84 protein-coding genes and 1 pseudogene (1 of these 85 running past the window's edge) are annotated in these 115,343 nt (G+C 45.2%); 46 read left to right on the top strand and 39 right to left on the bottom strand.

Annotated elements, in window-relative coordinates; translation table 11 throughout:
* Positions 1-67 precede the first annotated feature (67 nt).
* Both JXR92_RS16845 and ruvA read right to left on the bottom strand, forming a co-directional pair.
* The gene (locus JXR92_RS16845) at positions 68-1,060 is read right to left on the bottom strand and encodes a DUF3843 family protein (protein WP_009038001.1); all 993 of its coding nucleotides are present in this window, start codon (positions 1,058-1,060) and stop codon (positions 68-70) included.
* Positions 1,061-1,079: 19 nt separating this feature from the next.
* On the bottom strand, positions 1,080-1,682 hold the full coding sequence (gene ruvA, locus JXR92_RS16840) for a Holliday junction branch migration protein RuvA (RefSeq protein WP_005833022.1): 603 nt from the start codon (positions 1,680-1,682) through the stop codon (positions 1,080-1,082).
* Positions 1,683-1,877: 195 nt separating this feature from the next.
* Here ruvA and JXR92_RS16835 point away from each other — a divergent pair, with 195 nt between their 5' ends.
* Positions 1,878-2,777, top strand: a complete 900-nt coding sequence (locus JXR92_RS16835) for a diaminopimelate dehydrogenase (protein WP_044467617.1) — start codon at positions 1,878-1,880, stop codon at positions 2,775-2,777.
* 132 nt (positions 2,778-2,909) lie between these two features.
* Here the strand turns inward: JXR92_RS16835 and rseP are convergent, their stop codons facing one another.
* The 7 genes from rseP to tsaB form a co-directional block, all read right to left on the bottom strand.
* Positions 2,910-4,241, bottom strand: coding sequence for an RIP metalloprotease RseP (rseP, locus tag JXR92_RS16830; RefSeq protein ID WP_057087236.1), 1,332 nt, complete (start codon positions 4,239-4,241; stop codon positions 2,910-2,912).
* A gap of 112 nt (positions 4,242-4,353) precedes the next feature.
* The gene (locus tag JXR92_RS16825; RefSeq protein WP_005826984.1) at positions 4,354-5,499 is read right to left on the bottom strand and encodes a 1-deoxy-D-xylulose-5-phosphate reductoisomerase; all 1,146 of its coding nucleotides are present in this window, start codon (positions 5,497-5,499) and stop codon (positions 4,354-4,356) included.
* A 36-nt stretch (positions 5,500-5,535) separates the two neighbouring features.
* Positions 5,536-6,393: a M23 family metallopeptidase gene (locus JXR92_RS16820; protein WP_005826982.1), complete on the bottom strand. Its 858-nt coding sequence runs from the start codon at positions 6,391-6,393 to the stop codon at positions 5,536-5,538.
* The gene (gene rimM, locus JXR92_RS16815) at positions 6,390-6,926 is read right to left on the bottom strand and encodes a ribosome maturation factor RimM (protein ID WP_005826980.1); all 537 of its coding nucleotides are present in this window, start codon (positions 6,924-6,926) and stop codon (positions 6,390-6,392) included. The genes JXR92_RS16820 and rimM overlap by 4 nt, the downstream gene beginning before the upstream one ends.
* Before the next feature lies 1 nt (position 6,927).
* Complete coding sequence (gene murA, locus JXR92_RS16810; RefSeq protein WP_117600505.1) at positions 6,928-8,235, bottom strand: UDP-N-acetylglucosamine 1-carboxyvinyltransferase; 1,308 nt, start codon at positions 8,233-8,235, stop codon at positions 6,928-6,930.
* A 105-nt stretch (positions 8,236-8,340) separates the two neighbouring features.
* The gene (locus JXR92_RS16805) at positions 8,341-8,961 is read right to left on the bottom strand and encodes a DUF4290 domain-containing protein (RefSeq protein WP_117600504.1); all 621 of its coding nucleotides are present in this window, start codon (positions 8,959-8,961) and stop codon (positions 8,341-8,343) included.
* Positions 8,962-9,082: 121 nt separating this feature from the next.
* Positions 9,083-9,775: a tRNA (adenosine(37)-N6)-threonylcarbamoyltransferase complex dimerization subunit type 1 TsaB gene (tsaB, locus tag JXR92_RS16800; protein WP_117600503.1), complete on the bottom strand. Its 693-nt coding sequence runs from the start codon at positions 9,773-9,775 to the stop codon at positions 9,083-9,085.
* Positions 9,776-9,866: 91 nt separating this feature from the next.
* Here tsaB and JXR92_RS16795 point away from each other — a divergent pair, with 91 nt between their 5' ends.
* From JXR92_RS16795 to JXR92_RS16775, 5 genes are all read left to right on the top strand, one after another.
* On the top strand, positions 9,867-10,751 hold the full coding sequence (locus tag JXR92_RS16795; RefSeq protein WP_057281641.1) for a YicC/YloC family endoribonuclease: 885 nt from the start codon (positions 9,867-9,869) through the stop codon (positions 10,749-10,751).
* A 10-nt stretch (positions 10,752-10,761) separates the two neighbouring features.
* Positions 10,762-11,325, top strand: a complete 564-nt coding sequence (gene gmk, locus JXR92_RS16790; protein ID WP_117600502.1) for a guanylate kinase — start codon at positions 10,762-10,764, stop codon at positions 11,323-11,325.
* Positions 11,322-11,558 carry a hypothetical protein gene (locus tag JXR92_RS16785; protein WP_117600501.1) on the top strand — a complete coding sequence of 79 codons (237 nt, stop codon included), beginning with the start codon at positions 11,322-11,324 and terminating at the stop codon, positions 11,556-11,558. The genes gmk and JXR92_RS16785 overlap by 4 nt, the downstream gene beginning before the upstream one ends.
* 25 nt (positions 11,559-11,583) lie before the next feature.
* On the top strand, positions 11,584-12,153 hold the full coding sequence (gene nadD / locus JXR92_RS16780; RefSeq protein ID WP_117964144.1) for a nicotinate (nicotinamide) nucleotide adenylyltransferase: 570 nt from the start codon (positions 11,584-11,586) through the stop codon (positions 12,151-12,153).
* A gap of 133 nt (positions 12,154-12,286) precedes the next feature.
* On the top strand, positions 12,287-14,491 hold the full coding sequence (locus tag JXR92_RS16775) for a beta-N-acetylglucosaminidase (RefSeq protein WP_138345824.1): 2,205 nt from the start codon (positions 12,287-12,289) through the stop codon (positions 14,489-14,491).
* A 95-nt stretch (positions 14,492-14,586) separates the two neighbouring features.
* Here JXR92_RS16775 and JXR92_RS16770 read toward each other — a convergent pair whose 3' ends face one another.
* Both JXR92_RS16770 and JXR92_RS16765 read right to left on the bottom strand, forming a co-directional pair.
* Complete coding sequence (locus tag JXR92_RS16770) at positions 14,587-15,825, bottom strand: GTP-binding protein (RefSeq protein WP_117600499.1); 1,239 nt, start codon at positions 15,823-15,825, stop codon at positions 14,587-14,589.
* A 36-nt stretch (positions 15,826-15,861) separates the two neighbouring features.
* Positions 15,862-16,590, bottom strand: a complete 729-nt coding sequence (locus JXR92_RS16765) for a GntR family transcriptional regulator (protein ID WP_117600498.1) — start codon at positions 16,588-16,590, stop codon at positions 15,862-15,864.
* A gap of 157 nt (positions 16,591-16,747) precedes the next feature.
* Between JXR92_RS16765 and JXR92_RS16760 the strand changes: the two genes are divergently transcribed.
* The 11 genes and pseudogenes from JXR92_RS16760 (at position 16,748) to JXR92_RS16710 (ending at position 38,780) form a co-directional block, all read left to right on the top strand.
* Positions 16,748-18,475, top strand: a complete 1,728-nt coding sequence (locus tag JXR92_RS16760) for a class I mannose-6-phosphate isomerase (RefSeq protein ID WP_117600497.1) — start codon at positions 16,748-16,750, stop codon at positions 18,473-18,475.
* Between the two features lie 33 nt (positions 18,476-18,508).
* Positions 18,509-19,612 (top strand): ROK family protein, encoded by a 1,104-nt coding sequence (locus JXR92_RS16755; protein ID WP_117600496.1) that lies wholly within the window; start codon positions 18,509-18,511, stop codon positions 19,610-19,612.
* A 72-nt stretch (positions 19,613-19,684) separates the two neighbouring features.
* On the top strand, positions 19,685-22,822 hold the full coding sequence (locus JXR92_RS16750) for a GH92 family glycosyl hydrolase (RefSeq protein WP_226791213.1): 3,138 nt from the start codon (positions 19,685-19,687) through the stop codon (positions 22,820-22,822).
* A gap of 33 nt (positions 22,823-22,855) precedes the next feature.
* The gene (locus JXR92_RS16745; RefSeq protein WP_138345826.1) at positions 22,856-25,207 is read left to right on the top strand and encodes a GH92 family glycosyl hydrolase; all 2,352 of its coding nucleotides are present in this window, start codon (positions 22,856-22,858) and stop codon (positions 25,205-25,207) included.
* A gap of 10 nt (positions 25,208-25,217) precedes the next feature.
* Positions 25,218-26,807 (top strand): sulfatase family protein, encoded by a 1,590-nt coding sequence (locus tag JXR92_RS16740; protein WP_138345828.1) that lies wholly within the window; start codon positions 25,218-25,220, stop codon positions 26,805-26,807.
* A gap of 25 nt (positions 26,808-26,832) precedes the next feature.
* Positions 26,833-28,008, top strand: a pseudogene (locus tag JXR92_RS16735) (MFS transporter).
* A gap of 510 nt (positions 28,009-28,518) precedes the next feature.
* On the top strand, positions 28,519-32,004 hold the full coding sequence (locus JXR92_RS16730; protein WP_138345830.1) for a glycoside hydrolase family 38 N-terminal domain-containing protein: 3,486 nt from the start codon (positions 28,519-28,521) through the stop codon (positions 32,002-32,004).
* Between the two features lie 31 nt (positions 32,005-32,035).
* Complete coding sequence (locus JXR92_RS16725; RefSeq protein WP_117600491.1) at positions 32,036-35,119, top strand: SusC/RagA family TonB-linked outer membrane protein; 3,084 nt, start codon at positions 32,036-32,038, stop codon at positions 35,117-35,119.
* Between the two features lie 12 nt (positions 35,120-35,131).
* Complete coding sequence (locus tag JXR92_RS16720) at positions 35,132-37,090, top strand: RagB/SusD family nutrient uptake outer membrane protein (RefSeq protein WP_226791211.1); 1,959 nt, start codon at positions 35,132-35,134, stop codon at positions 37,088-37,090.
* Between the two features lie 24 nt (positions 37,091-37,114).
* Positions 37,115-37,846: a DUF3823 domain-containing protein gene (locus JXR92_RS16715; RefSeq protein ID WP_117600489.1), complete on the top strand. Its 732-nt coding sequence runs from the start codon at positions 37,115-37,117 to the stop codon at positions 37,844-37,846.
* Positions 37,847-37,937: 91 nt separating this feature from the next.
* A complete protein-coding gene (locus JXR92_RS16710) occupies positions 37,938-38,780 on the top strand; it encodes an endonuclease/exonuclease/phosphatase family protein (RefSeq protein WP_117600488.1) in 843 nt (280 codons plus the stop codon).
* Between the two features lie 221 nt (positions 38,781-39,001).
* Here the strand turns inward: JXR92_RS16710 and JXR92_RS16705 are convergent, their stop codons facing one another.
* Positions 39,002-40,339: an NADP-specific glutamate dehydrogenase gene (locus tag JXR92_RS16705; RefSeq protein ID WP_009038033.1), complete on the bottom strand. Its 1,338-nt coding sequence runs from the start codon at positions 40,337-40,339 to the stop codon at positions 39,002-39,004.
* A 363-nt stretch (positions 40,340-40,702) separates the two neighbouring features.
* Positions 40,703-42,991 carry an NADP-dependent malic enzyme gene (locus JXR92_RS16700; protein WP_005826960.1) on the bottom strand — a complete coding sequence of 763 codons (2,289 nt, stop codon included), beginning with the start codon at positions 42,989-42,991 and terminating at the stop codon, positions 40,703-40,705.
* 175 nt (positions 42,992-43,166) lie between these two features.
* On the opposite strand from JXR92_RS16700, the gene JXR92_RS16695 reads away from it, so the two are divergent.
* On the top strand, positions 43,167-45,671 hold the full coding sequence (locus tag JXR92_RS16695; protein ID WP_117600487.1) for a family 20 glycosylhydrolase: 2,505 nt from the start codon (positions 43,167-43,169) through the stop codon (positions 45,669-45,671).
* A 64-nt stretch (positions 45,672-45,735) separates the two neighbouring features.
* Here the strand turns inward: JXR92_RS16695 and JXR92_RS16690 are convergent, their stop codons facing one another.
* Positions 45,736-47,016: an O-acetylhomoserine aminocarboxypropyltransferase/cysteine synthase family protein gene (locus JXR92_RS16690; RefSeq protein ID WP_009038038.1), complete on the bottom strand. Its 1,281-nt coding sequence runs from the start codon at positions 47,014-47,016 to the stop codon at positions 45,736-45,738.
* 137 nt (positions 47,017-47,153) lie between these two features.
* On the opposite strand from JXR92_RS16690, the gene JXR92_RS16685 reads away from it, so the two are divergent.
* On the top strand, positions 47,154-48,170 hold the full coding sequence (locus JXR92_RS16685) for an N-acetylmuramoyl-L-alanine amidase family protein (protein WP_117600486.1): 1,017 nt from the start codon (positions 47,154-47,156) through the stop codon (positions 48,168-48,170).
* A gap of 6 nt (positions 48,171-48,176) precedes the next feature.
* Here the strand turns inward: JXR92_RS16685 and JXR92_RS16680 are convergent, their stop codons facing one another.
* Together JXR92_RS16680 and JXR92_RS16675 are read right to left on the bottom strand one after the other, a co-directional pair.
* Positions 48,177-49,073 carry a DMT family transporter gene (locus JXR92_RS16680; RefSeq protein WP_138345832.1) on the bottom strand — a complete coding sequence of 299 codons (897 nt, stop codon included), beginning with the start codon at positions 49,071-49,073 and terminating at the stop codon, positions 48,177-48,179.
* A gap of 342 nt (positions 49,074-49,415) precedes the next feature.
* Positions 49,416-50,273 carry an AraC family transcriptional regulator gene (locus JXR92_RS16675; protein WP_034529538.1) on the bottom strand — a complete coding sequence of 286 codons (858 nt, stop codon included), beginning with the start codon at positions 50,271-50,273 and terminating at the stop codon, positions 49,416-49,418.
* A 193-nt stretch (positions 50,274-50,466) separates the two neighbouring features.
* Here JXR92_RS16675 and JXR92_RS16670 point away from each other — a divergent pair, with 193 nt between their 5' ends.
* Positions 50,467-51,174, top strand: a complete 708-nt coding sequence (locus tag JXR92_RS16670; RefSeq protein WP_022401173.1) for a TIGR02757 family protein — start codon at positions 50,467-50,469, stop codon at positions 51,172-51,174.
* Between the two features lie 4 nt (positions 51,175-51,178).
* On the opposite strand, the gene ung is transcribed toward JXR92_RS16670, so the two are convergent.
* Positions 51,179-51,841 carry a uracil-DNA glycosylase gene (gene ung / locus JXR92_RS16665; RefSeq protein WP_044467915.1) on the bottom strand — a complete coding sequence of 221 codons (663 nt, stop codon included), beginning with the start codon at positions 51,839-51,841 and terminating at the stop codon, positions 51,179-51,181.
* A 213-nt stretch (positions 51,842-52,054) separates the two neighbouring features.
* Between ung and JXR92_RS16660 the strand changes: the two genes are divergently transcribed.
* The gene (locus tag JXR92_RS16660) at positions 52,055-52,405 is read left to right on the top strand and encodes a winged helix-turn-helix transcriptional regulator (RefSeq protein WP_117600485.1); all 351 of its coding nucleotides are present in this window, start codon (positions 52,055-52,057) and stop codon (positions 52,403-52,405) included.
* 169 nt (positions 52,406-52,574) lie between these two features.
* Here JXR92_RS16660 and JXR92_RS16655 read toward each other — a convergent pair whose 3' ends face one another.
* Positions 52,575-52,868 carry a YtxH domain-containing protein gene (locus JXR92_RS16655; protein WP_035449063.1) on the bottom strand — a complete coding sequence of 98 codons (294 nt, stop codon included), beginning with the start codon at positions 52,866-52,868 and terminating at the stop codon, positions 52,575-52,577.
* A 166-nt stretch (positions 52,869-53,034) separates the two neighbouring features.
* Here JXR92_RS16655 and JXR92_RS16650 point away from each other — a divergent pair, with 166 nt between their 5' ends.
* Positions 53,035-53,310 (top strand): putative quinol monooxygenase, encoded by a 276-nt coding sequence (locus tag JXR92_RS16650; RefSeq protein WP_005826936.1) that lies wholly within the window; start codon positions 53,035-53,037, stop codon positions 53,308-53,310.
* Between the two features lie 78 nt (positions 53,311-53,388).
* Positions 53,389-55,248, top strand: coding sequence for an SLC13 family permease (locus JXR92_RS16645; RefSeq protein WP_005832990.1), 1,860 nt, complete (start codon positions 53,389-53,391; stop codon positions 55,246-55,248).
* 147 nt (positions 55,249-55,395) lie between these two features.
* Here JXR92_RS16645 and JXR92_RS16640 read toward each other — a convergent pair whose 3' ends face one another.
* The 12 genes from JXR92_RS16640 to JXR92_RS16585 all read right to left on the bottom strand — a co-directional run bounded on the left by JXR92_RS16640 (position 55,396) and on the right by JXR92_RS16585 (position 70,809).
* Positions 55,396-56,358, bottom strand: a complete 963-nt coding sequence (locus JXR92_RS16640; RefSeq protein WP_250648412.1) for a glycoside hydrolase family 31 protein — start codon at positions 56,356-56,358, stop codon at positions 55,396-55,398.
* A 619-nt stretch (positions 56,359-56,977) separates the two neighbouring features.
* On the bottom strand, positions 56,978-58,183 hold the full coding sequence (locus JXR92_RS16635; protein WP_138345265.1) for an ABC transporter permease: 1,206 nt from the start codon (positions 58,181-58,183) through the stop codon (positions 56,978-56,980).
* An 11-nt stretch (positions 58,184-58,194) separates the two neighbouring features.
* A complete protein-coding gene (locus tag JXR92_RS16630; protein ID WP_138345267.1) occupies positions 58,195-58,839 on the bottom strand; it encodes an ATP-binding cassette domain-containing protein in 645 nt (214 codons plus the stop codon).
* A 41-nt stretch (positions 58,840-58,880) separates the two neighbouring features.
* A complete protein-coding gene (locus tag JXR92_RS16625; protein ID WP_138345269.1) occupies positions 58,881-60,434 on the bottom strand; it encodes a DUF4836 family protein in 1,554 nt (517 codons plus the stop codon).
* A gap of 22 nt (positions 60,435-60,456) precedes the next feature.
* Entirely contained in the window at positions 60,457-61,155 is a 699-nt protein-coding gene (locus JXR92_RS16620) for a 16S rRNA (uracil(1498)-N(3))-methyltransferase (protein WP_117964162.1), read from the bottom strand.
* A gap of 1 nt (position 61,156) precedes the next feature.
* A complete protein-coding gene (locus JXR92_RS16615) occupies positions 61,157-61,741 on the bottom strand; it encodes a bifunctional nuclease domain-containing protein (RefSeq protein WP_117964163.1) in 585 nt (194 codons plus the stop codon).
* A 26-nt stretch (positions 61,742-61,767) separates the two neighbouring features.
* Positions 61,768-63,024, bottom strand: a complete 1,257-nt coding sequence (locus JXR92_RS16610) for a nucleoside permease (RefSeq protein ID WP_117964164.1) — start codon at positions 63,022-63,024, stop codon at positions 61,768-61,770.
* 314 nt (positions 63,025-63,338) lie between these two features.
* Positions 63,339-64,520 (bottom strand): class I SAM-dependent rRNA methyltransferase, encoded by a 1,182-nt coding sequence (locus JXR92_RS16605; RefSeq protein ID WP_117922846.1) that lies wholly within the window; start codon positions 64,518-64,520, stop codon positions 63,339-63,341.
* Positions 64,521-64,559: 39 nt separating this feature from the next.
* Positions 64,560-65,183, bottom strand: coding sequence for a 3'-5' exonuclease (locus JXR92_RS16600; protein ID WP_138345271.1), 624 nt, complete (start codon positions 65,181-65,183; stop codon positions 64,560-64,562).
* A gap of 3 nt (positions 65,184-65,186) precedes the next feature.
* Positions 65,187-65,741, bottom strand: a complete 555-nt coding sequence (locus JXR92_RS16595; protein ID WP_008665189.1) for a DUF5063 domain-containing protein — start codon at positions 65,739-65,741, stop codon at positions 65,187-65,189.
* Between the two features lie 64 nt (positions 65,742-65,805).
* A complete protein-coding gene (locus JXR92_RS16590) occupies positions 65,806-67,893 on the bottom strand; it encodes a BT4734/BF3469 family protein (protein ID WP_138345273.1) in 2,088 nt (695 codons plus the stop codon).
* Between the two features lie 96 nt (positions 67,894-67,989).
* The gene (locus JXR92_RS16585) at positions 67,990-70,809 is read right to left on the bottom strand and encodes a glycoside hydrolase family 2 protein (protein ID WP_138345275.1); all 2,820 of its coding nucleotides are present in this window, start codon (positions 70,807-70,809) and stop codon (positions 67,990-67,992) included.
* 201 nt (positions 70,810-71,010) lie between these two features.
* Between JXR92_RS16585 and JXR92_RS16580 the strand changes: the two genes are divergently transcribed.
* The 8 genes from JXR92_RS16580 (at position 71,011) to trxB (ending at position 79,244) form a co-directional block, all read left to right on the top strand.
* On the top strand, positions 71,011-72,591 hold the full coding sequence (locus JXR92_RS16580) for a hypothetical protein (protein WP_138345277.1): 1,581 nt from the start codon (positions 71,011-71,013) through the stop codon (positions 72,589-72,591).
* 139 nt (positions 72,592-72,730) lie between these two features.
* Positions 72,731-73,306 (top strand): hypothetical protein, encoded by a 576-nt coding sequence (locus JXR92_RS16575; protein WP_070101133.1) that lies wholly within the window; start codon positions 72,731-72,733, stop codon positions 73,304-73,306.
* On the top strand, positions 73,284-73,583 hold the full coding sequence (locus tag JXR92_RS16570) for a hypothetical protein (RefSeq protein ID WP_138345279.1): 300 nt from the start codon (positions 73,284-73,286) through the stop codon (positions 73,581-73,583). The genes JXR92_RS16575 and JXR92_RS16570 overlap by 23 nt, the downstream gene beginning before the upstream one ends.
* Before the next feature lie 2 nt (positions 73,584-73,585).
* Positions 73,586-73,855 (top strand): hypothetical protein, encoded by a 270-nt coding sequence (locus tag JXR92_RS16565; RefSeq protein WP_081028737.1) that lies wholly within the window; start codon positions 73,586-73,588, stop codon positions 73,853-73,855.
* Between the two features lie 359 nt (positions 73,856-74,214).
* Positions 74,215-74,826, top strand: a complete 612-nt coding sequence (locus JXR92_RS16560; protein ID WP_138345281.1) for an HU family DNA-binding protein — start codon at positions 74,215-74,217, stop codon at positions 74,824-74,826.
* Between the two features lie 271 nt (positions 74,827-75,097).
* On the top strand, positions 75,098-77,602 hold the full coding sequence (locus JXR92_RS16555) for an FtsK/SpoIIIE family DNA translocase (protein WP_138345283.1): 2,505 nt from the start codon (positions 75,098-75,100) through the stop codon (positions 77,600-77,602).
* Positions 77,603-77,623: 21 nt separating this feature from the next.
* A complete protein-coding gene (lolA1, locus tag JXR92_RS16550; RefSeq protein WP_463321152.1) occupies positions 77,624-78,256 on the top strand; it encodes a LolA-like protein in 633 nt (210 codons plus the stop codon).
* A 37-nt stretch (positions 78,257-78,293) separates the two neighbouring features.
* Positions 78,294-79,244 carry a thioredoxin-disulfide reductase gene (gene trxB / locus JXR92_RS16545; RefSeq protein WP_138345285.1) on the top strand — a complete coding sequence of 317 codons (951 nt, stop codon included), beginning with the start codon at positions 78,294-78,296 and terminating at the stop codon, positions 79,242-79,244.
* Positions 79,245-79,327: 83 nt separating this feature from the next.
* On the opposite strand, the gene JXR92_RS16540 is transcribed toward trxB, so the two are convergent.
* On the bottom strand, positions 79,328-80,029 hold the full coding sequence (locus tag JXR92_RS16540; RefSeq protein WP_005832010.1) for a Crp/Fnr family transcriptional regulator: 702 nt from the start codon (positions 80,027-80,029) through the stop codon (positions 79,328-79,330).
* A gap of 292 nt (positions 80,030-80,321) precedes the next feature.
* Positions 80,322-82,511, bottom strand: a complete 2,190-nt coding sequence (locus tag JXR92_RS16535; RefSeq protein WP_005832915.1) for a glutamine synthetase III family protein — start codon at positions 82,509-82,511, stop codon at positions 80,322-80,324.
* 416 nt (positions 82,512-82,927) lie between these two features.
* Between JXR92_RS16535 and JXR92_RS16530 the strand changes: the two genes are divergently transcribed.
* Positions 82,928-85,249, top strand: a complete 2,322-nt coding sequence (locus tag JXR92_RS16530; protein WP_138345287.1) for a DUF5686 family protein — start codon at positions 82,928-82,930, stop codon at positions 85,247-85,249.
* A gap of 143 nt (positions 85,250-85,392) precedes the next feature.
* The gene (gene coaW / locus JXR92_RS16525) at positions 85,393-86,223 is read left to right on the top strand and encodes a type II pantothenate kinase (protein ID WP_117600456.1); all 831 of its coding nucleotides are present in this window, start codon (positions 85,393-85,395) and stop codon (positions 86,221-86,223) included.
* 3 nt (positions 86,224-86,226) lie between these two features.
* Here the strand turns inward: coaW and JXR92_RS16520 are convergent, their stop codons facing one another.
* Entirely contained in the window at positions 86,227-87,048 is an 822-nt protein-coding gene (locus JXR92_RS16520) for an alpha/beta hydrolase (protein WP_138345290.1), read from the bottom strand.
* A gap of 196 nt (positions 87,049-87,244) precedes the next feature.
* On the opposite strand from JXR92_RS16520, the gene rpsA reads away from it, so the two are divergent.
* The 6 genes from rpsA to JXR92_RS16490 all read left to right on the top strand — a co-directional run bounded on the left by rpsA (position 87,245) and on the right by JXR92_RS16490 (position 92,558).
* Entirely contained in the window at positions 87,245-89,041 is a 1,797-nt protein-coding gene (gene rpsA, locus JXR92_RS16515) for a 30S ribosomal protein S1 (RefSeq protein WP_005831997.1), read from the top strand.
* Positions 89,042-89,215: 174 nt separating this feature from the next.
* Positions 89,216-90,007 (top strand): hypothetical protein, encoded by a 792-nt coding sequence (locus tag JXR92_RS16510; RefSeq protein WP_117964176.1) that lies wholly within the window; start codon positions 89,216-89,218, stop codon positions 90,005-90,007.
* 34 nt (positions 90,008-90,041) lie between these two features.
* The gene (locus JXR92_RS16505; protein ID WP_117964177.1) at positions 90,042-90,956 is read left to right on the top strand and encodes a ribonuclease Z; all 915 of its coding nucleotides are present in this window, start codon (positions 90,042-90,044) and stop codon (positions 90,954-90,956) included.
* Between the two features lie 135 nt (positions 90,957-91,091).
* Positions 91,092-91,646 carry an RNA polymerase sigma factor gene (locus JXR92_RS16500; RefSeq protein ID WP_117964178.1) on the top strand — a complete coding sequence of 185 codons (555 nt, stop codon included), beginning with the start codon at positions 91,092-91,094 and terminating at the stop codon, positions 91,644-91,646.
* A 47-nt stretch (positions 91,647-91,693) separates the two neighbouring features.
* Positions 91,694-92,059 carry a hypothetical protein gene (locus JXR92_RS16495; RefSeq protein WP_117964179.1) on the top strand — a complete coding sequence of 122 codons (366 nt, stop codon included), beginning with the start codon at positions 91,694-91,696 and terminating at the stop codon, positions 92,057-92,059.
* A gap of 25 nt (positions 92,060-92,084) precedes the next feature.
* Entirely contained in the window at positions 92,085-92,558 is a 474-nt protein-coding gene (locus JXR92_RS16490) for a hypothetical protein (protein ID WP_009038074.1), read from the top strand.
* A gap of 130 nt (positions 92,559-92,688) precedes the next feature.
* On the opposite strand, the gene mazG is transcribed toward JXR92_RS16490, so the two are convergent.
* Together mazG and JXR92_RS16480 are read right to left on the bottom strand one after the other, a co-directional pair.
* Positions 92,689-93,510 carry a nucleoside triphosphate pyrophosphohydrolase gene (mazG, locus tag JXR92_RS16485; RefSeq protein WP_117964180.1) on the bottom strand — a complete coding sequence of 274 codons (822 nt, stop codon included), beginning with the start codon at positions 93,508-93,510 and terminating at the stop codon, positions 92,689-92,691.
* An 11-nt stretch (positions 93,511-93,521) separates the two neighbouring features.
* Positions 93,522-94,568 carry a DUF3810 domain-containing protein gene (locus JXR92_RS16480; protein WP_117964181.1) on the bottom strand — a complete coding sequence of 349 codons (1,047 nt, stop codon included), beginning with the start codon at positions 94,566-94,568 and terminating at the stop codon, positions 93,522-93,524.
* 101 nt (positions 94,569-94,669) lie between these two features.
* Here JXR92_RS16480 and JXR92_RS16475 point away from each other — a divergent pair, with 101 nt between their 5' ends.
* A complete protein-coding gene (locus JXR92_RS16475) occupies positions 94,670-97,303 on the top strand; it encodes a valine--tRNA ligase (RefSeq protein WP_138345292.1) in 2,634 nt (877 codons plus the stop codon).
* A gap of 77 nt (positions 97,304-97,380) precedes the next feature.
* Here the strand turns inward: JXR92_RS16475 and JXR92_RS16470 are convergent, their stop codons facing one another.
* The 4 genes from JXR92_RS16470 to JXR92_RS16455 all read right to left on the bottom strand — a co-directional run bounded on the left by JXR92_RS16470 (position 97,381) and on the right by JXR92_RS16455 (position 102,176).
* Positions 97,381-99,795, bottom strand: coding sequence for a glycoside hydrolase family 9 protein (locus tag JXR92_RS16470; RefSeq protein WP_138345294.1), 2,415 nt, complete (start codon positions 99,793-99,795; stop codon positions 97,381-97,383).
* 5 nt (positions 99,796-99,800) lie between these two features.
* Entirely contained in the window at positions 99,801-100,730 is a 930-nt protein-coding gene (locus JXR92_RS16465; protein WP_009038079.1) for a ThuA domain-containing protein, read from the bottom strand.
* The gene (locus JXR92_RS16460; RefSeq protein ID WP_117991170.1) at positions 100,727-101,221 is read right to left on the bottom strand and encodes a hypothetical protein; all 495 of its coding nucleotides are present in this window, start codon (positions 101,219-101,221) and stop codon (positions 100,727-100,729) included. Before JXR92_RS16460 ends, JXR92_RS16465 begins: the two co-directional genes overlap by 4 nt.
* A 376-nt stretch (positions 101,222-101,597) precedes the next feature.
* On the bottom strand, positions 101,598-102,176 hold the full coding sequence (locus tag JXR92_RS16455; protein ID WP_008665234.1) for an RNA polymerase sigma-70 factor: 579 nt from the start codon (positions 102,174-102,176) through the stop codon (positions 101,598-101,600).
* A 137-nt stretch (positions 102,177-102,313) separates the two neighbouring features.
* On the opposite strand from JXR92_RS16455, the gene JXR92_RS16450 reads away from it, so the two are divergent.
* The 6 genes from JXR92_RS16450 to JXR92_RS16425 all read left to right on the top strand — a co-directional run.
* Positions 102,314-103,327 carry a FecR family protein gene (locus JXR92_RS16450; protein WP_057281663.1) on the top strand — a complete coding sequence of 338 codons (1,014 nt, stop codon included), beginning with the start codon at positions 102,314-102,316 and terminating at the stop codon, positions 103,325-103,327.
* Between the two features lie 235 nt (positions 103,328-103,562).
* Positions 103,563-106,964, top strand: coding sequence for a TonB-dependent receptor (locus JXR92_RS16445; protein ID WP_034526153.1), 3,402 nt, complete (start codon positions 103,563-103,565; stop codon positions 106,962-106,964).
* A 12-nt stretch (positions 106,965-106,976) separates the two neighbouring features.
* A complete protein-coding gene (locus JXR92_RS16440) occupies positions 106,977-108,968 on the top strand; it encodes a RagB/SusD family nutrient uptake outer membrane protein (protein WP_005831973.1) in 1,992 nt (663 codons plus the stop codon).
* A gap of 25 nt (positions 108,969-108,993) precedes the next feature.
* Entirely contained in the window at positions 108,994-109,710 is a 717-nt protein-coding gene (locus JXR92_RS16435; RefSeq protein WP_005831972.1) for a DUF3823 domain-containing protein, read from the top strand.
* 71 nt (positions 109,711-109,781) lie between these two features.
* The gene (locus JXR92_RS16430; protein ID WP_005831969.1) at positions 109,782-112,796 is read left to right on the top strand and encodes a glycosyl hydrolase family 28-related protein; all 3,015 of its coding nucleotides are present in this window, start codon (positions 109,782-109,784) and stop codon (positions 112,794-112,796) included.
* Positions 112,797-112,825: 29 nt separating this feature from the next.
* On the top strand, positions 112,826-115,343 hold the 5' portion of the coding sequence (locus JXR92_RS16425) for a glycosyl hydrolase family 28-related protein (protein WP_138345296.1). The gene runs 485 nt beyond the window's last position; the window shows 2,518 of its 3,003 coding nt (coding positions 1-2,518); it begins with the start codon at positions 112,826-112,828; its stop codon lies off the right edge, out of view.

Raw genomic sequence — 115,343 nt, 5'->3', positions numbered from 1 at the left:
GGATTTACCAATCCGTTTTCCGGTTGGCTTGGCCTTGTTGCTCCGTTTGGGCTTTATGCCGGAATGGTTACTCGCCTTCATAATATTCACATAAGTAGTAGCGGGCTATAAAGTCCCAATATTGATGCAGTGTTTCTTTTCCTTTCAAGAAGGGAAGTTCCACATCGGGTAGAATTCCTTTGGTCATTCCGTATTTCAGCAGGTCGAACGGACACTCTCCAGGTTGGCAGAACATCTTGTAACCCTCTGCAGCAGCGCGTTTGGCATCGTACATCGGGTTATGTTCTTCACAGAAATAGGCGGCCACGTTGTGGGCTACGAGCATACCTTTGGCGTTGGCATAAATCACGAACTCTTTTTTGTATTCCAGGTCGGGCAATAATGCGGACCGTTTGTTTTCCCATCCCAAGACATTGACAAAGAAAGTGCAAAGCTCCTTGTAATCGGTGAAGTATAGCAGCGGTTTCCCCTGGCTGTATTCCAGACAGTGGGCGGCATCTTTGCTCAGTTTGGTTTCCGGAGTGACTTCCGGCAGCGGAGTAATGGGTATATCCAGTAAATCAAGTCCCATTACCCAAAGGAAGGAAGATTCTCCCTTGCTGATGGGAGCTTCTTCGAAACGTGCATCCATCAGTTCATAGGCGCTTTGGCTTAATGCAAGCAGGTCTTTGTCATAAGGACTGAACAAGGTGTATTCCTTGTCAAAAATGCTGAATTGTGATTTCAATGTCCACAGTACGAATGCAATGTCTTCCTGATTTATTTCATCGGGCGTATAATCGTCACTCAGCGGATAGAACGGCAGGTAAGTTCCGTATACTCCCTGAAAGGCTTCGGAGAAAAGTTTCCAGCCTCCGCTTTGGGCAATGGCATCTTGAAAGTACATGCCGAGGGAAATGGCTGCGTCAATTTGGGTACGCAGCTCTTCCTTGTTGAACAGAGGAGAGGCTTTGACGAGGGGCAGGATGCTTGTGGCGAAGTCGAGGTACCATTTGTCTGTTGGCAGTACGCGGGTGCGTTCATTGGCCCCCAACCAATATTGCATGTTGATTGTTGTCATGATTTGTTTTAGATAAAGGTTATAGTCTTTTTAATGCCAATTTGATGACTTGTTCCACCGGTGCACTTGGTTCTTCCTTCAAAATGGCAAGCACTACTTTTTGTGAGGGGGCTTGTGCAAAGCCCAGCATGGTAAGGGCGGCTACGGCTTCTTCTTGTACTTGTGCGTTGGCTGCCGATACCAGTGTACCTATGGTCCCTGCGTTGCCGGCTACAACGCTGCCGGTCTTGATTTTGTCTTTTAAATCCACAATTATCCGTTGGGCTGTTTTCAGCCCGATACCCTTGACTGTTTTCAGTAGAGTGGCATTTTCCGTGCTGATGACATTTATCAGTTCGGATGGCGAGAGTGCCGAGAGAATCATGCGGGCTGTATTTCCGCCGATGCCTGAAACGGAGATGAGCAGCAGGAATAGTTCGCGTTCCTGCTTGTCGGCGAATCCGTAGAGGACATAGGCGTCTTCACGGATAGCTTCGTATATATATAGTTTGCATTCTTTCTTGCCCTGGATGGCGGCATACGTGTTCAATGAAATATTGACGCCGTATCCCAATCCGTTGCAGTCTATTATTGCGGTTGCCGGACTTAGTTCGGCAATTCCGCCTCTGATGTATTCTATCATAATTCTTTTACTTGTCGGCCCAAAATGCGCCTTGCATACATATCATCTGCGAATGTATGAATTATTATTGGACTTTCACTCACTAAAAAAAGAAAAACTGTGTGAAACAGCAGGGAGTTCTGCCGATATAATAAATTAAAATGCTTACTTTTGCGCCGATAAAGTAGAAAACTGATAAATAAATTCATAAAAAGAATGAAAAAAGTAAGAGCGGCCATCGTTGGCTATGGTAATATCGGGCATTATGTGCTCGAAGCCCTGCAAGCAGCTCCCGATTTCGAAATTGCCGGTGTAGTACGCCGTGCCGGAGCTGAAAACTGTCCTGCGGAACTGAGTGCATATCCCGTTGTGAAGAATATCAAGGAACTGAAAGACGTGGATGTTGCTATCCTTTGTACGCCTACCCGCAAGGTGGAAGAGTATGCAAAGGAGATCCTTGCTTTAGGCATTCATACTGTGGACAGTTTCGATATCCATACGGGTATCACTGCCTTGCGCCGCACACTGGATGCAGAGGCTAAAAAGCATAATACGGTATCCATCATTTCTGCCGGCTGGGACCCGGGTAGTGACTCCATTGTCCGCACTATGCTGGAAGCCATTGCTCCGAAAGGCATTACCTATACTAATTTTGGTCCGGGTATGAGCATGGGACACACCGTGGCTGTAAAGGCCATCGAAGGTGTGAAAGCCGCTCTTTCCATGACTATTCCTACAGGAACCGGCATTCACCGTCGTATGGTGTACATTGAGTTGAAGGATGGTTACGAATTTGATAAGGTGGCTGCAGCCATCAAAGCCGACCCGTACTTCGTGAATGACGAAACACATGTAAAATTGGTTCCGAGTGTGGACGCACTGCTCGATATGGGTCATGGGGTAAACCTGACCCGTAAAGGTGTGTCTGGCAAGACGCAGAACCAGCTATTTGAGTTCAACATGCGTATCAACAATCCTGCCCTCACGGCACAAGTGCTGGTATGTGTGGCGCGTGCCGCTATGCGTCAGCAGCCTGGTTGCTATACAATGGTTGAAGTTCCGGTAATAGACCTGCTTCCGGGCGACCGCGAAGAGTGGATCGGCCATTTGGTATAAGACACAAAAAAAACAGATGATGTGTTTGGTTCAAACGCATCGTCTGCTTGCCCCGAATACATCATCTGTTTGATGCAAACGCATCATCCGTTCTACCGCGAATGGATGATGCGTTTTTTTATGTCTTGTTCTTTAAAAGAAATACCTCAGTATATCATTGAAGTTTGCCCAAATCAGCAAACCGAATAAGAGGAACATGCCCACCATCTGCGCACGTTCCATAAACTTGTCGCTGGGCTTGCGGCGTGCAATGATTTCGTAAATGAGGAATAACACGTGTCCACCGTCCAGTGCAGGGATGGGCAGAATATTCATAAAGGCAAGGATGATGGAGAGGAATGCCGTCATGTACCAGAACTGGTGCCAGTCCCACGTGGCGGGGAAAATACTGCCGATGGTTCCGAAACCTCCGAGTTGCTTGGCTCCTTCCTTGGAGAAAAGATATTTCATCTGGCCTACGTAGCCTTTCAGAGTCTTTACCCCCAAAGATACGCCGGCAGGGAAAGAGGAAAGGAAACTGTATTCCTTGCGGACAACGGGCAGCAGTTTGTCGGTTGCCGTACGTGCTGCTACGCCTATTTCATAGTCGGCATTGGTCATCATGCTCAAGGTGTCTGTCACACCGTTACGGACGTATGTCAAGGTTACCTCATGGGATGCATTGGCTTTCTTGCGCTTCAGCATCTCTTCTTTGAAGTCGTAGTAGGCTATTGACTTTCCATCCAAGTGGGTGATGCTGTCACCTACTTGCAGACCGGCGGAAGCGGCAGGGTATCCTACAATCAGGCTGTCGACTACATAAGGGAAACGGAAACTGGCGAAACGCACACTGTCTGCCAGCAAGCGGTTCATCATGTCTTCGGGGATGTAGACTGAAGCAGCTTCCCCGTCACGCAATACGCTTACCTGGCGGGCATCGACAATACTGGTCAGCAGGTCGCCGTCATAGCGTTCGAACGGTACCCCGTCGGCAGATATTAGGATATCGCCGTCGCGGAAGCCTATGGCTTTGGCTGTTTCGTTAAAATCCATACCCAATGGGGCTTTTTGTACTGGTATAAATTCGTCGCCCCAAGTAAAAAGTATCATGGAATAGATGAACAATGCGAGCAGGAAGTTGAACAATACACCGCCTACCATAATTAGCAGGCGCTGCCATGCCGGCTTGGCACGGAACTCCCATGGCTGCATGGGTTGCTTCATCTGTTCGGTATCCATAGATTCGTCTATCATACCTGCTATTTTTACATAACCACCTAAGGGTAGCCACCCGATACCATATTCCGTGTCACTGTGTTTGGGCTTGAACTTGAATAATGTGAACCAAGGGTCAAAGAATAAGCAGAACTTTTCTACCCGCGTCTTGAACAGACGCGCAAAAAGGAAGTGCCCCCCCTCATGAACAATAACGAGCAACGAGAGGCTCATAATGAGTTGCAGGGCACGAATCAAGAATGTTTCCATCTAATTATTTGCTGTTTTACGATTTTTATAATTTTCGCAAAGGTACGTTTTCTTATTTAACGTATCAAATGAGTAGATGTTTTTTATAATTCTTTTCATTCCGGTGTATCTATCAAATCAGCTCTTCTGCTATCCGTCGGGCTTCGGCATCCGTAGCCACATAGTCTTCATAGGTGGGCTTCTGTAAGTAGGATACGCGCGACATGGTCTTTTCTATTACTTCACTCATGCCAAGGAACGAAATTTTGTCCTGCAGGAAGGCAGCTACCACCACTTCATTGGCGGCATTGACAATGCAAGGCATATTGCCTGCACGATGTAGCGCTTCGTAGGCCAGGGCGAGGTTACGGAAACGGGTGGTGTCCGGTTGCTCGAACGTCAGTTCCGTGCACAGCTTGAAGTCCAGGCGCGGGAAAGAGGCTTTCAACCGGTCGGGATAGGAGAAGGCATATTGGATGGGCAGGCGCATGTCCGGCATTCCCAGTTGTGCTTTCACGGCACCGTCCTCAAACTGTACCATGGAGTGGATGACGGATTGCGGGTGTACCACGACTTCTATCTGGTCGGGACGTACACCGAACAGCCATTTGGCTTCGATTACCTCGAACCCTTTGTTCATCATGGAAGCAGAGTCTATCGTGATTTTGGCGCCCATGTCCCAGTTGGGGTGTTTCAGTGCTTGCGCTTTGGTGACGGTTGTTAGTTGCTCCATAGTGCAGGTGCGGAACGGACCTCCGGAGGCAGTCAGTATCACTTTTTCTATTTGGTTGCCTATCTCACCGGCCAGGCACTGGAAAACGGCGGAGTGCTCGGAGTCGACGGGTAGGATGGGGACACCGCTGAAGCGTGCCAGGTCATTGATGAGCTCTCCCGCCACCACCAGCGTCTCTTTGTTGGCAAGGGCTATCGGCTTACGGGCTCGGATGGCATTCATGGTGGGCTTCAGCCCTGCATATCCCACCATGGCGGTCAATACCATATCAATGGGATTTTCGGTCACAATCTGGCAGAGGGCATCTGCGCCGGCATATACCTTGATAGGTAGGTCGGCAAGCGCTTCTTTCAGTTGCGTGTATTTCGATTCGTTGGCTATTACCACTGCCTCAGGCTTGAATCTGCGTGCCTGGGCTATGAGTTCCTCTACGCGGTTATTGGCGGTCAATACGTATGCTTCGTACTGGTCGGGATGTTCTTCGATGACCTGCAACGCTTGTGTACCGATGGAACCGGTAGAACCGAGTATGGCAATCTGTTTCATTTACTATTATGCTATTTACAATTTACTATTTGGAGACTAAAATACGATGTAAAGCTCGGGATTTACGGCCCTGCCCTTATGCCACAGCTCGAAGTGAAGGTGGGGACCGGTGGACAGCTCGCCGGTGTTTCCTACCAGTGCGATGGCTTCACCCCCTTTCACCGCATCTCCTTCCCGTTTCAGCAGAGAGCCGCAATGCTTGTAGACTGACACGAAGTCCTGGTTGTGCTGTATTTCTATCAGATAACCCGTCTCGGCAGTATAGGTACTCAGTATGACGGTACCGTCTAAGGTGGCCAATACGCTTTCGCCCGGATTGGCGGCAATGTCCGTGCCGAAGTGTTTTGTTTCGGCATTGAAGGGAGATGAAATCATGCCGCGTGTGGGGCGGTAGAAAATCAGTCCGTCTATTTCGGGGCGAGCGGTGATGCTCGTCAGGTTGTACTTTTCTGTCTCCTCGTACTGTTTGCGGAATTCGGCTTCCCGTTGTGTACGTTCCATGAGCGAATCTTCGCGCAGGTGGGTCAACGAGTCGATGGAATGTATGGTATCTGCCTTTATCTTGCCCTGGAAGATGTCCTGGATATTCATGATATAGAGGTTCTGTCTGTTCACCAGTTGCTGGAGGGAATCTACGCGCAAGGCATTCTCCACTACCTGGGCACGGATTTCACTGTTCATATATCCCGGCAGGTAGTTGCGCAGCGGGGTGAAGGCTACGATCAGGGAGGCGATGAGAAACAATACGAACAGCACGGAGAGCAATACGGACAGTCCGTTCAGCTTGGATACGCGCAACGTGATGATATCCTCAAGGGTATTCTCGTTCGTAATCGTCAGTCTGTACTTGAACTTGATGTTACTCCAAAATGCTTTTCTTCGTTTCTTTTTCATACCTCTTCTGTTTCGTCCAAAGCTATCAAACCTTCCGGCAGGTCTACGGTGATGACCTTGTGCTTCTGGTCAATGTCTATGATAAACTCTTCTTGTGCCGGCACCAGCAGTTCTTCTCCCTGATAGTCCACCACAAACAGTGTGTTGATGGTCGATGTGTCCACGTCCGTCACTTCTCCCAGCGTGCCGTGATGTACTTCCTCCATACGAAAACCGACGAAGAAGTCCCAACTCAGTTCACCTGGTCCTGCCTCTTCTGCATGCTTTACGGGGAAGTAGACCTCAATATTAGTGAACATGCGGGCGCGTTCTGCCGTGTCCACGCCTTCCAGTTTGACAAGGGCGGTGGTGTCGGAGCGGAAACGGTATTCTTCCAAGAAGAAAGGCACCAGTATACCATCCAGCAGGCAGATTAGGTATTCGGCTTCCACCCGGTCGAAGATGTCATCCGTAAAAGTGAACGATAGTTCTCCGTGAATGCCGTGGGGCTTGTTGAATATACCTATCTTATATACTTCTTCTCTCTTTATCATCTTATTCTATTCTTGTTATTCTTGCTCCGAGCGCATTCAGTCGCCCTTCGATGTTCTGATAGCCACGGTCTATCTGCTCTATGTTGTGGATGCGGCTGATGCCGTCCGCACTCATGGCAGCTATCAGCAGGGCGATGCCCGCACGGATATCGGGCGAGGTCATGTTGCCGCCACGTAGTTTAAAGCCGTGGTCGTGACCGATGACAACGGCGCGGTGCGGGTCGCAGAGGATAATTTGCGCTCCCATATCTATCAGCTTGTCCACAAAGAACAAGCGGCTTTCGAACATTTTCTGGTGAATGAGTACACTGCCTTTTGCCTGGGTGGCAACCACCAGCAGCACACTGAGCAAGTCTGGTGTCAGTCCGGGCCAGGGTGCGTCGGCAATGGTCATGATGGAGCCGTCGATAAAGGACTCTATCTGGTACGTCTCTTGTGAGGGCACGTAAATGTCATCTCCTCGCTGCTCCATCTTGATGCCGAGGCGGCGGAAACTGTCGGGGATAATTCCCAAGTTCTCGTAGGAGACATTCTTGATGGTCAGTTCGCTACGGGTCATGGCTGCCATGCCGATGAAACTGCCCACTTCAATCATGTCGGGGAGGATGGTATGCTCGGTTCCGTGCAGCTCGTCCACTCCTTCGATAGTCAGGAGGTTGGAGGCGATGCCTTCTATCTTAGCTCCCATCCGGTTCAGCATTCTGCAAAGTTGCTGCACGTAGGGTTCGCAGGCGGCGTTGTAGATGGTGGTCTTGCCTCTGGCAAGGACTGCTGCCATTACAATATTGGCGGTTCCCGTTACAGATGCCTCGTCGAGTAGCATATAACTGCCATGCAGTTGTTTGGCTGATATTTCGTAGATGCCACGTTTCTCATTATAGATGAAGTTGGCTCCTAAATTTTGGATACCAATAAAATGTGTATCCAGACGGCGGCGTCCTATCTTGTCTCCGCCCGGCTTGGAAATCATGGCCTTGCCGAAACGTGCCACCATCGGCCCCACCAGCATGACGGAACCGCGCAGGCTGGAACATTTTTTCAGGAACGCGTCACTTTCCAGATAGGCAAAATCAATGTCGGCAGCTTGAAAACTGTAAGTGTCAATGCCTTTTTTAGATACGCTGACTCCCATATCCCGCATCAATTGGATAAGGTTGTTGACGTCCAGTATGTCCGGGATATTGTGCACAGTCACCTCTTCGGCAGTGAGCAATGTGGCGCAGATAATTTGCAACACCTCGTTTTTTGCTCCTTGGGGGTAAATGTCACCGGAAAGTCTGTGTCCTCCTTCGATTACAAATGATGCCATGAAGTTAGTGATTAGGGGTTAGTGATTAGTAATTAGTAATTAGTGGTCTGCATGGTGATGCCACATGACATTCATCACTAACCACTAATCGCTAATCATTCAATTTTAGTATTTTCGTTTATTGTTCCGGTTGTTATTCCGGTTATTTTGGTTATTCACCTTCGGACGGTAGTTCTGGTCAATACGTTCGGCCATGAGTCGGACGATGCTGTCTGTCATTTGCAGTTTTCCGTCAGAGAGTTCGGTGAGGTCATCTGAAATTTTACGGTCATCGACGGTATCTTTATTCCATGCCATGTAATCTTTCTTCATGTGATTGCAGATGAGGGCTATCAAGTTCTGTTTCTCGTCTCCTTCCGGGAATTCGATAGCTTTCTTTATCAGTACTTCCAGCGTACGGCCGTAGTGGCGGTAACGGATTTTGGTACTGGGGTAGGGGATACTCTCCGGCTTAGTGTTCAGATTGTCCTTGCGGATAATCTCGTACGGATAATCTATATCCAGTTGGAAGTTGGCCATAATGGCAAGGTGGTCCCACAGCTTATGTTTGAAGTCGGGCACATCGCGCAAATGGGGAAACATGTTTCCCATGATGTTGATGATTGTATTTGCGCAGCGCTGGCGTTCTGCGCGGTCTTCGATTGTCAGCGCGTGGTCTACCATATTCTGGATGCTGCGGCCATATTCGGGCAGGGGCATCCGTTTTTGTTGGGTGTTATATTGCATCTTTAATTAGTGATTAATGTTCAATGATTAGTGATTAGGGTTTAGCGATTAGTGGTTAGTGATTAATGGGCTACGTAGTGATACCGCATGGTATTCATCCCTAATCCCTAATCGCTAAACCCTAAATAAGTTTCTTTGGCGTGCCGGCTACGAATTCCTTCAAATAGAAGGGTTCGAAATAGGCCACATCCTTGAAATCTTGTTCGGCTGTTGCCTTTTCTGCCAACGGGAACATCATGCTGGCAAGCGGGCGGATGCCGTCGATGAAGTGTGCATTGGGATGCGTGATTTTCTCTTTGCATTTGGCCGCACCGTCACCGAAGAAATAGACGGGATGTCGCTCTAAGAATTCCAGGTAGGAGTTTTCGTCCACAATATCGGCTGCAATGTCGCGCACCGGTTTCAAGGCACGGTCGTAGATGGCAGCATAGACTTCCATGCGGCGGGCGTCAATCATGGGACAGAGCAGTGCGTCGTCGGGTAGCTCATCGTGGTAGAGTAATACCGGTACACACTGAACTTTCAGGGTTTCCAGTCCGATTAGTGGCAGGTTACGTCCATAGCAGACACCTTTTGCCATTGACACGCCGATACGCAACCCGGTATACGAACCTGGGCCGCAGCTTACGGCGACTGCATCCAACGGCATGGCATGGCTATCGGCAAAGGATAGCGCCTCGTCCACAAAGACTCCCAATGAAACGGCGTGTGAAGGGCCATTCAGGTCCTCTTTCTTGAAAACGTTCTGTCCGTCCTCGCTCACGGCTACGGAGCAGGTAGAAGTGGACGTTTCAATATGCAAGATACATGACATAACTTTTATTCTTGATTTTATTGTGGCAAATTTACGTGATTATTTTCACTAATTAAAATAATCGTGTAATTTTGCGCAAAACTATAACATTATGATACAATCCATGACAGGCTACGGCAAAGCAACCGTCGAACTGCCTGATAAGAAAATCAACGTTGAAATAAAGTCGCTCAATAGTAAGGCAATGGACTTATCTGCCCGCATTGCTCCGCTTTATCGTGAGAAGGAGATGGAAATCCGTAATGAAATATCACGGAAACTGGAACGCGGAAAGGTGGATTTCAGTCTTTGGATAGAAAAGAAAGAGAGTGCGGAAAGCGCCACTCCCATCAACCAGACATTGGTGGAGGGATATTACAAGCAGATTTGTGCTATATCAGAAAATCTAGGAATACCTGTGCCGGATGCGACGGACTGGTTTGCCACGTTGCTCCGCATGCCGGATGTGATGACCAAGAATGAAACGCAGGAACTGAGTGAGGAAGAATGGGCTGTGGTTTATTCGGCTGTGGAAAAGGCTGTCGGTGCGCTGGTGGACTTCCGTAAGCAGGAAGGAGCTGCCCTTGAAAAGAAGTTCCGTGAGAAGATCTCCAACATCTCCCATCTGTTGGAGACTATCGCTCCCTATGAGAAAGAGCGTGTAGCCAAAGTGAAGGAACGTATTACAGATGCACTGGAAAAGACCTTGAGTGTGGATTATGACAAGAACCGCCTGGAGCAGGAGCTCATCTACTACATCGAAAAGCTGGATGTGAACGAAGAAAAACAGCGTCTTGGCAATCATCTGAAATATTTTATCAATACGCTGGAAACCGGAACCGGCCAAGGCAAGAAGTTAGGGTTCATCGCTCAGGAGATGGGACGTGAAATCAATACCTTGGGCAGTAAGTCCAATCATGCGGAGATGCAGAAGATTGTCGTTCAGATGAAGGATGAACTGGAGCAAATCAAGGAACAAGTATTGAATGTAATGTGATTTAAATTTCATGGCAAAACTTATCATATTTTCAGCCCCTTCGGGTTCCGGAAAGTCGACGATTATCAACTATCTGCTGACTCAGAATCTGAATCTCTCATTTTCCATCTCGGCAACCAGTCGCCCGCCTCGCGGAACGGAGGAAGATGGAGTGGAATATTTCTTTCTGACTCCCGATGAATTCCGCCACCGCATAGCCAATGATGAATTCTTGGAGTATGAAGAGGTGTATCAGGACCGTTTTTACGGGACACTGAAGGAGCAGGTGGAAAAACAATTGGCTGCCGGGCAGAATGTTGTGTTCGATGTGGATGTAGTGGGTGGTTGCAATATTAAGAAATTCTATGGTGAACGTGCATTGTCTGTTTTCATTCAACCGCCTTCGGTGGAGGAATTGCGCAAGCGCCTGGTAGGACGCGGAACAGATGCTCCCGAAGTGATAGAGAGTCGCGTGGCGAAAGCCGAATATGAATTGGGCTTTGCATCGAGATTTGATACGGTGATTGTGAATGATGACTTGGAAACAGCTAAAGCGGAAGCCTTGAAAGTGATTACTCAATTTTTGAACTCATGAAGCAAAATGGAGGACTGCATAACCAGTTGGCACCGAAAAAGAAGAATAATCCGAAGCTCAATAGGGCATTGCTGATTATTAACTGCATCTTATTTCTTTGTGCCCTTGTTGTCGGTATCTTGTATATACATTATCAGGAATCTCGGACAAGCATTCCGATGTTTCTTATTGCTGTGGTGACGGCTGTCAATTCATGGACTGCCTGGCGTGCGTTGAAAGGACACCCTTTGTGATTTTCTTGTTTAAATTAATAGAATAGTGGATATAGGAATCTTCAGCGGCTCATTCAACCCGATACACATCGGACATTTGGCCCTCGCCAACTATCTTTGCGAATACGGGGACCTGGATGAAGTGTGGTTTATGGTCACCCCCCACAATCCGCTGAAGGAAGAAAACGATCTGATGGATGACAAGTTACGTTTGAAGCTGGTGCAGCTAGCCACCGAGGGTTATCCCAAGTTTCGCGCTTCCGATTTTGAATTCCATCTGCCTCGGCCTTCTTATACTGTTCATACGTTGGACGCGCTGAAACGGACTTATCCCCAACACACTTTCCATCTTGTTATTGGTTCGGACAACTGGAAGCTGTTCCACCGTTGGTACGAGTCGGAACGCATTATTGCCGAAAATCATCTTCTGGTTTATCCTCGTCCCGGCTATCCGGTAGAGACTGCCTCTTTACCGCAGAATGTACGGACTGTTTCTTCTCCGGTATTCGAAATCAGCTCCACTTTTATCCGTCGAGCCATGGAGGAGGGAAAAGATGTACGCTACTTCCTGCATCCGGCAGTGTGCGATGAACTCAAACGGATGCAGAATAAATGAATCTTTAAACTGAAATAAATGTCTGTATTTGTACGTGTTTTCATATTTATTTCTTATTTTTGAACGTATCAACCTTGAATGCATGGAAGAGTTTTCTTAATACATAGATATTCCTTAATTTAATAATCCGCTTATGAGAAAAAAATTACTATTACTGGGAGCATTCGGTATGTTGACGACAGCGACGCTTTGTGCGCAAGAATTTCATTTGCAACCTACTCCCCAAGAATATATTACGCAAAAAGATTCTGTTGATATTCCCCAACAATACCAGATCCTTTCCGGCAATTCCGTGCAGGACGGACCTGCGTTGCCTTTACTCCGTTCATTGATGCCGGAAGAGGTGCTTGGCGCTTCTTTCCGTGTATATATAGGAGTGAAAGGAGATAAGATTATTAAGAAATACCAACATAGGATTCCACGCAAATCCGAAGGTTATTTCCTGAAAATAGAAAAAGACTGCATCGTCATAGCCGGTGCTGACGAGCGGGGAGCGTACTATGGTGTACAGACTCTTGCGCAGTTGCTTGCTTTGGGTAAGCTGCCTTTGGCTGAAGTGACGGACTATCCCGATGTTCCCTATCGGGGTGTGGTGGAAGGGTTTTACGGTGCTCCTTGGAGTCAGGAGGCGCGTATACGCCAGCTTGATTTTTATGGTCGGAACAAAATGAATGTCTATATCTATGGACCGAAAGACGACCCTTATCACCGGACTCCCAACTGGCGCAAGCCTTATCCTGCCCAAGAAGGAGAACAACTGAAGGTATTGGTAAATAGGGCGAAGGAGAACAATGTCATTTTCTATTGGGCCATTCATCCGGGTCAGGATATTCGCTGGAATGAAGAAGACCGCTCGTTATTGTTGCAGAAGTTCGAAAGCATGTACCAGTTGGGTGTGCGTGGTTTTGCCGTTTTCTTTGATGATATTTCGGGTGAAGGGACAAAGGCGGACAAGCAGGCTGAACTGTTGAACTATATTGACGACCATTTTGTAAAAGTCAAGCGGGATGTTGCACCATTGATATTGTGTCCCACAGAGTACAACAAGTCATGGACCGATGTAGAAGGAGGCTATCTCACTACGCTTGGTGATAAGTTGAACGAGGGTATCAAGGTGATGTGGACCGGTGATATGGTAGTTGCTACTATAGATAAGTCTACGCTGGACTTCGTCAATCCGCTGCTGAAACGTAAGGCGTACATTTGGTGGAATTTCCCCGTTTCGGATTATGTACAAGACCATTTGCTGCTAGGGCCGGTTTATGGAAACGGGCTTGATATAAAAGATGATATGTCTGCTTTTGTTTCCAATCCGATGGAACATGCCGAGGCTTCCAAAATCTCTCTGTACAGTGTAGCTGATTATACTTGGAATATGGAGAATTATGATAGTGAAACTTCTTGGAAACATGCAGTCAGAGACCTTATGCCACTTCATGCCGAATATTTGGAAATCTTCGCTGCTCATAATTCCGACCCGGGACAGAATGGACATCGTTTCCGCCGTGAAGAGTCCGTTGCCATTCAGCCTGCTCTCTCTGCCTTGTTGAAAGCTTATCAAGAGAAAAACGAGATAGATGAAGATGCCTATCGGCAGGTAGCTGAGGAATGCCGGAAGATAATCGTTGCCGCTGATGGATTGCTTGCATCGGGAAATGAGAATCGTCCGTTGATAACTGAAATAAGGCCTTGGCTCATTCAGTTCAAACAAGTGGGAGAGTATGGTGCGGAGGTGCTGAACATGATACGCCTGCGCCAGCAGAAGGATGCATTTATAGGTAGCTACGAACACGCCCGCGCCCTGCTGGTGCTGATGGGTGAGACGGATGCCCAATATAAAGCGGGCATAAAGAGCGGCAGCTTGCATCTGATGCCTACTTTCAATGCTTTGTTCGAAGCGGCGACAACGGGCTATAATGCAGCGTTCCATGCCGGGCTTGATACAAAGGCTGTTTATTCTCCCTACACGTTGAAGAGCGACGTGAATCAGTTGGCTTCGCTTCCTATTCAGCAGAAGGGAAAGGTGAATACAATTATTCCGTCCAATGAAGTCATCAACTGGCAGGCAGGCGGTGTGCTGACCATTTCGATGGATTATGCCCGCCAGTTGAGTTCGGTGCTTATCGATTTGGGAGATGCGGAGGTTACTGATTCGAAGTTTAAACTGGAAGTAACTTCGGATGGCACAAACTGGCAGGCGGTGGATTTGAAACCGGGATACAGAACGCAGGTGAAGGCATCTCTCAAGGAGTTGAGTGTTGCGAAGATGAGGTTGGTGAATGTATCCGACACAGAGCAGAAGGTGTATTTCAAAATGTTCCGTTTTACGGAGAATTGATATGGTTCCTGATTCTTAAAATAGAGTTACGCGCGTGGGACGATGCTCCCCGTTGTTCTTAAGATCGGAATGACGGGGAGCACTTTTTTAGGAAGTTATTCAAGGCATTTGTCCAAGTCGCGGATGATTTGCTCTTTATCCATATTTTGTCCGATGAATACTATCTTCAGCATGCGGTCGCCGTATTGTTCGTCCCAGTCTCTTAGCAATCCCGGTTCTTGGCGCATCAGTTCTATCATGTCTTCTTCGGGAGCGGTGGCATACCATTGTCCGGCTTCAGTTATTTTCTTCTGTATACCTGCTTGTTCAAAGAGGAAGGACATGTCGCGGTTGTGGCTGAAGTAGCAGACACCCTTGGCGCGGATAACGCTGCGGGGCCATTTGGTAGCGACATAGTGGTCGAACTTATGAATGTCGAATGCAGGACGGCGGTAGTAGACAAATGTGCCAATACCGTATTCTTCTACTTCACCTCCTTCGTGATGGTGGTGATGACATTTCTCGTGATGATGTTCGCTTTCATGATGATGTTCATCTTCGTGATGGTGATGATGACCCTCTTCATGATGGTAATGCGCCTCTTTTTCCTCCTCTTCGCTTACTTGTTGCTCTATGCCACGAATCCATCCGGCAGAAGTTGCGGCACGCTCAAAGTTAAAGAGGTGGGTATGGATAATCTTATCCAGGTCTACATCTGCATAGTTGCACTCTATAATTTCGGCACCGGGTTGCAAGGTGCGGATAATCTGCTTGATACGTTTTAATTCTTCGGGCTGTACTTCTGCTGCTTTGTTCAGCAGGATAATATTGCAGAACTCAATCTGCTGAATGATGAGGTTTTCTATATCTTCTTCATCAATGCCTTTGCGTGTCAAATCATCTCCGCAAGAAAATTCACTTTGCAGACGTAAGGCGTCCACCACGGTGGTAATGCAGTCTAAGCGGCAAATACCGTATTTAGTATACGCTCCTCCCATATGAGGAATGGAGCAGAGTGTTTGGGCAATAGGCTCCGGTTCACAGATGCCACTCGCCTCAATCACTATGTAGTCGAAGCGTTGCATCTTCATGATTTCGAACATCTGCTCTATCAAGTCTGTCTTCAGCGTACAGCAGATACAACCATTCTGTAGAGCTACCAGACTTTCCTCTTTCTTTCCCACCACGCCACCTTTCTGTATAAGGTCTGCATCAATGTTCACCTCGCCTATGTCATTGACGATAACGGCAAACTTAATGCCACGTTTATTAGAAAGGATGTGATTTACCAACGTCGTTTTGCCACTACCCAGATAACCGGTCAACAGCAGTACGGGGATTTCTGTTGTATTCATAGTCATTTCTGTTATAGATTAAACTTTCTTGTATATTTATCTTTCTGCCTCTATGGTGTAGGTAAAGCTGTCTGCACGATAGTATCCTATATTGTATTCAATGGGAGTTCCATTGATATCATAAACAAATCTTTTCCTTATTAATATAGGGTCGCTGGATTTGATGTCCAGTTTTTCTGCGATATATTCTCCGGCCAACCGTGCGGATACTTCCTCTTTACTGGTTTTTACGATGATGTCATATTTATTTTCAAGTATTCCATAAAGAGGTTGGGTGAAGTCCTCATCACCGGTCAGTGGTATACTCGGATTGAAATAAGAGATGAAGGAGACAAAAGGGTATTCTTTATTACCGCGTACTCTTTCCAATACCATACATTTTGTTCCCTTTTCAGGGTCTATATTGAAAAAGGTACATATTTCTTCGGATGCTTTCTTAAAACTGACATGCAATTCGAAGTTTTTAATTTCGATACCTAGCATTTTCATTTCTTGTGAGAAGCTCAACCAGTTCTTTACTCCTCCTATAATACCTTTTTTTACAGCCTTTGTACCATGCCCTTTTTTTCTGACCAATAATCCCTCGAATACCAGTTTGTTGATTGCTTGGCGAAGTGTATTTCTCGATATGTTTAATTGTTCAGACAATAAAACCTCATTGGGAAGAAGTTTCCCATTTTTGTATTCCTCTGATTCTATAAGTTTTCTCAGCACTTCTTCTGCTTGAATGTGAAGAGGTTTTTCTGAGTTTGGGTCTAATTTCATGGTTATACTTTTTCTGTTATTTTTTTAATATTGCAAAGATAATTCTTTTTTTATCAAAAAAATATGAGAAGATTCTTTTATTTTATTTTTAAAGAGTATATATTTGCACAAAATACCAGTATGTTCATACATATAATAAAATCAAGTATATATAATTATGAGAAAAGTAAATTACGACAAGTTCCCTTCTACAAAGATTTCGGGAACGATTCTTCGGGGATGGAATGATATTCATACCTTACTGATGGAGTGCTTTAAGAGTAGAAAGGTACTGGCTGTTGAACTCTATGCAGGAGTGCGTGAAGATGAAGTTATAAATGAATTGAAATCGCTGTCACCTACCTTACTTATTAATACACGTGACTTGATGAAGCCGGAGAATGAGATTAAGGAAATGACAGAACGTTTTATGACAAAGGATGTTCTTTTTGGTTATGTGACGAACCTATCTCTGAAAGACTACTTTGATGCAGGTAAGCTGGAGGTAGCCCGGAAGCAGGTAGCGGCAAATGATAGAGTGATTGTGGTCGGTTCGGGTGCTGCTATGATAGCTCAGGCAGAAGCAACGCTGGTGTATGTTGATATGGCCCGTTGGGAGATACAACAGCGTTTTCGTGCTCACGAAGTAAAGGCTTTGGGAGTGGATAATCGTGAAGATGCTGTGTCTTTACAATATAAGAGAGGGTATTTTAATGATTGGAGAGTTCTTGATAAGTATAAGGAAGGCTTGTTTGATAAAGCCGATTTCTGGTTGGATACGCACATTGCAAACGATCCGAGAATGATTGATAGGGAGACTTTCTTTAAAGGAATAGAAGAAACAATTAAGACTCCTTTTCGCGTAGTGCCTTTCTTTGACCCGGCACCATGGGGCGGACAATGGATGAAAGAAGTGTGTGGATTAAATCCTGAAAAAGAAAATTATGGTTGGTGTTTCGATTGTGTGCCCGAAGAGAATAGTCTTTATTTTGAGGTGAACGGTGTACGTTTTGAATTGCCGTCGGTAGATTTGGTTTTGTTGAAATCTAGAGAGCTTTTAGGTGAACCGGTAGAAGCGCGTTTTGGTAAGGATTTCCCGATTCGTTTCGATTTTCTAGATACGGTAGGTGGTGGAAATTTGAGTGTACAAGTGCATCCTACCACACAGTTTATCCGTGAAAACTTTGGTATGTATTATACTCAGGACGAAAGCTATTATCTGCTGGATGCTAAAGAAGGAGCTTCGGTCTATCTTGGTTTGAAGAATGGTATTAATAAAGATGACATGATTCGTGATTTGCGTGAGGCTCAGAAAGGTGAAATCGTTTTCGATACAGAAAAGTATGTAAATAAACTGCCTGCTAAAAAACATGATCATTATTTGATTCCGGGAGGTACGGTGCATTGCTCAGGTTCGGAGGCACTTGTATTGGAAATCAGCTCAACACCCAATTTGTTTACATTCAAACTCTGGGATTGGCAACGTTTGGGGTTGGATGGCAAACCGCGCCCCATTAATGTGGAAAGAGGTAAAGAAGTAATAGACTGGAAACGTAATACGGAATATGTAAAAGAATATCTGGCAAATCATTTCACTCAGATTGCCGAAGGAGAAGGATGGAGCGAGGAGCGTACTGGATTACACCCGAATGAATTCATTGAAACACGCCGTCACTGGTTCTCCAAATCTGTTACACATCATACGAATAATAGTGTGAATGTACTGAATTTGGTGGAAGGTGAAGAAGTGGTTGTTGAAAGTCCGACAAACGCTTTTAAACCATTTGTGGTACATTATGCTGAAACCTTCATAGTTCCGGCAAGTGTGGGTGAATATACAATAACTCCTTGTGGCAAGTCTGTGGGAAAAGAGTGTGGAACCATCAAGGCTTATGTGAGGTTTTAACCGGAAAATGGTATTAATTAAATCTGATATAATATGTATAGACATGACCAACGTACAGTAATGACCTTGGATGCAGGAGGCACGAATTTCGTTTTTTCAGCTATCCGGGGAAATCAGAATATTGTGGAAACTATTTGTTTGCCAGCGGTTTCGGACAATTTGAATGGATGTCTGACTGTTTTGAAAAAAGGCTTTTCTGCAGTGAAAAGACAATTGGAAAATGAGCCGGTAGCTATCAGTTTTGCATTTCCTGGTCCAGCAGACTATAAGAATGGTGTGATAGGCGATTTACCGAACTTTCCGGTTTTTCGTGGAGGTGTGGCTTTGGGAGCTTTTCTGGAAGAAGAATTTGGTATTCCGGTATATATAAATAACGATGGTAACTTGTTTGCTTACGGTGAAGCGTTGGCCGGAATATTACCTTCCATTAATGAGGAACTTAAGGCTGCCGGTAATCCTAAACGTTATAAAAACTTGTTAGGCATTACGTTGGGAACCGGTTTTGGAGCGGGAGTGGTGATTGATAATTGTTTGCTGGCCGGTGATAACGGCTGTGGTGGTGATGTCTGGATTATGAGGAATAAAAAATATACCGACTTGATAGCCGAAGAAAGTGTCAGTATCCGTGCAGTACGCCGTGTGTACGGAGAACTGAGCGGTGAGGCGGTTGATAATCTGACTCCAAAGGATATATATGACATTGCCGAGGGCATACTCACGGGGAATCGTGAAGCGGCTGTGCGGAGTTTTGATGAATTAGGTGAAATGGCGGGTGCTGCCATTGTCAGTGCACTTCATATTGTAGATGGGATGGTGGTTATAGGAGGAGGAGTTGCCGGTGCAGCTAAATATATTCTGCCAGGTATGATGCGTGAAATGCGTCGTTCCATATCGACTTTCTCCGGACGGGATTTCGATTGTCTGCAGATGGAAGTTTGTAATTTGATGGAGCCGGACGAATATAAGAAGTTTTTAGAAGATACAAGTTCTTGGGTTGAGGTACCTTTTACTGACAAGAAAGTATCCTATGATTGTACTAAACGTATAGGGGTGGCGATTTCAACTTTGGGAGCAAACAAGGCTATTGCACTGGGAGCATATGCTTTTGCTTTACAACAGATAGACAAGAAGATATAAGGGTTAGTTTGCTTTTTAAGTAGATAAGATTGTTTTCACGGATAACAAAAAATAATAAGACTCATTATGAATATGAAAAAAATAATATCTTTTTTTATCGTTGCTTGTTGCGCTATGTGTGCAACTGCTGCAAAAGTGGTATGGCAAATTGGCGTTGCGGATAATTCCGGAACAGAACTGGCTTTGGGCCCTTCTGAGTATAAAAAGTTCCTGGCTCATGATTTTGGTTATGAAGATCGTTACTTTTTAGTGGGGACTTCTGTTGACAAAAATGATTTCCCTTATGTGTTGCCAGGGCCTGATGATACTTGGGGAGGTACATGGAGTACTTCCGGTTGGAGAACTCATGATGCAAATATATTGTTTGGCATTAAAAAATTGCCGAAACATGGCAAATGGAAATTGGTGGTAGACTTGGTGGATGCCAATCCGAGCCGTTCGGTGGTTAAAGTTATGGTGAATTCTGCCGAAAAGAAGTTTGAAATTAAAGGGCATTCGAAAGGAGTACTGGAGGGTAATCTTCAAGATGCCAAGGAACAAATTCTTGAATTTCCAATTTCAGCCGATGATTTGAAAAAAGGTGGAAATATGGTCACTGTTTCTGTTCTTGAAGGGGGCTGGATTGTTTTCGATCAGATACGTTTGGAAGGTGCTGACGAACTTGTTCTGGAAAAGAATAATGAATATGCTTTCTTGCGCAATGTGGCTCCGGCAGAATATGAAATGGAAATGGATGGAGCAAAAATACAGCCTTTATTGGTTGATGTAGAGCATCTATCCGGTAACCCGAAATTGAGTGTAAAATTAGACGGTATAGATGTTTTTTCTGCGCAGTTGGACACGGCACGTTATGTATTTGAAGTACCTATGCCTGCTGTGAAAAAAAGTAGAAAGAGTGAATATCAAGTGTTTGTAGATGGACAATTGCTGGAAAAGGGTATTATTATACGTTCTCCGCAAAAGATACAGACATTTGCCGACTATGTAGATACCAAAATAGGTACGGCACATTCTCGATGGATGATTGCACCGGGACCTTGGATGCCTTTCAGTATGGTGAAGCTGAGTCCGGACAATCAAAATATGGGCTGGCAGGCCGGTTATCAACCAACTTTTGAAACTTTGGGTTGTTTCAGTCATATCCATGAGTGGACAATGGGCGGATTAGGGTTAATGCCTACTAACGGCAAGTTGTTTACTCAGGTTGGCGATCAGTTCCGTCCAGATGAAGGTTACCGTTCGCGTATTGACAAGAGGACAGAAGAAGCTCCGTTAGGATATTATAAGGTCTTCTTGACCGATACAGAAATCTGGGCGGAGGTGACAGCTACAGAAAGAGCAAGTTTCCAGAAATATACCTTCCCGAAAGATAAAGATGGACGTGTAATGATTGACCTTCATGTGCAAGCTGAATATGATTATAATCTGCTGGATGTAGATATTAAGAAGGTAAGTGATTATAGAATTGAGGGACGCTCTCATCAGATTTCTCCTCGTCCTTATGTGTGGAGTAATGACGCTGATCAGGAATATGTAGTGAACTTCGTAATAGAGTTTGATGCACCGATTAAGAAAGTAGGTGGCTGGAAGAATAAGCAAATATTGGATGGAGGCCATATATTGGGTAAGAACTTGAAAGATGCAGGACTTTATGTCGAATTTGATACGAAAAAGCATCCGGTGGTGCAGGCTCGTGCCGGTATTTCGTTGGTGAGTATTTCAAATGCTTCTGAAAATCTGCAAAAGGAAATCTCTGATAGATTTGGTTGGGATTTTGATGCGGTAGTGCAAAATCAGAAAGATGTATGGAATGGTATTTTCAACCGTCTGGATATAACTACCTATGACCGTCTGGAGAAGGTGCGCTTTTACACTAATATGTATCGTGCACTTTGCCGAAATTTGTGGAGTGATGTGAATGGCGAATGGGTGTCTCCGGACGAAAAGGTACGTAAATTTACAAATCCTGAACATGTAGCTTTAGGATGTGATGCTTTTTGGAACACTTTCTGGAATTTGAATCAGTTCTGGAATTTAGTGACACCCGAATGGAGCTCCAAATGGGTGAACTCTCAGTTGGCATTGTACGATGCAAACGGGTGGTTGGCAAAAGGTCCTGCCGGAATGGAATATATTCCGGTAATGGTGGCCGAACACGAAATTCCACAGATGGTATCTACCTATCAGATGGGTATTCGTGATTATGATGTGGAAAAGGCATTTGAAGCCATGAAAAAAATGCAGACTACTCCAGCTACACATGTTGCAGGTGGTTTTGCCGGTAATCGCGATTTGGTGTCTTATATGAAATATAAATACGTACCTATTGAATTGGGACGTTTTTCTAATACATTGGAGTATTCTTACGATGATTGGACTGTGGGACAGATGGCGAAAGCATTAGGTAAATTCTCGGAATATGCTACATTCAATGATCGCGGATATTGGTGGAAAAATGCTATTAATCCGGAAAATGGATATGCTCACATGCGTGATTCGGTCGGTAACTTTATCCCTGATTTTGATGCATTTCAAACCGGACGTAATCACCACTATGTAGAAGGTAATTCTTGGCAGCTTAGCTACTTTGTGCCTCAGGATGTACCGGCCTTGATTGACATAATGGGAGAAAAATCATTTGTGGATCGTCTGAACTGGGGTTTTGAAGTAAGTGAACCTTGGAGATACAATGCTCCCAATGACCAATATTGGGATTATCCGGTGGTTCAGGGCAACCAGCAGTCCATGCATTTTGCTTTCTTGTTCAATTGGGCCAATAAACCTTGGCTGACACAAAAATGGTCCCGTTCCATTATTGATAGATATTATGGTTGTGGCGTTGCCAATGCCTATTTGGGTGACGAAGATCAGGGCCAGATGAGTGCTTGGTTTGTGATGGCGGCTTTGGGACTGTTTCAGACTGATGGCGGTTGCAGTGTCGAACCTATTTATGAAATTGCCAGTCCATTGTATGAGAAAGTGGTTATTGATTTGGGCAAACGCTATAATCGTGGTGAAACATTTACAATTGAGGCTAAAAATGTATCCAGAAAAAATAAGTACGTTCAGAGTGCCACTCTGAATGGTGAGAAGTTGGAACGTTTCTATTTCCCCGCTGCAGAATTGCTAAAAGGTGGAGAATTGATACTGGAAATGGGTGATAAACCGAATAAGTCATGGGGGATTGCTCCATGCTCGGAAAATAAATAATGTTAGTGTCTACCGTCTTAATAAATTAATATCATGAAACGACTTTGTTTTTTGGTGATATGTATGAGTATCATTATGGGGTGTTCAACAAGTACTTCAAGCACTAAAGCTTTGGTGGACTATGTAGACCCAAACATTGGAACTGCGCATTGTCGTTGGTTCTTTTATACACCGGCTGCTATTCCGTTTGGCATGGCAAAACTGGCTCCTTCTACCGATGCGCATTTGGGAAATCCCGGTGGTTGGCAAGCAGTGGGGTATGATTTTCGTCATACTTCCATCGAAGGCTTTGCCAATTTTCACGAGTTCCAGGTAGGCGGTGTCGTATTTGCACCGACTGTCGGAGAATTGCAGACAGTACCGGGTGAGTTGGAAAATCCGGATGGCGGTTATCGTTCACGTTTCGATAAGAAAGATGAAGTGGCAGCTCCCGGGTACTATTCTGTTTTGTTGAAGGACTATGGAGTAAAGGCTGAATTGACTGCTATGAAACGAGTGGGATTTCATCGTTATACCTATCCCAAAACAGAACAGGCAAACCTTATCTTCGATATAGGTAACAAGCAAGGAGAAAGTGGTGAGGTGAAAGATGCCGAAGTACAATATTTTGAAGATGGCCGGGTGGAAGGTTATGTAATCACTTCCCCCGTATATGTTAATATTTATCAGAAAGGGGCGGATGTACGTATGTATTTCTCGGCTGTTCTTAATAAGAAGCCGGTTCAGGTAGGTACTTTTGTAAAAGATGTGGTTAATCCGGGTAAACATCAGGAAAAAGGACCAGGCGCGGGTCTTTACATGACATTCTCTACAGAAGAACAAGAGGCTGTGGAAGTCAAAGTGGGCCTATCCTATACTTCCATAGAGAATGCTCGTTTCAACCGGGAAACCGAGGCTGCGGATGTTACCTTTGACCAAGCCAAGAAGAATGCAACAGATGTGTGGAATGAATCTCTGAGCAGGATTTATGTGGAAGGAGGGAAGGAAACTGATAAAGTGAAGTTTTACACCGGATTGTTCCATGCGCTTTTGGGACGTGGATTGGCTAGTGATGCAAATGGATATTATCCTAAAAATAATGGAACGGTCGGTCGTATTGCTCTTGATGAAGAAGGTAATCCGGTACATCAGCATTATAATACGGATGCCATTTGGGGTGGTTTCTGGAATCTGACGCAATTATGGTCATTGGCTTATCCCGAATATTATTCTGATTGGATAAAAAGTCAGTTGTTGGTTTATCAGGATACCGGTTGGTTGGGTGATGGAATCGCATGCAGTAAATATGTGTCTGGAGTAGGGACGAATTTTACTAGCTTGGCTATTGCTGCTGCATATAATTGCGGTATTCGTGATTTTGACGTAAAGCAGGGATATGAAGCTGCTTTGAAGAATGAAGTGGAATGGCGTGGAAGACTTGAAGGTGCAGGTAAGATGGATGTACGTCAGTTTGTGGAACGTGGATATTCTCCTTATGAAAAACGGTTTGATATGGTGACTCGTGAGGAAGGATCTGGGTTTGGTGCTTCACATACAATGGAATACAGTTTCAGTAGTTTTGCTGTGTCCCAATTTGCCAAACATTTGGGTAAAGAGGATGACTATAAGTTACTCTCTAATTTGTCGAATGGCTGGAAGAATCTTTATGATCCGGAGACCCGTTTGATTCGTCCCAAGGATACTAAAGGAAATTTTCTGGAAGATTTTAATCCATTGGCTCCTTGGAAGGGATTTCAAGAAGGAAATGCCGTGCAATATACATTTTATGTCCCTCACCAGATAGACGAATTGGTAGATTTGGTAGGGCAAGAAACGTTTAATAATCGTCTGGATAGTATCTTTTTGCTTTCACAGAAAAATATTTTTGGAGGTGGGAAAGAAGTGGATGCGTTTGCCGGATTGAAGACGGTGTATAATCATGGTAATCAGCCTAATTTGCATATTTCTTGGTTGTTTAACTTTTCGGGTAAACCATATCTGTCTCAAAAGTGGGTACGTGCTATTTTGGATGAGTTCTATGGCCTCGAAGGTATACATGGCTATGGTTATGGACAGGATGAGGATCAAGGACAATTGGGGGCTTGGTACGTAATGTCTGCATTGGGCTTATTTGATGTAAAGGGATTGACGGAGATTGATCCGAAATTCCAGATAGGTGCCCCTTTGTTTGACAAAATCACTGTCCGTTTGAATAAAGATTATTATCCGGGAGAGAAATTTGTAATCGAAGCTAAGAAGCAGGCGGTAGGTGATTGTTATTTGCAGGATATATCTTTGAACAACCGTCCGCAAGATACTGTACAATTGCCCTTTAGTGAGGTCGTAAAAGGAGGAAAATTGGTTTTAGGTTTGGGAGCTTCACCTAATGAGGAATTGACTCACTGAGAAATATGTTATGAAAAATAATCTGTTTTCCACTTCTATGGTTGTACTGCCGATAATATCGGCAGTACAACCTATTTGGGCCCAGAAAGTGTCCAATAAACCGTTGAATATTGTTTGTATTTTTACGGATGACCATGCTTTCCAGACCATAAGTGCTTACGGACATCCTATTTCAAAGTTGGCTCCGACACCTAACATTGATCGTTTGGCTGGGAATGGCATGCTTTTTACGCAATCTTTTGTAGAGAATTCCATTTCAGCTCCAAGCCGGGCGACCCTTTTAACGGGCTTGTATAGTCATCAGCACGGACAGACGAGGTTGGGGTGCTGTTTGAATCCACAGAAACAATGGTTTACTGAGCTGCTACAAAAAAAAGGATATGTAACTTCAGTCTTTGGAAAGTGGCATTTGAATGTTGAGCCGAAGGGGTTTGACCATTATGACATTCTTTTTGATCAGGGTGAATACTATAATCCCAAGTTCCGTCGTCCTGATACAAACGGAGAATATATAAAAGAAAAAGGATATGCTACCACGTTGATAACCGATCATGCCATAGAGTGGTTGGAGAAAAACATCTCCGATGAGAAGCCTTTCTGTGTCCTTGTAAATCACAAGGCACCTCATCGTAATTGGATGCCTGACTTTCCCAATATGCATTTATTTGAGGATGTGGATTTTCCGGAACCTGAAACGCTATTTGATGACTATACGACACGTGGTCCGCAGATGAAAACTCAGGAGCTGACAATTGATCGGCACATGGGATATGCGTTCGATTTTAAGGTGAGAGAATTGAAGAACGAACCTACATTGCAATATATTAGAGACAGTTGGCTGATGGCAATGGCTGAGATGGATAGCGAACAGCGTGCTACATGGGAAGCTATTTATGACAAGAAAAATGAAGAATTCCTGAAAAATCCTCCGGTTGGAAAGGATTTGCTTCGGTGGAAATATCAACGGTATGTAAAAGAGTATTGTCGGACTATCCGTTCGGTAGATGAACAAGTGGGCCGTTTGCTTGATTATTTGGAAGAAAAAGGAGTTCTGGATAATACAGTGATAGTTTATACCTCTGATCAAGGTTTTCTGTTGGGAGAGCATGGACTGTATGACAAGCGCTTTATGTATGAGGAGTCTTTCCGTACACCTCTGATTATTTCGTGCCCTTCTTTAGTCAAGAAACATTCGGTATGCAAAGAGCTGGTGCAGAATATTGATTTGGCACCGACTTTCCTGAGCCTTGCAGGAGTGGAGGTGCCGAAAGAGATGTCTGGGCGCTCTTTATTACCGTTGTTTAAAAATGGAAAGGCGGAAAATTGGCGAAATGAGTTATACTATCATTTTTACGATTATCCGGCAGTGGGTAGTGTACGCAAACATGATGGCATTCGCACTAAACGCTACAAATTGATTCATTGGCATGGAGAGGGTAGTGGGAATGATGAAGCTATTGACTTTTGGGAATTGTATGATTTGAAAAAAGATGTGATGGAGGTCAATAATGTATATGATAACCCGAAGTATGTAAAAGTACGGGAAGCACTGACTGTTCAATTGGAAAAACTGCGTAAAGACGTGGGAGTGACAGAATAGACATTTTATATAAAAATCCATGAAAATGAAAAAACAAAACTCTATAATGACAGCCTTTCCGGTACTTTTCGGTTTCTTTGTGATGGGCTTCTGTGATATTGTCGGTATTTCATCAGACTATGTTCAGCGTAGTTTTAACTGGTCACCTATGATGACCGGGTTTGTACCTTCAATGGTGTTTGTTTAGTTCTTGTTTTTAGGAATTCCGATAGGTAATCGGATGAATAAATGGGGACGTAAGAATACCGTACTTGTTAGTATGGTGATTACAATTGTAGGTATGATTCTGCCATTATTGGCGTATGATGGTGTAACTTGCATGGTGGCTTATGCCTTGTTGGGTATAGGAAATGCTATTTTACAAGTTTCTTTAAATCCGTTGCTTAATAATGTTATAACTAACAAAGCTTTCCTGACAAGTAGTTTGACAGTTGGGCAGGTAATAAAAGCGGCTTCTTCTTTAGTCGGTCCGGAGATTGTATTGCTGGCTGTCCATTATTGGGGGATGGATAAATGGTATTATTGCTTCCCCATTCTTGGCTTCATCACTTTATTGTCGACAGTTTGGCTGATTGCAACCCCTATTGAACGGGAAAGAAATGTTGTGTCGAACAGTGATCTTTCCATGAGGAATACGTTTGCTTTGCTGAAAGACCGGACTATTCTATTACTGTTTTTAGGAATTTTCTTTATTGTAGGCGTGGATGTGGCGACAAACTTTATTAGTTCGAAACTTATGTCTATCCGTTTTGGATGGTCTGATGAGCAAGTAAAATTTGCTCCTCAAGTCTATTTCCTCAGTCGTACGATTGGCGCTTTGTTAGGGGCGTTCTTATTGACCCGTATTGCAGAAATGAGGTACTTTCGTATAAATATTGTAGCTTGTGTTGTTTCGCTGCTAGTTTTAATAGGAGTGGAAAAGGATGTGGTGAATATAGTTTGTATTGGTGCAGTAGGCTTTTTTGCTTCATCAGTTTTCTCTATTATTTATTCAATGGCTTTGCAGGCGTGTCCGGAGAAGGCAAATCAGATTTCCGGTCTAATGATTACAGCTGTTGCCGGGGGGGGAGTGGTAACTCCAGTTGTCGGTTTTGCCATCGGTACTGTAGGTATTATCGGTGGTGTTGTGGTGACGTTGGCCTGCGTATTATATCTAACGTATTGCGCTTTTGGTATAAAAGTAACTTCTTGTGTAAAGTGATTCGTTTTTTGATACTATTAATACATCATCATTTTTATTTTTTAAGCGTCTTCGAAAACGAAGACGCTTTTTTGTGTTGTATGGTTTCTTTGGTATGATGATTTAATGAAAATATAATTTTATACCTTATAATTAATGTATGAACATTGAGGTGTGTTGTGTAATCATTTTGATAAATACGGGCTTTGCTGGGATGTTATTCTTTGAAATGTTTGTTTTTTAATATTGTAGTTAAAGATGTTTTTAAGAATAATTAGTTAATTATTAGTCGTTTAAGTTTTAATACGTATTCTTTTATAAATAATTTAGTGATAAATTAATTTAAGTTTAGTTTGACTTTTAATTTATTACATCTCATTTTTTTATAAAAAAAACTTTGTTTTACTTTTGCTTTTTGAATTTATTATATATATTTGCTGCATCTATATGTTCATACATATAATGAGGTTTGTTTTTGTTGAGACTACTTTATATGTTTAGCAGTTTTATTAAAAACTAATATTTTGTGGAATGAAAAAAATCATTACCGTTATTTTGTTATTAATGATGTTCATTACCGGATATGCACAACGTATTGTTGTGTATAAACAGTTGGATGAGAGCTTAATTAAAGTATCTGCCAGCAGCGAATTGAATAAAGGAACTATTTGTTCCGTAGTTAATGGAGATGGAATGCAGGGGTGCTATCATGTGGCTAATAACCTGGGACATGGCATGTGGTTGTCTGAAGTTTCTAAAAAGCCAGTTCGTTACAATAAGTCTACTCATGAAGGAGTTGTCTGGTTTTTGTGTGATTTTGGTAAAAGTAGAAAATGTCCTGAAGTAGATTTGATTCAGATATGGAACTATAATCAGAATGAGCATACTCGGCGTGGACTCAATAAGGTATATATAGAGTACTCAGAGGATGGGAATAAATGGCAATTACTAAAGAATGGTGATTTGGAATATTATTTAATTCCTGAATCGGTAGGACGTAATCCTGGATCCGTGGATTTTTCTTTGGATACTAAAGGTATAAAAGCACGTTATATATGCTTTACGGCTGCGTTGGATGGAGAAGGTAATCATTATGATCGTAAGAATCCGGTTGTGATACAGGAAGCTGCTGATATGCATCAGAATGTGGATTACTATGGTTTGAGCGAAATTCGTTTTTATAAAAAAACAGTGGTTTCAGTACAATCATTGGGAAAGCTTGATGATATTTCTTTTGTGGCTGGGCAAGGCTATCTAAAGAGTGCTGAAGGTCCTAAACGAGAATTCTTATTACGTTTTAATACTCCATTGTATGCTGGGGCTACCTTAACGTGTCAATTAGGTGATAAAATATGGAATGCTGAAATAGAGGCTTCAAAGACTGGGGTGGATGAGTACAAAGGATATTTCCCTGCTGGATATATGGAAGAGACCTCTTCTTTGGAGATAAAGGTGAATAGCCGTCAAGGTTGTGTGAAACGTAAATATGAAGTGCCAGGAGCAAGAAAGTGGACTGTTTGCTTTTTTCCGCATTCTCATTTGGATATCGGATATACACATCGCCAGGATGATGTGATGAAACTTCAATGGCGTAATTTGGAACGCGCACTCGATTTAGCTGAGCGTACTAAAGAATATCCGGAAGGTTCACGTTACTGTTGGAATACGGAGGCTACATGGGCAGTTGCTGCATATTTGAAAAAATATGCAGCAACTGAAAAGGCTGAACGTTTGAAGCAGGCCATTCGCGATGGTATTATTAATGTTGATATGTCTTTGGGAAGTATTTTGACTGGGATTAGCCGACAAGAAGAATTGATGCATATTTTTGATGATGCACATTGGATTAGTGATGAAGTGGGAGTAGAGCTGAATACTGCAATGATGAGTGATGTGCCTGGGCAAGCTTGGGGATTGGTCACTGCAATGGCTAAGAATGGAGTGAAATATTATTCACCCGGACCAAATTATGTACCTTTTTATGGGAGGATAGGAAATGACCGTGCTGCTGCTTTACATGTCAGATGGGGTGATAGACCTTTTTATTGGCAATCTCAATCAGGTACTGATAAAGTACTTGTATGGCAGGCAGGGCGCGGTTACTCATGGTTTCATGGCTGGTTGGCTAACCGTATCGGAGTTTGTGGACTTGAGCCAATCTGGGACTATTTAACAGAATTAGAAACTGAGGAGTTTCCATATCAAACTTGTTATTTACGTTATACAGTTCATGGTGATAACGGCCCTCCCGATCAATCAATGTCTGATGTAATCCGTGAGTGGAATGAACGTTATGAGTTTCCTCAATTCCGTATATCAACTGCCCGTGAGTTCTTTATGAAATTCGAAGAACAATATGGCGCTGAATTACCCGTCTTTGCTGGTGACATGACTCCCACTTGGGAAGACGGAGCGGCTTCTACTGCTTGTGAGACAGCAATGAATCGTACTACTGCTGCACGCTTGGCACAGACTGAAACTATTTGGAGTATGCTTCATAAAACAGACGCTTTCCCAGATAAAGCTTTTAAAGAAGCATGGAAAAATGTGATACTGTTTTCTGAGCACACTTGGGGGGCTTCTGCTAGTGGAACTGACCCGCATTCTAAATTTACAAAAGATTTGTGGGAAGGGAAAAAAGCTTATGCTGATAATGCAAGTAATCAGTCTCAAATATTATATAAACAGGCTTTAAGCCCATTGCATGTCGACAAAGGTGGGGATTTTGTACATGTGCTGAATACAAATCTTTGGAATCGTACGGATGTAGTGTTTTTGGATTCAATGGTCAATTTGAATGAAAAAGAATTGATAACCAGGACTGGTGAAAAAGTAGAGACACAGCGTCTGTATGATGGCCGTTGGGCTTTTGTTGCTGAAAATATACCAGCACTTTCTTCTGAGGTATATCAAATCGTCTCGAAGAAAAAGAGTTCAAGACGTTTCGTTTCCATGATTGCAGAGAATAAAATATTAAATAATGGAATTGTACGCGTTGAAATTGATGAGGTGAAAGGTACAATTAGTTCTTTCAAAAGAGTTGGTGACTCTTATGAATATGCTTCGAATAGCGGTTTGAATGATTATTTATATACTGGAAGATATGCTTCTGACCCACAGGGAATCGAACAGATATTAAATATAAGAGTGTTGGATGATGGAGCGGTTGCTGCTACACTGCGTATAGAGTCTAAAGCTCCAGGATGTAATACTTTATGGCGTGATGTGACAGTTTACAAAGGGATAGATAGGGTAGATATTTGTAATACGTTGGATAAGCAGGATATTTTAGATTTTGAAAATGTGCGTTTTGTTTTTCCATTCAATATTCAGCAACCTGAAATTACAATGGATCTTGCCATGAGTGAAATTCATCCTGAGCGTGAGCAACTGGAGGGAGTAAACAAACATTATTATTCATTGCAAAACGGATTGGCTGTGGGAGATTTGGAGCATGCAGTCTGCCTGACCACCGTTGATGCGCCTTTTGTTGAACTGGGTTCGCCCTCAGGGCTTGATTATCGCCTGAATCCCCGTCATGGATATGGCTGGTGGCAGTCTGCCAAGATATCGCCGATTGTCTATTCATGGGTAATGACGAATACATGGAGGACTAATTATAAAGCATCACAAGGAGGCACAGCGAAGTTTCGCTATTCTTTGCAGCCTTGTAATCCGCTTGACCTGAAATTGAAACAGCGAGGAGCTGAACGTGAGATGGAATTGGTGGCTGTAGCCAGTCGTTCTTCTCAGAATATAGAGCAGTTGTTTCGGTTGAAAGGACGCCATCGTATTGCATTATCCAGTATCAAACCTGCTGACGATGGAAAGGGGTATATTGTCTGCCTGCACAATATGGGTAAGCAGAGTGTTTGTTCATCATTTGTTTGGGGTAGTATAAGGCCGCGTGAAGTAAGTGTATGTGATTATCGTCAGAAGGCCTTAAGACCTTTTAATGACGAGATGTTTTGGATGAAGCCTTATGAATATATCATGTTGAAAGTAATAATAGAATAATCATCAAATTGCAATTTTAAATTTAATAAGTATGAAAAAGTTAGTGGTACAGAATCTTTTAAAGGTTTGGTTGTGTGCAATGGTGTCGTTCATGACAGTGACGTTGTATGCACAAGGGAACTCTTTTAAGGTATCGGGTACAGTAAAGGACAACACCGGTGAGCTGGTGATTGGCGCGACTGTCATTGATACCAAGACAAAAAATGGATGTGTGACGGACGTTGATGGAAACTTTTCTTTAGAGGTGACGCCAAATTCGTCGATTAAAGTAAGTTTTATTGGATATAAGTCACAGACGATTGCCATCAAGGCAGAACAGAAGGTTTATAATGTCATCCTTCAAAGTGACAATGTTTTGATTGATGAACTGGTAGTGGTAGGCTATGGAGTGAAAAAGAAACAGACATTGACCGGTGCTGTGTCTGCCGTAAACACGAAGGACATTGTTTCTACAAAAAATGAAAGTTTACAGAATATGCTGACTGGTAAGATTGCCGGTTTACGTGTGGTTCAAAATTCAAGTGAGCCGGGAGCTTTCAATACATCGATGGATATTCGTGGACTGGGGAATCCACTGGTGATAATTGATGGTATTCCTCGCGATAATATGGCACGCGTTGATCCGGAAGATGTTGAGAGTATTTCTGTTTTGAAGGATGCCTCTGCTTCTATCTATGGTGTACGTGCTGCCAATGGCGTAATTCTTATTACCACCAAAAAAGGTGCGCAAGGGAAACCGGAAATTAATTATTCGGGTAGCTTTACTTGGCAAATGCCTTCCAATTTCCCAGATTTGGTTACTTCACAAGAATGGATGACATTGGCTAATGAAAAGGGACGTCATAATGTAGATGGTGGAGGAGCTTCTTATTCTGATGAAGAAATAGCCGCTGCACAGACTACAGATTGGAAATCAGCAGTATTACGTGGTTCTGCGCCTCAGACACAACATTCCATCAATATTTCAGGTGGGACGGAACGTGTAAATTATTATGCGAGTGTTGGCTATCAAGCGCAACAAAGTTTCTTGCAGACAGATGATATGAATTACGATAAATGGACAATGCGTAGTAATCTTTCTGCCAATATTACTAAGAATCTGAAATTGGATGTTAATCTTTCAGGTTTGATGGATGAGCGTAATACACCGCATTATGGTGCTTATGATATTATTCGTGGTCTTTGGTTGATGCAGCCGATGGATCCCATTTATCAGGAGAATGGCGGTTTTACCCAGCCTTCAAACTCTACTTTGATGAATCCGGTGGCGATGATGGATAAGGATGTTGTAGGATATAAAACTTATAAGAGCAAATGGTTTCAGTCAAGTTTTTCATTGAGTTATGATGTACCTTGGGTAGAAGGATTGAAACTAAAGGGGTTATATAGTTACGATTATATAATGAATGATAATAAGGAGTTTGAAAATACTTGGAAATCATATCGAGATAATCAGGTATGGACACGTAATGATCCTCCTAAAGTAGGTCGTACATTCTATTCAAAAGATAATACTTTATGGCAAGTACAAGCTAATTACTCTCGTGAGTTTAATGGGCATAATATTGATGCGATGCTGCTATTTGAGGAATCGACTTATAAGGGGGATAACTTTAATGGTAAAAAGGAACTTTCTATTCCTATAGATCAAGTTTTTGCCGGAAATGCTGATAACCAGCAATTTGGACAGAGTACTGCTGCTTCTGCCTTGTTTGATAATGCCAATCAAGCATTGGTAGGGCGTGTAGCTTACGATTATAAGTCCAAATATCTTATTGAATTTGCTTTCCGTTATGAAGGTTCTTCAAAATTCCCTGCAAATTCACGTTGGGCTATGTTTCCTTCAGTGTCAGGGGGATGGCGTGTCTCTGAAGAAAAGTTTTGGAAAGAATCTTCTTTGAATTTCATTAATAACCTTAAAATACGTGCTTCTTGGGGTAAGATGGGTGACGATGGTGCTTTAGCGTATCAGTTCCTTAATGGTTATACGTATCCGGTAGGTGGGGCAGCATATGCGATGCCGGGTGGTGCCATTTTTGATGGCTCATTTGTCAATGCTTCTGCAACAAAGGGATTGGCTAATCAAAGCATCTCATGGATTGAAGCTAAAACTTTTGATATAGGTTTTGATTTGGAAGCATGGGATGGCCTATTGGGATTGACTGTTGATTATTTCCGACGTGATCGTGATGGATTACTGACCACTCGGGCAGCGAGTCTTCCGGGAGTAGTGGGAGCCGCATTGCCACAAGAGAATCTGAATGGAGATATGACCCGTGGATATGAAATAGAAATAAGCCACCGCAATACCATCAATGAGTTCAGTTATGAGATAAAAGGAAATTTTGCGTATGCCCGTTCAGAAAATAAACATGTGGAAGGTGCGCGGAAAGGTAATTCTTATTTGAATTGGAAACAAAATTCAAACGATCGTTTTACAGATCTTTGGTGGGGATATGGGGCCGGCGAACGTTTTACTTCATGGGATCAAATTTATTACAATTCTATTTATATAGGACGTGGTTCTGTACTCGGTGATTATAACTATGAGGATTGGAACGGTGATGGTTGGATTAATGAATTGGACGAACATCCTTTGACGAACACGGGAGACCGTCCTTTGATAAATTTTGGTTTGACGTTTAATGCAAGTTGGAAAGGTTTTGATGTAAGTCTGTTGTTGCAAGGAGCTGCCAAACGTCATATCTCTTATGATGAGTTGCTTTACAATCCATTGTGGGCTAATACAAATGCTTTGGATCAATTTATGGATCGTTGGCGTCCTGCTGATAGTCATGCAGATCCTTACGATCCGGCAACTAAATGGATTAGCGGTCATTATGCTTACACTGGTTCACTGCCGAACCGGAATTCAGAATTCAATATGCAAAATGCTGCTTATCTGCGTTTGAAAACAATTGAAGTGGGATATAGTCTTCCTAAATCATGGTTGACTAAAATTGGTGTACAAGGGCTGCGTGTTTATTTAAGCGGTTATAACTTGTTTACCATTACCGGATTGAAATATTGTGATCCTGAATTCCCGTCAGGAAATTATGGATATAACTATCCTTTAAATAAAACAGTTACTATTGGAGCAAATCTTAAATTTTAAATGAATATCAACATGAAAATTAAAAAATATATCTTCGCATTTGCATTATGCATGGGGTCATTGACTTCTTGTGTAGATCTGGACATCCCACCAATGAATATTGTTGGTGATAATGATATTTTTGGAAGTACGGCGGGGGTTACAAGCTATATGGCCCGTTTGTATAGTACGTTGCCTGTAGAAGATTTCCGCTATTCGCATGTAAACATGTTCTTTTCGGGAGGTTCTAATTTTGCGCAACCTTCTTGTTTGACTGGTGAAGCTATTAGCCGTGACACGAAGGGGGCAGAAGTTGAAACAGCAAACTATTGGGATGCTGCGTATGCCTTAATACGTGAAACGAACTATTTTATAGAAACACTTCCCAAATATGCTGATTCACATTCTGCTACTGAAATTGAAAGTTTGTTGGGCGAAGCGTATTTCATTCGTGCTTATACTTATTTTGCATTAGTTAAGCGTTATGGTGGTGTGCCTATTGTTAACACAGTAATTGATTATCCGGCTACAGTAAGCATTCCTGAAGCACAATTGTTCCGTGATTCGGAAGAGGCTGTCTGGGATTTTATTTCCAGTGATTTGGACTACGCTATTGCGCATTTGTCTGCAAAGAACCAAAAAGGACGTGCCAATAAATATGCAGCTGCAGCTTTTAAATCGCGTGCTATGCTTTATGCTGGAAGTATTGCCAAATATAATGATGTGAATGAAGTTTATAATGATGCGCGTATTTGCGGAATTCCAGCAAATCGTGCTGCCGATTATTTTAAACAGGCTTATGAAGCATCGAAGATTGTTGATGAAGGAGGTTATGCTCTTTACAAAGGGGACTGGGCAGCTAATAATAAGGATGCACAATATACTAATTTCGTGAATATTTTCTTGAAAGATACGGAAGAGAATATTTTCGTGAAATATTTTGATTATCCGGACTGTGTACATTCATATGATTGTTTTGCACAGCCTACGCAAACCTCTACCGGTGGTAGCAACACAGAAATTTGTCCTACATTGGATTTTGTAGAAATGTTTGAAGGTTTTGAGAAAGATGCCGATGGGCATTTTGCCAACATGAACACGGAAGGTTATTATAAATTGTATGAAACAACAATGGAACCTTTCAAGAATGCCGAACCTCGTTTGCGTGCTACTGTATTGCTGCCGGGTGACGAGTTTAAGGGTGAATCCATTGAAATCCGTCGTGGTATTTGGGTTGGAGAAGGTGATAAAATTTCTCCTCTTCTTCCTTCAGAAGATACCTATGGCTTTTATGATGATTATAGTGCTTACGCTAACGATGCGACGAGCTTGCTGAAATTGGCCAGTCGCGAATCGCAAAATACGGATGCTAATGCAATTCTGTTAAAGGATGGTACAATGATGAAGCGTGCAGGGAAAAGTGGTACAGTGAAGAATCAGGAGATAGGCTGTACGGTTTCCGGTTTCCTTATTCGTAAGTATTTGAATCCTGAACAGAAGAATACAACTTGGAATCAGTCTGTTACAGATTGGATTGACATCCGTTATGCAGAAGTATTGCTCAATCGTGCCGAGGCGGCTATGGAACTTGCAGCTGTGGGTAGTGTTACCGATGATGCCGGTAAGAATTATGTAGAGGAGGCTTTCCGCTGTGTGAATCTCATTCGTGAACGTGCTGGTGCTACGTTGCTTGCTTCTTCTGCAGAAACTTCAATTGATGTAGTGCGTATAGAGCGTCGTAAAGAGCTTGCTTTCGAAAATAAAACTTATTGGGATTTGAAGCGTTGGCGTATTATTGATGATGAACAGTCTACACGCAGATATCGCACTTTGCAGCCATTCTTTGCAGCAGATGCCATGAAGTATTTCATGGATATCAAGGAGCAGGAATATGGATATACTTATACTTATGATACACGTAATTATTATCAGCAGATTCCGACTGGTGAAATCACCAAGAATCCGAATTGTAAACAAAATCCAGGTTATTAATTATAAGAAACGAAACATTCAATTATGAAAAAGTTAACATATATTTTGTTGTCCTTATGCTTATTGGTAAATTTTACCTCTTGCGATGTGGATAATTATGGAGAACCTGAAGAAACTTTCCGTGGTGCTTTTATTGATAAGGAAACTAAAGAACCTTTCCAAACAGCTATTGGTAATACCGGCATTCGTATCCGTATGATGGAGTATAGCTGGAGTGATACTCCGGAACCTTATGATTTTAATTGTATGCAGGATGGTACTTTCCAGAATACCAAAATATTTGCAGGCAATTATGGTATTATTCCTGAAGGTGCTTTTGTACCATTGGATGAAGAGATTATTGATATAAAAGGTACTGTAGAGAAAACTTATGAGATTGAGCCGCTGTTGCGCGTGAAATGGGTAGGCGAACCTCAGGTCAATGCAGATGGTACTGTGGAGGTGAAGGTTATAATTACTCGTGGTACAAATAATCCGGATTACCAACAACCGCTTACCGAAGCTTGGCTATTTGTGAGCGAAACGAGTTATGTCGGAGATTTCAGCTTTAGTCCGCGTTTTTCTACTCAGTTGTTAGGGGCAGCTTTAACCGATGTTTTAGGTAAAGAAATTACTATTAAGACAAAAGGACAATTCCCTGATTATTCGCGTAAATTCTTTTTGCGTGTAGGTGCTCGTACTACAAAAAGTTTTAGCGGTACTAATCGTTATAACTATACGACAATTAAAGAAGTCACAACTATAGCACGTAATTAGTAATAACCTGGATGAGAGTGTATTGGCCCCTTGATAAGCACATTGCTTGGTTTGGGGTTTGTACACTCTCATCTCTTTTATAGATATCAATATGAAACAGTTCTTTTTTATTTTTATGGTAATTACCCTTATGTTACCTCAGTTCGTTTCTGCAAAAAGGGGAAACAATAGTTCACAACTTACTGTTATTTCTTATAATATGCGGTACGGTACGGCAGAGGATGGTGTTAATGCGTGGGAATTCAGAAAGCCAGCTACTATAAAAATGATTAAAAAGCATAAGCCCGATATTTTGGGAGTTCAGGAAGCTTTGGATTTTCAGCTGGCGTTTATTCTTGAAAATTGCACGAACTATGAGGCTGTAGGTGTCGGACGCATTGATGGTAAACATGGCGGAGAGCATGCTTCAATAATGTATAATAAGAGAAAAATAGAATTGTTGGAGTGGGGAAATTTTTGGCTTTCTTCAACTCCTGACATTCCTTCTATAGGATGGGATGCTGCATGTACCCGTACTGCTACATGGGCGCTTTTAAAGGATAAAAAAACAAAGGAGAAGTTTTATTACGTTAATACTCATTTGGACCATGTCGGCAAAGTGGCACGAAAGGAAGGTTTGAAACTCATCTTAGAAAAGATACAAAAGATTAATCTTGATAATTTTCCATTAATTTTGACTGGAGACTTTAATATGGATAACATGGATCCTTCCATACAAGAACTGAATGAAAAAATGACAGATGCTAGAAGCTCTGCTAAAAAAACGGATTCTTTTGGTACTTTCAATGGTTGGGGGACCCGTAGTTCTATTATAGATTATATTTATTATAAAGGGTTTAAAATGTGTACGGAATACATTACAATTCGAGAAAAATATGCGGGAAAATCTTTTATTTCTGATCACTATCCGATTAAGGGGGTACTAAAGTTTTAATTATGTGAAAAATCATGATGTATTCCGGTTTTCTCACGATGTGTTTGCTAATGGAGGGTTGTTAGAATTATGGATGAGTCCGAAACCGAATAAAAAACGGGGGGAAGGACAAGGAAATTCTTAATATGTTAGCTCCTGCTGACTAGGTTACTATTATGAAGAAAGGCGAAGAGGTTTGCAACTCCCTTCGCCTTTCTTCATAATAACTATGGCTTTAGTCCTTACAGAATCCCTTGTGCCATCATAGCCTTTGCCACCTTCATAAATCCGGCCACATTGGCACCCTTCACGTAATTTACATAACCGTCGGCTTCCGTACCATATTGCACGCAAGCTTCGTGAATGTTCTTCATGATGCTCTTCAGTTTCTCGTCCACTTCCTCTGCACTCCAGCTCAACTTGATGGAGTTCTGAGTCATTTCGAGACCAGATACTGATACACCGCCAGCATTGGCTGCCTTACCCGGAGCATACAGAATCTTTGCATCCTGGAATACTTTGATGGCTTCCGGTGTAGAGGGCATGTTGGCGCCTTCGGATACTGCCATTACCCCATTAGCTATCAACTGACGGGCATGGTCGCCATTCAATTCATTCTGAGTGGCAGAAGGCAAAGCGATATCAGCCTTTTCGCCCCAAGGCTTGGCTCCTTCCACATATTTCACACCCGGATATTGTTCAGCATATTCGCGGATACGTCCACGATAGAGGTTTTTCAGCTCCATGATGTAATCCAACTTTTCGCGGTCAATGCCGTCCGGATCGTATACATAACCGTCAGAATCAGACATGGTCAATACCTTGCCACCCAATTCCAATACTTTCTCGGCCGTATATTGAGCTACGTTACCGGAACCGGAAATCAGACAAGTTTTGCCTTTCAGGTCAGTACCCTTAGTCTTCAACATTTCCATCAAGAAGTAGATGTTACCGTAGCCGGTAGCTTCCGGACGAATCAGCGAACCGCCGAACTCACGGCCCTTACCGGTGAAAGTACCCGTAAATTCATGAGCCAGCTTCTTATACATACCGAACATGAAACCTACTTCGCGACCACCTACACCGATATCACCGGCAGGTACGTCTGTTTCAGGACCGATATGACGCCACAACTCCAGCATGAAAGCCTGAACGAAACGCATGACCTCAGCATTCGACTTGCCGCGCGGAGAGAAGTCCGAACCGCCTTTACCGCCACCCATAGGCAGAGTTGTCAATGAGTTTTTAAATGTCTGCTCGAAAGCAAGGAATTTCAGGATGCTCAGGTTTACAGAAGCATGGAAACGAACACCGCCTTTATATGGGCCGATAGCGTTGTTGTGCTGCACACGATAGCCCATGTTGGTTTGTACGTTACCTTTATCGTCTACCCAAGTAACACGGAATTGGTAAACGCGATCGGGGATGCAAAGACGTTCAATCAGATTGGCTTTGTCAAACTCCGGATGCTTGTTATACTCTTCTTCAATCGTAGAAAGAACTTCTTCTACTGCTTGATGATACTCCGGTTCGTTGGGGAACCGTCTTTTCAGGTCTTCTAATACCTTAGCTGCATTCATAATCTATTTCTTTTATTGGTTGCTACTATATGTTACCTAAAACAATTCGATTTTCGGTTTGTTTCCTTTTCCTCTCATTGCGGTTGCAAAAGTACACATAAAAATGAGACGAGCAAACATTTTATAAAGAAAATGCGGTATAAAACAACAATTTTATTGTTTTATACCGCAAAATGGAATAAAAAGATATTATTTATCCTCTTTTTAGAGACTTTATGACGGGAATAAACACTAAAGCCGCCGAAATGGCAAGCGTTAGGATAATTGGACCGTCAATTCGTTCGACAGATATCAAAACAATGTAGCAAAGTGCTGCCCAAAGCAGCACAATGCAAACTATTTGGAATTTTGATAACGGTCGTCTCATTTGGCAGCCTTTTTTTTGTCTACGATAGCATCGATAACTGCTACTGCAGTGATGTTAACGATATCGCGCACGGAGCTCTCAAAATCGGTAAAGTGGATAGGCTTGTTCAATCCCATTTGGATAGGACCAATCAGTTCGGAGTCCGTATCCATCGCCTGCAACAGCTTGTAAGCAGAGTTTGCAGAACTCAAGTTCGGGAAAATCAGTGTGTTTACGTCTTTTCCTTTCAAGCGCGTAAACGGATACTTGGCATCGCGCATTTCGCGGTTCATGGCGAAATTCACCTGCATTTCTCCGTCAATGGCAAGGTCAGGATAGTTTTGTTGCATATAATCCACAGCTTCGTGTACACTTACCGGGCTGCCTTCTTTATCCGCACCGAAGTTGGAGTAACTCAACATGGCCATTACCGGTGTATGATTAAAGAAGCGGACGGTATATTCCGATAGCTTGGCAATATCGATTAGCGTTTCGGCATTGGGATGACGGTTAATCAGCGTATCGGCCAGGAAGTATGTACCTTTTTTGGAGTTCAGGATATGCATGGTGCCGAAATGCTTGTATTCCGGACGGATGCCGATGACTTCCTTGGCAACCTTGATGGTATTGCTGTATTTGGTGTAAAGACCTGTGATGAAAGCGTCTGCTTCACCCGTCTCCACCATCATCATACCGAAGTAGTTACGTTCGAACATTTTGTCGTTGGCTTCTTCGTAAGTGGCTCCTTCGCGGGCACGTTTTTCAGATAGAATGCGGGCATAGCGTTCACGGCGCGGCGCTTCATCCGGATGACGCAGATTTACTATCTCGATACCTTCAAGGCTAAGGTCTAGTTCTTTTGCCAGCTTCTCGATGGCTTCGTCGTTGCCCAATATAATAGGATGGCAGATACCTTCAGCCTTGGCTTCCACAGCAGCTTTCAGCATATTGGGGTGGATACCTTCGGCAAATACCACACGTTGCGGGTTGCGGCGGGCGGTGTCGTAGAGTTGGCGGGTCAGTTTGCTTTCGTAACCCATCAGCTCGCGCAGTTGCAGGCGGTAGGCATCCCAGTCTTCGATGTCTTTGCGGGCTACACCGCTTTCCATGGCAGCTTTGGCCACAGCGCAGGACACTTCGGTAATGAGGCGCGGGTCAACCGGTTTCGGGATGAAGTATTCGGGACCAAAAGTGAAGTTGTTTACGTGGTATGCCTCGTTCACCACATCGGGCACGGGCTGCTTGGCAAGGTTGGCAATGGCGTGTACGGCAGCAATTTTCATTGCTTCGTTGATGGCTTTTGCCTGCGTGTCGAGGGCACCGCGGAAGATGTAGGGGAAACCGATTACATTATTAATCTGGTTAGGATAGTCGGAACGACCGGTAGACATCAGTACGTCCGGACGTGCCGCCATGGCGTCTTCGTAAGAGATTTCCGGAGTAGGGTTGGCAAGGGCAAACACGATGGGATGGTCTGCCATGCTGCGAACCATGTCCTGGGTCAACACATTACCTTTTGACAGTCCGAGGAATACATCGGCGCCTTTGATGGCTTCTGCCAGAGTATGTACATCGCGACGGTCGGTGGCAAAGTAACGTTTCTGCTCGGTCAGATTCTCGCGGTCGCTGGTGATGACTCCCTTACTGTCCAGCATTAGGATATTTTCACGGCGTGCGCCGAGCGCTTCATACAGTTTGGTACATGAGGTGGCGGAAGCCCCGGCACCGTTTACGACGATTTTCACTTCCTCTATCTTCTTGCCTGCCACTTCCAGGGCGTTCAGCAATCCTGCGCTGGAGATGATGGCGGTGCCGTGCTGGTCGTCGTGCATCACGGGGATGTCCAATTCCTCTTTCAGGCGGCGTTCTATTTCGAAACATTCGGGTGCTTTGATGTCTTCCAAGTTGATACCTCCGAATGTTGGGGCAATAGCCTTGACAGCTTCGATGAACTTGTCGGGGTCTTTTTCATTTACTTCGATGTCGAATACGTCGATACCGGCATAAATTTTGAACAACAGACCTTTACCCTCCATGACGGGTTTGCCGCTGAGGGCGCCAATATCGCCCAGGCCGAGCACGGCGGTTCCGTTGGAGATGACAGCTACCAGATTGCCTTTTGCTGTATATTTATATGCATCTTGCGGGTTTTTCTCAATTTCGAGGCACGGTTCTGCAACGCCCGGAGAGTAGGCGAGAGAAAGATCGGTTTGTGTACTGTAAGGCTTGGTGGGTACTACTTCAATCTTACCCGGTTTGCCTTGCGAATGGTAGAGCAAGGCTGCTTCTTTGGTTATTTTAGCCATGGTAGAATAGTTAAATTGGTTATAATTTGGCTGCAAATGTAGGTATAAAAGTTCTAAATTGTAGCTCGCTATCAATAAAATCTATTACTTTTATCAGTTAATTAGCTTAAAATGCTTATTTTTGGCATCAGATTTTAGAAATTACCCCCATTTATTAACTTAACACATGAGTTGCATGAGAATTTTGAAACTTCCTCTGGCAGGATTATTATTTTGTGTAATGGCACTATTTGCTGGATGTAAAACGAGTAATGAACCTAAGGCACCGGTTGCTCTGACCTGGGAAATGGGTGCAAGTGACATCGAATCCGGATATTATGAGAATACCTTTATTCTCAAGAATATCTCTCAAAAACCTCTAAAAAAGAACTGGACGATTTACTATTCACAGCTTCCCCGAGGGGTGAAGCAGGAAGGAACCTCTGAAGTGAAGGTAGAGGTAGTGAACGGTAATTTTTTCAAAATGTATCCGACAGACGAATTTGCTTCGCTGGCTCCCGGTGATTCCATGCGGATCACTTTCCTTTGCACTTACAAGCTGGACCGGAACTCCCATGTACCGGAAGGAACTTATTGGGTGGAGACTGTGGATGGTAAAGAGGGCAGTCCGTTGCCCGTGGCTTTGAAGGCGCTGCCGCTTCCTTCTCCCGAGTCAATGAGCGGCTATCCGGATGCGACTAAGATTTATGAATCCAATCTTCGCTTGGCTGGTGCTCCTGCTTTGGTGCAGTCAGACATTCTTCCGTCTGTAAAGAAAGTGGTAGCCATTGAAGGCGATAATGTCGTATTGGGAGGTAAGGTAGCTTTGGCATTTCCGGAGAACTTTGCCGGTGAAGCCAAGTTGCTGAAAGAGAAACTGACTGGTTTGTATGGTTTGGAAGTTGTCGAAAATGCTTCCGTGAAGATTGTGCTGGAAGAACTGCTTGATAGGAAGGAGGCCGTAAATGATGAATATTATACTATCAATATAGGTGACAACCTGATAAAAATCAGTGCTGCCACTCCTCATGGCATCTTTAATGGTACACAGACACTTTTGTCAATGTTGAAGGATAAGCAGACACCTTATTTGCTGGAGGCAGTCTCCATCCGGGATTATTCGGACTTGGCATATCGTGGACAAATGATAGATATTGCTCGTAATTTCACCGCTCCGGAGAACTTGAAGAAACTGGTGGATATTTTTGCATCTTATAAATTGAATGTCCTGCATTTCCATTTTTGTGATGATGAAGCCTGGCGTTTGGAGATTCCCGGTTTGGAGGAACTGACTGCTGTGGGTAGCCGTCGCGGACATACCACTGACGAAAGCCAGTGCCTCTACCCATGTTATGACGGTGGCTATGACCCTGATGCAAAGACTGTAGGCAATGGATATTATAGCCGCGAGGAATTTATTGATTTGCTGAAGTATGCTGCCGAAAGACATGTCCGCATTGTTCCGGAAATAGAATCTCCGGGGCATGCCCGCGCTGCCATTGTCTCCATGAAGGCACGTTATAACAAATATTTTGAAACTGATCCGGGGAAAGCTACAGAATATATGTTGAGTGAACCGGAAGATACTTCACGTTATGTTTCTGTACAATATTATACGGACAATGTGATGAATGTCGCCTTGCCTTCTACCTACCGTTTTATGGAGAAGGTGATTCAGGAACTTAATGCGATGTATCAGGAAGCTGGTCTTTCACTGTACACAGTGCATTTGGGTGGTGACGAAGTGCCTCGCGGTGTGTGGATGGGCTCCCCGAAATGCCAGGAACTGATGAAGGAAAAAGGCATGACGAAAGCTCATGATTTGTCGGAGTATTTCATTACGCAAATGGCAGATGTGATGCAGAAGAACGGACTGAAATTCAGTGGTTGGCAGGAAGTTGCTTTGGGGCATACCGAAGAGGCTCATCAACAGTTGAGGGGCCAGGCTGCCGGTGTGTATTGCTGGAATACTGTACCGGGCTCTGATGAAGTGGTTTATCAGACAGCCAATAACGGTTACCCGGTCATCCTTTGCAACGTGGGCAATTTCTATATGGATATGGCTTACAATGGTCATCCGGACGAGCGTGGACTCGATTGGGGAGGTTATGTGGATGAGTCTGTCTCTTTCTCTATGCTTCCTTTCAGCATTTATCGTTCGCTGCGTGTGGATATGGCAGGCAATCCCATTGATTTGAATAATGCGGAAAAGGGGAAGACTGCTTTGACAGAGATAGGCAAGAAGCATATTATGGGTGTACAAGGGCAATTGTTCGCCGAAACTATCCGTAGTTTTGATGGCGTGGAATATCTTCTTTTCCCCAAAATATTAGGGCTGGCAGAACGTGGCTGGAATGCCCATCCGGCATGGGAAAATTTATCCGGTATACGGGAGGAGCAGGCTTTCAATCAGGCTTTGGCACTTTATTATGAGAAAATCAGCAAGAGTGAAATGCCTTATTGGGCAAAGAATGGGATTAACTTCCGCTTGCCTCAGCCGGGATTATTGGTAAAAGATGGAAATCTGTATGCTAATGTGGCTATTGATGGTGCTGAAGTACGTTACACAACTGATGGTTCGGAACCTACTGCCCAGTCAACCTTATGGAAAGAACCGGTGAAGTGTGGTTCCCTGGTAGTGAAAGCAAAGACCTTCTACCAAGGCAAGGAAAGTTTGACGATTATATTGAATGTTGAGTAATAGAGAATATTGAAATGAAAAGGGAGTGCATTGTCCGAAAATGCACTCCCTTTTGTTTATTCCTTTAGGCGTTCAGCGCTTGTTCTATATCCGCAATAATATCCTCTGCATTCTCTATACCTACCGAGAAGCGAATCAGGTCGGGGCGTACACCTGCCTCCATCAGTTGCTCGTCTGTCAACTGGCGGTGTGTATGGCTGGCTGGGTGCAGCACACAAGTACGTGCATCGGCCACATGAGTCACGATGGCCGCCAGTTTCAGTGAATCCATAAACTTGATAGACTCTTCCCGTCCGCCCTTCAAGCCAAAGGTGACAACGCCGCAAGAGCCGTTCGGCATGTACTTCTGTGCCTGCTCGTAGTATTTGTCGCCCGGCAGACCACAATAATTCACCCAAGCCACTTTATCGTTCTGGGCAAGATACTCGGCTACCGCTTGTGCATTCTTGCAATGTTGGGGCATACGCAGGTGCAGTGTTTCCAGACCCAGGTTCAGTAGGAATGCGTTTTGTGGAGACTGGATGCTGCCCAGGTCGCGCATCAGTTGGGCTGTAGCCTTGGTGATGTAAGCCATTTTGCCGAAGGCTTTCGTATAAGTCAGTCCGTGGTAAGACTCGTCCGGTGTGCACAGTCCGGGGAATTTGTCGGCGTGTGCATCCCAATCGAAGTTACCGCTGTCTACAATGGCTCCACCTACACTGGTGGCATGTCCGTCCATGTATTTGGTAGTAGAGTGTACTACGATGTCGGCACCCCACTCAAACGGGCGGCAGTTGATGGGAGTAGGGAAGGTGTTGTCCACAATCAAGGGCACGCCGTGGCTGTGGGCAATGCGTGCAAACTTCTCTATATCGAGCACTTCGAGCGTAGGGTTGGAGATGGTTTCGCCGAATAGGGCCTTGGTATTGGGGCGGAAAGCAGCGGAAATTTCTTTCTCGCTGGCATCTGGGTTGACGAAAGTGACGTCGATGCCCAATTTCTTCAAAGTCACTCCGAAGAGGTTGAATGTTCCGCCATAGATGGTAGAGGAGCAAACAAAATGGTCTCCTGCCTGGCAGATATTGAAAATGGCATAGAAGTTGGCTGCTTGTCCGCTGGATGTCAGCATAGCGGCCACACCACCTTCGAGGGCGGCAATCTTGGCGGCTACTGCATCGTTTGTAGGATTCTGCAGGCGGGTATAGAAATAGCCGCTGTCTTCAAGGTCGAACAAGCGTGCCATCTGTTCGCTGGTATCATATTTGAAAGTTGTACTTTGATAGATGGGGAGTACACGGGGCTCGCCCTTTTTAGGAGTCCATCCGGCTTGTACGCACAGCGTCTCCGGCTTGAATTGCTTTGCCATAATGTTATCTGTTTTAAAAGTTTCTTATCTATTATCGCGTAAGTTGTCGCAAAAGTAGGGAAAAAATTATAATTTTGTGCTTAAGTATGGTAAAATGCTATAAATTAGCGGCTGGAAATTTGTAGCGAACCGAATAAATGATGAATAATTGGAATATGAAACGCATATTTTGTTTACTGACCATCCTCTTTTGTACTTTGTTTGCTTTTAATGCTTCGGCTCAGGAAGAGCGGGATAGTCCGAGACGTGGAGAAGGAATCTCTGTTTTCCTGGAACGTAACAAGCGCCCGGGGAGAGCCTATTATAAGGAGTTTTTGGAGCTGAACAAGAAACTTCTTAAAGGGAAGGAGGAATTGCGGCTGGGAGTGAAGTATGTACTGCCCCCATTATCAAAGCCGGTTGGCAATGGGAAGAAGACAATCAATGAACCTTTGTTCGGGAAAGCGCTTGCCAGTGTAAAAGTGACATCTAACCGTTTGCAGGGCGCTTGTTTTTATGTAGTGAGCGGACATGGAGGCCCCGACCCCGGAGCTATCGGCAGAATCGGCAAAGTAGAACTGCATGAAGATGAGTATGCGTATGATGTGGCTTTGCGCCTTGCCCGTAACTTGATGCAAGAGGGGGCGGAAGTCCGTATCATTATCCAGGATGCTAAAGACGGAATCCGTGATGACAAGTACCTTTCCAACAGCAAACGTGAGACGTGCATGGGAGCTCCCATACCCTTGAACCAAGTGGCACGTCTCCGGCAACGTTGCGCCAAAATCAATGAGTTTTACAAGAAGGATCGCAAGAACTATAAATATTGCCGTGCCATTTTCCTTCATGTGGACAGTCGCAGTAAGAGCCATCAGACCGATGTGTTCTTTTACCACTCTAAAAGCAAGCCCGACAGCAAGCGTCTGGCTAAGACCATGAAGAAAACTTTCGAATCGAAATATGACAAGCACCAGCCCAACCGTGGGTTTACCGGAACTGTCAGCGCACGCAATCTTTATGTGTTAGCCAATACTTCTCCCGCTTCCGTATTCGTGGAATTGGGAAATATCCAGAACACTTTTGACCAGCGCCGTTTTGTAATCAGTTCGAACCGCCAGGCCTTGGCCAAGTGGATGATGGAGGGTTTCATCACGGATTATAAAAAGGCGAAATAAGGACAATCAACTCTCACTCTCCTTTTTCTTTTCGTGTACCACCACGACTGTAACGGCCGTTATTATCAGCGCCATGCCGATGGCGCTGGCCGGTGTGAAGCTTTCATTGAATATCAGGCAACCGATAACTACGGCTGTCAGAGGTTCCAAGGCCCCGAAAATGGAAGTCAGTGTAGGCTCTATGTATTTAATGGCTTTTACCAGGGTGATGTTGGATATAGCTGTTGCCGGCAGCGCCAGTCCGAGAATATTCAGCCATGTGTGGGTATCATTGGCCAGCCGGATGCCTCCGGTCAGATATCCTCCTATAATAAAGAACAAGGCTCCCAGCCCCATTACGTAGCATGTCAATGCAGTGGAGGGAATCTGCACGGCACGGCTCTTCCTTACTCCTACGATATATCCTCCATAAAAGAATACGGACAGGCCGGCAGCAATCAGCCCGATGGTCGTGTTTCCTCCTTCAAAGTCTATTTTGCCGGATGACAAAAGTCCAGCTCCGCTTAGTGACACCAACACGGCAAACAGAATGGCGAATGACCTCTTTTCTCCGAAAAAGCCCATCATGGCCAGTGCCACGGCCAGCGGATACATGAAATGAATGGTGGATGCCACTCCGCTGGCTATGTTCTGATAGGCGATGACCAGACTGAAGGAGGTAGCTGCCCGGAGCAGGCTGAGGATGAACACCGTTCCCCAGTCTTTCCTGCTGATGCGGAATGTCTCGCCCAGCATAATGCCGAAAACGACCAAGGTAAGTGAAGCTATTCCCCATCGGTAGGCCAATACTTCGAAAGAGGAGAAGCCCGCAAGGAGTAATGAAATGGTGAAGAAAGGAGCCAGCCCGAAGGTGGCAGAGGAGAGAGCCGCATATATAAACCCTTTTATGGAAACATTTTGCATTTTTTATCTTGATTTTAATGGAGATTTTAAAATTATCTGTTTGCGTCAATTGCTTGATTCGCATTGCGTCGTGCAAAATTAATGAATAAAAACAAGCATACAGACAAGGGAGTGTCCTTTTTTTACAATACAGTATAGATATGGGTATCTAATATAGTATCGACCGGCTTGCCTGATATTTATTCGTTCCATCATGAGGTAAAAATCATTCCACCGCGGAGTAAAAATCGTTCCACCATGGTGGAACGATTTTTACTCCATGGAGGAACGAATACTTGTTCGCTGTCCGGCTCCTAAACTCTTCCGGGGAGAAAGTCTGATAGCTCCGGCAGAACAGTTTGCCTACTCTACCGGAATATAAATCTCTGTCAACAGTTCCTCCGGCGCCGTATCTGCGGGGTTGTTCAGGTAACGTTCCGCACTGGATTCATCCCGTAAGCTACATTCCATTTCGGGGATATACTTCCCGTAGATGGTATCGTATACGGCCTGCAGATGTTCGTATGGACCTTTGTATAGGAATATGGCATAGCGGCCTGCCGCGAGCTGTTTAAATCCTATGTCTCCTTTGGCCGTTGCAAATGAGGGTAGGACCATACATACATCGGTACGCAGCTTTTCAGCGGGTGTCACTTTGGGGTCATCGTGATAGATACAGTAGGGCATCACTTCTCCCATAGGCAGTTTTTCTTCCTGGATGAACTGGCAAAGGCGCATCCATGCGCTGCAATAGTCGTTCAGTTTATAGTCGCCAAAGAGGCGGATGTAAATCACATTTCGGGCAGGAACTTCTTTGATTTCGTGTTTCAGTTCCAGTTCCGGACGAATAATGGCTGGTTTCATAATTACAAAGTTTTTATTGTTACGGTATTCTAATGGTGAAATGCCGTAGAACTGCTTGAATACTTTCGACAGTGACGAAGGCGAAGAGTAGCCTATACGGTAGGCTATGTCCGCTATCGGCATGTCCGAGTAACGAAGCAACCGGGCAGCGGCTTCGGTACGCGTCCGGACAATGAACGTACCGACGGGTTCACCCAGGAAAGCTTTCATGATGCGGTGGAAGTAGAAGGGAGAGAAATGGGAAATCCTGGCCAAAGATTTCAGGTCAATTTCTTCTCCGAGGTGCAGATTTATATAATCCACTACTGCGTTCACACACTTTTGGTATTCCTCCTGGGTTGTTTTTTTCTGCTGCATGGCTCTATTGGGCTTTTTCATGTTGCAAAAATAGGAGGAAAAGAAATAGGTTACTTGTCCGATGTTGCTATAAATGCAATATCTTTAAATAAGATAAGCTATATCCCGGCACAACTTTTTCGTGCAAGCATGAAAGTTTTGCATTCGATTTGCAATATCTTTGCATTTCAGATGAAAAAACAAATGCTTGCAGATGACCGAGGAGATTAAAAGACAACTTTGGGAGTGGGCGGCGGCCTATCATTGCGCCGGCTTCATTCAGAACGACCCCGTACAGTTTCCACATCGCTATGAACGGAAGCAGGATATTGAAATCAGTGGGCTGCTGACTGCCATCATGAGTTTCGGCAACCGTAAGCAGATATTGAAAAAGGCTGATGAGTTGCATAGGTTGATGGGGGTATCACCTCATCAATACGTGTTGTCCTGCCGATGGAAGAATGACTTCCCTGCTACGGACAGAAGCAGTTTTTACCGAATGCTTTCTTATGCTGACTTTCATTCCTATTTCAGGCGTTTGCATGCTGCCTATTCTGCTTTTGACAGTCTGGAGGATGCCTTATGTACGTATGCCGGTAATCCGATGGAAAGGTTATGTGCATTTTTGGAAGTCTCGGCAAAGAGCCCCCAAAAGAAACTGAACATGTTTTTGCGCTGGATGATAAGGAAAGGTCCGGAAGTGGATTTTGGTATTTGGGAGAGATTTGATTGCAGGGACCTGATTGTGCCTTTGGACACGCATGTCTGCCGTGTGGCCTATGCTTTGGGACTCACCGAGACAGAAACATTTTCTTTGAAGAATGCCCGCCGGATTACTGAAGCTCTGGCAGAGGCCTTTCCGGATGACCCGTGCCTGGGGGACTTTGCTTTGTTTGGAAGCGGAGTCAGCGGAGTATTGTAGCGTGTTACCAGTCAATTTCTTGTATCCCTCTGCTCCGTAAGAAATCGTTGGCTTTACTGAAGTGCCTGCAACCGAAGAATCCGTATTCGGCAGAACGTGGGGACGGATGGACGGTAGTCAGAATCAAGTGTCTGCTGCTATTGATTAAAGCGGCTTTTTCTTTCGCGTACGCTCCCCAAAGCATGAATACAAGATTCTCCCGTTCATCACTCAGTTTCTTGATAACAGCGTCTGTGAAGGTTTCCCATCCCATGTTCCGGTGCGAGCCGGTTTCGTGGGCACGTACTGTGAGGACGGAATTCATAGGAAACACGCCTTGCGCTACCCAACGGTCCAGATTTCCGGAAGTCGGAATGGGCTTTCCCAGGTCCTGATGTATTTCCTTGAATATGTTTGCCAGAGAACCGGGAATGGCTACTCCTTTCGGTACGGAAAAGCAGACTCCATAATACTGACCGGGATTAGGATAAGGGTCTTGTCCGAGTATGACGACTTTCACTTTTTCGAACGGGCAAGAGTTGAAGACATGGAAAATCTGATGGCCGGGAGGTAGCACGTTGGCATGCCCGTACTCACTTTTTACAAATGCTACCAGCTTCTCAAAATAAGGTTTGTCAAACTCCTCTTGCAGGCGTTTTCTCCAGCTTTCTTCTATTTTTACGTTCATAAGAGTCTTGCAGTTACATATGAATGGGAAATGATGTTGCAAACATACAAATAATCCGGATGAGACGGATGCTTTTATGAGTATAAAGAATGTTTTTATTATTGTATGAAACGATAGTTATTTTGAGTAAGTTTATTACTTTTGTGGTGCAATGCCGGACACTAAGCATAGAGTCGCCATTGCTGAGGTTGAACTGATTGGTAAAATAAAGGAATGGAAAATTTTCATCGTATGGATGCTTGTCCGGTACGGGATGTACTGAGCAGGTTGGGAGACAAATGGACAATGCTTGTGCTGGTCACACTGAAAGCGAATGGAACGATGCGCTTTTGCAATATACAGAAAACCATAGGGGATATTTCCCAGCGGATGTTGACGGTTACATTGCGCTCATTGGAGACGGACGGGCTGATTGTCAGGAAAGTCTATGCGGAAGTTCCTCCCCGTGTGGAGTATAACCTTACAGAAACCGGATGTAGCCTGATGCCGCATATTGAATCTTTGGTAGGATGGGCATTGGAGCATATGAATGATATTTTGAATCGGCGCAGTCTGCAGAACTGATGGGTCGATATGCAAAGAGGGTGTGTCGAAACTGGTATTCACCACAGATTACACAGATTTGCACAGATAAGCATCTTTGATTATCAGTAGATTAAGCTCATTCTGTGTTAATCCGTGTAATCTGTGGTGAATTTTGACACACCCCTTCAGAAGTTTCCAAGTGCTTGTTTTATTTCTTAGCATCGGCAAAATTGTGAACCTTGTTTTTCAGATTGTCAGCTTTCTCTGCGGCCTCATGGGCCTCATGGGCCATCTTGTCTGCTACTTTGGTGCCAACGTGCAATGCTTCTTCTTCAGCAGTGTTAATGAACTCCTTGGCTTCGCCACTTGCTTTGTGGATGGCACGGCATATGGCATCTTCCAGCTTTTTAGCTTTCTCCGTACGGGAGAAGTGGTAGGCCAATGCACCGGCAACCGAACCTATTCCCAGTCCGATCCAGAAATTAGAATCTTTACATTTCATAATCAAGTCAGTTTTTAATAGTTAAAGTTAGAATCAATTCTGATGAGACAACATACTTGCCAAAGATTGGTTCATCCGGCGGGAAAGGAATTAATAACAATTTACTTTTGTTGGTGGAGATATTTATTCTGCTTAAATTTGCGATGCACTTAAAATTTATACAAGTATGATTAGATTAAATGTTTTTATTCAGGTAAGTGCGGAGAACCGTGCCGCAGTATTGGAATCTGCCAAAGAACTGGTCGCATATTCCTTGAAGGACAATGGATGCATTGCCTATGATGTGTTTGAGAGCGCCACTCGCAGCGATGTTCTTATGATTTGTGAAACATGGAAAGATGCAGAGTCATTGTCTGCCCATGAAAAAGCAGACCATTTTGTGGCCCTGGTGCCCAAAATCCAGGGGCTGGCTGCCATGAAGTTGGAAAAATTCGAGTTCTGAATCAGTAATTTGAGGTAGTAAGGGGTTGTGTGATCATGCGTAAATAAGTATATTTGTGCATTCTTAATATACATATTTATGCTGATTACCCTTATTATCCTTGTTCTCTCCGCTGCCTTTTTTGTAGCAGGCAAAGTCCGTTCGGACATTGTGGCGCTTTGTGCGCTGATTGGTTTATTGATATTTCAGATTCTTACTCCTGAAGAGGCCCTTTCCGGCTTCTCCAACTCGGTGGTGATTATGATGGTGGGTTTGTTCGTTGTGGGCGGCGCCATTTTTCAGACCGGGCTGGCTAAAATGATAAGTTCGCGCATTTTAAAGCTGGCGGGCAAGAGCGAACTGAAACTCTTCTTGCTGGTGATGCTGGTTACCTCTGCCATTGGTGCTTTTGTGAGCAATACGGGAACGGTGGCTTTGATGCTGCCTATCGTGGTGAGCTTGGCGCTGAGTGCCGGAATGAATCCCAGCCGTTTATTGATGCCTTTGGCTTTTGCCAGCAGTATGGGCGGTATGATGACACTTATCGGTACGCCTCCTAACTTGGTCATTCAGAATACATTGACGGGAGCGGGCTTTGAACCGCTGTCTTTCTTCTCCTTCTTGCCGGTGGGCATTGTGTGCGTGATAGTGGGAACTTTGGTTTTAATGCCTCTGACCAAATGGTTTCTCTCCAAGAAAGGCAAAAAGAATGACGGAACATTGTCAGGTAAATCATTGGACCAACTGGTACAGGAGTACGGACTTTCCAGCAACCTGTTCCGTTTGAGGGCTGTCAATGACTCCCGTCTGATAGGAAAAACCATCATAGACCTGGATGTACGCCGCAAGTATGGTCTGAATATCATTGAAGTACGGCGTGTAGACTCTTCCCAACATAGATTCCTGAAAACTATTACCCAGAAATTGGCATCACCCGATACGACTATTTGGGTGGGCGACGTGCTTTATATTACGGGAGAGGTATCGAACGTAAATCGTTTTGCTGAAGACTTTTTAATGGAAATGCTCGACGGGCATACCACTGAAGAAGCCTCTAAAGCCGACAAGTCCCTTGACTTTTATGACATCGGAATTGCCGAAATTGTGTTGATGCCTTCTTCCAATATCGTGAACCGGACGGTGAAGGAAGCTGGGTTCCGTGATAAATTTAATGTAAATGTATTGGGCATCCGTCGTAAAAAGGAATATATATTACGTGAATTGGGACGTGAGCGTATGCATAGTGGTGATGTTTTGCTGGTGCAGGGTGCGTGGCAGGACATCGCACGGATAAGCAGGGAAGATTCCGATTGGGTGGTATTGGGACAGCCTTTGGCAGAAGCCGCCAAAGTGACGCTGGATTATAAAGCGCCCATAGCTGCCGCTATCATGGTGCTGATGGTTGCCATGATGGTCTTCGACTTTATTCCGGTGGCCCCGGTGACAGCGGTGATGATTGCCGGTTTGCTGATGGTGCTGACGGGATGTTTCAGGAATGTGGAAGCCGCCTATAAAACGATAAACTGGGAAACAATTGTACTCTTTGCAGCCATGCTCCCCATGTCTCTTGCACTCGAAAAGACCGGTGCCTCGGAATATATATCCAACAGTCTTGTAAGTGGGTTGGGCAGTTATGGTCCTATTGTGTTGATGGCAGGTATCTATTTCACCACTTCATTGATGACCATGTTCATCAGCAATACGGTGACGGCAGTGCTGATGGCCCCTATTGCTCTTCAAAGTGCGATTCAGATTGGAGTAAGTCCCGTTCCGTTCTTGTTTGCCGTGACGGTTGCGGCAAGTATGTGTTTCGCTTCTCCATTCTCTACACCGCCCAATGCACTGGTGATGCCGGCAGGACAATATACATTCATGGATTATATAAAAGTGGGGCTCCCGTTGCAGATTATTATGGGAGTGGTGATGGTATTTGTGCTGCCGTTGTTGTTTCCTTTTTAGCAAAGTATATGACCACTTCATTATGCTGTAATATTAGGCGCGGATTACGTGGAGTAACGCGGACTATGCAAATTGGATTCTTGAAATCTGCGTAATCCGCGCCTAAAAAATAGTAAGGTAGTTTTGACACGTTCCTCCTTTTTACTGTTACAGCTTTATACTCTTTTTCTTTCCTGCATAGCTTATTGTCTTTCTGCCTTTCATCGGACGGTCTCCCGTACCGGAGTCCTGACCGACCAGGACAACCTTGAACTTGCGGCTTTTCAGCATGTTCGGAAAACTGCTTTCCCGCTCTTCTATCGTCAGAGGACGGGCCTTGTCCTCTGACGATACACTGTGGTTCAAGGTCTGTCTGTCCTGCTGCTTTTCGTTACTCCAGAAGTCCCACCAGTCTGCGCCTTGAGGGAGGTAAACCGGCGCAAAATCCATTACTAAAGGACGCTTGAATGTACCGTCATTGTGGAACACATCCCAGAAAGTGCTGTAAACGTAGGGCAGAAGGCGATAGCGCGGATTAATTATCTTCTCGTGGGCATCGAAACACCACTCGCCACGCTTGCCGAAGTTCCAGATTTCACGGGGCAACTCCGTACCGTGCGAACGCATTATCGGGCAGAAAGTGCCGAACTGCATCCAGCGTCCGGTAAAGAAGCCACTTATGTCACTGTTCCAGTTCGGGATGCCCATCAAGGTATAGTTCAGTGCGGCAGGAATCTGTTTCTCCAGCATGTCCCAAGTGGAGGTCACGTCACCACTCCAGGTGTTGCAGCCGTAACGTTGTTGTCCGATAAATCCGGAACGGGTCAGGATGACAACGCGTTTGTCTTTGCTCAAAGCCTTTTGATGCGAGGCTATTCCGCTGTTGTTCATCAGTGAGTAGACATTTTTTACACTCCGGTAAGACCCCAAGTGAGTGGGAAGGTCATAGTCTGATTCTTGTCGGTTGATATGGTCAGTCTCTGTAGAATCGAGCCACCAGTCGTCGTTGCCGATGTAACTGAAAATGCCTTTATTCAGATATTTCCAATAAATGTCCCTTGCTTCGGGATTGTAGACGTCGTAGGGGCGTGTGCCACTTTTGGGTGGCCAAGTGTTGAAGTTGATAATCATCCCTTTGGCATCCAACTCCTTGCGTTGCTCTGTGTGGGTGCCAAAGCCGGGTCATGCCACAATCATCAGCTTGGCATTCAGCTTGTGACCACTACCAGACTTTCTTTGTTGTAGGGTTTGCCTTCGGGAGTTTTGAAACCTGCACAATGGAAGGCGAATAGAATTCCACACGGATGTCCATTCCTTATGTGGTGCATTTCATTCCTTGAGGTGTGCGTTCTGTGTTCTGGGCGGCACACAAGTTTGCAAGCATGGTTGCACAAGTCAGCACGAAGCCGGCTCTTTTCATAAAATTCATTTTCATGGTTCTTTTAAAATTATGCTGCAAAAGTAGCCCTGAATCCTCTTTAGACGGCAACAATCTTGTTGAAACGGAACAACACTCAGGTTGATTTCTGCATTTTTTCCGCATATTCCGAGAGGTGGCAACCGTACATTTCTTTTGTTCCGCTTCATAACGGCTGCACTGCTTTATCAAGTTGCGGATGCGGAGCAAAAGGATTTCTTCTTTGTGTTTCCGTTCCATCTCCTTTCGGGTGCGGTATATGTAGAGGCGGATGCTTGCTGTAATGATGGCATATCATGAACTTTATATTTGCTGGATGGAATTTTTCCATCTTTATTTTCTCCCTTTCCAGATACTGATAATTTTTTTGCCTATTGCCAAAATATTCAGCAGTGATACAGCAAAAAATAATAGGCAACCGATCAATATACATGGAAGCAGTGATCCGCTCTCCAATTGCGGGAAGAGGCTTTGGACTACTTCTATATAGTAACTGCGCACCCATGCCACGCAGCCTATGGCGAGGAGCAGTACCAGTACATTCAGCCCTACTGTCAGTATATAATAAGGTGTGGCTACCTGCGTCGGGCTATATCCTATCAGCAGCAGGTTTTCCAGTTTTACCGTATTCTTTTGGAGAAGCAGGAAGATGCTCAGCATCAGGATGTAGAATGACAGAATGCTGATGAACAATCCTACTCCCATGACGATGGCCGTAATGAGGCGCAGGAAATAAGTTGTCTTCCCGGCATCCAGATTGTTGCCTTCGGTTTCGTAATTCTTTTGCTGGAAATAGTCGGTGATGGCTGTGTCGGTAGGATTTTTCACTTCCACAATCAGCCGGGACGGTTCCGCTTCTTTTTCCGGTGCAAAGTTCTTGTTGGCCCAGTCCATGAAGGATTGGGGAACGAGAATGGTATTCAGCCGGTTGGAGAATCCTACAATGTTGCCTTTATATTGTTCCACACGTCTGTTACCCCGCATCATCACATCCATTTGTACCAGACTCATCAGGCCTTCGGAGAGTTTCGGCAGACTCCGGCTTTGTGCAAAGCCAAAGTTGTAGAGGTTCAGATAGTTACGTGGAATGATGATGGGAATTACCCGGGCATCTTCGTCAAAATGCCATTTGTCCAGACTGACATCCACATATTCGTCGGGTACAGACTCGAAAAACATCTCCGTTGACAGACGGATACCGGCTTCCTGCATACCGAGTCCGGCAGAAACCTTGAACTGGGAAGGAGTGAACGCGCCTACCCCCTTAGTAAAAGGTTGGGCTTTCAGGTCCTTTATCTCCTCTTTGGAGAAGGTATTGCTTTTCCCGGCAAAGCTGCCCAGAGTACTGATTTTTTTGGTAGCAATGATATACTCCTTCTTCATGAAACTATCCCCTTCCGTAAAAACGGGAAGGACATCACGATAGAATTGTACGCTCAGCAATACAATCATCATGCCGAAGAGATTGGCGAGGAAAAAGCCTGCCAGCTGTCCGACACTGATGTGCTGGCGGAGAAGTTTCCAAACAAGTCGATTCATATTAGCTACATTTATAATTTATAAATTTCGTCATACTCTAGTTCCAGATGCTTACCTATGGAAGTCACTATGATTCCCGCTTCTTGGCGGCTGGCTTCTTCTGTCAGCAGTTTGCCCATGATTGTTCCGTTCTCGTTATCCAGATGGCTGATGGGTTCGTCCAGGAAGATGAAGTCGAAAGGCTGGCAGAGGCTGCGGATAAAGGCGACTCTTTGTTGCTGGCCAAAAGATAGCTTTCCGGCTTTTTCGTTTACCTTGTCGGCAATGCCGATGGCCTCAAAGAGGGTAAGGACTTCTTTCCTTTTTTTGAAATTGGTAAGCCGGTTCTTCAGTTGTATGTTCTCGATGGCGGTAAGTTCGGGAAAGATACGCAACTCCTGAAAAAGAATGCTGAGAGAGTGTTTGCGTATATCTGTCCAGTCATTGACGGAGAGTGAACGGATGTTGCGTTCATCAAAGTTGATGATTCCCTGATAATCGTGCCGATAGCCGTAAATATAGCTACAAAGCGATGACTTTCCGGTACCCGAAGCGGCTTCTATGAGATAACGTTTCCCTTTGTGGAACGTAATGTCCCGATGCCATACGTCTGAGGTAATGGCATCACGGTCGGCAAACACTTGAGGTAGTGTTTGCCGTAGGTGAATCCTATTCATGAGTGGTATTAATCCTTAATCTCTAATCTTTAATCCTTAAATTACATTCCTGCAAACTGCTTGATGAAGTCCACAATCTGTTTCAACGCATTTACATCCTTATTCTTCAGTTGCAGGGTAACGGTTGCCTTGTCCTCGTTACCGACAGCTTCCAGATACGAGATATTGCCGAGCAGCGAGTAATAGGTGCTATACTCTTGTCCGCCGAACCCAACAAGCAATTTTATAACGGGCAGGTCGAGTACGGCTTCCGCATTGATGACAAAGGCTGTACGCTTGCCTTTCAGACTGGAAGCGAAGTCTGTTTCTTTGGCAGACGGGTCAGCGGTCTTGCAGGCATTCTTATACAGCAGTTCGTCGTTGGTGGCGTACATTTGTTTGTCTCGTATGCCGAAGAAAATGTTGATAGCGCGTGATTTATAGACATATTCATTCTCATTCAATTTCACGATGTCTTCGCCGCGTTTCAGTCCCAGTTCGGACTTTTTCTCATAAAGGGCTTTCAGAGGAGCATCGTTCTTTACGCTGGCGTAGGCAAGGAAAGAAGGATTACTGTTCATGGTTACATTGATAAGGCCTATGGTCAGGTCGTTGTGGAAAGCACTGAACAAGTCCTTTACTTCAGCGGCTTTGGTAATGGAGAAATCGTTGCGGAACTGCTCATTCTCTTGCAGTACATTGTAGAACTCCTCTCCATTGATACCTATGCTGAGCAGTGCCAGCGTAGATTTGGGGAAATATTTCAGAAATGTGTTTTCGATGGGGCAAGTGCTTTTGGCCTGCTTTTCGAAGAGAGCTTTCAGTTCTGCATTCTCTGTATAGTTATCTATCTTCAGCTCAATTTTTCCTTTTTCGAAAGAGAGGCTTCCCAGCATCTTCAAATCTTTCAAATCAATACTTTGGGATATTCCGTAATTCAGCGGACTGGCATAGGCACTCAGCAGGCTGGAGGGAGTAATGAGCATGTTGACGTCTCCGTTCTGCTTTTGCATCTTCTTGAAAGCAGTATTGCTGTTGATACTGTTCTCTTCCGTCTGTTTCAGTAGGGCGGGTATTTCCTCCTTGACTTTTTCCAATTGCGATGTGCCGGTGTAGTTCACCACCATAAGCGTGGTGGGAGTGAAAGCGAGCAGTGCCTGCTTGTTGATTTGTGCAAAGCTGTAGCCGTCCGCTTCTGACACGTGGCTGATTATCTGTTCTTTCTCCGTAACTTCCAGCAGTTTCAGCAAGTCATCCTTGTTCTGAACCTTGGCTATCATGGTGGTGTAGGGGAACGAGGGAGCATTGAAGATATAGATGGGCGCATGAACGTCCACTCCCGATTTGGCAGGGTCTTTCAGTACAGCCTCCAATTGTTGGAAAGTGGCTGCATTCATATCGCTTTTCAAGGCATCTGTCAGCTTTTGCAGTGCTTCTTTAGTCTCTTTATCTTTGGTACCGGCCTTGTCTGCCAATGATTTTAAATTGACAGCGATGACTTGCGAGGCATCGGAGGGAATCACATTGGTATATTCCGACTTTTTGGACGAACAAGCGCTTATCAGCACGATGAGCATTGCCAGTACTGAGAAGTGGAAGAATAGGTTCTTTTTCATATAGTTTTTGTTTTAGTGAGTATCATTGATTCTGTAAGTTGAGGATGTGGCAGGCAACCAGTGCCGCCGTCTCTGTGCGCAGCCTTGATTTTCCCAGGCTGATGGGGATAAACCCGTTTTCCGCCGCCTTCCGGACTTCCTCTTCGCTGAAGTCTCCTTCGGGACCGATTAGTACGAGGGCATCCTCTCCGGGATGTACCATATCCTTCAAAAGCGGTTTTTCGCCTTCATAACAGTGGGCGATGAATTTCTGGCCCGGAAAAGGCTGTGTGATGAACTTGTTGAAGTCTGTCATCTCATTCAGTTGGGGCAGGCGTGCCTTGAGCGACTGCTTGATGGCGGAAACCAGTATTTTGGAAATGCGCTCCGTCTTGATGACTTTCCGTTCCGAGAAACGGCAGTTCAGGAATGTCAGTTCGTCAAACCCAATTTCCGTCGCTTTCTCGGCAAACCACTCTGTGCGGTCCATATTCTTGGTAGGCGCCATGGCAATGTGCAGATGACCTTTCCACAAGGGGGCTTGCGGAAGGGTTTCCAGGATATTCACCAGACAGCGCTTGTTTGTAGCCGTACTGATTTCGGCACGATAAAAGCAGCCTTTTCCGTCTGTCAACATGACCTCGTCTCCAGCCTGCAAGCGCAAGACGCGTACGGCGTGTGCGGCTTCCTCTTCGGGCAGCTCTGCGTGGGCTTGTATGTCGGGGGTATAGAATACGTGCATATTACAAATTGTTCTTGAGTTGGTTAATCTGGTCTCTTAGCTGTGCGGCACGTTCATAGTCCTCTTCATCGACTGCTTTTTGCAGGGCCGTTTTCAGTATGCCTATCGTGTCTTCCTGCAGCAGTTCGTCTTTGTCCGGTTCGCTGCCTTCCATCGGGTCGATGGAACCTTCGACGGTTTTCAGACATTCTGCTTCGAGGATGTCTTCGTAGACAAAGATAGGGGCATTCATGCGCAATGCCAGGGCAACGGCGTCGCTGGTACGCGCATCAATCCGGAGAATGGTTTCTTCGGCTTTCATATAAAGGTAAGAGTAGAATACTCCGTTGTCTACTTTATAGATAAGAATACGCATCAGTTTTACGCCCAGCACTTCAAGAACGGAAGCGAATAGGTTATGGGTCAGCGGACGGGGCGGTACAATACCTTTCATCTCGATGACCATAGCTTGTGCTTCGGTGGCACCTATAATAATCGGAAGCTGACGCTCGCCGCCCGCTTCACCCAGTACCAGGGCATAGGCGCCCGCTTGCGCCTGGCTGTTGGAAATGTTTAGTACTTGTAGTTCTATCTTCTTCTTATTCATACCTATTAAATCAACCTGATTTTCAATCAGTTTTTCTCTATTTTCTCCGGATTATGCTTATAGCGGAATACTATTCCAAATAACAGACCAATGACTAAGGCATATCCTGCAAAGATAAACCATACCGGTGTCCAGTCGCGGCTTACCAGTCCTCCGCCTTCGGCATATACCGAGAAGGCATCCACCACGGCTCCGCTGGCATAACCTCCGATGATGGCTCCCACACCGTTCGTCATCATGAAGAACAAGCCTTGTGCGCTGGCACGGATACTGGGATGTGCCTCCATTTCTGTAAACAGCGAGCCCGATACATTGAAAAAGTCAAATGCCATGCCGTAGACAATCATCGAGAGAATGAGCATCCAAAGTCCGCTTCCCGGGTCTCCGAGGGCGAAAAGCCCGAAACGGAATACCCATGCAAACATACTGATTAACATAACACGCTTGATTCCGAAATGTTTCAGGAAGAAGGGGATGGCAAGGATAAACAGCGTCTCACTCATTTGCGAGATGGAGAGCAGGATGACGGAGTGTTTCACACCGAACGAATCTGCATATTCCGGTATGGAAGCAAACGAACCCAGGAAAAGGTCACCATAGGTGTTTGTTATTTGGAGGGCGGCTCCCAGCAACATGGAGAATAGGAAGAAGATGGCCATCTTCTTGCGCTTGAACAGCACCAGTGCATCCAGTCCGAAAGCGGAGAGCATCGTTTTTCCTTCGCAGCGCATGGGAGGGCAGGCAGGCAGGGTGAAGGCGTAAAGCCCCAGCATGGCTGCCGAGATGGCTGCCACATAGAGTTGTGCCGCACTTGCCTTGAACCCGGTAAGGTCCACAGCCCACATGGCACAGATAAAGCCTACCGTTCCCCATACACGGATGGGGGGGAAGTCTTTTACCAAATCCATTTTATATCTTTCCAGCGCATTGTAGGACACGGTGTTGGCCAGGGATAGCGTGGGCATATAAACAAGCATGTTGAGCAGCATGGCCCAGTACATGTGGGTGTACGTAGTGGCAGTGGAAGCATAAATCAGAGCACCGGCACCGATAAGGTGGAGTATGCCATAAAGGCGTTCGGCGTTTATCCATTTGTCGGCGATGATACCGGTCAGTCCGGGCATTATCAGTGAGGCTATACCCATGGTTGCAAAGATTGCTCCGATTTGTCCGCCTTCAAAATGTAACGTACCGCCCATGTAACCACCTAATGAAATCAGCCATGCTCCCCAAACGAAGAATTGCAGGAATTGCATGGCAGTGAGTCGGAATTTGATGCTCATAATATTAGCTTTTTATATTTTAAATTATGTAATAGATGCAAATGTACAATGAGACTAGGAGAAAAACAAGTTCTGTACGGCTTTTTCTTCAACGAAAGAGATTAATGAGGGATGGATTTTGGGAAGGAATGTATTATAAAAAAAGAAGGGTATCTATCCCAGACACCCAATCTTTATTAACCTTAAATCTAATACCATGAAAAACACAGTGCAAATATACATGGTTTATGTTATATAACATGCTATTTTGGCACTTTTCTACTTTTTATTAACTCTATTTAAGAAAAGAAGGCCGATGAGGCCTTCTTTTTCCTTTATTCTACATATAGAACCAGCCCTTTCAGGTATTCCCCTTCCGGATGATAGATGCTTACCGGGTGGTCGGCAGGTTGTGTCAGTTGGTGCAGGATGCGTACGCTGCGGCCGGACATGGCAGCGGCTGTGAACACGGCCGTGCGGAAGTTCTCTTTACTGACGGCTTGCGAGCACGAGAAAGTGAAAAGAATACCTCCGGGCTTGATTTTTTCGAAAGCCTTGACATTGAGTTTGCGGTAGCCTTGCAGGGCATTACGCAGGGCATCGCGGTGCTTGGCAAAAGCAGGAGGGTCAAGAACTATCAGGTCGTATTGGTCGCCCATGCGGTCAAGGTATTTGAAGGCATCTTCTGCATAGGCGGCATGGCGGGTGTCACCCGGGAAGTTCAGTTCGATGTTCTTGTTGGTCAAGTCGATGGCTTTGGCGGAGCTGTCCACGGAATGCACCAGTTTGGCGTCTCCACGCATAGCATATACGGAGAAGCCGCCGGTATAGCAGAACATATTCAGTACGCTGCGGCCTTTGGCATAACGTTCCAGTAGCGAACGGTTCTCGCGTTGGTCTACGAAGAAACCGGTTTTTTGGCCTTTCAGCCAGTCGATGTGGAACTTCAGGCCGTACTCCATGGCTACATTGTCCGTGCTGCCGCCTTTCAAGAAACCATTCTCCGGATAGAGGTCGGCCTTGAAGGGAAGGGTCGTCTCCGATTTGTAATAGATATTGTCAATCTGGCTGCCCATCACTTCGGTAAGGGCATCGGCAATGGCCATGCGGTCGAGGTGCATGCCGGCAGAATGTGCCTGCATCACTGCGGTACAGGCATAAATGTCGATAACCAGCCCCGGCAGGTTGTCTCCCTCCCCGTGCACCAGGCGATAGGTGTTGTTTGTCGGGTTTCCGGCTATGCCGATACTGCGGCGCATGTCGTATGCTATGCTGAGTTTGCGTTTCCAGAAGTCCGCATTGATTTCTTCTTCTTGACGGAAGGTCAGTACGCGTACGGCGATACTGCCAATCTGAAAATGCCCTTTGGCTATGAATTCCTTTTTGGACGTGTAGATTTCAACAACTTCCCCTTCTTCGGGCTCTCCGTCGAAATGTGCGATGGCGCCGGAAAACACCCACGGGTGAAAACGCTTTAATGACTCCTCTTTATTGGGTTTAAGGTATACTTTGTACATATATATAATGTGATTAATGTGGTAATGTGATAATGTGCATTACATTACCACATTATTATTGGCTTCTATCTCAAAATCTCCTGTCCGTTTCAGTTCTTGCAGCTTGTTGTAGATGTTGAGGCATGCCCAGGCATCGGTGGCGGCATACAGTTTCTGCGGTTCGGTCAAGGTTTCGGCTTCCCAGTTGGAAAGGCGCTGGCTTTTCGAAATCTTTTCCCCGAAGAGGATGGCATATATCTTTTGCAGGCTTTTATCCTGGATGCCGAAAGCGCGGACGTATTCCTGCAATTCAATGCACGCATGTTGTTCGAAAGGAGCACGCTTGTGCAGCATCATGAAGTCATCCCGCAAGGAAAGGCCTACTTTCGTTACACTTGGGTTTTCCAGCAATGTGATAACCGGCAGAGTCAGTCCCGTCAGGTTGAGGCGGAACAGAAAGCAATGTTCCTCTGAGGAAATCTGCAGCAGGGCCACCTTGTGTATCTGTCCTTTTGTGAACGATGGACGGGTTTCGCTGTCTATGCCCAGCAACGGGCAGGACTTCAGATAGGCGACTGCCTTCTCCGCTTCCCACGGTGTCTGTACGACATGTATCTGTCCCGGAAAGGTGGCTTTGGGCAGGTCTTTCACTGTTTCTTTATCTATTGTTCTTTTGATAACCATAATTTAATATTCAAAGTCTGCGGTTTCCTCCTCTTCATCCTCGCCTTGCGCATACTTCACCTCGTGCAGGGCACGCAGGGTGTTGACAAGCTTTTGTCCCCAATGGAGGCGGAAGTTTTCCTGGCAGATGGCAAGCGAATCGTTCATCGTCTCGTTGAAACCCAGCTGGAATACGAAGATAAAGTCCTTGATGTCCTGGTATATGTCGGCCAAGTCTTCGGAAATGTTCCTGGTGATGGGCTGGTCACTATACTTCATGTCGGATACGAATACGTCCAGGTAGTCGTCTTTCTCGGCCAGGATATTGGCGAGGTTCATGCGGAGTACCTCATAGGTCTCTTCGGTGACGAATGTTTCCGGCGCCTCGTCTCCTATGGTTTCGCACTCGGGCAGCATGGAGGCCTTCAGGTAGAGCAGCGGAAGTATTTTTAAGGAGGTATCGACGAACGCGGAACGTTTCACCCCTTCCGCTTGTTCCAGAAACTTGCAAAACTCGGCGGCTACGGTCACAAACTCTACGGCATTCCGGTCGAATATCACTTGACTTTCTTTTTTCATATCTTCTTGATTTGAAACGCAAAGATAGCGCAAACCGAAAGTAGAAGCAAATTAATTGGCAGGATTATTCTTTTTTCACTACATGATATTCTGTTCCTCTTGTCTTCCGGCGGCTGCTGATGCCCAGTTTGTGGAGTGCACGTCCGAACAGAGCCACTTTATTGATGGACAGCCGGTCTTTGGTCTTGGTTTGCAAGAAGGAGAGAATCTTAGGGGTCATCCAGTCTCCTTCCTCTTCATTTTCGGCGGGATGGAAGTGGCAGAGGAAGAGCTGTTCCAACGGTGTGGGCTGTTCAAACTCCCGGTTGGTCTGTTTCAAGATGGCTTCGTCGGAATCGTCCAGCCAGTAGCGTTCACCTTTGGCTATGGCATCCATGGCTTGTGCGTAGAGTTGCCGGTAGTTGATGGTGACATTGGTATGGATGGGGCCGGTGACTTCGATGCAGATGAAACGGCGGCTGCCGCTGGGGTCTGTCAGCAGGTCTTTCTGGTTGCTGGTGGCTATAAAGGAGGCGTAGCGTCTTATTTCCTGGATGGCGGTGCCGTAAGGCTTGCGCAGGTTTGCCACGGGTTTCTGCAGCAGATGCTTTAGAAAACCTTGCTGATTGACGCTGATTTGGTCGAATTCGTCGATGTTTATCAGGAAAAAGCGGCCGAGGCTCCGCTCTGCGTCCTGCTTGCTTTTGAAGTCGATACTGTCGGTATATCCGAAGCGCAGTTCGGGTGGCAGCAGGATGCGGCAGAAGGTACTTTTACGATAGCCTTGGGCTCCGACCAGTAGGGGAGACGTGTTGTTTCCATGCTGACGGTCGATGTTTTGCCAGTGCGCCGTCATGCTGAGAAACCAGCGGTAGAAGAGTTCCCGCCAGTACGGATTGTTGCAGGGGACGAGGTCGGCCAATGCGCGGATACGGTCCTTGCCGTCCCAATGTCCGGTGCTGTTCAGATATTCTTCGATGGGGTTGTACAAGGGAATGGCGTCCGAGTTGAGGTAGCGTGCCACATCTCTGTCCCATACGCTGATTCCTTCTTTCAGGGCATTCTGTCCGATACTGCTTCTTACCCGCTGGTCGGCAGGGCGGAAGTGGAAGTGTATGGAGTCCCGTTGGCGGAATTCCAATTCTCCCAGCACGGTGTTCCAGCGGAACTCATAGCGTCTGTTCATGAATTCTTCCAGGCGGAAGGCGGTGATTTGGTCGCGGGTCATGCTGCTGCGGGTGCCGAAGCCTTTGCATTCGCGGTAGAGGTTGTGCAGGGTCATGCGTACCAGCTGTTCATCCGCTTCGCGGTAGTAGTGCATCATGACTTGACGTACTGCCTCTTCTTCGGGAATGCCGGCTTTGTAGCAATGCCCGGCAAGCAGGTAGAGCAGGGGGCGAAGGTCATCGCCCCGTTTCCAGTTTTCCAGCTCTTCGAAGGTACGGTTCAGGGCGGCTTCGAAGAGGATGGAGAAGGTTTGGGAGGCCGGATAGCCGGGGGCAATGCGCATCAGCGGGTTTGCTTCGGTCTGTTTCCGTTGGCCGAAGGTGGGCTCGTCGGGCACGGACAAAGGCTGTTCCAAACAGAAAGGGACGGCAGACGGATTGTAATAGGGACGGTCATCGAGCGTCATGCGGCAGCTTTGCTCCACGGCAGGTTCTTTCAGTGTGACGGGGTAGGGGAGCAGGGGCTGGTAACAGTTTACGGCGAGCCGGTAGGCAGCGGTATGAAACAGCCTGATTTTTTCTTCCTGCCTGGGGCGCGAACCGTCGGGGGTGGCAAACAGTACCCATATTTTTACGCTTCGTCCGCTACTTCCGCAAAAGGCGGCAAAAGTTTGCGGCAGCAGGGCCGCCTGGCGCTTTACTTGCTCCACTTCCACGGCATTGGCCAGGTGGTTGACTTCAATCTGTACCAGTCCGTTGTAGGTTTTCAGGTATCTTTCCCCCTCTTTGCTGCGGGCATATTCTGCGGCAGGGCAGATGCGTGGCAGTTTGTCTATGCAGGGGTAGTGTCCGTTGCTTCCGGTGATGTGGGGAATGAGGCTGCGCAAGGCGGATATGTGTCCGGCTTTGTTCTCGGTTTTCATCTTCTCCATCAAGGTGTCGCTGGGCCATGTGCTGAATGTCTCTTTGCCGGTTTCACGAGCGGTGCGTATAAGGGTAAGTTTCATGGGTTGTTTGCTGTATTAAAGTCCGCAAAGCTACTGAAAAATGACGGGACAGCCGAGGAAAAGTGGAATTATGATGAAACTTCTCATACTTATTTTTTATTCCGGCTGTACGTCGTAATCCGACTGGTTTTTCACGCCGACAATGTCTTGCTTTTTCACCTCGGTTGTTAATATGTGCTGCAACTGCTGTGAGGTCAGCGTCTCGGTGGGAGAGAACTCAGCCGACTTCATATAGCTTAAAATGGCATTGCGCAGCTGACCTCCTTCCGGAGTGTGGCGAATTGCTTCGAGGTTGCTCATACAAACCAATACCTTACCGTTGTCTACGGCAAATTCGAACAGCAAGCCTAACTTGTGGTTCCGCTCCACATTGTCTACTACTTGGATAAGCGGCTTGTATTCGTGGCGTGTAGCGTTCAGAATAAAGGGACGGGCATGGCGTACGATGCTCCACCATTGCCAGTTGCTATGGCACTCGGTGGGGAACTGCCGGAACAAGGGATGTTTCTCGTCCATCAGCAAGGAGAGGGTGCCCGGCGAAACTTCGCGGCCGGCGTTTTCCGAAATGCTTTTGAACATGGCATAGTTCCAGTAGTCAGGAGTAAAAAGTCCGCCTACACTCTGTTCTTCAATGGCTTTGTGGTCGGGTATAAGCAGTATCTTCCCTCCTTGGCTCAGTCTCTTTCGCGCCTCGTCATCCAAGGACTGACAGATGAAGATGTCCGCTTCGCTTTCCGGTGTCCGGTCGGGGTATACCCATAAGTTATAATAGTTATGATAATTCCCGGTGGTCAGTGTCAGTCGCAATTGGGCAGGCTTGTCTATTTCGGTAAGGGTGCTTTTCAACTCGCCCACCTGCATTACTTTTCCTTGCTCTACATGGGCGGGGACTTTGCCTTCGCGAACAAAAGTTACGCTGTCACTCAGGCTTTCCAGACGCCAGTATAATGCATCAGACCATGGTTGCTCTTCGTAATTTGTCAGGGCGAGGCCTATGTTCAGCTCTTCTTTGTTGCTGTAACAGTAGGTGTCCATAAGCGCCAGCGGTACCACCGGAGCACAAAAGCCGCGGAATGTTTCGGGAGTGACAATGCCTTTGCTGTCCATGAAAGCATCCAGAATGCCTACCAGTGCCGAGCCTTGTCCGGGAAAGTCTTGAAGGTCGAGCATCTGGAATCCGCCTAAACCGGCAGTGCGCAGGCCGTATTCAATATCAGCCTTGTAGCATTCGACGGCAAACCGGCCGGTGGCCTGATGGAATGCGTCAATCTGGTCCTGTAGTCCATTTTCATTGAGCCGGTCACGGAATATCTCCAAGTTATATGGATGCAATACGCCGGTGTATTTCTCCAACTCCTTGTAGTCGGGATAAATTTGGAACTGTCCGGTTTCGTGACTGATGACCGGTCGGGGAGATTTCGCTATGGCAGCAGTATAATCCGCACGGGTATTGGGACGGGTGTTGTTCAAGATACCTCCCTTTTCGGCATCGACAAAGGCAAATGAACTGCGTACGTGCGTTGTATAGCCTTCGCCTCCTCCTACCCGGCAGGTTGTCAGATAATCTTCACCGTCTATGGCACCTCCCCAACCCAGGAAGTTGTTGGAACCGAACGAATAGAGATGGCGGTTGTCATGTTTTCTGAATCCGTCCAGCCAATTGCGCATCAGGTCAACGTCGCCACCCAACTCGTTGCCCAGTCCCAACATGGTGAATGAGGGGTGATTGCCCATGTAGTCGAGGGTCATATAGGCTTCGTTCAGCAAGAAGTCATTCAAGCGATGGTTGTCCGGTGAAATGCTTCCCCATAAAGGCAACTCGGCTTGGAAATAGATACCCTCGATGTCGGCAGCGGCAAAAGCGGCGCGGGGCGGGGTGTAGGAATGGCAACGGTAGTAGTTGATGCCATAACTCTTGGCTGTCTGAAAAACTTTTCGCCAGGACTTTACATCCATCGGCGCATATCCGGTAAGTGGGAATACGCAAGCGTCGTGTTTGCCGCGCAAGAAGGTCTTGAAGCCGTTTATGGTGAACTGAGTACCTTCGGTGGCAAAGTCGCGCATACCGAAATCTGTTATTATATTGTCTTTACCCTCGTTTGTGGCAAGGGTCACGTTCAGTGCATAAAGTGTGGGGTGGAATTCGCTCCATGTCTGCATCCGGTTGCCCATGTCGAGCGTCAGTTCTATTTTATTTTCACCTTTGCTCAAGCCGACTTGTTTTTCCATGTCCGGTAACTGGTGTTCTTGTTGGGTGTTCCACGTCTTGGCAGAAAGGGTCACTACGCCCGATTGCTCCGAATCGCTGTATATGTTTACATGGATGCGGGCCTTTTTCTCCTTTACAGACGGGTAGACTTGTACCTGCTCGAGATAGGTGTGTGGGGTCGCTTCGATGTAGAAATCGCCCAGAATGCCGTTCCAGTTGGTTTGTGTGCCGTCGGTCCAGGCATGCGAGCTTTGGATTTCGGCTGGTACGGAGCTGGGGGAATTGTCAATGCGTATCTTTATATGGTGGCTGCCGGGTGCCAAGGCCGGCAGGCTATAGCAGTGAGGTGCATAGATATGTCCCAACGTGCCGACGCTGTCCCCGTCTATCCAGAGAGTACTGGGCTTTGTACGTTCCATGAAGAGTATCAGGCGTTTCCCTTCCATCTGTACGGGAATTTCAACATCTTTTTCATATTCTACGATGCCGGAGTAGGGATAAGTCCGTGTCAACTGGGAGGTTACATTGGTGGGATGCCTGCCGTCTCCCAACTTGTTTTCATCCGTCGTACCGGGCAATGTGCAGTTCCCTAATGAACTGTTCCAATTTCCTGATAAATCGATTCGTTCTCTTATTGTCTGGAATTCTTTTTTGTCTGTACATGATGCCAGACATGCCAATAAGCATAATACAATGAAATTTCTCATAAACTACCTGTTTTTCATGGCCGGTGATTGATTGACCGGTTGCAAATATAGGGCATTGCTCCCGTCTCTCTGTATACAAAATGTTTCCAATTATGTGACGGGATGTTTTTTTATTGCTATCTTCATGCTTGATATTAGTGTTGTTGAGTGTTCGTCATTATAGATGAGGATTTTTATATCATGTAATTTGTTTCTGTCTTTATGAATAAAGAATTGAAAATCAGTGATAAATCACCTTTTGAGAAAATAAGGAAGTTTGATGGGCAAGGACGGTCATACTGGACTTCGAGGGAATTGTGCGCTGCTTTGGGGTATAGTACGTACCAGAAATTTTCCGTTCCATTGGCAAAGGCCATGAAGTCCGCCGAAGCGGATGGCATAAATGTGGATGACCATTTTAACCTGATGGTTGAAATGGTTGGGGTAGGCTCTGGTGCATGTAGGAGCGTGGAAAACTATCACCTTACGCGGGAGGCTTGCATCTTTATAGCGAGGCAGGTCTATGCTAAAAAGAAAGAAGTGCAGGCAGCCCTTGAATACTTTTCCAGTGTTAGCATTGATTTTGATGGGGCCGAATGTGATGTGAACTGTCAGGAGGTTGTCTCTGAGATGGAGAAAGATAAAATCAGAGAGAGGAACCGGGAGCATTGGAAAAGGTTAAATGACGAAGCTTCAGAGTTTTATAAAAAGAAGATGAGGCTGCTGGATGAAGTGGAGGATTTTAAAGCGGATGCTTCTTTTCATGGGAACAAGGCTCCACATCACATGATGTACAAGCTGGGGACATTGTACAGTAAGGATGGATGCAGAGGGTATGAATTTCTGATAGAATATGATGTGTATGAACCGGTTGTCGGCATTTATTATGGATGTAAGGGGCTGATTCTTGATGGGAATGATGAAGATGGGGAAAAAATGTTCAATGAAGAATGGAAAGATATTCGTTATTATGTTACTGCTGTTCTTGAAAATACATTTCCGGGGAAATCTTTCACTCATCGCTTTAAGCCTACAAATAATGCGAACAACCATACTTATTGGCCCTTTTGGATTACTCTTCATGAAGATGAGGATATTGTGGAGGTGGGTGCAAGGGCGGTTCGTCTTATAAGAAGTGTATATGAGGGGTATCTTGAAAATGAAGATGTTGAGGCTCTGAGAAAACGTTCTGACTCCCGGAAAGAGTCTCAAAAAGAGGATAAGATACGTTTCTCTGCTGATGTTAACTTTACAAAAGAGGCATATCAGGAACTGCTTGAAAAGATAGGCCGAATGTCGAAAAAGGGAAAGGGGAAGACAAATAAAAAATTGTTTGAGAAGCTGCTGGAAAAGGCCACTGAAAGTGGATACTTAACAAAAGAAAAACACTATGAGGCAGCGTGGCGGATAGTAGGAAACGGAGATGTGAAAGAGCGAGATTTCCAGAAGAAAACTAATAAACAATTTGTCTATGTGATTATACTTCTTCTGGGGTATATGCAATTTTATTTGAAAACATTAGATACTTCTAAGTGTGGTAAAGAAAATAATAGAATAGTGGCTGTTTCACCTCCTTACACGCATATCAACAAGATTCTGATGACAATGAACGGCAGATCTTTCGGGGCAACACTAAGAAAGGTGTGTACAAAGGGCGATGCTACATCTATAATAATAAATGCATGGAAAATATTGCAAACTCTATTAGACCTACCAAAGGACGCGTGGAGAATCGTAAATGATACATTGAACTTTCCTGACTGGCAATGGGAAGAATTTAAAAAGAACATGAGGAATGGATAAAGAGGTTGATTGCCTTTTTCGTAGACGTCTATTTCGTGCCTGATTCTTCCCCCATATTTTTGCAATCGTTAATGCTAACGGTTGCTTTTTGTTTTTATAGGCAGAGGGCGCCATAATATAAACTTTAAAAAAAAAGATTATGGAAAATCAAGAATTTCCGAAAGGAGTCGGTTTCGCTCCGTTTTTGCGTTCATTCATGAGTAATTCTTCTATTTCTATTGATGAACTTGCAGTGGCTATGACAATGTCGAAGTACGCAATTACACGTTTGGCCGAGGGCAAGAGCTATCCTACTGACGTGTGCTATGCAGAATTCTGTATCATGTTCACCGTTGTATTAGGCAAAGATTTTGATGCTTACAAAAAGATGACTAGAAAAGACAAAGATGATTTGGTTGCCAAAATAATGGCAAGTGGAGGATCTGCTTGTACGGTGGCAGGAATGATAAGCTTGATTTCGGCTTCAGGTGTTGTTGCTGGGTTGTCGGCAGCAGGAATAACTTCCGGATTGGCTGCAATTGGCGGTATAATAGGAGGTGGTATGCTGGCAGGGATTGCAGTTGTTGCGGCTGCCCCATTGGTAGTAGGGGCCATATTGTATTCTCTTTGTAAACCCAAAGATAAAAAGGCCGATTTTTTACTTGCGTACAGATATGATTTAGACCCAAAATATGAAATAAATCCTCAAGACAATGAAGATGAAGATATGGATTGAAGAAGCAATGAAGGAAATGGTAGAAGAGGTAGAAAAAAATGAACCGATGCCAAAACATTGGAAACGCAATGTGCTGCTGTTCTGCTTGTTGTCGGCTGTTTGCTTTCAGACGGGACTTTTAGTGATGGCAAAAAACGGCATTGCTTCCGCTGATAGAAGTCCTCTTTTCATTGCAATTGGCATTGTCTGTTCTATGCTGGTGGGAGTTGTGCTGATTAAATGCTGCTTATATGCAAAAAGAATAATGAATAAAAGTAATAATTTTAAAATAAGATAGTTATGGAATGTATTTTTTGTTTGAATGAGAATGCCTATTTCGATGGCGTGAATTATGTTTGTCCGGATTGTGGAAGAGAATGGCCATGTGATGAAATTGCGGACGACGACGATGATAACAATAAGTTGCGTTGCCCTGAATGTGGCTCGCATTTGGTCTATCCTGATTCAAGCGGTATTAATGATTATGCTTGTGATGCTTGTGGGTGTAGATGGGATGGTGACGATGATGACTACGATGAAGATTATGACGATGATGAAGAAGAAGATTAATTATTGCAATTATGGAGCTGGGCAAATAGCGCTATTATTACCGCATTATTACATGCTTCAATCTGAAAAAGATTAGCATTCCTTTGCCAAGCCCCCTGCTTTTCATTATCTTTGCCTCTGTAGTTTGTAGTTGCGCACAGTCGTGGAATGTCTTTCTCATAGTTGTGAAGAAGGTGTATCACAAATATGAAGAAGGTAAACCACAGCTGTGCGCATCTTTTTTTGATAAGCTTTCAGCAGAAGGAAGAACGCTTCTTTGCGTAAGGAAGACCTATGCTCTGCCTAATGAAAGCCGGTACTTTGCATGAGCGAAACCTGCAGACAGCAACAGAAATGAATCTAAAAATGGAGGAAAGAATATGGCAATTTTATTTGATTGGTACGAAAACCCGAAAACGAAGGATAAACAAGGGGAAGAGCTGACCCTGCATCCCCGGATTAAACTGAACGGCTCCACGACGACCGATGAGCTGCGCAGGCATATACAAGAATACTGCTCGCTGACCGAGACGGATGTACTGGCGGTACTCGATGCTTTGTCGCATTTTGTGGGACGCGAGCTGGGGGAGGGCAGGCAGGTACATTTGGACGGCATCGGTTACTTTGTTCCCACGCTGACCTGCACGGAACCGGTGACACTGGAGACAAAGCGGAAAAGTACTAAGGTGAAGTTGAAAAACATCACTTTCAGACCGGACAAGGCGTTGCGCAGTGAGATAGGAGTATTGAAAGTAAAGCCGCTGAAATTGCGGAATCTCATGAAAAAGAGGCTGACGGATGATGAGGTGAAGCAAAAAGTGGTGGAATATTTACGTAAAAATGAGTTCATCACCCGCAGTGTTGTACAGTCGATTTGCGGCATGACCCGCACGACTGCGGCGCGGCAGATTCGTCGTCTTTGTGAGGAGAATGTGTTGGTGAACAAAGGGTTGCAGAAACAGCCGATTTATTTTTTGAAGGAAAAAGAGTAGGTTGATGCGTATAGGGCTTGCATGGATTGCACCATGTAGGCAAAATCTGCCTACATGCTTGCATGAGGTCTGCTTGCATGGCACAATCTGTTGTAAATTAGTGCGCTATATCATTTCATGCAAGCATGTAAGTAAAACATGCGATAAAACTACAGTTGTAGATTAGGAATACCTATAATCGGCAGACGAGAAATTAAAGAATGAAAACAACGCGGCGGAAGGATAGTTTTTATTATTTTTGCAATCAATTCTCAATAGTTATTTAAAAAATATGGCAAAGAAAAATTCAACAGCTAAAGATACGGAGCTGTCACTCTCGTTTTTTGGGAAAGTGGCAGCGTTATTTAGAAGTGAAACTGTTCATTTCGTTATCGGCTTGGTACTGGTAATCTTTTCGGTTTATTTGTTGCTCGCCTTTTCGTCGTTCTTTTTCACGGGAGCGGCAGACCAGAGCATCATTGACGGAGGCAGTGCGCAGGAGCTGATTTCCACCAATAATGGGGTGAAGAACTACGCCGGTAGCCGCGGTGCGCAGTTGGCCAGCTATCTGATAAATGATTGTTTCGGTGTATCGTCTTTCCTGATTCTCGTGTTCCTGGCTGTGGCGGGATTGAAGCTGATGCGGGTGCGTGTGGTGCGCTTGTGGAAGTGGTTCATCGGCTGTTCGTTGATGCTGGTGTGGTTCTCGGTATTTTTCGGTTTTGTGTTTGTAGACCAGTACAAGGACTCTTTCCTCTATCTGGGCGGTATGCACGGATACAATGTCAGTAACTGGCTTGTGTCTCAAGTCGGTGTGCCGGGAGTCTGGCTGCTATTGTTGGTAACTGCCATTTGCTTCCTCATCTATCTGAGTGCACGGACTGTCATCTGGTTGCGCAGATTGTTCAGTCTCAGCTTCTTGAAGCGTAAGGAGAAGGCGGAAAGCGTGCAGGGTGAAACGCCGGAAGAGTTCAAGACCTCTTGGGGTGCAAAGGAAAAGGCGGCTGCTCCGACACCGGAAGCTGCGGAGCCGGAAAAGGTTCTTGAAAAGGAGGAGGAGATTGCTACAGAGGAAGAAGAGGACGAACCGCTGAATGAAATCACCCTTGACTTGGGTGGAAGTGATGGAAAGATAAAGCCTGCCAAGTCTGCGGATGAGGACGTTACCATGACTTTTGAGACTCCTGCACCGGAGCCGGTGCCCCCTTTTCGGGAACAGCCGGTAGAGAAGGAGCCGGCATTCCAGGTTGAGAAGGCTGAAGAGGAGGAGTATGTGGGAACGGAGAAGGAGCCGTACAATCCCCGTCTGGATTTGGAAAACTATCATTACCCCACAATAGACTTGATGAAGCATTACGATGACAATGGTCCGACCATTGACATGGTAGAGCAGAACGCGAACAAGGATAAGATTATCAATACTCTGCGTAGTTTCGGTATAGAAATCAGTACCATTAAGGCGACGGTAGGTCCTACGGTGACGCTGTATGAAATCACTCCCGAGCAGGGCGTCCGCATTTCGAAGATACGCGGTCTGGAAGATGATATTGCCCTCAGCCTTTCGGCGCTCGGCATCCGTATCATCGCTCCCATTCCGGGAAAGGGTACGATTGGTATCGAAGTGCCCAATTCCAATCCGAAGATTGTATCCGGTCAGAGCATTATCGGCAGCAAGAAGTTCCAGGAGTCTACTTACGACTTGCCCATCGCACTGGGTAAGACGATTACGAATGAAGTATTTATGGTGGATTTGTGCAAGATGCCGCACGTGCTCGTTGCCGGTGCTACCGGTCAGGGTAAGTCCGTGGGGTTGAATGCCATCATCACCTCCTTATTATATAAGAAGCATCCGGCAGAGCTGAAGTTTGTGCTGGTAGACCCCAAAAAAGTAGAATTCAGCATCTACTCCGTGATTGAGCATCACTTCCTCGCAAAATTGCCCGACGGGGAAGATGCCATCATTACAGACGTCACGAAGGTGGTGCAGACCTTGAACTCTATCTGTGTGGAGATGGATACCCGCTATGACTTGCTGAAAGCTGCCCATGTGCGCAACATCAAGGAGTACAACGAGAAGTTCATCAACCGTCGTCTGAATCCGGAGAAGGGGCATAAGTTCATGCCTTACATCGTAGTCGTTATCGACGAGTTCGGTGACTTGATTATGACAGCTGGCAAGGATGTGGAACTGCCCATTGCCCGCATCGCCCAGTTGGCGCGTGCCGTAGGTATACATATGATTATCGCTACACAGCGACCGACAACAAACATCATTACGGGTACGATTAAGGCTAACTTCCCGGCGCGTATCGCTTTCCGTGTATCGGCAATGGTCGATTCGCGTACCATCCTCGACCGTCCGGGAGCCAACCAGCTGATAGGTCGCGGTGATATGCTATTCCTGCAGGGAGCAGACCCGGTGCGTGTGCAGTGTGCCTTTATCGATACCCCCGAAGTGGCGGAGATTACGAAGTTCATCGCCCGCCAGCAGGGCTACCCCACCGCTTTTTATCTGCCCGAATATGTGGATGAAAATGCAGGAGGTGATTTGGGGGATGTGGATATGGGGCGTCTTGATCCTTTGTTCGAGGATGCAGCCCGTCTCGTCGTTATTCACCAGCAGGGTTCTACGTCGCTCATTCAGCGTAAGTTTGCCATCGGTTATAATCGTGCCGGCCGCATCATGGACCAGTTGGAGAAAGCGGGGATTGTGGGACCGGCGCAAGGCAGCAAGGCGCGTGAGGTGTTCTGTATAGATGAGAGCGACCTGGAAATGCGGTTAAACAATTTGCAATAAGGAATGGTTATTTATAGAATGATGAAATTTGATAAGTTTTTACTTGGTGTGCTATTGCTGTTGTTTGCTGTGCCGATGTCGGCACAACAACCGGATGCCAAGAATATATTGGAGCGTACAGCCGAAGCCTTTCGGAAAGCGGGAGGGGTGAAGCTGGCGTTTACCGTGAACGAACAACAGGGCTCTTATGCGGGAGTTCTCTATCTGGAAGGTGAGAAGTTTGTGGTTGAGACTGAGGGAATGAAGACTTGGTTTGACGGACATACGCAGTGGAGCTATGTGGCTTCGGCAGATGAGGTGAATGTATCGGAACCTACGCAGGAGGAATTGCAGACTCTTAATCCGTATGCTTGGTTGTCCCTCTACAAGCAGGGATACAGATTGAAGTTGAGCAGTGTCGGTGGTAAGCAAGACAAGTCTGTTTATTACATCACCATGACTGCTGCCGACAAGAGGAAAGACCCTGAAAGTGTCTATCTGTTTGTGACAAAGGATACGTATCGTCTGCATCAAGTGGACTTGGCACCACGGGGGAGTAAGTATATGACTACTATCCTTATTAATAACTACCAGACCGGACAATCCTATCCGGATAGTTTCTTTGTCTTTGACAAAAAAGCCTATCCCACGGCTGAAGTCATCGACATGCGCTAAATAGTAAATTGTAAATAGTCAAATAGTAAATAATATAATGATGGAAACAGAAAAAGTAAAATGTCTGATTGTCGGTTCGGGTCCTGCCGGCTATACTGCCGCTATTTATGCAGGCCGTGCCAATCTTTCACCGGTACTTTATGCAGGATTGCAGCCCGGTGGCCAGTTGACAACCACTACTGATGTGGAGAATTTCCCCGGTTATCCCCAAGGTATCGGAGGTCCGGAATTAATGGAAGACCTGCGGAAGCAAGCCGAACGTTTTGGTGCAGATTTGCGTTATGGAGTTGCTACCGCAGCCAATCTTGCTGAAGCACCTTACAAGATTACGATTGATGACGAAAAGATGATTGAGGCTGAAACGCTGATTATTGCTACAGGTGCCGCTGCGAAGTATCTGGGGCTGGAGGATGAAAAGAAATATGCGGGAATGGGTGTCAGCGCTTGTGCCACTTGTGACGGTTTCTTCTACCGCAAGAAAACGGTAGCTGTTGTAGGGGGTGGAGATACTGCCTGCGAGGAAGCTGTTTACCTTGCCGGACTGGCTGCCAAGGTTTATCTGATTGTCCGCAAACCTTATCTTCGCGCTTCCAAGATTATGCAGGAGCGTGTGATGAAGCATGACAAGATTGAAGTACTGTTCGAACATAATGCCGTAGGTTTGTTTGGAGAGAACGGTGTGGAAGGTGTACATTTGGTACAGCGTATGGGTGAACCTGATGAGAAGCGCTATGATGTAGCTATTGACGGTTTCTTCCTGGCTATCGGCCATAAACCCAACTCAGATATTTTCAAACCTTATGTAGATACGGACGAAGTAGGTTATATCGTCACCGAGCCGGGAACACCGCGTACGAAAGTGCCGGGCGTATTCGCCGCCGGAGACGTTGCTGATTCTCACTATCGTCAAGCCATCACCGCTGCCGGAACTGGTTGCCAGGCAGCCATTGAAGCGGAAAGATATTTGTCTGCGAAAGGACTGATTTAGTGATTAGTGATTAGGGGTTAGGATGGTAACAATGTGTTTTTATTATGCTAACCCCTAATCGCTTATCCCTTGTCACTTATTCCTTATCCTATCTTGCTGATTTTCTTCAGCTTTTCTTCGTCTATGATTTTGATTTTACGTCCGTCGATGGTGATTAACCGTTCTGTGGCAAACTGTGACAACGTACGTATGGCGTTGGAAGTGGTCATGTTTGACAAATTGGCCAGATCTTCACGCGAGAGATAGATACTCAAGGTGGAGCCGTCTTCCTCCAAACCATAACTTTCTTTGAGGAACAGCAGGGATTCTGCGAGTCTTCCGCGGATATGTTTCTGCGTCAGGTTTACAGTGCGTTCATCGGCAATGCCCAAGTCAACGGACAATTGCTTGATGAAGAACATGGCAAGGTCGTTGTTTTGTGTGAGCAGAGTCATCAAGGCAGTCATGGGGATTTGGCAAACAAGAGACGGCTCGAATGCAGATGCTGCCGTGACATAGTCTGTTTTTGCAAAGTAAGGGCGGTAACCGAAATATTCGACAGGTTTAATCATACGGATAATCTGGCTTCTACCACCGACTCCGTCTTTATAGATTTTGACCTTTCCACTCAGCAGACACATCAAATGCGTAGGTGTCTCGCCTTCGCAATGGATGACTTCGTTTTTTTTGTAGTTCTGGAGTGTGAAGTGGTTGGCGAGGAATTCCCGTTGTTCGTCATTCAAGGGAGACCATATATCTGCAATCAACTCCGGAACATTAATATCAGACAAGTTTACTTTTACCATAACTGCTGCAAAACTGTGTTATACAGCACAAATGTAAAAAGAAAAAATTAAATATTGCACAAATATGACAAAAAGATGTCGTAGGGGGGGAGATAAAGGAAAATCTATATATTTACGATTAGACGATTTACGATTGAAGTTTGTATTGTTAAACAACTGCTCATTAGCAGGTGGGTTTATGATTGTATGAGTAACTCCAACCGTAAACCGTCAAATCGTAAATCGTAGTAACTTAATTGTTTATCGTAGTATCTCTATCCCCCTCCCTACGGGGGAGGGGCTAGGGAGAGGCCTACTTTGTAAACAGCAGCTCCCTATATTTCGGAAGCGGCCAGATTTCATCATCAATTTCCATCTCAAGGTGGTCGATGTGGTCACGGATACTTTCCAGATAAGGGCGTACGGTTTCTTCGTAAGCGAAAGCCTTGTCTTTGTAGTTATCCATGTGGTTGGCTACTTTGCGGGCTTCGGTCATTTCGCGTACTTGTACCTTGATGGCGGTTACGCGCTTGGAAATTTCGCGTACAAGCTCTTTCCGGTCGGCACTGAGGACTTCGTATTCTTCGGGAGAGAAGGTCTCGCGCAGGCCACGGAGATTTTCCAGCAGACGGTTTTGGTAGATAACGGCAGTCGGTACGATGTGGTTGATGGCAAGGTCGCCCAGCACACGGCTTTCTATCTGTACCTTCATGGTGTATTTCTCCAGTTCTACTTCCAGGCGGCAGGCAAGCTCCGTTTCGTTGAAGATACGTTCGCCGATGAGTACGGAACGGGACTGGTTATCCATGTAGTGCATCAAGGCTTCGGGAACGTGGCAGATGTTGGTCAGCCCACGGCGGGCGGCTTCCTGCTTCCATTGTTCGGAGTAGCCGTCACCCTCAAAGCGGATAGGCTCGGAGGCGATGATGGTCTCTTTCATAATGCGGAAGATGGCTTCATCCTTGCCGACTCCTTCTTCCATCAGTTTGTCGATGGATACTTTGAACTCGTTCAGCTGATTGGCCATAGCCGCATTGATGGCAATCATGGCGGCGGCGCAGTTGGCAGATGAACCTGCGGCACGGAACTCAAAGCGGTTGCCGGTGAAGGCGAATGGAGAAGTACGGTTACGGTCGGTGGTATCCAGTAATATTTCGGGAATACGTCCGATGCCTAATTTCAGTGTTGTCTTTTCTTCCGATGTCATCTTGCTGCTGCTTATCTGGCGGGCTATCTCGTCGAGGATGGAAGACAGCTGTTTGCCCAGGAAGATGGACAGAATGGCGGGAGGCGCTTCATTGGCTCCCAGACGGTGGCTGTTTCCGGCACTCATGATGGAGGCGCGCAGCAAGTTCTGGTTTTTGTATACCATCATCAGTACGTTTACCAGGAAGGTAAGGAACAGCATGTTCCCTTTCGGATTCTTGCCCGGTGCAAACAAATTGATACCCGTATCGGTGCAAAGCGACCAGTTGTTGTGCTTGCCGGAGCCGTTCACGCCGTTGTAGGGTTTTTCGTGAAGCAGTACGGCGAAGTGATGCTTGCGTGCGATGCGTTTCATCAGATCCATCACAAGCTGGTTGTGGTCGTTGGCAAGGTTGGCATTCTCAAAGATAGGCGCCAGCTCAAACTGGTTGGGAGCTACTTCGTTATGGCGGGTCTTGACCGGGATACCCAGTTTGTGACATTCGATTTCCAGTTCTTTCATAAAAGCTGTGACACGTGGGGGGATGGAGCCGAAATAGTGGTCCTCCAGCTGCTGGTCTTTGGCCGAGGAGTGTCCCATCAGGGTACGTCCGGTTAGACAAAGGTCCGGGCGGGCATTGTACAGTGCCGAGTCGACGAGGAAATATTCTTGTTCCCAGCCTAAATTGGTATAAACGCGTGTGATATTCTTGTCGAACAACTGGCATACGTCTGTCGCTGCTTTGTCTACGGCTGCCAAGGCTTTGAGCAATGGAGTCTTGTAGTCGAGCGCTTCGCCGGTATAAGAGATGAAGATAGTGGGGATGCAAAGTGTGGTATCTACCACAAAGGCAGGTGAGGAAACATCCCAAGCAGTATATCCTCGTGCTTCGAATGTGTTTCTGATACCCCCGTTGGGGAAAGAGGATGCATCCGGTTCCTGCTGGATGAGCAGTTTGCCGGAAAAACGTTCAATCACTTCCGTTCCTTCTCCGAATTCGATGAAGCCGTCATGTTTCTCGGCTGTTCCGTCCGTCAGAGGCTGGAACCAGTGCGTGTAGTGGGTGACGTTGAGGGACTTTGCCCAACTTTTCATGCCGTTGGCAATCAGGTCTGCCATTTCGCGGTTGATGGGAGTGCCTTTTTCGATGGCGTCGGTCACGGCTTTGTAGGCTTCACGAGGCAGGTATTCCTGCATTTTCTTACGGTCGAAGACATGGCTGCCGTAGTAGTCGGACAGTTTGTTTGAAGGGGTGGTCACTTCAAGAGGTTGCCGATTGGCAAGTTCTTGCAAAGCAAAAAATCGCATTTTTGACATATAAGTCTCTCCTTTTATTGGTTGTTGGGCGCAAAAATACATGTTTTTTCTGAACTACCCCCTCTTTTTTAGGGGGTATTCTCGAAAATATTAGTGTTTTTTGAGAATAGACCCCCTGAAAAAGTTTGCTTGTTATGGAAAAACGACTCAAAGCTTACGTTTGTTCCATGCCATGATTAGTAATCTTTCCGCATCACGATTAGTAATCTTAGTGCGTCGTGATTAGTAATTTTCATGCGTCACAATTACGAATCATTCTGTACATGACACTTGTGGCGCCCTTTTTATAACAATTTATATAGGTTCGTATTTATCTTGCACAAACTATGTGTGCTTGTGTATTATTGTCTCTCGCGCGTAACATATGTTTTATAATAAAGGGTGTCACAAGTGTCATCCCTGCTTCTTTATGGAACATGTTTTTGCATTACACGAATTCTTCCGTATATTTGTCCCGATTCTATAAGGAGAAATTGCGGTTGAAACGTTTGTTGTTTATATGGATTTGGATTTGCTTCTTGTTTTCTTTTGTACAGAAGGCAGGGGCGGAGCGTGTATCTTATCCGGTTGACAAACATGTGAGTTCCGCAGACTCCATCATGGAGAAAGTCATCTTCTTTGCCCCCCTTTATGAACGTATTATTGAAAGTTACAAGGCTGAGCTTTACATAAAGGGCTGGGTGAATATCCGTAAGAAGAATCATATTCTCCGCTACATCCCTTCCATGTTCCGGCCCAAAAAAGGGGTGCGGGAATATATGATGGAAACTTATAGCGATTTGCATTTTACTGCTCCCGACATCTATGACCAGAAGGTAAAGGCAAGTGTCGGCACTGCTTCCGAGTTTTGGGAAATGGACGGACGATTGCCGGAATATTTTCACATCAATATCTATTCTTCTACCCTATTATATGACAAACTACTCTCTCCTTTAGCACCCAATGCCAAAAAATATTATACTTATCGGATTGATACGGTGATGGGGGAACGGCATGCTCGCCAGTATAAAATCCGTTTTATGCCGAAAAGCAAAAGCTTTCAGCTGGTGGGCGGTTATCTGATTGTGAGTGATAACGTGTGGAGTGTACGCGAGATGCGTTTTTCCGGACGTAATGAGATGGTGCGGTTCAATAATCTGGTGAAGATGGGTAATGTGGGCGATTCGGACGAATTTCTTCCGTTGCAGTATGATGTGGATGCAACGTTCCGTTTTTTGGGAAATGTGGTAGATGGTACTTATGAAGCTGTACTCGATTATAAGAACATCATTCAGAAAGCTCCTGGAAGTGATATACGGAAGTCGGTGAAGAAAAGTAAATATGACTTGTCAGATTCATACACGTTGCGTACGGATACGAATGCTTTTCGGCGTGATACTGCCTACTTTAAAACTTTACGTCCCATTCCGTTGACCCCGCACGAGGAAACATTGTATCAGGATTTTTTCTTGCGTCGGGATACACTCATCCGGAAAAAGAAGCCGGTCAATAAGAATCTGGAATTCTGGGGACAGATTGGGGATGCTCTGATTAGTCGCTACACAGTAGACCTTGATAAATTGGGAAGTGTACGCTGTTCGCCGTTGATTAATCCTTTTCTTTTGAGTTATAGCGGCAAACATGGAATTTCGTATCGGCAGGAATTCAAGTACAACCGTATATTCAGGGGCGACCGCCTGCTGCGAATCGTTCCCCGGATAGGTTATAATTTTAAAGAGAAAGAATTTTACTGGAGGGTGAAGTCTGATTTTGATTATTGGCCTCGTAAGCGTGCGGCATTTCATCTGGAATTTGGTAATGGTAACCGGATTTATAGTAGTGATGTGCTGGATGACTTGAAAGCTATTCCCGACAGTATCTTTGATTTCAACCAGATACATCTGGATTATTTCAAGGACTTGTATCTGAATCTGCGCCATAGCTGGGAGATAGTGAACGGCTTGTCGCTGGAAGTGGGTATATCCATGCATAGACGTACGGAAGTGAACCGTTCCCGGTTTGAACTTAACTATCCGAGTATGCCATCGGTAAAATCTGTAACAAACGTAGGTTCCGGCGGCTCGTCGTTCTTTCCGAATTTCGACCCCAATGTCCTGAATAAGTTTCGGCATACTTATAACAGTTTTGCCCCCCGTGTCCGTTTGTCTTGGACTCCGGGACAATATTACTATATGAATGGTGACCGTAAGGTGAACCTTCACTCCAAATACCCTTCCATCTCGGTGGATTGGGAACGGGGCATCAGCGGAGTATTGCAGAGCAGCGGTTCGTACGAGCGTGTGGAGGTCGATTTGCAGCATCAGGTTTCTTTGGGATTGATGCGCGATATTTATTGGCGCTTTGGCTGGGGAGAGTTCACCAATCAGAAAGAACTGTACTTTGTGGACTTTGCCAATTTGCGGCGCTCCAATCTGCCTATGGGTTGGAGCGATGATATTGGCGGGGTGTTCCAATTGCTTGATGGGCGTTGGTATAACTCTTCCCGCAAATATATCCGTGGACACCTTACATACGAAGCGCCTTTCCTTCTGCTTCGCCATTTGATGAAATATACCCAGTATGTCTTGAACGAACGTCTGTATCTGAATGCACTGGTAGTACCTCACTTGAAACCTTATCTGGAAGTAGGGTATGGCATTGGTACGCATATTTTTGATTTTGGCTTGTTTGCCAGCTTTGCAAACTGGAAGTATCAGGAAATTGGTTGCAAATTCACCTTCGAGCTGTTTAACCGATAGTAATGTGCCAATGTGATAATGTGTCAATGACCTGCGGCGTGATGGCACAGCATAAACATATCGCAGCCAATTAGCATATTGACACATTAATCAATTGTCAATTATTGATTCTTTTGTAACTTTGCTGCAAATTACTTGGAGCTATGGGTATAGTAATAGGAATAGATGTGGGTGGAAGTACCACGAAAATCGTTGGAATTAATGGAGAACAGATACAGTCTCCAATGTTTATTACGGCTACCGACCCGGTGACTTCCTTATTCGGAGCATTCGGTAAGTATATTTATGACAATGGTATACAGCTGGTCGATGTGGAGCAGGTGATGCTAACGGGAGTGGGAAGCGCATTTGTCAACAGCCCTCTATATGGACTGCCTACTCGCAAAACGGATGAGTTTATTGCCAATGGTTTGGGAGCCAGACATGCAACGGATATAGACCAACTGATTGTAGTCAGCATGGGTACCGGCACTTCTTTTGTGAAAATTGACGGCGACAAGGTGCAGCATATTGGCGGCTTGGGGATTGGTGGAGGTACCTTGCAGGGACTATCAAGGTTGCTGTTGAAAACTCATGATATTCATCAAGTGTCCGAGTTGGCTGAGAAAGGGGATGTAACTCGTGTCAACTTGCAGATAGGTGATATTTGCAACACTGCTTTGCCTGACTTGCCTGTGAGTGCTACCGCCTCTCTTTTCGGGAAAGCAGATAGCAATGCTTCTCAAGAAGATATTGCCTGCGGTATAATTTATACGGTGCTTCAAACCATTGGAGGAGCTGCTGTACTGTCAGCTTTGAATAGTCCTATCAAGGATTTCGTTCTGATAGGGAATCTTACCCAACTGCCTCAGTGCCGGGAGGTATTTTCTAAAATGGAAGCCATCTATCATGTACATTTTCATATACCGCCCTATGCTGAATATAGAACAGCAATAGGAGCGGCATTGGCATACGTAAAAGAAAGGCAAGGGTAGTGGTTACTTCTTGCTTGCCTTCTTCATATAGCTGTTTATCAAGGTACATGCGGGAGCGGCCACCGTACCGTGGTCAAATCCCTCCATCTGATAGAGGGTGGTTTTTTGTCCCAGTGCTTTGAGGAGGGCATATAAATGAGCGTTTTCCTCATAGCGTGCCAGCATCTCCAACTCTTTGTCGCCAGTGATAAGTATCATGGGTGAAGCGTCCTTTCTTACGTTATTGGAAGGAGCATATTTATCTATAATCGGAGTGTCGGAAGGCAGCCCGCGTTCTTTGCGGATGGTGTAGTGGGTAGTAGTCTGTCCGCTGATGGGGAAAGCACCTACCAGGCTGTTGGCGTCAATATTCCACTTTGCCAGGTAACTCTTGTCCAGATTGAGCATCAGACAGAGATAACCACCGGCTGAATGACCGGCTATGTATATTTTATCTTTATCTCCTCCGAATTCTTCTATGTTCTCGAAAGTCCAAGCAACGGCCTCTGCGGCATCTTCCGTGTAGGCAGGATTTTGGGCACGCGGGCTGAGTCGGTAGTTTACGGCTATCACGGCGTAGCCTTGATTCAAGAACTCCTTCGGGAAATGTTTCTCTCCGACTTCCAGTCCTCCACCGTGAAACCAGACAAGGGTTGCAAATCCTTTTTTATCTGTAGGATAATGGATGTCGAGCTTACAACGCTCCAGCTTATAGCTGTCCTTTTCGCCAGGATGAAGATAGGAAATGTTCTTTTGTGTACGGTAGTTGTTGTCCGTTGTCTGATTTTGGCTATAACATAATAATGTATAGCAAATGATGGAAATGCATGCGATTATCTTTTTCATGATAAATTATTGAGATTATGTATAAATGAAACGATGCAAAGGTAACATTTTTTTTGTTCTTTAATTGATTATTCCACTGCTGTTTTGAATGCTTTTTGTTTTGTAGTTCAAGAAAATACTTCTATCTTTGCGCCCGATTTACAATGAGTCAACATAAAGTCTCACTTAATTAACGAGTTAAACAATTTATTTATTAATGGAAAATTTAAAGAATGTAGCTCCTATTGAAGACTTCAACTGGGATGCTTATGAGAACGGCGAATCAGTAGCCAGTGCAAGCCACGAAGAACTGGAAAAGGCGTATGACAATACGTTGAACAAGGTTAACGACCGCGAGGTAGTTGATGGAACCGTAATCGCAATGAACAAGCGTGAAGTAGTTGTGAACATCGGTTACAAATCAGACGGTATCATTCCGATGAGTGAATTCCGTTACAATCCTGAACTGAAGGTTGGTGATACTGTTGAGGTATACATCGAAAATCAGGAAGACAAGAAAGGACAGCTCGTTCTGTCTCACCGTAAAGCTCGTGCTACCCGTTCTTGGGATCGCGTAAACGCAGCTTTGGAAAACGAAGAAATTATCAAGGGTTACATCAAGTGCCGCACAAAGGGTGGTATGATTGTAGACGTATTCGGCATCGAAGCTTTCTTGCCGGGTTCTCAAATCGACGTGAAGCCTATCCGCGACTACGATGTATTCGTTGGCAAAACAATGGAATTCAAGGTTGTTAAGATCAACCAGGAATTCAAGAATGTGGTTGTTTCCCACAAGGCTCTTATCGAAGCCGAACTGGAACAACAGAAGAAGGAAATCATCGGTAAACTCGAAAAAGGACAAGTTCTCGAAGGTACCGTTAAGAATATCACTTCCTATGGTGTATTTATCGACCTGGGTGGCGTAGACGGTTTGATTCACATCACAGACCTTTCTTGGGGCCGTGTCAGCGATCCGAAAGAAGTGGTTGAACTCGACCAGAAACTCAACGTTGTTATCCTTGACTTTGATGATGAGAAGAAGCGTATCGCTCTCGGCTTGAAGCAACTCACTCCACATCCTTGGGATGCATTGGATGCTAACCTGAAAGTTGGCGACCACGTGAAGGGTAAAGTTGTAGTTATGGCTGACTACGGTGCATTCATCGAAATCGCTCCGGGTGTTGAAGGTCTGATTCACGTATCTGAAATGTCTTGGTCACAGCACTTGCGTTCTGCACAGGACTTCATGAAGGTAGGTGACGAAGTTGAGGCAGTAGTCCTGACTTTGGACCGTGAAGAGCGTAAGATGTCTTTGGGTATCAAACAGCTGAAGTCTGATCCTTGGGAAACTATCGAAGAGAAGTATCCTATCGGCAGCAAGCACACTGCAAAAGTTCGTAACTTCACTAACTTCGGTGTATTCGTTGAAATCGAAGAAGGTGTTGACGGCTTGATTCACATCTCTGACCTGTCTTGGACGAAGAAGGTTAAACATCCGTCTGAATTCACTCAGATTGGTGCAGACATCGACGTACAAGTTCTGGAAATCGACAAGGAAAACCGTCGCTTGAGCCTTGGCCACAAGCAACTCGAAGAAAATCCTTGGGATGTATTTGAAACTGTATTTACAGTAGGTTCTGTACACGAAGGTACTATTATCGAAATGCTGGATAAGGGTGCTGTAGTTGCTCTGCCTTATGGTGTAGAAGGTTTCGCTACTCCGAAGCACCTCGTTAAGGAAGACGGCTCACAAGCTCAGTTGGACGAGAAGCTTGAATTCAAGGTAATTGAGTTCAATAAGGATGCTAAGCGTATTATCCTTTCTCACAGCCGTATCTTTGAAGATGCTGCAAAGGCAGAAGAAAGAGCTGAAAAGAAGGCTGCTACTAAGAAGTCAACCGGTAAGAGAGAAGACGTTGCTCCTGCTATCCAAAACCAGGCTGCATCTACTACTCTGGGTGACATCGATGCTTTGGCTGCCTTGAAGGAACAGATGGAAGCTGGAAAGAAATAATTACTCCATTCTATAAATGAAGGAAGGGTACTTGCGTAAACAAGTGCCCTTCTTTTTTATGATTTGTCAATAGAATTTTATGGAATTAAGGATGGTTTTTCCATAAATGTTTATCTTTGCAGGGTGGTTGCTCTTGTAATCATAGAAATATTCAATAATTTATTTTCATTTATTATGAAAAACATGTTCAAAAATGTAGGGAAGACGGTGTTGTTCACTTGCCTGTCACTGATGTTACTAACCGCATGCGGCCAGAAGTCTAAACTCAAGCTGGCTATCGCGGCTGCCAACAAACAATGTCCCATGGATATGGGAGCTTCCGGCGAAATATCCAGCATTACTTTTGATGGGGCGGATGTGGTATATGTGCTGCTTATGAATGAAAGTTTCCTCGATATAGATGCTTTGAAAAAGAATCCCGATGCAATGAAGTCTGCTGTGACTGTTATGTTGGGTAATCCACAAGGGGCTATTAAAGAGATGCTGGATTTGGTTGTCGGTACTGATTCCGGTATGAAGTTCATCTATAAAGGAAAGACATCCGGTAACGAAGTGGAGTGTTATCTGACTACTCAAGACTTGAAAGATATATTGAATGGCGGTTCAGCTGCTGAAAGCAGTGATAAGAAGAAATTGGAAGAGCAAGTGAAGATGACCAACGTATCATGCCCGATGCAGGTGGATGAAGCCACTTTGCTCAATAAACTGACAATCGAGTCGGATAAGGTGCTGTATCATTATACGATTGACGAATCTGTAGTACAGATGTCTGCTTTGAAGGAAAATGCAGAACAGATGAAGGCAAATGTGAAGAACTCTTTGAATTCCTCCGATCCAGCCTTGCGCATGTTCTTGGAAGTATGTGTGAAGTGTGATAAAGGGGTGGGCTATCTGTATAAAGGGAATAAATCTAGAGAAACTTTTGAAATATCCTTTGGAATTTCAGAGATAAAGGCTCTTCTATAAATCAAGGAGTAGAAATCAGTTCGGAAGGTTTGGAATGGAAAAGTTTGAGTTACATATTCTTGGTTGTGGTTCCGCTTTACCCACAACACGTCATTTCCCTACGTCTCAAATTGTGAACGTGCGCGACAAGCTGTTTATGATTGATTGTGGGGAAGGGGCACAGTTGCAGTTCCGTAAATCACATCTGAAGTTTTCACGTTTGAATCATATCTTTATCTCTCACTTGCATGGAGACCATTGTTTTGGCTTATTGGGACTGATTTCTACACTAAACCTTTTAGGACGTACAGCCGAGTTGCATATCCATTCTCCAAAAGGGCTGGAAACATTGCTGACACCTATGCTGGACTTTTTTAATAGACAGATGACGTACAAGGTCCTTTTCCATGAGTTTGATACGAAAGAACCGATGCTGATTTATGAAGACCGTTCGTTGACGGTTACTACCATTCCTTTGCGTCATCGTATGCCGTGTTGTGGCTTTTTGTTTGCAGAAAAGCAGCGTCCTAACCATATTATCCGTGAAATGGTCGATTTCTACCAAGTGCCGGTATACGAATTGAATCGTATAAAGAATGGGGCCGATTACGTGACACCGGAGGGAAAAACTGTTTCCAACAACTTGTTGACCCGCCCTTCTGCTCCGTCCCGCAGTTATGCCTATTGCTCGGATACCATCTATCTTCCTTCTATCGTAGAGCAGATAAAAGGAGTTGACTTGCTTTTTCATGAAGCGACATTTGCGAATGAGGATGCACCGCGTGCTAAAGAAACATTTCATACAACTGCTGCACAAGCGGCTGAAATAGCCAGGAGGGCTGAGGTGAAGAAGTTGTTGATAGGACATTTTTCGGCACGATATGAAGATGAAAATATCTTACTTCAAGAAGCATCCGCTATTTTTCCGGATACTCAGCTTGCCAAAGAAACACTTTGTGTATCGGTATGAATTAAACTTTTCGTATCTTTGCACAAGTGCGAAGATAACTGCACCTCGACATAAAAAATGAACTCGTTCATTTTGTTCTGCTTTCGGTTTGCATTATCTTTGGCAGTCTAAAATAACAAATGCGAATAGAAATTTATGACCCCTTCCTATAATGAACGCGAAGTGTTGGCCCTTCTGCAAGAAGAAAGCACACAAAAGCGGGGATTTGAGATGATTGTTGCCCAATATAGCGAGCAGCTGTATTGGCAGATTCGTCGTATGGTCCTCTCTCATGAAGATGCCAATGATTTACTTCAGAATACTTTCATTAAGGCATGGACCAATATAGATTATTTTCGGGCAGAGGCTAAACTCTCTACCTGGCTCTATCGCATAGCCTTGAATGAATGCCTCACTTTTCTGAACAAACAACGGGCTGCTTCCACAGTATCTTTGGATGATCCCGAGGCAGATGCACTTCAAAAGCTTGAAAGTGATCCTTACTTCTCCGGTGATAAAGCAGAGATGGCTTTGCAAAAAGCCTTGCTTGCCTTGCCGGAAAAACAACGTATGGTGTTTAATTTGAAGTATTACCAGGAAATGAAATACGAAGAGATGTCTGATATATTCGGTACTTCCGTAGGTGCCTTGAAGGCTTCTTATCACCATGCCGTGAAGAAAATAGAAAAGTTTTTGGGTGAGGAATATTAAACCTTTGCCACAAAACAATGTCTAATTAAACAGAAAGGAGAAAGCTTATGAAAGAAGAAGATAAAATACTGAAAAAGATAGGGACGGAAAATCCTTTCCGCGTTCCTGACGGCTACTTTGAGAATCTTACTTCAGAGGTAATGAACCGGCTTCCCGAAAAAGAAAAACTCACTGCTGTACAGACAGAGCCTACAATGTGGCAGAAGGTAAAGCCTTGGTTGTATATGACCGCCATGTTTATAGGTGCGGCATTGATTATCCGCGTGGCTTCTTCGGAGTATACTCCATCTGTAGAGCGTATGGCTGCTGATGATACGGAAACAGAAATGGAATATATTAATATGGCCGTAGAGAATTCCATGCTGGATGATTATTCATTGTATGTTTATTTGGCAGACTCTGATGCAGAATAAGGTAACAACACTCAACTATTTAAAAATGAAAAGACTGATTGTTTTATTGGTTATGATATGTGGCATGATGCCCCTGCTTTGGGCTAGTGATGGATGTGATCAGCATCTGTCACCCGAAGAGTTTCGTGCCAAACAAAAAGCGTTTATAACGGAGAAAGCCGGGCTGACGAGTGAGGAAGCAGCTAAGTTCTTCCCATTGTATTTTGAATTGCAAGACCGGAAAAAGCAGTTGAATGACGAGGCTTGGAAATTGCTCCGGCAAGGGAAAGATGAAAAAACAACCGAAGCCCAGTATGAGGAAATTATGGAAGGTGTGTATGATGCCCGTATTGCTTCTGACCGGTTGGACAAGACCTACTTTGATAAATTCAAGAAGATATTGTCTTGTAAAAAGATTTATCTGGTGCAAAGAGCTGAAATGCGTTTCCATCGTGAACTGCTGAAAGGCATGCATAAAAAGGGAGATGGCCCCCAGCGAAGACCGCAAGGGAAAAAATGAGTAGTGAATGAATTACAAATAAGGAAGGTTGCCACGATGGTGTGAGCAACCTTCTTTTGTTAATGAGAGATACCTCGTTTTAGCCTTGCTAAACCTCTACTTTAGTTCCCTAAACCTCTACTTTAGCCAGTTAAACCTGACCTTTAGAAGAATCATCTTGTTTGCTTTCTTTTTCCAGTGCTTTCGCTTCATTCCATAGCTTATCCATTTCTTCCAGTGTCATGTCATGGAGATTTTTACCCTCCTTGATGCTGTGTGCTTCTACATAGTTGAATCGGTTGATGAACTTCTGGTTGGTGCGTTCCAGTGCATTGTCCGGATTGATTTTGTAGAGGCGGGCAGCATTGATGAGGCTGAACATGACATCGCCGAATTCGGCTTCAGCTTTCTCCTTATCCATATGGGCGACTTCAGCCTGGAATTCCTGGATTTCTTCTTTTACCTTATCCCACACTTGCTCGCGTTCCTCCCAGTCAAATCCTACATTGCGGGCCTTGTCCTGGATACGATAGGCCTTAATGAGTGAGGGTAGGGCGGCGGGTACACCGCTCAATACTGTCTTGTTTCCATCTTTTTCCTTTAACTTCAACTGTTCCCAGTTTTCAGAAACCTGACCTGCGGTTTCGGCCTTTACATCACCGAAGACATGGGGATGGCGGAAGATAAGTTTCTCACAAAGACGGTCGCATACGTCTTTCATATCGAAATCACCGGTTTCGGAGCCTATTTTTGCGTAGAAAGCTACATGCAGCAGCACATCGCCCAACTCTTTGCAGATGTCATTCTTATCATCGCGCATCAAGGCGTCACAAAGTTCATAAGTCTCTTCGATAGTATTGGGGCGCAGACTTTCATTGGTCTGCTTGCGGTCCCAGGGACATTTCTCGCGCAGTTCGTCGAGTATGTCGAGGAAGCGGCCGAAGGCTTCCATCTGTTCTTTTCTTGTATGCATGGTTTTGAAATTTAGTTTTTCCATTCTTCGTATGAGATAAGCAAGCCTATTACTTCCGAATAGTTCTTGCGTCCGCTTTGAATCTTGTTTCCTTTCAGGTACAAGTCATAAATCCAGTTTTGAATGTCCCCGATGAGCGGACTGTATTTTTCCATCCAGTATTGCTGGTTCTTTTGGGCCAGTTCTATGATTTCAGGACGTATCCGGCTGAAAAGCTCTGCGTATTCTTCTTCGCTCATCAGTTGGCGGGCGCTACCCAGCACATGTGAGAGTACGGAGAAATACCCGCTGAAACGAATCTCTTTCACTTGCGAACGGGTACAGACCTGATAAGCGTAAAAGTTTGCTTCAGCCTCGCTGGTGATACCCAGCAGGTGGGCCAGCTCGTGGGCATAAGTAGCGGGATATTGCGACGGGAGCAAATCACCGTTCAGTGTAAATTCGCAGAAGAAGGGTCCCATGCTTCCCGTAACACCGACCATGGAAATGAACGGGGTGAAAAGCATGGTTTTTACACGTGGAGAAGAGTGAGGAGGGCGGTGTACCCCCAGCGTATCACTGATTTGGTTGTATCCGTATACGCTTTCCCGGCAGACCAATGGTTCGTCAATAGAAGTAATGTCCGTATAAGAAGTGTTCAGTTTGTCGATATAGTTGTATACAAATGTCCGGAAGATTTCGGGAGTATAGGCAGTATAAGGTATGTTTGTCCTGCCGTAGAAATCTTTCTGTGAGTAGTTCAGTCCCCATGCCAGATAGAACCATACGTATATCCACAGCAAGTATTCCATCTCGTTCAGCAGAATCTGTTTCCACTTCTTTTTCTGAATATAGCGTGCCCTGATGGGATTGAAAAGGAGTCCGATGATGCTGAGGAAAATAAACAAGTCGCCTATGGCAAAAGGTATGAGTTTTGAAAAGGAGGACAGAATATGGGAGATTACCGGATATACAGACTGCGCATATACTTCTCCCAAACTTGGTATGAGCTGTGTTGCCCATGTGATAGACAGTAACACGATTAATATGACATACCGGATTTTTAGCTTCCCCCTCATTTTATATACTGTTTTGTAGGGACAAAAATATATATTTAAATTTTAATTCATTAATTTTGTCCCCGTTATTCGCAATAAATTAATTATAGAGATTTAAAAACATGGAATTAGCAAGTAAGTACAATCCCGCTGACGTGGAGGGAAAGTGGTACCAGTATTGGTTGGACCACAAATTATTCAGTTCGAAACCCGATGGTCGTGAGCCTTACACCGTCGTCATCCCGCCCCCCAACGTCACTGGTGTGTTGCACATGGGACACATGCTTAATAATACCATACAAGATATTCTGGTACGTCGTGCCCGCATGGAAGGCAAGAATGCCTGCTGGGTGCCGGGAACCGACCATGCTTCCATTGCTACCGAGGCCAAGGTGGTGAACAAGCTTGCCGCACAAGGCATCAAGAAGACGGACCTTACCCGCGACGAATTCTTGAAACACGCTTGGGAATGGACGGATGAACATGGTGGCATCATCTTGAAGCAGCTTCGCAAGCTGGGTGCTTCCTGCGATTGGGACCGTACAGCTTTCACAATGGATGAGAAACGTAGTGAAAGCGTGCTCAAGGTTTTTGTCGACTTGTATAACAAAGGTTTGATTTACCGTGGTGTCCGTATGGTGAACTGGGACCCGAAGGCGCTGACCGCTCTTAGTGACGAGGAAGTTATCTACAAGGAAGAACACAGCAAGCTGTACTATCTGAAGTACATGGTAGAAGGTGACCCCGAAGGACGTTATGCAGTGGTTGCTACCACCCGTCCCGAAACCATCATGGGAGATACTGCCATGTGTATCAATCCGAATGACCCCAAGAATACTTGGTTGAAGGGTAAGAAGGTGATCGTTCCGTTGGTAGGACGTGTTATTCCGGTTATCGAGGACGATTACGTAGATATAGAGTTCGGTACCGGTTGTCTGAAGGTAACTCCTGCCCACGATGTGAACGACTACATGCTGGGTGAAAAGTATAACCTGCCGAGCATCGACATCTTCAATGATAACGGAACGCTTAGTGAAGCTGCCGGCTTGTATATCGGCATGGACCGTTTCGATGTGCGCGAGCAGATTGAGAAGGACCTGGCTGCTGCCGGATTGCTGGAAAAAGTGGAAGCCTATACCAACAAGGTAGGTTTCTCCGAACGTACCAATGTGCCCATCGAACCGAAGCTTTCCATGCAGTGGTTCTTGAAGATGCAGCACTTTGCCGACATGGCTTTGCCGCCGGTGATGAATGATGAGTTGAAGTTCTATCCTGCCAAATATAAGAATACGTACAAGAACTGGTTGGAAAATATCAAGGACTGGTGTATCAGCCGCCAGTTGTGGTGGGGGCATCGCATTCCTGCTTATTTTTTGCCGGAAGGTGGTTATGTAGTGGCTGCCACTCCCGAAGAAGCCTTGGCATTGGCAAAAGAGAAAACGGGTAATGCAGACCTTAAACTGGAAGACCTTCGTCAGGATGAGGACTGCCTGGATACTTGGTTCTCCTCCTGGTTGTGGCCCATCTCTTTGTTTGACGGTATCAACAATCCGGGTAACGAGGAGATAAACTACTATTATCCTACCAGCGACTTGGTGACCGGTCCGGACATTATCTTCTTCTGGGTAGCCCGTATGATTATGGCAGGCTATGAGTACGAAGGCAAGATGCCGTTCAAGAACGTTTACTTTACGGGTATTGTCCGTGACAAGCTGGGACGTAAGATGTCCAAGTCGTTGGGTAATTCTCCCGACCCGCTGGATTTGATTGAGAAATACGGTGCCGATGGTGTACGTATGGGCATGATGCTTTCAGCTCCTGCCGGAAACGACATCCTCTTTGACGATGCATTGTGTGAGCAAGGACGTAACTTCAATAATAAGATATGGAACGCTTTCCGTCTGATTAAAGGTTGGGAAGTCAATGCGGAAGTTCCGGTACCGGAAGCTTCAGAACTGGCAATACGCTGGTTTGAGGCCAAGCAGAATGAAGTAGCTGCCGAAGTGGCTGATTTGTTCAGCAAGTACCGTTTGAGTGAAGCGCTGATGGCTGTTTACAAACTGTTCTGGGACGAATTCTCTTCCTGGTATCTGGAAATGATTAAACCGGCATACGGCCAGCCCATCAACCGGAAAGTGTATGAAGCAACTATCGGTTTCTTTGATAACTTGTTGCATCTGCTCCATCCGTTCATGCCATTTATTACAGAGGAGTTGTGGCAGCATCTTTGCGACCGTACAGACGGTGAGAGCTTGATGGTAAGCCCGTTGTCAATGTCGGCATTGGTAGATGAGGATATCATCCGGGAGTTTGAAACGGTGAAAGAGGTTATCAGTAATATCCGTTCCATCCGTTTGCAGAAGAACATCGCGCAGAAGGAAGCGCTTGAGTTGCAGGTTATCGGCGAGAATCCGGTTGCGGCATTCAATGCGGTTATCACGAAGATGTGTAACCTTTCCTCCATCAATATAGTGGAGAACAAGGCCGACGGTGCTGCTTCCTTCATGGTAGGTACTACGGAATATGCCGTACCTTTGGGTAATATGATTGACGTGGAAGCCGAGATAGCCCGTATGGAGGCCGAACTGAAGCATAAGGAAGGATTCTTGCAGGGTGTGCTGAAGAAACTGGGTAACGAGAAGTTTGTGAATAATGCTCCTGCCGCCGTTCTTGAGATGGAACGCAAGAAGCAGGCAGATGCTGAAAGTATCATCAAATCTCTCAAGGAAAGTATTGCAGCATTGAAAAAGGCATAACTGTCCATCACATAAAACAGAGAAAAAGCTCCGGAACCTTCAACTCCGGAGCTTTTTTTAGCGGTATAATGAACTGTTTATTTGAACAGTTCTGCTACGCACCACATCAGGCGTGCGGTAGTGTGTGTCCAGATTTCCTTGTAGGTACAATTGTTTTGCATCGGGAAGTAAGGCTCATCGTCATTTTCGAATGTTTCGATTCCTACGGGCACGGCTCCCACAACATTTCCGGCGTATGCCCCGTAAAGCGGCGGATAGTCATATCCGTCTCCATAAACGGTACTCATGGCAAACGGGTTGTAGCCTAATATGTATTCTACCTGGCGGGTTGCAATATCCCTTAACGCTTTGTCGTTGAATAGGCGTGCAAGAATAAAGGCAGCTTTGGCTTTGCCCATGACAACAGCGTGGAATCCCCTGAACTGATAGGCGACGGGGAAACGGCGCAGATAGAAATCCTTCGAGAGAGGGATGCCGTTGCGCACTTGTGCATTGTATTCTTCCAGGCTGGGAAGCCCTACCTGCTCTCCTTCGTGGTACAGATTCTTATAATCGGTATTATCCACCTCGTATACGGCGCTTGGCAGTATGCCGTACGGCTCAATCAGTTGTGAAATCCCGCGTAGATAGTCTGCATAGGCTTCACAGGATGCCTTCCACAACGGGACGTCCGGATGGGTAGGGGCATCTGTCAGTAGCATCGAGAGTCCTTCGGCCATCAAGTGCTCTTGGCTTTGGTGATAATAGGCCAGGATACGTTTTTTCCGGGAAGATTCATAGAAAAAAACTCGCAGGGGGATTTTCCAGTCGGTACGCTTTTCCAACTGTTGGCCCGCCATGACGGTACGTGCCAGCCGGGTTGCCCAGTCCAGATAGTAAACATCTTGTGTAAGGCGGTACAAACGCATGGCTGTGACGGTGGCAAGGGCATAAAGTTCGGTTTCGTTCTGTTCCGTCCTTTGCGTATCCAGCAGGTCGATGGCGAATTGGAAGTCCTCAATGGCACTGTTCCGGCACCACCGTGCAAACACTGGGTCTTTCTTTTCAAAATGAGGGGCGGCGAGTGCGCAACTGGAAGCGGCTTTCAGATTGTCCGTAGGCGTATTTCGTGCTTCTGTCTGCATGTCGTCTTTGTCACCACGGATATTCTTTGTCCAAATGCCGATAATCAGTCCACCCAGTCGGTAGCCGTCACCGAAGCGGGTACGCAGAATCCAGTTCACTCCCCAGCGTGCCTCTTCCAGCAGGCGTTCGTAGAAGATACTGTCTTTGCCTTGTACGGCACCGGCCATTTCGAGGAGGGCGATGCACGATTCGGCTGTATTTCCCGTTCCTTGAGTCAGGTCGGCTGCATCGTGCCATCCTCCGGCAATGCTCATGCTCCGTCCGTCGGGATGATAGGCGAATACATCCTGATGGCATTCCTGATGAATGCCGGGCTGGTCGAAACCGCAACGTTCGGAAAAGAAGAAGTTCAGCGTGTGCCAGGCGGTAGACAGGTAGGCATCATTTCCGATGGGGAAAGGCTTTGATTGTACATCACCGATGGAGAGGAAGTATTGTCCGGGCGTATTGAAACTGCTGAAGTCCAGTACAAGAAATCCTTTGTCCAGCTTCTTGTCCTGATTCAGAGGACTGGCCGTACCTTGATAAACGGTTTGTCCCGTGGCGGCATCGTGCAGGCTGAAAGCCCTTTCCGGCATGTGCTGCACCAAAGCCTGCTTGCGTGCTCCCGGCTTGTATCCGCTGTGGCAGTAGGCCATTGCGTCTTTTCGCAGGTCGAATCCCCGGCTGTTTTCCGCTTCTACCTTTTCGATGCGCATGTCGTCTATGTATAGGCTCATGCGTTCGCTGGCTCCTGCAGGAGCACCTGCCAGCATGATGTTTACCGAAAAGCCGGTGACACAGTCACGGTATAGGTCCGGTATCTCCCATATGATGTGCTGCCATTTGTTGGGATAGACAGTCTCGAAGTGTTGTCCTTCAAAGCGTCCGGGAGTCGGCATGATTTTCTCTCCTTCATTGTATAGGGTGAATCCGGCAAAGGTCAGATAAACGCCCGGTGCATCCACATATACCCAAACGGAAAAGCGGTTGTATTCCCGCAAGTCTTCCCGGTCGAGGGGACGGATAATCTCCGGGGTGGCGTAATTCCGGTTTGTTGGATTCTTCTTGCCCAGGGAGGCAGGAGTGTCCAGACGGACACTTCCTTTGCCTGAGACAGTGACTTTACGGTCCACATGTATGGTTCCGGGTCCGGTGTGGCGCAGAGCGCCGAAATCTTCGGCCAGGGGGAGTACCCTGCTTTTCAATACCTTTTTCTTTTCCCACCGCGTCAGTCCGGCGTGTGCGAGATTGGCTTTCATTATGCGGTGCACATGATTGCTTTGCTGTAATTGTTTCTCCAGTTCCGTATCGGGTTTCCACGGAGCTTGTGCTTGTGCCTGCATGCAGCAGCATGCCAGCAGCAGTGTTCGGATGATGTGTTTCATGGTATTCAGTGTTTGGTTTCAGGGTAAGCATGAAAAGGAGCCTTGAACTCCGGACGTAATGTATAAGTATCCTTCAGTGGGAAATCTGCGGGAACTTCTTGGGTGACGGCACCGGTGGCAGCCCATTCGCATCCCCGGAGTAAAGTCACCTGGAAACCGGTGCAGCGCATGGAGTAAGTCATGTTCGGGTCGTTGCCGCAGTGCCCCAGGAGGTCGACGAATATGCGCCCTTTCCCGTAGCTTACTGTCCACATCAACGGTTCATGCCGTCCGCGTTCGTAGGCGGTGGCCAATATTTCCATGTTTCTTACCGGACCGCGTAGGCGGGTATATATCTCGTCCTTGAAGTGTTTCCATTGAGGAGGCAATCCTTGCAGGATAGGATGATGGGGGGCGCGGTGTTCTATGACGGTTTCGTGCTGCAAGCCGTGGTAGCCGGCATACCCCGGAGAGTAGTCGTAGACGTATTGTCCGTCTTTCCAGTACAGATACGGACCGTCCTTTTCGTTTCGTCCGTCCCAGGCTCCCATGCCTATTATCTCGTTGTATTCTTTCCAGTCGGCCATCGGGACGACGGAAGAATGTATCACTACCACACCGCCTCCATCGGCAACGTATTTCTCGAAATTCTTGCGTACGGGCTCTGTCCATGTAGCTCCGCCGTAGTTGATGACGATTAAATCATATTGGTGGAAATCGGGTTTGAAGGTGGCGATGTCTCCACCAAAGTCGGGTGTAAAGGCAAAGTCCACTTTGAACATTCCGCTGTTTTCCAATATCTGCTTCATGGCTTCGCAGGCGCCTTGCCAGTAATGGCTGCCGTCCTGCCCGGCTATCATCATGGTTTTGATTACTTTCTTTTGCTGTGCGTGTGTGTGCGAGGCAGCTCCTATATAAATAAGGAGTACCAGGATAAGTGTCAGTCTTGTTTTCATTTTCCGGAAGATTTAAAGTTTTTGCCAGTAGGGTTCCATTCTATACGGTCGTAGCAGCGTGTGGTGCGCAGATTGTAACCTTGTTCGTCTACGCTGAACTTTCCGTCTTTGAAGTAGGATATGTAGAGCTCGGAGATGCCGTCCTTGTTGCGGTCTTCTACAAGGAGATTGTACTTGTCGGTGACATAAATCTCGTCGGAAATGTATTGTATTTCTTTGGTATAGTTGTCTACGATTGCATAGTAGGCCTTGAAAAGGTCGAAAGTGGGGTAGTGCCCGTTGTCACGTCCGAAAAGCATTACTTCTTCAAGGGTATCGTCCCCGTCCATATTGGCAAGTACGGATTGCTGAAAGGAAAATCCCGGTTTTTGTACTTGTGGAGGGATATTGTCCCATCCTTCCTGATGGGCTGTCACTGAAAATTGCGCTTGTGCATGGATGACGTACACCAGCGCCGACAATAGGATAATCAGTTTTCTCATTGCGTGCATTTTGAGGTTATGATAATAATAGGGTTACTTCTTGCTTATATGACCGGTGGCCCGGAGTTTTCCCTAACTTTTTTAGAATAATTAATGAATACGGGATGTATAGGGACTTAGTGCCTCTCCCATCAGGACTGAACCGGTCTGACCCGTATACTGAGAGGTCATAACATCCGCATCCTTTCCATTAAAACACCCGGATGTTTTTGGGTAATACACCCGGATGTTTTTGGGTAATACATCCGGGTGTTTTGGGTGAAAACATCCCCATGTATTGGGGTAAAACATTCGGATGTTTTGACCTCTCAGTCCTATACTCTTTAGGGCTAAGTCCCGGTGTGTAGCCGGCACGGTATAGGGGACGTTCTGCTTGTGTATGGTCTTAATGCGAGGTGAGCAGGTGCATCAATATCAGTGGTAGATAATCTTTCAGCTTGACCCTTAATATCTTCAAAGCCTGCTGAATGCGGTAGTCTACCGTTTTTGGGGAAACGTTGAGTAGTTCGGCAGCTTCCTTGTAACTCAGATTCTGGAAACGATGCATGATGAAAGCTTCCCTATAAGTAGGCGGCAGTTCGTTGATGGCCCTTTGTATATGCTTGCTTAATTCGTTGATTTGATAGATATCCACCTCCTGCAGCATGGCGAACATTCGTTCATAGTAAGCGGTGTCTGCCCGTTGCTTCACTTCATTTTGGGCAATCCGGGTCATGCAACGATGGTAGACAGCCTTGAACAGATATTGCTTGAGCGAATATTCGATAATGGGTCTTTCGCGGTTTTCCCAAAGCCATAGCATGACGTCCTGAACAATCTCTTCTGCATCTTCCAACCGGACAAAACGATAGCAGTAGGTGCAGAGCACTGAATAGTACTTTTGAAATAACACATCAAAAGCACTTCTATCTCCTTTTTGTATGGCGGATAATAAAGATGTATCTTCTAATGGTATGTTTCTCATAGGGTGGGGGTTCATTATTGTTGGGCAAAAATAGCTTTTTTTCCTATTATAATCTAAGTATATAAAATATTTTTAGTTTTTTGTTTAGGAGTTCTTTTCACCCGTTTGTCTTTAGATTAAAGCTAGCAATAAAAATTATGGTAAAAAGAGAGGGAATGGAGAACCTGCTTCTCAGGTATTATGAAGGAGAGACAACGGAGGATGAAACTGCTCTGATAAAGGAGTGGCTGGAAGCATCGGAAGAGAACCGCAGGACAGCCCGCCAGGTTCAGACACTCGGTCTGGCGGCGGACATGGCGCAGATTTCATCCAGGCTGGATGTAAAGAAGGCCTTGGAGGATGTACATCGTAAGATGAAACAGAAAAAGGTCAATAGGTATCAGGTATTATTTAGAGGGATGCAACGGGCGGCCGCCATTTTATTCATCCCTTTGATGGTATCGTGGTCTATCCTTTATTGGGACAAGGATAAAGAAGAGATACATATGATGGAAGTCAGGACAAATCCGGGAATGACTACTTCTGTCGAATTGCCGGATGGAACGGAAGTCGTTCTGAACTCGTCGTCGTCGTTGCGCTATCCTTCCCGATTTGCCGATGATAAAAGGGAAGTGAAGTTGGTGGGTGAAGCATTCTTTTCTGTCGCAAAAGATGAAAAGAAGTTCATTGTCGGCACGCTGAACAATTCCAAGATAGTGGTACATGGAACGGAGTTCAACGTAGAGGCTTACAAAGGGAGCAGGACGGTACAGACCACTTTGGTTTCGGGTAAAGTCAGTTTCTCCTATGTGAATAACGGCAGGAGAAATAATGTAATGATGATACCGGGGCAAAAGGTTATTTATGATATAGTGCGGGAAAAGGTCGTTGTGAAAGAAGTCAATGTAGACGTGGAAACATGTTGGAAGGACGGACGTTTGATTTTCAGGAACACTCCGTTTGAAGATATATTGAAGAGTTTGAGCAAAAGATATAATGTGGAATTCATTCTGAAAAAGGCTTCATTGAAGCAGAATTCCTTTACGGCTACATTTACCAAACAACGTTTGGAGCGAATATTGGAGCACTTCCGAATATCCTCGAATATTCATTTCAAGTTTGTTGAAGATGGTGATGTGGATGCCGAGAGACAGGTAATAGAAGTTTATTAACCCTTTAAAAAGTAGTATGATGAAACACAAGTCCGTTTAGAAAAACATGCAGGAAAATGTTGGCGCATTTTCCTGCATGAAACACAGTAACTTTTAAATATCTGTTTGGCGACAGATAAAGTAACTTTATTTTTTCACTAGAAATCAATACAAAATTATGAAAAAACACTATTGTATCCAATCATTTAGGGAAAAAAGTGTCCTGATGAGATGCATGAAAAAAATTCCTCTTGCTATGAGATGCACATTATTTATGTTGTTTTGTTTGGTTGGTATGACTTTTGCCAATGAAGGTTATGCTCAAAAGACAATGGTAAACATTGCTCTTGAGAACAAGACTGTTGATGAAGTACTGACGGAGCTGGAACAAGGTACCGAATTTGTTTTCTTCTACAACAACAAGCAGATTGACGTTAAGCGCCGTGTATCGGTCCGGGCAAATAACAAAACCATATTCAAGGTTCTGAACGATGTATTCAAAGGAACCAATATAGGCTATAAGGTATTGGACCGTAATATAATCCTTTATGATAAAGCTGTAGGAGCTGATGGGGTACAGATGGCTTTGCAGGCTGCGACGGTGAAAGGTTCTGTGGTCGATGCAACCGGTGAACCGGTGATTGGTGCCAGTATCTTGGTGCAGGGAACTACCAACGGTGTCATAACAGACATTGACGGTAATTTCATTCTGACCAATGTGGGCTCTGATGCTACTCTTATAATAAGCTATGTAGGTTATAAGACACAAAACATAAAGGTTGCAGGCCGAAATTCGTTCAAGATAGTTTTGGTAGAAGATGCTGAGATATTGGATGAAGTGGTTGTTGTAGGATATGGTGTACAGAAGAAAGAATCACTGACCGGTGCCATTGCAGCCATTGGTGCTGATGAAATAGCTACGACCAAGACCGAGAATCTGATTAGCAATATTCAAGGTAAGATGCCGGGACTATTGATTCGCCAGAAAACCGGAGAGCCGGGAACTTTCGACAATATGGTGAGCATTCGCGGTTATGGTGACCCGTTGGTGGTAATTGATGGTATCACGCGTGAAGGTACTGAAGAACTTGCACAGCTGAATTCTGAGGATATAGAAAGTATCTCTATTTTGAAAGATGCTTCTGCCGCTATTTATGGTATGAATGCGGCTAATGGCGTAATCATTGTTACTACCAAAAAAGGTGTGGCCGAAAAGACCAGAGTATCTTACTCGGCATTGTTCGGTATGAAGAATGCCACGGGTATGGAAGAAACGGTAGATGCTTATACTTATCGCATGTTGGCCAATGAAAGGGCACGTAATGACCAGGCTGCCCCTGAATACACTGACGATATTCTGGAACTGTATAGAACCGGGGCTAAGGGTTATACAGACAATAACTGGATTGACATGTTTATGAATAAACTGGCGTTCCAGCAATCGCATACTGTTTCTGTGAGAGGTGGAACGGATAAGGTGAAATATTATGTGAGCTTCGGCTATAATGGCGATAATGGTTTGCTGAAGAGTGGTATCCAATACTATCATAGATATAATCTGAGAAGTAACCTGACTGCAGAGCTTACGAAAGGGCTGAAACTGAATGTGAATCTGTCCGGGCGTTGGGATGAAACCCAAAGGCCGAGAGAGGATTTTATGTGGACTTTTAAGACTTTGATGGTTAATGACCGTGGTATCGGTACTCATACGATTAATAATCCCAATCATTTGTCTGCAATCGGTCCTGAAAACAAGAATCCTTTTGCGTTGGTTGATCCGGATATAGACGGTTATCGCAAGAACAGAGGCCTGACGTATTCTGCCGATGTGGAATTGAATTGGCAAGTTCCTTTTGTAAAAGGGTTGGCATTGAGTCTTTTGGGGTCATTTGACGGTAACAATCGTAACAACTCTTCTTTAAATCGTTCTTATCCGTTGTATGATTATTATACAGATGCGCCTGCCGGTACGGGAGGTAGTACTGATGCTTATTCCAATACGATGAGAATATATCAGAAGATTTATGGCAGGTTGCAGGCTAATTATATGCGTTCTTTCAATCAGCACAATTTGAATGTGACAGCTGTGGCAGAGTTGAACAGTACACGACGCGATGAATTATCCGGTTCCCGGCAATATTCAGAGTTGTTTACTAATGATATTTTGAATCAGGCAAGTCCGGGTACAGCTACCAATTCAGGGTATCGTAGTTTTGGCCGTTTGGCAGCCTATCTGATGCGTGCGAACTATGATTATGCCGGTAAATACTTGTTGGAAGTAGTAGGGCGTTATGATGGTTCTTATCGTTATGCTCCTTCTAAGCGTTGGACGTTCTTCCCGTCGGTAAGTGCCGGATGGCGACTTTCGGAAGAAAGTTTCATCAAGGACAATTTGCCGTTTATTACTAATTTGAAAATCAGGGGTTCTTTTGGACAAAGTGGATATGATGCCGGTGATCCTTTCCAATATGTATCTGCTTATAATTCGGCTTCTAATGGTTATGTTTTTGATGGTGCCAGCCAGATTATGGGTATGGTAGCTCCTGGTGTAGTGACTGACCGGCTTTCTTGGGTTACATCTTCTATTTCCAATGTAGGTCTGGATTTTGACTTATGGAACGGTAAGTTGAGTGGTACTATCGAGTGGTTCAATCGTAAGAATGAAGGCATTTTGGCCGACCGTGCACAATCTGCTCCTGATACATTTGGTGCAAGTTTCCCGAAGGAAAATCTGAATTCTAACCGGAACCGGGGTTTTGAGATTGAATTGGGACACAGAGGACAAATCGGTAAGGACTTCTCATATTCAGTAAGTGCTAATTTTACGTATGCCCGTGAAAGAAGTCTGCATGTGGAACATGCAGAATATACCAGTTCTATGGATAGATGGCTGAATGGAAAGGAAAACCGTAACAGTAATGTGATGTGGTTGTATAAATACGATGGCCAATATACTTCTTTGGAACAGTATGAAACGGCTCCTTTGATTGGTGGGAACTTGGGTAACTCTAAGATGCTTCCGGGTAGTTACAGATTGCTTGACCTGAATGGTGATGGTAGAATTAACAGCAGTGACCGTGTTCCGGAGTTTTGGGCAACCGGTGCAAATCCTCCTATCCAGTATGGGTTGACTTTGGCGGCTTCTTATAAGAATTTTGATCTCAATATGCTGTTTCAAGGAGCTTCCGGTTATTCCATCGGATATGCCAATGATGATGTTTGGGGATATGGTGGCAAGACAAATAAATCTTATTTAATTGCGAAATATGTAGATCGTTGGCATCCTGCAAATATAACAGATGATCCGTATAATCCTGCCACACAATGGGTAGCCGGCTATTATCCGGCATTACGCCACAATTTCTCTAATACTTCGGATAATGGTAGTAGATGGAATTATGGTATTTCCGTTTGGCTTCCGCAAGCTACTTATCTCCGTTTGAAGAGTATGGAGATCGGTTACAATCTGCCAAAATCATTTATGAAAAGAATCGGGTTGAACAGTGCCCGTATCTTTGTCAATGGTTCAAATCTGCTTACGTTCTGTAACAAGGCTTTGAAGGATGCTGACCCCGAACGTGAGGAAAGGGATTGGGGAGCCAACCTGGCATATCCGTTGATGAGAACTTATAACTTTGGGTTAAACATAAACTTTTAATTCTGAAATACCATGAAAAAAAATATTTTATCGATATTCTCGTTATGTGCATTGATGGGATTGTCCGGTTGTAATGCCTTCTTGGAACTTGAACCGCTGGATAAAGTGTCTCCCGATCAGTTATTGGAGACAGAAGGTGGTGTAAAGGCACTATTGGCAAACATATATACCATGATTCCTATGGAAGATTTTAATTATCGTCCGAATGCTGGTTTTAATCAACGCGGTTATGATGGTGTGAATGAAACTACTAATTTAGCATTTCTTACCGACGAAGCTACCCGTAGTGACGGAGGAGTGGATATAGGTTATGAAGGATTCAATTATTGGCCCTATGGAGATATTCGTCAAGTGAATATTTTTATGCAAAATGTAGAAAAAGCCAAAGAAGCAGGAACAATTTCTGTTGCAGATGCGGATCGTATGACTGGTGAAGCCCATTTTGCACGTGCTTATATGTATTATGGGCTTGTAAAAAGATATGGAGGCGTTCCTCTGATTGACAAAGTGCAGGACGATGATTATGCCGATGGTGGACCGGGCGCTGTGGCAGTTCCCCGCAGTACAGAGTTGGATACTTGGAAATTTGTATTGAATGAGTGCACCCTTGCTGCTGCTACTTTGCCCGATGCGACTTCTGGTTCGGATTTGTATCGCGTAACCAAGTGGGCAGCTTATGCGTTGAAGTCAAGAGTTGCACTTCATGCAGCTTCTGTAGCCAAGTATTGGAATCTGGCACCTTTGGCTGGTGAAGCTGTCACTCAGAAACTGGTGGGTGGAATGACTTCTGCCGATGCCGATGCATTCTATAAAGAATGTATTGAAGCATCTAAGTCCCTTATAGAGAATTCCGGTAAATCTCTTTATAAGCCTGCTCCGGCTACTGTTAAGGAGGCTGCATCAAACTTCCAGGCCTTGTTCCTGAATGACCAGAATGAAGAGGTCATTTTCAGTAAAGCGTATCTTAATGGAACAACCAATACTAATCAGGGACATAGCTATGCTCAGTTTAATATCCTTCCTCAAGTCAATCCGGGCGCTCTGAAATATGGACGTTTCAATCCGATGTTGGAAATCGTTGATTTGTTTGAAGATTATACGGATGACGGCACGGGAAAAAGTGCAAAGATTGTAACTCGTACGGATGGGAATGAAGATGCTTATATCCCTAATTTCCATAATATGAATAATGCTTCTGTAGTGAACACCTTGATGTCGGTACCTTTTGTTAAATATAACGATTTGTATGAACCGTTTGCCAACAAGGATGCACGCCTGTTGGCAAGTGTGGTTGTGCCGGGTTCATCTTATGCCGGCACTGAGATTATTATCCAGGGCGGATTTATTAAGGACAATAATAGCTATGTGGCTTATTCAAACGAGTCTACTCAGAAAAATGGAACAACATATTATGCTTTAGGAGCCGAAGGTGAAACCATGTTCTCTGGATTTAATAATGTGAACAGTGGTGAGGATGCTAATTGGACTGCTACAGGTTTTGGAGTTCGTAAGTATATGCCCGAGGGCGAGAGCATGTCTCCCGACCGTCTTTCGTCCACTACCTCTTATATTGATATGCGTTTGGCAGAAGTCTACCTGAATTATGCTGAGGCTGTTGTGGAAAATGGTAGTGGATTTGGCGATAAGGAATTGGCTGAGAACTATTTGAATGCTTTGCGACGTAGAGCCGGACATACCGACCGGATATCTTTGACATTAGAGAGTGTTTTGAAGGAACGTCGTGTGGAGATGGCGTTTGAAGGAAAGCGTTTTTGGGATATGAATCGTCGTAGGGAATTCCATACTGAGTTCAGCAATAATAGAATTCGTAAAGCTTTGGTGCCGATGCTTGACTTGCGTGGTGCAGAGCCTAAATATGTCTTTGCAAGGGTGAACTACTTTGGTGACGAAACAAGAGGAGGGCGTACTTTCCAGAACATCAACTACTATAGGGGCATACCTAATATTGCCACGAATGGTTTAGTTCAGAATCCAGGTCATTAATTTGAATAATATTAAGTAGAAAGTTATGAAAAAGATATTGTTATTTGTGTCATGCTTCTTATTTGCATTGACATCTTGTGAAATTGATAATTATGAGGGACCGGATGCTTCCATACATGGTTCTATCCTTGACGAACAGACAGGTGAACTTGTAGGTTCTGATATGGAAAACGGTAATGCAATTAAAGTGAGGGAGCATGGATTTACTAATGCTACGGATCAAACCTGGTATATCACAAATACCGGAGAATATCGTAACAATATGGTTTTTGCTGCCACTTATGATGTTCGTTTTGAAAATGGGAATTTTTATCCATTTGAAGTGAAGGATTTTGTTGTTAAGTCAGGGGATAATGTGTATGATTTCAAGGTTATTCCTTATATTCGCGTCAAAAGTCCAAAAGTAGAAAAGAATGGCAATGTAATTACTGCTACATTCTCGTTGGAAGCTGGTAAACAAGAAGTGAAATTGAAAGAGATTCAGTTGTTTGCTTTTTCAGATATGTGGGTAGGTAACAATGTGAAATTGACGTTGAATGGAGGGACTGATAAGCAAGTGTTTAGTCCGAGTACTGCTATAAATAGCGCTGATATTTATACATTGTCCATCGATCTGGGACAAAATGCTGATGTCTTGAAATACAGCAAGAATTATTATTTCCGTATTGGCGCTCTGGCTGATGTTTCGGGTGTGGGCACTGTACGGCATAATTATGCGCCGGTAGTAGTTATAAAATTGTAATTTATAGCAGAGGGAGACGTTCTGCTTGACGGCAGAACGTCTTTTTTTATCCATACATTAAAAATAAGACCATGAAGAAATTGAACACGATTATTTTAATTTTGCTGGGGATGATATGTACTCAGTTGTATGCTGTACAATTGAATTCGATTTATCCTCTAAAACCCAATGACTCCGAAGCTTTTTATTTCACTCCCGAGAACTATCCTATAAAGGCGGATGGAAAGATGGATGTATCGGATGCTTTGCAGGCAGCGATTAATCAAGTGAAGAAAGAAAAGAATTTCGGAATCCTTTTTATCCCTGAAGGTAAATATAAAATCAGCAAGACCATTTATATTCCTACGGCTATTCGTTTGATTGGCTATGGAAAGAATCGCCCGGAATTTATTCTGGCTAAGAATTCTCCGGGTTTTCAGGAGGAAGTAGCTGATGATAAAGGAAAAGCTAAATACATGTTCTGGTTTACGGGAGCCGTTGTCAAGGAAGGTGAGAAACCCCGTGATGCCGGTGCCAGTACGTTCTACAGTGCCATGTCGAATATCAACTTGCGCATAGAAGATGGTAATCCGCATGCAGTGGCGCTACGCACACACTTTGCCCAACACAGTTTTATCAGTTATGTGGCCGTATACATAGGTAAAGGCAAGGCTGGTCTGTTCGATGTGGGCAATGAGTTGGAAAACGTTGCTTTTTACGGGGGAGATTATGGCATTTATACGACAAAAGCTTCTCCCGGATGGCCGGTAATGATGGTCGACTCTTATTTTGAGGGACAACGTGTAGCTGCTCTTCGTTGTCAGGAGTCCGGTTTGGCAATGGTGAATCTGTATGCCAAGAATGTTCCGGCTGTATTTGATATTGACCCTAATTATTGCGACAAGTTATTTTTGGAAAACAGCTATTTTGAAAATGTAAGTGGTCCGGCAGTGGTGATTACCAACGAGAACAACAGCAACAATCAGATAACCTTTCGCAATGTATATTGTAAGAATGTACCGACCTTGGCGAAATATACCCGTAGCAATACGGCCACCCATGTTTCTCATAAAATCTATAAGGTAAAGTCATACGACCACGGCTTGCAGATGGATGACATGGTGGATATGCCGGAATATGAAACGTTGGTTGATATTGAACCGATACAGAAGATGCCGGTTGCCCAACTGATGGACATCCCTGCACTGCCTGCAATGGCAACATGGGTAAATCTGCGCGAATTCGGTGCAAAGGGAGATGGGGAAACGGATGATACGAAGGCCATCCAGGAGGCTATTGACAAGTACGATAATATCTATGTGCCCCAGGGCTGGTATCGCATTACCGAAACTTTGAAGATGAAGCCCGATACCAAGTTGATAGGCCTGCATCCTTTTGGCACTCAGTTCCGGCTGGACGAAAGTACTGCTGCATTCAGTGGTTTTGGCGGTCCGAAAGCGATGGTGGAATCTTCGGAAGGCGGTGCAAATATGCTGATGGGCATTGGTATCAATACCGGCGGTTATAACTATCGTGCTGTAGGTGTGAAGTGGATGGCAAATGCAGATTCTTATATGAATGACGTGAAGTTTGTAGGCGGGCATGGCGGTTTATGGAAACCTAAACCGGGTGTTGAGGAACCACGTGGCCGGTGGAACAGACCGGCTCGTATCAGTTCTCCCGATAATCCGGTAGCGGCTTCGGGCATGGATCTTGCTTGGGACAACCAGTATTGGAGTCTGTGGGTGACCAACAACGGTGGTGGCACCTTTAAAGATATCTGGACAGCAAGCACATATGCCACCAATGGTTTCTATGCCAACAATACTTCTACTCCGGGGCGTATCTATGCCATGTCCATCGAGCATCATGTAAGAAATGAAGTACGTTTCAGCAAGGTGTCCAACTGGAAGGTGTATTGCATGCAAACCGAGGAAGAGAGCCGCGAAAGTACCGATTGCCAACCGATAGAGATGGACGACTGCAAAGATGTGACCTTTGCAAACTTGTATATGTTCCGCGTTATCCGTGTCAATGAACCGTATCACAGTTCTGTACGTATCCGCAATTGCGAGAACATCGCATTTCTGAACCTGCATAACTATTCTCAGATTAAATATACGAATAACATTGCAGTGTTCGATGTCAACAAAGACATTGACATCCGCCCGTGGGAACTTTCTCGCTTGATTGTAACCGGAAAAGAACCTCATCAGCAATCGTTAGGCAATGAAATAGGTAAGGTGAACCAATTGGCTTCCGATTTGGAATTTGCCGAAGGCATTGCGCGCGACAGTAAAGGTAACATTTACTTCTGCGACCATCGGATGCGTCGTATCTTTAAATGGTCGGTAGAGACAAACAGCTTGTCGCTGCTGGCAGATTTCCCGTGGAAACCCTCCAACCTGGCTTTTGATTCAGAAGATAATCTATTGGTATTGTTCAGATATGATGCGCAGCCGGGATATCTGATTAATGGTAAGCCGGAGGAAATGCCGGTAATGCCTGATACAAAAGGTACTTCTTTCAGCGGATATGGTAATTCCGCATATACAATGAGAGTCTACTCCATTGACCCGGAAAATCCGGAAGAGACCATCAAACTGTTGCCGCGTGTTCCGATGGGTCAAGTGAAGAACGTGTATAAGGCTCTTTATCCTTCTAACCGTTGGAGAGACTTCCACGATTTCAATGCGGTGTCGGTCTATGTTCCTGAAATGTGCTTCCTGGCACCGGATGGAAAAACTATCATTCCTCATTATTTCGACTTGTCACGTAGTTCTTCCCTGCTGGAAGCCTATCCGGGAAAGCCTTTCTATACCTCTGATGAATATGACCGCAGAATGGTGAAGATGGATGTGGCCAATGACGGCACGCTCTCCAACTTGAGCTATTTTGTGGAGCAGGGCGAATTTGGTTCTGCTGTAGATAAGGAAGGGAACTTGTATGTGGCTGACGGAGAAATATATGTATTTGATAAGGATGGCAAGAAGAAAGGGATGATTCGTGTTCCCGAACGTCCGTCCACATTACAGTTTGGCGGTAAGGATGGCAATACATTGTTTGTCACAGGCCGTTCCAAGTTCTTTGGTGTACGTATTAAATAAGGAAAATCCATATTAAAACAATCTGTGTAATGAGAAATTATCAAATAATGAGATACCTGCTGATAGTCTGTTGGATTATCGGTAATATGCCGTCCGGGTGGGCGGCAGAGGGTGGTTCCACCTATACGCAAAGACCGGACGATCCGGAAGCATTCTACTTTACCCCGGAGAATTACGGCTTCAAGGCTGATGGAAAGTCCGACGTGACCGATGCACTTCAAGAGGCAATCAATCAGGTGAAGCGCGAAAAGAACTTTGGGATACTGTTTCTGCCGGAAGGAAATTATCGTATTAGCAAGACGATTCAAATTCCCTCATCCATTCGGCTGATTGGTTATGGGAAGAAACGGCCGGTGATTTATTTGGGAGCCGATACACCCGGTTTCCAGACTACTCAAAATTATATGATATGGTTTACGGGAGGGCTGGCACAAGAGGGCAGGAAGCCTTCGGATGCCGGTGCAGGTACTTTCTATAGTGCGGTGTCCAATGTGGATTTCCGTATAGACAAAGGTAATCCTCAAGCCGTCGCCATTCGTGCGCATTTTGCCCAGCATGGATTTATCAATCATTGCGACATTCGGATTGGTTCGGGAAAAGCCGGCATGTATGATGTGGGCAATGAACTGGAAGACGTCAGGTTCTATGGCGGTGAATATGGGATAATTTCTTCCAGGACTTCTCCGGGATGGCCTATGATGATGGTCGATACTTACTTTGAGGGGCAGAGAAAAGCGGCTGTCTATTCAAAAGAGGTGGGGTTTGCCATCGTCAATATGCATGTGAAGAATACGCCCGTTGCCTTTGAAATGGCAGAGAATCTGGCAGACCGCCTTCATGTGGAGAATTCGTTGTGGGAGAATATTTCGGAAGCCGGTGTCAGGGTAAGCGTAGAGGGAAATACTTTTTCGCAATTGAATCTGGTGAATGTGGATTGCAGGAATGTTCCCGTACTGGTGGACTATGCTCAAAGTGGAAAGAAAGTTGCCGGAAAAGCAAAAATGTACAGAGTCAAGGAGTTTACTTACGGTCTGGTGTATCAGGATTTGAATGATGCTTCTTCTTTCAGGGAAATATGTGAAATAGAGCCGGTGGCAAAACTGCCGGTTCCACTTGGCAAGGACCTTCCGGTTCTTCCGGCAATGGAGACATGGGTCAATATCCGCGACTTAGGGGCAAAAGGTGATGGCGAGACTGATGATACGGAAGTTTTTGAAAAAGCTGTCTCTTTGCATAAAAGCATCTATGTGCCCCAGGGGTGGTATCGTCTGACGAGAACGTTGAAGCTGTCTCCCGGTACTAAGCTGATTGGGCTGCATCCTTTTGGGACTCAATTTCTGTTGAAGGAAAGCGAGCCTGCATTCAGTGGTTTCGGCGTGCCTGTGCCTTTGGTTGAATCTTCCGAAGGCGGCGACGACGTACTGAATGGTATAGGTATTAATACTGGTGCGTATAATTACCGTGCTGTCGGCTGTAAATGGATGGCGGGTGAGTGTTCGTACTTGAATGATGTGAAGTTTGTAGGCGGGCACGGCACCTTGCGCAAACCGGCTCCGAATGCTTCCGGACAGTCGTCTTACCGCAGGGGCGAGCGTCGAATTAGTTCCCCGTCTTCTCCGGTCATGGAGACCGGTAAGGATATGGCTTGGGACAACCAGTATTGGAGTTTGTGGATTACAAACAATGGCGGTGGGACAATTAAGGATGTTTGGACAGCCAGTACGTATGCTGCCAGTGGGCTTTATATTAGCGAAACGAAGACTCCGGGACGTATTTATGCCATGTCTTTGGAGCATCATGTCCGTACTGAAGCCCGTTTCCATAATGTGGCCAACTGGAAAATTTATGCTTTCCAGTTTGAGGAAGAAGGTCGTGAAGGGCCTGATTGTTATATGGCAGAAATGTCCAATTGTCAAAATATCGAAATGGTAAATGTGTGGATGTATCGCGTTATCCGTGCCTTTATGCCAAAGAGGATAGGTTTCCGCATATGGGATTGCAAGAATATCACTTTCCGTAATATGCACAATTATACGCAGATATTGCCAGTCATAGAGTTTCCTATATATGATATGAATAAGAAGTTGCCCGTTTATTCGTGGGACTTTGCCCGTCTCACTGTTTCGGGTAGCGAGAAGAGCCTTCGCCCTTCCTGCACGGTCATGGACAAGCCTGTGAAGCTGGCTACCGGTTTTGAACTGGCCTCCGGAGCTACTACCGACAGTAAAGGAAATATCTACTTCTGTGAAAACCGTCTGAAGAAAATCTATAGATGGTCGGCAGACACGGAGCAGATTACTTTGATAGCCGATTATCCCTGGAAGCCTTTTACATTGACTACTGATACGCAAGACAATCTGCTGGTTATTTTCCGCTATGACCCTCAGCCGGGTTATCTGGTGAACGGCAAGCAGGAAACGGTAGTGCGCTTGCCGGATGATAATCCGATGTACAGTGGTTGGGGTAACAGTGGCTGGAGTGCTTGGGGGTATTCTTTTAATCCGGATAACGTGGATGCTACGATGAAGCCTATGCCACGTGTCGTTA

Origin of the sequence: Bacteroides parvus (assembly GCF_017309675.2) — a bacterium.
In the GTDB taxonomy this organism is placed as follows: domain Bacteria; phylum Bacteroidota; class Bacteroidia; order Bacteroidales; family Bacteroidaceae; genus Bacteroides; species Bacteroides uniformis.
Note: the sequence above shows the minus strand (reverse complement) of the source record. Positions and strands in the feature narration are given on the sequence as shown.

Coding starts and splice junctions, on each gene's coding strand:
- JXR92_RS16705 (WP_009038033.1), bottom strand. CDS start 40,339: ATGAATGCAGCTAAGGTATTAGAAGACCTGAAAAGACGGTTCCCCAAC.
- JXR92_RS16770 (WP_117600499.1), bottom strand. CDS start 15,825: ATGAATACAACAGAAATCCCCGTACTGCTGTTGACCGGTTATCTGGGT.
- JXR92_RS16430 (WP_005831969.1), top strand. CDS start 109,782: ATGAAGAAATTGAACACGATTATTTTAATTTTGCTGGGGATGATATGT.
- JXR92_RS16785 (WP_117600501.1), top strand. CDS start 11,322: ATGAAGCAAAATGGAGGACTGCATAACCAGTTGGCACCGAAAAAGAAG.
- JXR92_RS16760 (WP_117600497.1), top strand. CDS start 16,748: ATGAGAAAAGTAAATTACGACAAGTTCCCTTCTACAAAGATTTCGGGA.
- JXR92_RS16620 (WP_117964162.1), bottom strand. CDS start 61,155: ATGCACGTATTCTATACCCCCGACATACAAGCCCACGCAGAGCTGCCC.
- JXR92_RS16435 (WP_005831972.1), top strand. CDS start 108,994: ATGAAAAAGATATTGTTATTTGTGTCATGCTTCTTATTTGCATTGACA.
- JXR92_RS16570 (WP_138345279.1), top strand. CDS start 73,284: ATGAAGATGAAGATATGGATTGAAGAAGCAATGAAGGAAATGGTAGAA.
- JXR92_RS16500 (WP_117964178.1), top strand. CDS start 91,092: ATGACCCCTTCCTATAATGAACGCGAAGTGTTGGCCCTTCTGCAAGAA.
- JXR92_RS16690 (WP_009038038.1), bottom strand. CDS start 47,016: ATGGCAAAGCAATTCAAGCCGGAGACGCTGTGCGTACAAGCCGGATGG.
- JXR92_RS16495 (WP_117964179.1), top strand. CDS start 91,694: ATGAAAGAAGAAGATAAAATACTGAAAAAGATAGGGACGGAAAATCCT.
- JXR92_RS16700 (WP_005826960.1), bottom strand. CDS start 42,991: ATGGCTAAAATAACCAAAGAAGCAGCCTTGCTCTACCATTCGCAAGGC.
- JXR92_RS16685 (WP_117600486.1), top strand. CDS start 47,154: ATGATGAATAATTGGAATATGAAACGCATATTTTGTTTACTGACCATC.
- JXR92_RS16835 (WP_044467617.1), top strand. CDS start 1,878: ATGAAAAAAGTAAGAGCGGCCATCGTTGGCTATGGTAATATCGGGCAT.
- ruvA (WP_005833022.1), bottom strand. CDS start 1,682: ATGATAGAATACATCAGAGGCGGAATTGCCGAACTAAGTCCGGCAACC.
- JXR92_RS16825 (WP_005826984.1), bottom strand. CDS start 5,499: ATGAAACAGATTGCCATACTCGGTTCTACCGGTTCCATCGGTACACAA.
- JXR92_RS16470 (WP_138345294.1), bottom strand. CDS start 99,795: ATGAAACACATCATCCGAACACTGCTGCTGGCATGCTGCTGCATGCAG.
- JXR92_RS16725 (WP_117600491.1), top strand. CDS start 32,036: ATGAAAAAGTTAGTGGTACAGAATCTTTTAAAGGTTTGGTTGTGTGCA.
- JXR92_RS16625 (WP_138345269.1), bottom strand. CDS start 60,434: ATGAAAAAGAACCTATTCTTCCACTTCTCAGTACTGGCAATGCTCATC.
- JXR92_RS16775 (WP_138345824.1), top strand. CDS start 12,287: ATGAGAAAAAAATTACTATTACTGGGAGCATTCGGTATGTTGACGACA.
- JXR92_RS16440 (WP_005831973.1), top strand. CDS start 106,977: ATGAAAAAAAATATTTTATCGATATTCTCGTTATGTGCATTGATGGGA.
- rseP (WP_057087236.1), bottom strand. CDS start 4,241: ATGGAAACATTCTTGATTCGTGCCCTGCAACTCATTATGAGCCTCTCG.
- JXR92_RS16750 (WP_226791213.1), top strand. CDS start 19,685: ATGAAAAAAATAATATCTTTTTTTATCGTTGCTTGTTGCGCTATGTGT.
- JXR92_RS16675 (WP_034529538.1), bottom strand. CDS start 50,273: ATGCAGCAGAAAAAAACAACCCAGGAGGAATACCAAAAGTGTGTGAAC.
- JXR92_RS16680 (WP_138345832.1), bottom strand. CDS start 49,073: ATGCAAAATGTTTCCATAAAAGGGTTTATATATGCGGCTCTCTCCTCT.
- JXR92_RS16560 (WP_138345281.1), top strand. CDS start 74,215: ATGGCAATTTTATTTGATTGGTACGAAAACCCGAAAACGAAGGATAAA.
- JXR92_RS16600 (WP_138345271.1), bottom strand. CDS start 65,183: ATGGTTATCAAAAGAACAATAGATAAAGAAACAGTGAAAGACCTGCCC.
- JXR92_RS16540 (WP_005832010.1), bottom strand. CDS start 80,029: ATGGTAAAAGTAAACTTGTCTGATATTAATGTTCCGGAGTTGATTGCA.
- JXR92_RS16720 (WP_226791211.1), top strand. CDS start 35,132: ATGAAAATTAAAAAATATATCTTCGCATTTGCATTATGCATGGGGTCA.
- JXR92_RS16520 (WP_138345290.1), bottom strand. CDS start 87,048: ATGAAAAAGATAATCGCATGCATTTCCATCATTTGCTATACATTATTA.
- JXR92_RS16745 (WP_138345826.1), top strand. CDS start 22,856: ATGAAACGACTTTGTTTTTTGGTGATATGTATGAGTATCATTATGGGG.
- murA (WP_117600505.1), bottom strand. CDS start 8,235: ATGGCATCATTTGTAATCGAAGGAGGACACAGACTTTCCGGTGACATT.
- tsaB (WP_117600503.1), bottom strand. CDS start 9,775: ATGTCATGTATCTTGCATATTGAAACGTCCACTTCTACCTGCTCCGTA.
- JXR92_RS16530 (WP_138345287.1), top strand. CDS start 82,928: ATGTTTTTGCATTACACGAATTCTTCCGTATATTTGTCCCGATTCTAT.
- JXR92_RS16795 (WP_057281641.1), top strand. CDS start 9,867: ATGATACAATCCATGACAGGCTACGGCAAAGCAACCGTCGAACTGCCT.
- JXR92_RS16445 (WP_034526153.1), top strand. CDS start 103,563: ATGAGATGCACATTATTTATGTTGTTTTGTTTGGTTGGTATGACTTTT.
- JXR92_RS16565 (WP_081028737.1), top strand. CDS start 73,586: ATGGAATGTATTTTTTGTTTGAATGAGAATGCCTATTTCGATGGCGTG.
- coaW (WP_117600456.1), top strand. CDS start 85,393: ATGGGTATAGTAATAGGAATAGATGTGGGTGGAAGTACCACGAAAATC.
- mazG (WP_117964180.1), bottom strand. CDS start 93,510: ATGCATACAAGAAAAGAACAGATGGAAGCCTTCGGCCGCTTCCTCGAC.
- JXR92_RS16650 (WP_005826936.1), top strand. CDS start 53,035: ATGATTAGATTAAATGTTTTTATTCAGGTAAGTGCGGAGAACCGTGCC.
- JXR92_RS16505 (WP_117964177.1), top strand. CDS start 90,042: ATGGAAAAGTTTGAGTTACATATTCTTGGTTGTGGTTCCGCTTTACCC.
- JXR92_RS16765 (WP_117600498.1), bottom strand. CDS start 16,590: ATGAAATTAGACCCAAACTCAGAAAAACCTCTTCACATTCAAGCAGAA.
- JXR92_RS16450 (WP_057281663.1), top strand. CDS start 102,314: ATGGTAAAAAGAGAGGGAATGGAGAACCTGCTTCTCAGGTATTATGAA.
- JXR92_RS16805 (WP_117600504.1), bottom strand. CDS start 8,961: ATGCAATATAACACCCAACAAAAACGGATGCCCCTGCCCGAATATGGC.
- JXR92_RS16465 (WP_009038079.1), bottom strand. CDS start 100,730: ATGAAAACAAGACTGACACTTATCCTGGTACTCCTTATTTATATAGGA.
- rpsA (WP_005831997.1), top strand. CDS start 87,245: ATGGAAAATTTAAAGAATGTAGCTCCTATTGAAGACTTCAACTGGGAT.
- JXR92_RS16455 (WP_008665234.1), bottom strand. CDS start 102,176: ATGAGAAACATACCATTAGAAGATACATCTTTATTATCCGCCATACAA.
- JXR92_RS16605 (WP_117922846.1), bottom strand. CDS start 64,520: ATGTACAAAGTATACCTTAAACCCAATAAAGAGGAGTCATTAAAGCGT.
- JXR92_RS16640 (WP_250648412.1), bottom strand. CDS start 56,358: ATGATTATCAACTTCAACACTTGGCCACCCAAAAGTGGCACACGCCCC.
- JXR92_RS16595 (WP_008665189.1), bottom strand. CDS start 65,741: ATGAAAAAAGAAAGTCAAGTGATATTCGACCGGAATGCCGTAGAGTTT.
- JXR92_RS16580 (WP_138345277.1), top strand. CDS start 71,011: ATGAATAAAGAATTGAAAATCAGTGATAAATCACCTTTTGAGAAAATA.
- JXR92_RS16590 (WP_138345273.1), bottom strand. CDS start 67,893: ATGAAACTTACCCTTATACGCACCGCTCGTGAAACCGGCAAAGAGACA.
- JXR92_RS16610 (WP_117964164.1), bottom strand. CDS start 63,024: ATGAGCATCAAATTCCGACTCACTGCCATGCAATTCCTGCAATTCTTC.
- JXR92_RS16460 (WP_117991170.1), bottom strand. CDS start 101,221: ATGCACGCAATGAGAAAACTGATTATCCTATTGTCGGCGCTGGTGTAC.
- JXR92_RS16695 (WP_117600487.1), top strand. CDS start 43,167: ATGAGAATTTTGAAACTTCCTCTGGCAGGATTATTATTTTGTGTAATG.
- JXR92_RS16535 (WP_005832915.1), bottom strand. CDS start 82,511: ATGTCAAAAATGCGATTTTTTGCTTTGCAAGAACTTGCCAATCGGCAA.
- gmk (WP_117600502.1), top strand. CDS start 10,762: ATGGCAAAACTTATCATATTTTCAGCCCCTTCGGGTTCCGGAAAGTCG.
- JXR92_RS16630 (WP_138345267.1), bottom strand. CDS start 58,839: ATGAATAGGATTCACCTACGGCAAACACTACCTCAAGTGTTTGCCGAC.
- JXR92_RS16655 (WP_035449063.1), bottom strand. CDS start 52,868: ATGAAATGTAAAGATTCTAATTTCTGGATCGGACTGGGAATAGGTTCG.
- JXR92_RS16730 (WP_138345830.1), top strand. CDS start 28,519: ATGAAAAAAATCATTACCGTTATTTTGTTATTAATGATGTTCATTACC.
- JXR92_RS16670 (WP_022401173.1), top strand. CDS start 50,467: ATGACCGAGGAGATTAAAAGACAACTTTGGGAGTGGGCGGCGGCCTAT.
- JXR92_RS16715 (WP_117600489.1), top strand. CDS start 37,115: ATGAAAAAGTTAACATATATTTTGTTGTCCTTATGCTTATTGGTAAAT.
- JXR92_RS16575 (WP_070101133.1), top strand. CDS start 72,731: ATGGAAAATCAAGAATTTCCGAAAGGAGTCGGTTTCGCTCCGTTTTTG.
- JXR92_RS16645 (WP_005832990.1), top strand. CDS start 53,389: ATGCTGATTACCCTTATTATCCTTGTTCTCTCCGCTGCCTTTTTTGTA.
- JXR92_RS16475 (WP_138345292.1), top strand. CDS start 94,670: ATGGAATTAGCAAGTAAGTACAATCCCGCTGACGTGGAGGGAAAGTGG.
- JXR92_RS16740 (WP_138345828.1), top strand. CDS start 25,218: ATGAAAAATAATCTGTTTTCCACTTCTATGGTTGTACTGCCGATAATA.
- lolA1 (WP_463321152.1), top strand. CDS start 77,624: ATGAAATTTGATAAGTTTTTACTTGGTGTGCTATTGCTGTTGTTTGCT.
- trxB (WP_138345285.1), top strand. CDS start 78,294: ATGATGGAAACAGAAAAAGTAAAATGTCTGATTGTCGGTTCGGGTCCT.
- JXR92_RS16820 (WP_005826982.1), bottom strand. CDS start 6,393: ATGAAAAAGAAACGAAGAAAAGCATTTTGGAGTAACATCAAGTTCAAG.
- JXR92_RS16845 (WP_009038001.1), bottom strand. CDS start 1,060: ATGACAACAATCAACATGCAATATTGGTTGGGGGCCAATGAACGCACC.
- JXR92_RS16510 (WP_117964176.1), top strand. CDS start 89,216: ATGAAAAACATGTTCAAAAATGTAGGGAAGACGGTGTTGTTCACTTGC.
- JXR92_RS16615 (WP_117964163.1), bottom strand. CDS start 61,741: ATGAATAAGAAGAAGATAGAACTACAAGTACTAAACATTTCCAACAGC.
- JXR92_RS16490 (WP_009038074.1), top strand. CDS start 92,085: ATGAAAAGACTGATTGTTTTATTGGTTATGATATGTGGCATGATGCCC.
- JXR92_RS16555 (WP_138345283.1), top strand. CDS start 75,098: ATGGCAAAGAAAAATTCAACAGCTAAAGATACGGAGCTGTCACTCTCG.
- JXR92_RS16660 (WP_117600485.1), top strand. CDS start 52,055: ATGGAAAATTTTCATCGTATGGATGCTTGTCCGGTACGGGATGTACTG.
- JXR92_RS16585 (WP_138345275.1), bottom strand. CDS start 70,809: ATGAGAAATTTCATTGTATTATGCTTATTGGCATGTCTGGCATCATGT.
- JXR92_RS16710 (WP_117600488.1), top strand. CDS start 37,938: ATGAAACAGTTCTTTTTTATTTTTATGGTAATTACCCTTATGTTACCT.
- JXR92_RS16480 (WP_117964181.1), bottom strand. CDS start 94,568: ATGAGGGGGAAGCTAAAAATCCGGTATGTCATATTAATCGTGTTACTG.
- JXR92_RS16755 (WP_117600496.1), top strand. CDS start 18,509: ATGTATAGACATGACCAACGTACAGTAATGACCTTGGATGCAGGAGGC.
- rimM (WP_005826980.1), bottom strand. CDS start 6,926: ATGATAAAGAGAGAAGAAGTATATAAGATAGGTATATTCAACAAGCCC.
- JXR92_RS16635 (WP_138345265.1), bottom strand. CDS start 58,183: ATGAATCGACTTGTTTGGAAACTTCTCCGCCAGCACATCAGTGTCGGA.
- ung (WP_044467915.1), bottom strand. CDS start 51,841: ATGAACGTAAAAATAGAAGAAAGCTGGAGAAAACGCCTGCAAGAGGAG.